Source organism: Microbacterium trichothecenolyticum (assembly GCF_000956465.1).
In the GTDB taxonomy this organism is placed as follows: Bacteria; Actinomycetota; Actinomycetes; order Actinomycetales; family Microbacteriaceae; genus Microbacterium; species Microbacterium trichothecenolyticum.
Genome location: NZ_JYJA01000033.1, coordinates 1 through 115,343, shown reverse-complemented (window position 1 = coordinate 115,343; position 115,343 = coordinate 1). Strand labels below are relative to the sequence as shown.

At 71.1% G+C, this 115,343-nt stretch carries 95 protein-coding genes, 2 pseudogenes and 1 riboswitch (1 of these 98 running past the window's edge); of the genes and pseudogenes, 59 read left to right on the top strand and 38 right to left on the bottom strand.

Annotated elements, in window-relative coordinates; genetic code table 11:
• Positions 1-898, top strand: partial view of an o-succinylbenzoate synthase gene (gene menC / locus RS82_RS09095; RefSeq protein ID WP_045298542.1) — the 3' portion only. The gene continues 236 nt to the left of window position 1, outside the view; the window shows 898 of its 1,134 coding nt (coding positions 237-1,134); its start codon lies beyond the left edge, outside the window; it ends in the stop codon at positions 896-898.
• Between the two features lie 4 nt (positions 899-902).
• Positions 903-1,784, top strand: a complete 882-nt coding sequence (locus tag RS82_RS09090; RefSeq protein WP_045298541.1) for a putative periplasmic lipoprotein — start codon at positions 903-905, stop codon at positions 1,782-1,784.
• 85 nt (positions 1,785-1,869) lie between these two features.
• Here the strand turns inward: RS82_RS09090 and RS82_RS09085 are convergent, their stop codons facing one another.
• On the bottom strand, positions 1,870-8,181 hold the full coding sequence (locus tag RS82_RS09085; RefSeq protein ID WP_045298539.1) for a rhamnogalacturonan lyase family protein: 6,312 nt from the start codon (positions 8,179-8,181) through the stop codon (positions 1,870-1,872).
• Between the two features lie 1,100 nt (positions 8,182-9,281).
• Here RS82_RS09085 and RS82_RS09080 point away from each other — a divergent pair.
• Positions 9,282-10,619, top strand: a complete 1,338-nt coding sequence (locus RS82_RS09080) for an alpha-hydroxy-acid oxidizing protein (protein ID WP_045298536.1) — start codon at positions 9,282-9,284, stop codon at positions 10,617-10,619.
• Positions 10,620-10,628: 9 nt separating this feature from the next.
• Here RS82_RS09080 and RS82_RS09075 read toward each other — a convergent pair whose 3' ends face one another.
• Positions 10,629-11,267, bottom strand: coding sequence for a hypothetical protein (locus RS82_RS09075; protein WP_045298533.1), 639 nt, complete (start codon positions 11,265-11,267; stop codon positions 10,629-10,631).
• Between the two features lie 101 nt (positions 11,268-11,368).
• Here RS82_RS09075 and RS82_RS09070 point away from each other — a divergent pair, with 101 nt between their 5' ends.
• From RS82_RS09070 to RS82_RS09060, 3 genes are all read left to right on the top strand, one after another.
• Positions 11,369-13,228 (top strand): vWA domain-containing protein, encoded by a 1,860-nt coding sequence (locus tag RS82_RS09070; protein ID WP_245619566.1) that lies wholly within the window; start codon positions 11,369-11,371, stop codon positions 13,226-13,228.
• A gap of 10 nt (positions 13,229-13,238) precedes the next feature.
• Positions 13,239-14,279, top strand: coding sequence for a hypothetical protein (locus RS82_RS09065; RefSeq protein ID WP_045298531.1), 1,041 nt, complete (start codon positions 13,239-13,241; stop codon positions 14,277-14,279).
• 69 nt (positions 14,280-14,348) lie between these two features.
• A complete protein-coding gene (locus RS82_RS09060; protein WP_045298528.1) occupies positions 14,349-15,734 on the top strand; it encodes a glycine--tRNA ligase in 1,386 nt (461 codons plus the stop codon).
• Between the two features lie 73 nt (positions 15,735-15,807).
• On the opposite strand, the gene RS82_RS09055 is transcribed toward RS82_RS09060, so the two are convergent.
• Positions 15,808-16,419 (bottom strand): TetR/AcrR family transcriptional regulator, encoded by a 612-nt coding sequence (locus RS82_RS09055; protein ID WP_045298526.1) that lies wholly within the window; start codon positions 16,417-16,419, stop codon positions 15,808-15,810.
• 62 nt (positions 16,420-16,481) lie between these two features.
• Between RS82_RS09055 and RS82_RS09050 the strand changes: the two genes are divergently transcribed.
• Complete coding sequence (locus RS82_RS09050) at positions 16,482-17,264, top strand: SDR family NAD(P)-dependent oxidoreductase (RefSeq protein WP_045298524.1); 783 nt, start codon at positions 16,482-16,484, stop codon at positions 17,262-17,264.
• A 48-nt stretch (positions 17,265-17,312) separates the two neighbouring features.
• Here RS82_RS09050 and RS82_RS09045 read toward each other — a convergent pair whose 3' ends face one another.
• Both RS82_RS09045 and RS82_RS09040 read right to left on the bottom strand, forming a co-directional pair.
• Positions 17,313-18,827: a flotillin family protein gene (locus RS82_RS09045; RefSeq protein ID WP_045298522.1), complete on the bottom strand. Its 1,515-nt coding sequence runs from the start codon at positions 18,825-18,827 to the stop codon at positions 17,313-17,315.
• Positions 18,828-18,888: 61 nt separating this feature from the next.
• Complete coding sequence (locus RS82_RS09040) at positions 18,889-19,356, bottom strand: NfeD family protein (RefSeq protein ID WP_045298519.1); 468 nt, start codon at positions 19,354-19,356, stop codon at positions 18,889-18,891.
• Between the two features lie 231 nt (positions 19,357-19,587).
• On the opposite strand from RS82_RS09040, the gene RS82_RS09035 reads away from it, so the two are divergent.
• From RS82_RS09035 to RS82_RS22040, 3 genes and pseudogenes are all read left to right on the top strand, one after another.
• Positions 19,588-20,604: a daunorubicin resistance protein DrrA family ABC transporter ATP-binding protein gene (locus tag RS82_RS09035; RefSeq protein ID WP_045298517.1), complete on the top strand. Its 1,017-nt coding sequence runs from the start codon at positions 19,588-19,590 to the stop codon at positions 20,602-20,604.
• Positions 20,601-21,422, top strand: coding sequence for an ABC transporter permease (locus RS82_RS09030; RefSeq protein ID WP_045298515.1), 822 nt, complete (start codon positions 20,601-20,603; stop codon positions 21,420-21,422). The genes RS82_RS09035 and RS82_RS09030 overlap by 4 nt, the downstream gene beginning before the upstream one ends.
• A 153-nt stretch (positions 21,423-21,575) precedes the next feature.
• A pseudogene (locus tag RS82_RS22040) lies at positions 21,576-22,883 on the top strand (DUF222 domain-containing protein); the annotation flags it as partial.
• 432 nt (positions 22,884-23,315) lie between these two features.
• Here the strand turns inward: RS82_RS22040 and RS82_RS09015 are convergent.
• The 3 genes from RS82_RS09015 to RS82_RS09005 are packed head-to-tail and all read right to left on the bottom strand — an operon-like array spanning position 23,316 to position 27,373.
• On the bottom strand, positions 23,316-26,297 hold the full coding sequence (locus tag RS82_RS09015; RefSeq protein ID WP_045298739.1) for an ATP-binding protein: 2,982 nt from the start codon (positions 26,295-26,297) through the stop codon (positions 23,316-23,318).
• 53 nt (positions 26,298-26,350) lie between these two features.
• On the bottom strand, positions 26,351-26,773 hold the full coding sequence (locus RS82_RS09010; protein ID WP_045298509.1) for a DUF1801 domain-containing protein: 423 nt from the start codon (positions 26,771-26,773) through the stop codon (positions 26,351-26,353).
• 15 nt (positions 26,774-26,788) lie between these two features.
• Entirely contained in the window at positions 26,789-27,373 is a 585-nt protein-coding gene (locus tag RS82_RS09005; protein ID WP_045298506.1) for an HhH-GPD-type base excision DNA repair protein, read from the bottom strand.
• A 53-nt stretch (positions 27,374-27,426) separates the two neighbouring features.
• On the opposite strand from RS82_RS09005, the gene RS82_RS09000 reads away from it, so the two are divergent.
• The 7 genes from RS82_RS09000 (at position 27,427) to RS82_RS08970 (ending at position 32,876) form a co-directional block, all read left to right on the top strand.
• Positions 27,427-28,920 carry a protoporphyrinogen/coproporphyrinogen oxidase gene (locus tag RS82_RS09000; RefSeq protein ID WP_045298504.1) on the top strand — a complete coding sequence of 498 codons (1,494 nt, stop codon included), beginning with the start codon at positions 27,427-27,429 and terminating at the stop codon, positions 28,918-28,920.
• 98 nt (positions 28,921-29,018) lie between these two features.
• Entirely contained in the window at positions 29,019-29,408 is a 390-nt protein-coding gene (locus RS82_RS08995; RefSeq protein WP_045298503.1) for a hypothetical protein, read from the top strand.
• 4 nt (positions 29,409-29,412) lie between these two features.
• Positions 29,413-29,814, top strand: a complete 402-nt coding sequence (locus tag RS82_RS08990; RefSeq protein ID WP_045298738.1) for a phage holin family protein — start codon at positions 29,413-29,415, stop codon at positions 29,812-29,814.
• A complete protein-coding gene (locus tag RS82_RS08985; RefSeq protein ID WP_045298501.1) occupies positions 29,804-30,103 on the top strand; it encodes a hypothetical protein in 300 nt (99 codons plus the stop codon). The genes RS82_RS08990 and RS82_RS08985 overlap by 11 nt, the downstream gene beginning before the upstream one ends.
• Before the next feature lie 187 nt (positions 30,104-30,290).
• On the top strand, positions 30,291-31,139 hold the full coding sequence (locus tag RS82_RS08980; protein WP_045298499.1) for a uroporphyrinogen-III synthase: 849 nt from the start codon (positions 30,291-30,293) through the stop codon (positions 31,137-31,139).
• A 7-nt stretch (positions 31,140-31,146) separates the two neighbouring features.
• Positions 31,147-32,130 (top strand): 2-phospho-L-lactate transferase, encoded by a 984-nt coding sequence (gene cofD, locus RS82_RS08975; RefSeq protein WP_045298497.1) that lies wholly within the window; start codon positions 31,147-31,149, stop codon positions 32,128-32,130.
• A 2-nt stretch (positions 32,131-32,132) separates the two neighbouring features.
• Entirely contained in the window at positions 32,133-32,876 is a 744-nt protein-coding gene (locus tag RS82_RS08970; protein ID WP_045298495.1) for a sulfite exporter TauE/SafE family protein, read from the top strand.
• A 10-nt stretch (positions 32,877-32,886) separates the two neighbouring features.
• Here RS82_RS08970 and RS82_RS08965 read toward each other — a convergent pair whose 3' ends face one another.
• The 5 genes from RS82_RS08965 to cofG all read right to left on the bottom strand — a co-directional run bounded on the left by RS82_RS08965 (position 32,887) and on the right by cofG (position 39,066).
• Positions 32,887-33,318 carry a cupin domain-containing protein gene (locus tag RS82_RS08965; RefSeq protein WP_045298493.1) on the bottom strand — a complete coding sequence of 144 codons (432 nt, stop codon included), beginning with the start codon at positions 33,316-33,318 and terminating at the stop codon, positions 32,887-32,889.
• A 63-nt stretch (positions 33,319-33,381) separates the two neighbouring features.
• Positions 33,382-34,050 (bottom strand): 2-phospho-L-lactate guanylyltransferase, encoded by a 669-nt coding sequence (gene cofC, locus RS82_RS08960; protein WP_211255896.1) that lies wholly within the window; start codon positions 34,048-34,050, stop codon positions 33,382-33,384.
• On the bottom strand, positions 34,047-35,075 hold the full coding sequence (fgd, locus tag RS82_RS08955) for a glucose-6-phosphate dehydrogenase (coenzyme-F420) (RefSeq protein ID WP_045298491.1): 1,029 nt from the start codon (positions 35,073-35,075) through the stop codon (positions 34,047-34,049). Before fgd ends, cofC begins: the two co-directional genes overlap by 4 nt.
• Entirely contained in the window at positions 35,072-36,586 is a 1,515-nt protein-coding gene (locus RS82_RS08950) for a flavin-containing monooxygenase (RefSeq protein WP_045298489.1), read from the bottom strand. The genes fgd and RS82_RS08950 overlap by 4 nt, the downstream gene beginning before the upstream one ends.
• Positions 36,583-39,066, bottom strand: a complete 2,484-nt coding sequence (cofG, locus tag RS82_RS08945) for a 7,8-didemethyl-8-hydroxy-5-deazariboflavin synthase CofG (RefSeq protein WP_045298735.1) — start codon at positions 39,064-39,066, stop codon at positions 36,583-36,585. The genes RS82_RS08950 and cofG overlap by 4 nt, the downstream gene beginning before the upstream one ends.
• A gap of 112 nt (positions 39,067-39,178) precedes the next feature.
• Between cofG and RS82_RS08940 the strand changes: the two genes are divergently transcribed.
• Positions 39,179-39,643: a hypothetical protein gene (locus RS82_RS08940; RefSeq protein ID WP_045298486.1), complete on the top strand. Its 465-nt coding sequence runs from the start codon at positions 39,179-39,181 to the stop codon at positions 39,641-39,643.
• A gap of 71 nt (positions 39,644-39,714) precedes the next feature.
• On the opposite strand, the gene RS82_RS08935 is transcribed toward RS82_RS08940, so the two are convergent.
• Both RS82_RS08935 and RS82_RS21990 read right to left on the bottom strand, forming a co-directional pair.
• Positions 39,715-40,533 carry an ABC transporter permease subunit gene (locus RS82_RS08935; protein ID WP_045298484.1) on the bottom strand — a complete coding sequence of 273 codons (819 nt, stop codon included), beginning with the start codon at positions 40,531-40,533 and terminating at the stop codon, positions 39,715-39,717.
• Entirely contained in the window at positions 40,530-42,398 is a 1,869-nt protein-coding gene (locus RS82_RS21990; RefSeq protein ID WP_084695546.1) for an ABC transporter ATP-binding protein, read from the bottom strand. The genes RS82_RS08935 and RS82_RS21990 overlap by 4 nt, the downstream gene beginning before the upstream one ends.
• A gap of 149 nt (positions 42,399-42,547) precedes the next feature.
• Between RS82_RS21990 and RS82_RS08915 the strand changes: the two genes are divergently transcribed.
• The 4 genes from RS82_RS08915 (at position 42,548) to RS82_RS21020 (ending at position 46,024) form a co-directional block, all read left to right on the top strand.
• Positions 42,548-43,621 carry an enoyl-CoA hydratase/isomerase family protein gene (locus tag RS82_RS08915; RefSeq protein WP_045298482.1) on the top strand — a complete coding sequence of 358 codons (1,074 nt, stop codon included), beginning with the start codon at positions 42,548-42,550 and terminating at the stop codon, positions 43,619-43,621.
• Between the two features lie 27 nt (positions 43,622-43,648).
• Positions 43,649-44,494 carry an LssY C-terminal domain-containing protein gene (locus RS82_RS08910; protein ID WP_245619563.1) on the top strand — a complete coding sequence of 282 codons (846 nt, stop codon included), beginning with the start codon at positions 43,649-43,651 and terminating at the stop codon, positions 44,492-44,494.
• Complete coding sequence (locus RS82_RS08905) at positions 44,491-45,030, top strand: hypothetical protein (RefSeq protein WP_245619562.1); 540 nt, start codon at positions 44,491-44,493, stop codon at positions 45,028-45,030. The genes RS82_RS08910 and RS82_RS08905 overlap by 4 nt, the downstream gene beginning before the upstream one ends.
• 67 nt (positions 45,031-45,097) lie before the next feature.
• A complete protein-coding gene (locus RS82_RS21020; RefSeq protein ID WP_084695545.1) occupies positions 45,098-46,024 on the top strand; it encodes a J domain-containing protein in 927 nt (308 codons plus the stop codon).
• A gap of 663 nt (positions 46,025-46,687) precedes the next feature.
• Here RS82_RS21020 and RS82_RS22035 read toward each other — a convergent pair.
• Positions 46,688-46,906, bottom strand: a pseudogene (locus RS82_RS22035) (alpha-1,3-galactosidase-related protein); the annotation flags it as partial.
• Positions 46,907-47,927: 1,021 nt separating this feature from the next.
• Between RS82_RS22035 and RS82_RS08890 the strand changes: the two are divergent.
• From RS82_RS08890 to RS82_RS08880, 3 genes are all read left to right on the top strand, one after another.
• Entirely contained in the window at positions 47,928-48,902 is a 975-nt protein-coding gene (locus RS82_RS08890; protein WP_211255895.1) for an ABC transporter permease, read from the top strand.
• On the top strand, positions 48,899-49,891 hold the full coding sequence (locus tag RS82_RS08885) for a carbohydrate ABC transporter permease (RefSeq protein ID WP_245619561.1): 993 nt from the start codon (positions 48,899-48,901) through the stop codon (positions 49,889-49,891). Before RS82_RS08890 ends, RS82_RS08885 begins: the two co-directional genes overlap by 4 nt.
• 62 nt (positions 49,892-49,953) lie before the next feature.
• Complete coding sequence (locus RS82_RS08880; protein ID WP_045298476.1) at positions 49,954-51,588, top strand: type 2 periplasmic-binding domain-containing protein; 1,635 nt, start codon at positions 49,954-49,956, stop codon at positions 51,586-51,588.
• 143 nt (positions 51,589-51,731) lie between these two features.
• Here RS82_RS08880 and RS82_RS08875 read toward each other — a convergent pair whose 3' ends face one another.
• From RS82_RS08875 to RS82_RS08860, 4 genes are read right to left on the bottom strand one after another with little or no spacing between them, the layout of a single operon-like run.
• Positions 51,732-52,820 carry a mandelate racemase/muconate lactonizing enzyme family protein gene (locus RS82_RS08875; protein ID WP_045298474.1) on the bottom strand — a complete coding sequence of 363 codons (1,089 nt, stop codon included), beginning with the start codon at positions 52,818-52,820 and terminating at the stop codon, positions 51,732-51,734.
• 36 nt (positions 52,821-52,856) lie between these two features.
• Positions 52,857-54,023, bottom strand: a complete 1,167-nt coding sequence (locus RS82_RS08870; RefSeq protein WP_045298472.1) for an ROK family transcriptional regulator — start codon at positions 54,021-54,023, stop codon at positions 52,857-52,859.
• 14 nt (positions 54,024-54,037) lie between these two features.
• Positions 54,038-55,045, bottom strand: coding sequence for an acetylxylan esterase (locus RS82_RS08865; protein WP_045298470.1), 1,008 nt, complete (start codon positions 55,043-55,045; stop codon positions 54,038-54,040).
• Entirely contained in the window at positions 55,035-57,440 is a 2,406-nt protein-coding gene (locus RS82_RS08860; RefSeq protein ID WP_045298468.1) for a glycosyl hydrolase family 95 catalytic domain-containing protein, read from the bottom strand. The genes RS82_RS08865 and RS82_RS08860 overlap by 11 nt, the downstream gene beginning before the upstream one ends.
• 135 nt (positions 57,441-57,575) lie before the next feature.
• Here RS82_RS08860 and RS82_RS08855 point away from each other — a divergent pair, with 135 nt between their 5' ends.
• Positions 57,576-59,801 carry an alpha-galactosidase gene (locus RS82_RS08855; protein ID WP_045298466.1) on the top strand — a complete coding sequence of 742 codons (2,226 nt, stop codon included), beginning with the start codon at positions 57,576-57,578 and terminating at the stop codon, positions 59,799-59,801.
• A gap of 105 nt (positions 59,802-59,906) precedes the next feature.
• Positions 59,907-62,375, top strand: coding sequence for a X2-like carbohydrate binding domain-containing protein (locus RS82_RS08850; protein ID WP_045298464.1), 2,469 nt, complete (start codon positions 59,907-59,909; stop codon positions 62,373-62,375).
• A 45-nt stretch (positions 62,376-62,420) separates the two neighbouring features.
• Here RS82_RS08850 and RS82_RS08845 read toward each other — a convergent pair whose 3' ends face one another.
• Positions 62,421-63,101, bottom strand: coding sequence for a FadR/GntR family transcriptional regulator (locus RS82_RS08845; RefSeq protein ID WP_045298462.1), 681 nt, complete (start codon positions 63,099-63,101; stop codon positions 62,421-62,423).
• 74 nt (positions 63,102-63,175) lie between these two features.
• On the opposite strand from RS82_RS08845, the gene RS82_RS08840 reads away from it, so the two are divergent.
• Entirely contained in the window at positions 63,176-64,024 is an 849-nt protein-coding gene (locus RS82_RS08840) for an amidohydrolase family protein (RefSeq protein WP_045298461.1), read from the top strand.
• 176 nt (positions 64,025-64,200) lie between these two features.
• Here RS82_RS08840 and RS82_RS08835 read toward each other — a convergent pair whose 3' ends face one another.
• Positions 64,201-64,962 (bottom strand): SDR family NAD(P)-dependent oxidoreductase, encoded by a 762-nt coding sequence (locus RS82_RS08835; RefSeq protein ID WP_045298722.1) that lies wholly within the window; start codon positions 64,960-64,962, stop codon positions 64,201-64,203.
• Positions 64,959-65,819 carry a fumarylacetoacetate hydrolase family protein gene (locus RS82_RS08830; RefSeq protein WP_045298459.1) on the bottom strand — a complete coding sequence of 287 codons (861 nt, stop codon included), beginning with the start codon at positions 65,817-65,819 and terminating at the stop codon, positions 64,959-64,961. Before RS82_RS08830 ends, RS82_RS08835 begins: the two co-directional genes overlap by 4 nt.
• Before the next feature lie 136 nt (positions 65,820-65,955).
• Between RS82_RS08830 and RS82_RS08825 the strand changes: the two genes are divergently transcribed.
• Genes RS82_RS08825 through RS82_RS08815 form a run of 3 tightly spaced genes read left to right on the top strand, consistent with a single transcriptional unit; the run spans position 65,956 to position 68,627 of the window.
• Complete coding sequence (locus RS82_RS08825) at positions 65,956-67,251, top strand: enolase C-terminal domain-like protein (protein ID WP_045298457.1); 1,296 nt, start codon at positions 65,956-65,958, stop codon at positions 67,249-67,251.
• Positions 67,238-68,200 carry an aldo/keto reductase gene (locus RS82_RS08820; protein ID WP_045298455.1) on the top strand — a complete coding sequence of 321 codons (963 nt, stop codon included), beginning with the start codon at positions 67,238-67,240 and terminating at the stop codon, positions 68,198-68,200. The genes RS82_RS08825 and RS82_RS08820 overlap by 14 nt, the downstream gene beginning before the upstream one ends.
• A 13-nt stretch (positions 68,201-68,213) precedes the next feature.
• A complete protein-coding gene (locus RS82_RS08815; RefSeq protein WP_045298453.1) occupies positions 68,214-68,627 on the top strand; it encodes an RbsD/FucU family protein in 414 nt (137 codons plus the stop codon).
• Between the two features lie 18 nt (positions 68,628-68,645).
• Here RS82_RS08815 and RS82_RS08810 read toward each other — a convergent pair whose 3' ends face one another.
• Positions 68,646-70,295 (bottom strand): D-alanyl-D-alanine carboxypeptidase family protein, encoded by a 1,650-nt coding sequence (locus RS82_RS08810; RefSeq protein WP_045298451.1) that lies wholly within the window; start codon positions 70,293-70,295, stop codon positions 68,646-68,648.
• Positions 70,296-70,332: 37 nt separating this feature from the next.
• Positions 70,333-70,442: riboswitch (TPP riboswitch) on the top strand.
• Between RS82_RS08810 and RS82_RS08805 the strand changes: the two genes are divergently transcribed.
• The 3 genes from RS82_RS08805 to RS82_RS08795 all read left to right on the top strand — a co-directional run bounded on the left by RS82_RS08805 (position 70,435) and on the right by RS82_RS08795 (position 73,353).
• The gene (locus tag RS82_RS08805; protein ID WP_045298448.1) at positions 70,435-71,079 is read left to right on the top strand and encodes an ECF transporter S component; all 645 of its coding nucleotides are present in this window, start codon (positions 70,435-70,437) and stop codon (positions 71,077-71,079) included. (Overlaps the previous riboswitch by 8 nt.)
• Position 71,080: 1 nt before the next feature.
• Complete coding sequence (locus RS82_RS08800) at positions 71,081-72,556, top strand: ABC transporter ATP-binding protein (RefSeq protein WP_157005499.1); 1,476 nt, start codon at positions 71,081-71,083, stop codon at positions 72,554-72,556.
• Positions 72,553-73,353, top strand: a complete 801-nt coding sequence (locus tag RS82_RS08795) for an energy-coupling factor transporter transmembrane component T family protein (protein ID WP_084695542.1) — start codon at positions 72,553-72,555, stop codon at positions 73,351-73,353. The genes RS82_RS08800 and RS82_RS08795 overlap by 4 nt, the downstream gene beginning before the upstream one ends.
• Before the next feature lie 12 nt (positions 73,354-73,365).
• On the opposite strand, the gene RS82_RS08790 is transcribed toward RS82_RS08795, so the two are convergent.
• Genes RS82_RS08790 through RS82_RS22030 form a run of 3 tightly spaced genes read right to left on the bottom strand, consistent with a single transcriptional unit; the run spans position 73,366 to position 74,794 of the window.
• Complete coding sequence (locus RS82_RS08790) at positions 73,366-73,872, bottom strand: SRPBCC domain-containing protein (RefSeq protein ID WP_045298446.1); 507 nt, start codon at positions 73,870-73,872, stop codon at positions 73,366-73,368.
• Positions 73,869-74,594: an aminoglycoside 3'-phosphotransferase gene (locus RS82_RS08785; RefSeq protein WP_045298444.1), complete on the bottom strand. Its 726-nt coding sequence runs from the start codon at positions 74,592-74,594 to the stop codon at positions 73,869-73,871. Before RS82_RS08785 ends, RS82_RS08790 begins: the two co-directional genes overlap by 4 nt.
• Positions 74,492-74,794: a DUF488 domain-containing protein gene (locus tag RS82_RS22030; RefSeq protein ID WP_084695541.1), complete on the bottom strand. Its 303-nt coding sequence runs from the start codon at positions 74,792-74,794 to the stop codon at positions 74,492-74,494. The genes RS82_RS08785 and RS82_RS22030 overlap by 103 nt, the downstream gene beginning before the upstream one ends.
• A 56-nt stretch (positions 74,795-74,850) precedes the next feature.
• Here RS82_RS22030 and RS82_RS08780 point away from each other — a divergent pair, with 56 nt between their 5' ends.
• From RS82_RS08780 to RS82_RS08735, 10 genes are all read left to right on the top strand, one after another.
• The gene (locus RS82_RS08780) at positions 74,851-75,366 is read left to right on the top strand and encodes a hypothetical protein (RefSeq protein ID WP_045298441.1); all 516 of its coding nucleotides are present in this window, start codon (positions 74,851-74,853) and stop codon (positions 75,364-75,366) included.
• A gap of 120 nt (positions 75,367-75,486) precedes the next feature.
• Positions 75,487-76,248 carry an SDR family NAD(P)-dependent oxidoreductase gene (locus tag RS82_RS08775; protein ID WP_045298438.1) on the top strand — a complete coding sequence of 254 codons (762 nt, stop codon included), beginning with the start codon at positions 75,487-75,489 and terminating at the stop codon, positions 76,246-76,248.
• Between the two features lie 9 nt (positions 76,249-76,257).
• Positions 76,258-77,034, top strand: coding sequence for an enoyl-CoA hydratase/isomerase family protein (locus RS82_RS08770; RefSeq protein WP_045298436.1), 777 nt, complete (start codon positions 76,258-76,260; stop codon positions 77,032-77,034).
• A gap of 17 nt (positions 77,035-77,051) precedes the next feature.
• A complete protein-coding gene (locus RS82_RS08765; RefSeq protein WP_045298433.1) occupies positions 77,052-77,891 on the top strand; it encodes an SDR family oxidoreductase in 840 nt (279 codons plus the stop codon).
• A 121-nt stretch (positions 77,892-78,012) separates the two neighbouring features.
• Positions 78,013-78,399: a VOC family protein gene (locus RS82_RS08760; RefSeq protein WP_045298430.1), complete on the top strand. Its 387-nt coding sequence runs from the start codon at positions 78,013-78,015 to the stop codon at positions 78,397-78,399.
• 383 nt (positions 78,400-78,782) lie between these two features.
• The gene (locus tag RS82_RS08755) at positions 78,783-80,084 is read left to right on the top strand and encodes an ABC transporter substrate-binding protein (protein ID WP_045298428.1); all 1,302 of its coding nucleotides are present in this window, start codon (positions 78,783-78,785) and stop codon (positions 80,082-80,084) included.
• Positions 80,085-80,169: 85 nt separating this feature from the next.
• Complete coding sequence (locus RS82_RS08750; RefSeq protein ID WP_245619560.1) at positions 80,170-81,141, top strand: carbohydrate ABC transporter permease; 972 nt, start codon at positions 80,170-80,172, stop codon at positions 81,139-81,141.
• Complete coding sequence (locus RS82_RS08745; RefSeq protein ID WP_245619559.1) at positions 81,134-81,943, top strand: carbohydrate ABC transporter permease; 810 nt, start codon at positions 81,134-81,136, stop codon at positions 81,941-81,943. Before RS82_RS08750 ends, RS82_RS08745 begins: the two co-directional genes overlap by 8 nt.
• Entirely contained in the window at positions 81,940-84,999 is a 3,060-nt protein-coding gene (gene lacZ / locus RS82_RS08740) for a beta-galactosidase, LacZ type (RefSeq protein ID WP_245619558.1), read from the top strand. The genes RS82_RS08745 and lacZ overlap by 4 nt, the downstream gene beginning before the upstream one ends.
• Before the next feature lie 2 nt (positions 85,000-85,001).
• A complete protein-coding gene (locus RS82_RS08735) occupies positions 85,002-86,003 on the top strand; it encodes a LacI family DNA-binding transcriptional regulator (protein WP_245619557.1) in 1,002 nt (333 codons plus the stop codon).
• 11 nt (positions 86,004-86,014) lie between these two features.
• On the opposite strand, the gene RS82_RS08730 is transcribed toward RS82_RS08735, so the two are convergent.
• Entirely contained in the window at positions 86,015-86,953 is a 939-nt protein-coding gene (locus tag RS82_RS08730) for an HAD family hydrolase (protein ID WP_084695540.1), read from the bottom strand.
• 1 nt (position 86,954) lies between these two features.
• Entirely contained in the window at positions 86,955-87,593 is a 639-nt protein-coding gene (locus tag RS82_RS08725) for a LysE family translocator (RefSeq protein ID WP_045298703.1), read from the bottom strand.
• A 98-nt stretch (positions 87,594-87,691) separates the two neighbouring features.
• Here RS82_RS08725 and rlmN point away from each other — a divergent pair, with 98 nt between their 5' ends.
• The 7 genes from rlmN (at position 87,692) to RS82_RS08690 (ending at position 96,833) form a co-directional block, all read left to right on the top strand.
• On the top strand, positions 87,692-88,933 hold the full coding sequence (gene rlmN, locus RS82_RS08720; RefSeq protein WP_045298426.1) for a dual-specificity RNA methyltransferase RlmN: 1,242 nt from the start codon (positions 87,692-87,694) through the stop codon (positions 88,931-88,933).
• Between the two features lie 119 nt (positions 88,934-89,052).
• Entirely contained in the window at positions 89,053-90,666 is a 1,614-nt protein-coding gene (locus tag RS82_RS08715) for a DUF4407 domain-containing protein (RefSeq protein ID WP_045298423.1), read from the top strand.
• A gap of 333 nt (positions 90,667-90,999) precedes the next feature.
• A complete protein-coding gene (locus RS82_RS08710) occupies positions 91,000-92,733 on the top strand; it encodes an ABC transporter ATP-binding protein (protein WP_045298701.1) in 1,734 nt (577 codons plus the stop codon).
• A complete protein-coding gene (locus RS82_RS08705) occupies positions 92,730-94,844 on the top strand; it encodes an ABC transporter ATP-binding protein (RefSeq protein ID WP_045298421.1) in 2,115 nt (704 codons plus the stop codon). The genes RS82_RS08710 and RS82_RS08705 overlap by 4 nt, the downstream gene beginning before the upstream one ends.
• Positions 94,845-94,898: 54 nt before the next feature.
• Complete coding sequence (locus tag RS82_RS08700) at positions 94,899-95,912, top strand: aldo/keto reductase family protein (protein WP_045298419.1); 1,014 nt, start codon at positions 94,899-94,901, stop codon at positions 95,910-95,912.
• Between the two features lie 3 nt (positions 95,913-95,915).
• Entirely contained in the window at positions 95,916-96,395 is a 480-nt protein-coding gene (locus RS82_RS08695; protein WP_045298417.1) for an NUDIX hydrolase, read from the top strand.
• A 75-nt stretch (positions 96,396-96,470) separates the two neighbouring features.
• Positions 96,471-96,833 carry a VOC family protein gene (locus RS82_RS08690; RefSeq protein WP_045298414.1) on the top strand — a complete coding sequence of 121 codons (363 nt, stop codon included), beginning with the start codon at positions 96,471-96,473 and terminating at the stop codon, positions 96,831-96,833.
• A gap of 103 nt (positions 96,834-96,936) precedes the next feature.
• Here the strand turns inward: RS82_RS08690 and RS82_RS20675 are convergent, their stop codons facing one another.
• On the bottom strand, positions 96,937-97,317 hold the full coding sequence (locus RS82_RS20675) for a hypothetical protein (protein WP_052676756.1): 381 nt from the start codon (positions 97,315-97,317) through the stop codon (positions 96,937-96,939).
• Between the two features lie 19 nt (positions 97,318-97,336).
• On the opposite strand from RS82_RS20675, the gene RS82_RS08680 reads away from it, so the two are divergent.
• On the top strand, positions 97,337-98,803 hold the full coding sequence (locus tag RS82_RS08680; RefSeq protein ID WP_045298410.1) for an aminotransferase-like domain-containing protein: 1,467 nt from the start codon (positions 97,337-97,339) through the stop codon (positions 98,801-98,803).
• Between the two features lie 89 nt (positions 98,804-98,892).
• Here RS82_RS08680 and RS82_RS08675 read toward each other — a convergent pair whose 3' ends face one another.
• The 4 genes from RS82_RS08675 to RS82_RS08660 are packed head-to-tail and all read right to left on the bottom strand — an operon-like array spanning position 98,893 to position 102,468.
• Positions 98,893-99,423, bottom strand: a complete 531-nt coding sequence (locus RS82_RS08675) for a ribonuclease H family protein (RefSeq protein WP_045298408.1) — start codon at positions 99,421-99,423, stop codon at positions 98,893-98,895.
• Between the two features lie 10 nt (positions 99,424-99,433).
• Positions 99,434-99,919 carry a GbsR/MarR family transcriptional regulator gene (locus RS82_RS08670; protein ID WP_045298406.1) on the bottom strand — a complete coding sequence of 162 codons (486 nt, stop codon included), beginning with the start codon at positions 99,917-99,919 and terminating at the stop codon, positions 99,434-99,436.
• Between the two features lie 9 nt (positions 99,920-99,928).
• Entirely contained in the window at positions 99,929-101,548 is a 1,620-nt protein-coding gene (locus RS82_RS08665; RefSeq protein WP_045298404.1) for an ABC transporter permease, read from the bottom strand.
• Entirely contained in the window at positions 101,545-102,468 is a 924-nt protein-coding gene (locus RS82_RS08660) for an ABC transporter ATP-binding protein (protein ID WP_045298402.1), read from the bottom strand. The genes RS82_RS08665 and RS82_RS08660 overlap by 4 nt, the downstream gene beginning before the upstream one ends.
• A 246-nt stretch (positions 102,469-102,714) precedes the next feature.
• On the opposite strand from RS82_RS08660, the gene RS82_RS08655 reads away from it, so the two are divergent.
• From RS82_RS08655 to RS82_RS08635, 5 genes are read left to right on the top strand one after another with little or no spacing between them, the layout of a single operon-like run.
• The gene (locus RS82_RS08655; RefSeq protein WP_045298699.1) at positions 102,715-103,425 is read left to right on the top strand and encodes a GntR family transcriptional regulator; all 711 of its coding nucleotides are present in this window, start codon (positions 102,715-102,717) and stop codon (positions 103,423-103,425) included.
• Between the two features lie 10 nt (positions 103,426-103,435).
• Complete coding sequence (locus RS82_RS08650; protein ID WP_045298400.1) at positions 103,436-104,962, top strand: MmgE/PrpD family protein; 1,527 nt, start codon at positions 103,436-103,438, stop codon at positions 104,960-104,962.
• Positions 104,962-105,861, top strand: a complete 900-nt coding sequence (prpB, locus tag RS82_RS08645; protein WP_045298397.1) for a methylisocitrate lyase — start codon at positions 104,962-104,964, stop codon at positions 105,859-105,861. The genes RS82_RS08650 and prpB overlap by 1 nt, the downstream gene beginning before the upstream one ends.
• 23 nt (positions 105,862-105,884) lie before the next feature.
• A complete protein-coding gene (locus RS82_RS08640; protein WP_045298395.1) occupies positions 105,885-107,075 on the top strand; it encodes a bifunctional 2-methylcitrate synthase/citrate synthase in 1,191 nt (396 codons plus the stop codon).
• A gap of 4 nt (positions 107,076-107,079) precedes the next feature.
• Complete coding sequence (locus tag RS82_RS08635; protein ID WP_045298392.1) at positions 107,080-107,535, top strand: hotdog fold thioesterase; 456 nt, start codon at positions 107,080-107,082, stop codon at positions 107,533-107,535.
• 9 nt (positions 107,536-107,544) lie between these two features.
• Here RS82_RS08635 and RS82_RS08630 read toward each other — a convergent pair whose 3' ends face one another.
• The 3 genes from RS82_RS08630 to RS82_RS08620 are packed head-to-tail and all read right to left on the bottom strand — an operon-like array spanning position 107,545 to position 111,613.
• Positions 107,545-108,369, bottom strand: a complete 825-nt coding sequence (locus RS82_RS08630; RefSeq protein WP_052676755.1) for a hypothetical protein — start codon at positions 108,367-108,369, stop codon at positions 107,545-107,547.
• Positions 108,370-108,427: 58 nt separating this feature from the next.
• Entirely contained in the window at positions 108,428-110,032 is a 1,605-nt protein-coding gene (locus RS82_RS08625; RefSeq protein ID WP_084695539.1) for an alcohol dehydrogenase catalytic domain-containing protein, read from the bottom strand.
• A gap of 3 nt (positions 110,033-110,035) precedes the next feature.
• Positions 110,036-111,613 carry a long-chain-fatty-acid--CoA ligase gene (locus RS82_RS08620; RefSeq protein WP_045298390.1) on the bottom strand — a complete coding sequence of 526 codons (1,578 nt, stop codon included), beginning with the start codon at positions 111,611-111,613 and terminating at the stop codon, positions 110,036-110,038.
• Positions 111,614-111,806: 193 nt separating this feature from the next.
• Here RS82_RS08620 and RS82_RS08615 point away from each other — a divergent pair, with 193 nt between their 5' ends.
• Complete coding sequence (locus RS82_RS08615; protein ID WP_045298388.1) at positions 111,807-113,033, top strand: TetR/AcrR family transcriptional regulator; 1,227 nt, start codon at positions 111,807-111,809, stop codon at positions 113,031-113,033.
• 14 nt (positions 113,034-113,047) lie between these two features.
• Here RS82_RS08615 and RS82_RS08610 read toward each other — a convergent pair whose 3' ends face one another.
• Positions 113,048-114,538 carry an aldehyde dehydrogenase family protein gene (locus RS82_RS08610; protein ID WP_045298386.1) on the bottom strand — a complete coding sequence of 497 codons (1,491 nt, stop codon included), beginning with the start codon at positions 114,536-114,538 and terminating at the stop codon, positions 113,048-113,050.
• A 150-nt stretch (positions 114,539-114,688) separates the two neighbouring features.
• On the opposite strand from RS82_RS08610, the gene RS82_RS08605 reads away from it, so the two are divergent.
• Positions 114,689-115,300, top strand: coding sequence for a TetR/AcrR family transcriptional regulator (locus RS82_RS08605; protein ID WP_045298384.1), 612 nt, complete (start codon positions 114,689-114,691; stop codon positions 115,298-115,300).
• Positions 115,301-115,343: the final 43 nt, after the last annotated feature.

The following is a 115,343-nucleotide window of genomic DNA, read 5'->3' as shown; positions in this document are numbered from 1 at the left end:
CCTGGCCCCGGCTCTGCTCGACCGCGGGCGGCTCGCACCCGAGGAGGTCGCGGGCGTGCTCGAGCCTTTCAAGGGCCATCGCATGGCCAAGGCCGGGCTCGAGCTGGCCGTGCTCGACGCGGCGCTGCGGGCCGAGGGGCGCAGCTTCGCCGAGTACGCCGGGGCGGTGCGCGACCGCGTGCCGAGCGGGGTGTCGGTCGGAATCCAGGGCGACCCCGCGGCGCTCGTCGAGACCGTGCGCGGGTACCTCGACGAGGGCTACGTCCGCATCAAGATCAAGATCAAGCCCGGCCGCGACGTCGGCGACACGGCCGCCGTGCGCGACGCCTTCGGCGCGATCCCGCTGCAGGTCGACGCGAACTCCGCCTTCACGATGGCGGATGCCGACACCCTCGCCGAGCTCGACCGCTTCGACCTGCTCCTCATCGAGCAGCCGCTGCAGGAGGACGACCTCGTCGACCACGCGACGCTGGCCCGGCGCCTGCGCACCCCCATATGCCTCGACGAGTCCATCGTGTCCGACAAGGCCGCGGCCGATGCGCTCGCGCTGGGCTCGGCATCCGTCATCAACATCAAGGCCGGCCGGGTCGGCGGCTACCTCGAAGCGGTGCGCATCCACGATCGGTGCGTCGAGGCCGGGGTGCCGGTGTGGTGCGGCGGCATGCTCGAGACCGGCATCGGGCGGGCCGCGAACGCCGCGCTCGCCGCCCTCCCCGGATTCACCCTGCCCGGCGATGTGTCGGCCTCCAGCCGCTTCTACACGCGCGACATCGTCACCGAACCCGCCGTGCTCGAAGACGGGCATGTGCGCGTGCCGATCGGCCACGGCCTCGGCGTCGACATCGACCCGGTGGCGCTCGAGGACTTCACCGTCGCGCGCGAGACGCTGACGCGGTAGGCCGATGCGGACCCCGTCGCGACGGCGTCCCCGCCTCGGGGTGGTCGCGCTCGCGGGTGCGCTGGCGCTGACCGGGTGCGCCGCGACGGCCCGCACCCCCGAGCCTGCGCCGACGCTGCCGGCCGGGGTCGTCGTCGAGCTCCAGCAGCTGCGCTCGGACGTCGCCGGCCGGCAGGCCCAGGTTCATCTCGAGAACGGCGGCGACGCGCCGCTCACGGTGGCGGAGGTCCGCGTCGAAGACGAACGGCTCGCCGGCCCCGCGGTCCGCGTGATCGGCGGCCGCGTCAGCACCGTGGCGCCCGGGGGAGCCGTCGACATCCGCGTGCAGCTCCCGCCCGTCGACTGCACGGCGCCCGACGACGGCGAAGTCCACGTCGTCCTCGAACTGACCGGTGACTCCGCGTCGACCGAGGTGACGGCATCCGCTCCCGACCCCCTCGGGTTCCTGGCGGAGCTGCACGCCCGCGAGTGCCTGCTGGAGCGGGTGAGGGATGCCGCCGCCCTCTCGTTCACCGGATTCGAGCCCTCCGCACCCGGCGCGCCTGCGGCGCTCGAGCTCACGGTCAGCCCGACCGGCGACGCGGCGGTCACGATCGAGGGCATCGGACGGACGAATCTGATCGACTTCGCCGGCGCCGCCTCCGAGGAGGTCCATGCGCTCGACGTCGAGGTCACCGAGGGAGAATCGGAGCCGATCGTGGTGCAGATTCCGATCGTGCCCTTCCGGTGCGACCCGCACGCCGTCCAGGAAGACAAGCGCGGCACGATCTTCGACCTGGCCGTCGGGCTCGAGGGCGAGTCCGGCTCTGTCGAGCTGTTCGTCGGCGAGGAGATGCGCGGCCGCATCCTGACGTGGGTCGCCGCCTGGTGCGGCTTCGGCGGCTGACCCCGACGTCGAAACGCCCTGGGCCGGGCGCAGAACGCGAGACGGCCGGCCGCCCGAAGGCGACCGGCCGCATCCCGGCGCTCGGCTACTTCACCGTGACCGTGATCGCCTGGGAGCTGGTGGCTCCGGCGGCGTTGGCGAACTCGGCGACGTAGGTGTACGTGCCGGGCGCGCGTCCTGCGACGGCGGTCTTCGCCTGCTGCGCGTTCGGGGAGGCGGCGATGAGCGACTGCTGGTCGATCACCACACCGTTCTCGAACAGACGGTAGGCGGTGGCGTTGGTGCCCCACCACAGGTTGGCCGTGACGGTGTAGTTGCCGTCCTTGTCCCAGTTGTCGTGCGAGAGGGCGGGTGCCGCGGGTGCGGCGTCCTTCACCTTCACCGTGACCGAGGTGGTCGCGGTGGTGCCCTTCGCGTTGATGAGCTCGCCCGTGTACACGTAGGTGCCGTTGGGCTTGCCCGACACGTCGACCGTCGACAGCTGCGCCTTCGGCGAGTTCGCGTCGAGCAGCTTCGTCGCGACGAGCGTGCCGTTCTCGTACAGCTTGTACACCGCGCCGTTGACCCCCGACCAGAGGTTCATCGACACCGTGAACGTGCCGTCGTGCAGACCGTCCTCCCAGCCGGAGTTCGTCGACAGCACACCGCGGCCGGGCTTCGCCGTCGCGCCCTCGTCGTCGAACACCAGCAGCTGCACCGACGCGGCCGTGACGAGGCCGTCGTGGTTCACCGCGTTCACGGTGAGGGTGTGCACGCCCACCTTGTCGTCGAGCCTGATGACCTGGCCCGGCGCGACGGGGGCGCCGTCGAACGCGATGTCGAGGCCTCGCACGCCCGACTCGGGATCGTCAGCGCTCACCCCCACCGAGAACGTCGCCGTGCTCGGCAGCAGCGTGCCGTCCGCCGGGACTCCCGACAGCACCGGCGCGGTGGTGTCGGTCGCCCCCGTCGGGTCACCGGTGACCGCGATGCGCGGCGCCGGCGGGGTGGTCATGCTGTCGCCGAGGAAGAAGCTCGTCTGCGGCGGCTGGTTGTAGCCGGTGTTCTGCCACGCGACCGACAGTCGGTAGACCGGGTCGTGCATCAGCGTGCGGATGCGCAGGTCGGTCTCGTCGGTGGTCGAGTAGATCCGCAGCTCGCTCGAGTCTGCCGAGCGCCACGCGATCTCCTCACGCCAGTCGCCGAACAGGTCGGCCTGCAGGTTCGGCGTTCCCTTCGTGTCGTTGTTCGTCAGCGCACCGTCGGCTGTGAGGATCCGGTCGGCCTTCTCGGTCTCCCAGTTCCATTTCGACACCGTGGGCACGCCGGTGCGAGTCGCGTCGGTCCAGTCGTGGTCGACGATCTCGCGGAGCGGGTCGCCGTCGAACCAGGCGAGGAAGTTCGCCGCCGGGATCTTCTCGGCGATGAGCTCGCCCGTGGACGACTTCAGCTGTCCGACCGGAGAGTTCCATGCGGCGTCGCCGCCGATGGCCCACCCCTCGGCCCCTTCGTAGCGCGGGTCGATGTCGCCCGACGCAGCGCGGCCGGTGTCCTTGACCGCGGGGATCGACCACAGCACCTCGCCCGTGCGGGCATCGCGCATGGTCGCGCCGAGGTTGCCGGAGTTCGCCATGTCCTCGTGGGCCGCGAAGACCTCGAGGCCCGGGTTCGTGGGCACGAGATCCGACACGTGGAGGGCGTCGCCGTGGCCGAGGCCGGTCGAGTACAGCAGCTCCCCGTCGTCGTCGACCGTCGCCGAGCCGTAGACGATCTCGTCTTTGGCGTCGCCGTCCACGTCGGCTACCGAGAGGTTGTGGTTGCCCATCCCGTAGAAGCCCTCGCTGCCTTCGTCGTTCGAGTCGAGCACCCAACGCTGGGTGAGCTGCGACCCGTCGAAGTCGTACGCCGCCATCACCGCGCGGGTGTAGTACCCGCGACTGAAGACCGCGCTCGGGTGCTCACCGTCGAGGTACGCCGTCGCCGCCAGGAACCGGTCGACCCGGTTGCCGTAGGCGTCGCCCCACGCTCCGACGTCACCGCGGGCGGGCACGTAGTCCACCGTGTCGATTGCGGCACCGGTCAGGCCGTTGAACACCGTGAGGTACTCCGGCCCGCTCAGCACGTATCCCGAGCTGTTGCGGTGATCGGCGCTGGCGTTGCCGATCGGCTGGCCCACGCCGTCGATCGTGCCGTCGCCGGTCTTCATCATGACCTCGGCCCGCCCGTCGCCGTCGTAGTCGTACACCTGGAATTGCGTGTAGTGCGCGCCGGCCCGGATGTTGACGCCGAGATCGATGCGCCACAGCCGCGTGCCGTCCAGGCGATAGGCATCGAGGTAGACGTTGCCCGTGTAGCCGGCCTGGGAGTTGTCGCGCGAGTTGGACGGGTCCCACTTCACGAGCAGCTCGTGCTGACCGTCGCCGTCCACGTCGCCGACGCTCATGTCGTTCGCGCGATACGAGTACGGCTGGCCGTCCTTGCTGTACGCGTCGGCCGGCTTGTCGAGCGGCACCGACCGGTACGCGCCGGTCTGCACGCCGAACGAGTCCGTCTCCGTGGTCTCCACTCCGTCCAGCACCTTGGTGATGAAGTAGACGGATGCCTCGCCCCCGGCCTCGTCGAGATAGTTCGTCGAGTCCGTGAGCGGCGCCGAAGTGACCCGCTTCCCGTCACGGTAGACGTGGAAGGCCACGCTGTCGGGGTCGGTGCCGAGCATGCGCCACGACACCAGGTTGCCGGCATCCGTCGACACCGCCGCCGGGGCGCGGTCGAGGTACTCGGCCTGTCGCTGCAGCACGGTGACGGCGTCCGTCGACAGCTGCGCCGATGCCGCACCCGCGCCGCCGGCGTTCACTGCGACCACCGTGTAGAAGTACGGGATCGTGGTGAGGACCTCGGTGTCGGTGTAGCGGCTCGCGTCGGCCACACCGACCAGTTCGCCGCGTTCGCCCTCCACCTCGGAGCGGAACACCAGGTAGTACAGCGCACCCAGCGGCTGCGCCCACGAGAACTCCACCGAGCGCTTCTCGATGCTCTCCACGGCGAGCCCCGCCGGCGCTGCCGGCGGGGTCACGTCGGCGTCGACGAACGAGACCTCGACCGTCGCCGACGGCACCGACTCGAGCTTCGTCTGGTCGACGGCGGTCACGTGGTACGCGTAATCGAGCCCGACCCGAGCCGTCGTGTCGACGAACGCGGGCTCGTCCACCGCAGCGACGAGCACCGGCTCGGCGTCGAACGGCGACTTGCGGTAGACGTTCCACGTCAGACCCGGCTCGGCGTCCCACGCCAGCGACACGCTCGGTGCCGTCGGGTCGGCGTTCACGTCTGTGACCTCGAGGCCCACCGGCCCGAGCAGGATCGGCGTGATCTCCAGGCCATTGAGGCGCGTGCCCGCCGCGGCGCCGTAGGCCTCGACGTCGAGCCGGCCGTCGGTGACCAGGAACGGCCCGCGCAGGGTCGAGTTGACGCTGCCGGTCCCGGCGTTGCCGGTGCCCGCCTCCTTGCCTTCGATGCGGAAGCTCGTGCGCGTCGACCCGATCCAGTCGCCCGAGTAGGTCTTCACCGAGTACGTGCCGTTCGGCACGTCCAGGGCGAAGGTCGAGCCGTCGCCCGGGAGCACGAAGTCGCGCACCAGGTCGTTCGAGCCGGTCGCGGGGCCGCGGTCACGGCCGGCGTTCGCGGCCAGGGCATTGAGGAAGCCGTACCCGCGCTCGGCCGTGTACGCCGTGTTCGGGTTCACCTCGGTGTAGCCCGCCATGAGGGGGTTGCCCGCCAGCTGGAAGTCGTACTTGTACACCGCCTGCTTCGTGGTGAAGGTCACGGCGGCGCTCGGTGCGGACTCGCCGCGGCCGTTCACCGCGACGACGCGGTACCGGTACCCGGTGCCCTCGGCGAGGCCCTGCACGATCGAGCTCGTCTGCGTCACCATGCCCACGAGCGTCCACTCGGGGGCGGTGTCGGCCACGGCCTGACGGTAGATCTTGTAGATGTCTGCCGTCGGCGAGGCATCCCACTGCAGCGTCGCGCCGCCGTTGCTGATCGCTCCCGCGACGACATTCTGCGGTGCGACGGGCACCTCGGCAGGCGGCTCGATGTCGGAGACCTTCGCGGCGAGCGGCGTGTCCAGTCCTGCGACATCCTGCGCGATGAGCCTGGCCATCTGGATCGCGCCGTACTCCTGGAAGTGCGTGTCGTCGACGATGCCGGCGGGCCGGTTCGGGAAGATGCCCGGATCGACGTGCAGGAACACGGCCTTCGCCGCCTCCGGCCCGATCTCGTCCAGGTACGCGCGGCTGGACGCCGACAGGTCGACGAGCAGCACGTCCTCCTCGGCGGCGAGCTCCTTCATCTTGTCGACGTACTCGGGGAAGCTCACGTTGAACAGGCCCGTAGCCGCGTCGAAGCTCCGCCGCGAGACGGGCGTGACCAGGATCGGCGTCGCTCCGCGCTGACGCGCACCGTCGACGTAGACCCGCAGGTACTCCTTGTAGTCCGCGGGACTGGCGTAGCGGTCGTCGACGCCCTGGGTTGCGTCGTTGTGCCCGAACTGCACGAACAGGTAGTCGCCGGGACGGATGCTGCGCAGCACCTCGTCGAGACGGCCCTGCGTGATGAAGTTCTTCGACGAGCGGCCGCCGATGGCGTGGTTGGCGAAGGCGATGTCGTCGGCGAAGAACCGGTCGATCATCTGGCCCCAGCCGGCCTGCGGCGCGTAGGCGATCGGGTCGTAGGTCTGCACCGTCGAGTCGCCCGTGATGAACGCCGTCGAGATGGCCCCGGCGACGCGCGCCGGCAGGCGGGTGATCGTCACGGCGTTGACGGCGGGGGCATCGCCCGCGAACTGCAGCGTCAGCGCGCCGTCCACGAGGGCGATCGTGAACGACATGTCGAGGAACGCGCCCGCGGCCTGCGGGTTCGCCAGCACCTTCGCGATGCTCTCGGCGGTGACGGTCGTGGTGGTTGCGGCCTGCGCATCGCCCGAGACGAGGCGCACCGAGTAGTCGCCGGCGCCGAGGTCGACCTGGAAGGTCGAGCCGGCCGCCGCGACGAAGTCGCCGCGCAGCGCGTCCGAGCCGCCGCGGTCGACGTCGGGCGTCGGCGAGGTCGGCGCGGTCGAGAAGCCGTAGCCCCACTCCGGGTCGTACGCGGTCGCCGACGTCACCGAGAGGGCGCCCTCTGCCACCTGGCCGGGGCCGAAGTCGAAGGTCACGACGTCGCCCGCCGGCAGCGGCGCCGGGGCGGTGTAGACGGTGGAGGTCACCGTTGCCGAAGTCTGCGAGGCGCCGGCCTGGTTGCGCGCCGCGACCCGGTAGGTCCACTGCTGCGCCGTGTCGGCAGCATCCGTGTAACCGGGTGTGGTGACCGTCGCGAGCACGGAGAACGCGCCGTCGGCGCCGGCGCGCTCGACGACGTACTGGTCGCCGTTCGCAACAGCCGACCATGTCAGCACGACGGCGTCGCGCGTGACCTGTGTGACGGCGAGGTCGCCGGGCGCCTCAGGGGCGACGAGCTCGGGGATCACCCCCGATCGCACCTCTGCGGACGGCGCCGAGGCGACGCCGTCGTCGTTCACCGCCACGACCGCGTAGGCGTACGCCCGGCCCTCCCGGACCGATGCGTCGGCGTAGGCGGGTTCGGTGGCCTCGGCGATCTGCGTGAACCCGCCCGTGGTGTCGTTCACGACGTCGGCGCGGAGCACCTGGTACTTCGTGGCGCCGTCCACGGCGGTCCAGGTCAGGTCGACGCCGTTCCACGCGATGCGGGTCGCGGCGAGGTCGGCCGGGGCATCGGGCACGATCGGCGCCACGACGAGGCCGTTGACATACGCGCCGAGCCCCGAGCCGGTGAAGCCGACCGTGAGCTGGCCGTCGGTGACGGCGGCGGTGAACGTCGCGGTGGTGTTGAGTCCGCGCGCCGAGGTCATGCGGGTCTGGCCGACGCCCTCGAGGGTCACGGTGGCGTTGGTCCCGGATGCCGTGCTCAGGCCGTCGCCGATGGTCACGGTGACCTCGTAGTCGCCCTCGGGCAGCCCGTCGAGCTGGAAGCCCCAGTTCGTGCCGGCGACGAAGTCGTCTTCCATCGGGCCCGCGGGGGAGCCGTCGGTGCTGCGGTCGCGGTCGAAGAGTGTGACGCCCTCGGGCACAGTGATGCCCCAGCCCGCCGCGGCGGTGTACAGCGATGTCGGGCGTACCTGCTGCCAGCCCTCGGCGACGGCGCTCGTCGCGGTGCCGAAGTCGAAGCGCCATGCTCCGTCGTCGGCCGGGGGAAGCAGAGCCGCGGCAGGGGTCGCGGTGATGAGAGCCGCGACCACGGCGGTGGCGCCGGCGATCGCGGTGAGTCGAAGCCCGCGGCGGGGTGCGCGGGCCGCGGGGGCGTGTTCTGCGGGTCGCGTCGCGCCGTCGGCGCGTGCGGACACGTGGGGCACGGTTCCTCCTGTTGTCAGCATCGGCAAAGGATGACGGCGCACGCCGCGGCATCGCGGCATCCGGCGTCGTGAACCGGGCGCGTACGGACTCGAGCCCTGTCCGGTGTGGACCGCGCTGGTGCCGCGGTCCGGCTTTGTTGTCGACCGCACGGAAAGCGTATTCCATCGCGAGTCGCTCGCAGTCTGGCACGCGTCCACGCGATCGGGCAAGAGATTTATGAAACGTTTTTACGAGTTGACCTGCACACCTTGCGCTTCCGACGTCCGGTGCCCTAGGGTTCCCGGCGAGCGTTTTCCCAAACCCCCGTCGCCGATGCGTATACGGACCGTGTCGGCGACGGGCTCGGCGTGCGCCCGTCGTTCCCGTCGCCGGCGCCCGGTGCTCGGTGCTCGGTGCCCGGTGCCCGGTGCCCGGCGTTGGTGCCCGGTGCCCGGTGCTCGTCGTTTGTCGTTCCTGTCGTCTGGGCCCGCGCTCGTCGTTTGTCGTTCCTGTCGCCCGGGCCCCGCGCTCGTCGTTTGTCGTTCCTGTCGCCCGGGCCCCGCGCTCGTCGTTTGTCGTTCCTGTCGTCGATTCCTGCTTTGGGGCGCAGACTCTCCGTTGGGGCGCACTTCTTGCGCCCCGACGGAGGAAACGCGCCCCAAACCCTGGCCGGGTGGGCCCGACGGAGGAAACGCGCCCCAAACCCTGGCCGGTTGCGGCCCAAACCCTGGCCGGGTGGGCCCGACGGAGGAAACGCGCCCCAAACCCTGGCCGGGTGGGCCCGACGGAGGAAACGCGCCCCAAACCCTGGCCGGGTGGGCCCGGCGGAGGAAACGCGCCCCAAACCCTGGCCGGGCGGGCCCGGCGGAGGAAACGCGCCCCAAACCCGCAAGACGCAGCGGACGGAACGCGCCCCAAACCCGCAAGACGCAGCGGACGGAACGCGCCCCAAACCCGCAAGACGCAACGGACGAAGCGCGCCCCAAGCCCGCAAGGCGCAACGGACGGAACGCGGCCCGAACCGCCGCCCGCGCCGGACGGGCGGCCCCGACCCGCGAGCCGAGTCAGACCGGCCGGACGAGCTGACGCGGGGTCTGCGTAGGCTGTGCGCATGGCTCAGAGCAGCGCCGCCCCCGACGATCCCCCCGCCGCATCGCGCGGCATCTCGCGCCGTACGCAGTCCGACATCTACCGCGCCGGGATCAGCGGCACGCGGCCCCGGGTGCCGGTCGACACCGACGCCCTCGAGGCCGCGGCGCGCAAGGCGCTCAGCGCCGAGGCTTTCGCCTACATCGCCGGGGGAGCGGGCGCCGAGCGCACTGTCGCTGCGAACCGCGCGGCGTTCGGCCGCTGGCAGGTGTGGCCGCGGCCGCTGCGGGACGTGTCGTCCCGCGACCTGTCGGTCGACTTCCTGGGCGTGAGGCGCCCGACGCCGCTGCTCCTCGCCCCGCTGGGCGTCATGGAGATGGCCCACGCCGACGCCGACCTCGCGGTTGCGCGGGCCGCGGCGTCCCTCGGCGTCCCGTACACGCTGTCGAACCAGGCCTCTTTCCCGATGGAGGCGGTGGCGGATGCCGCGCCCGGCGGCTCGCGGCTGTTCCAGCTCTACTGGTCGGCGTCCGACGACCTCAACGCGTCGCTGCTGCGCCGGGCCGAGGCATCCGGATGCGAAGGCGTCGTCGTGACGCTCGACACCCACCTGCTCGGATGGCGCACGCGCGATCTCGACCTGGCCTACCTGCCGTTCACGCGCGCGATGGGGATCGCCCAGTACACCAGCGACCCGGTCTTCCAGCAGCTGGTCCGCGAGCGCTCCCGCGGAGGGACGGATGCCTCTACACCGCCGCCGCCGGTCAAGGTGACCCCGAAAGCGGTCGCTGCAGGCGTTCGGATCGCGCGCAAGGGCGCGGCCCTCACAGGCACGAGCAGCGTGCGCGAGAACCTGCGCTCGCCGCTGCCGCGCGCCGCGGTGGAGACGTTCCTCGACGTGTTCTCGACGCCGGCGCTCACGTGGGACGACCTGGCGAAGGCCCGGCAGTGGACGTCGCTGCCGATCATCCTGAAAGGCATCGTGCACCCCGACGACGCGATCCGGGCGCTGGATGCCGGCGTCGACGGCATCTGGATCTCGAACCACGGCGGGCGTCAGATCGACCAGTCCGTGCCGACCCTCGAGGTCCTGCCCACGATCGCCGAGCGCGTCGCCGGGCGGGTGCCGATCGTCTTCGACTCGGGCGTGCGGCAGGGCTCCGACGTGTTCATCGCGCTCGCGCTCGGGGCGACGACCGTGGCCCTCGGGCGTCCCTACTCCTATGGCCTCGGCATCGCCGGCGGGGCGGGCGTGCGCGAGGTGGTGCGCAACGTGCTGGCCGAGCTCGACATCACGCTGGGGCTCTCGGGACACACCTCGATCGCGGAGGTCGGGCGCGGCGCGCTGCGTGAGGTCTGACGTCCCGCGTCACCGCGGCCTGCCGTCGCGGGTGAAGCCGAAGATCGGCGCCTCCCCGGCGAGCTCCCCGGCCGGGAGCGGCTCGTGCGCGACCGGCTGGTCGGGGTAACCGGGATACAGCAGGGCTGTCAGCTCCTCGGCGTCGCCGGCTGAGCAGGTGCTCGTCGCGCCGACGCCGATCGCGTCCGCCCGGCCCGCGCCCCCGCGGATCTCGATGGTGAGCTCGGCGACGCCGACCGTCGGATCTGACGCCTCGACAACCACCTCGCCGGTTGCGGCCGTCGTCGGTGCCGTCGCCTTCCACCCGCGTTCGTCGAGCCACGCGGCGAGGCGGTCCGCGGTCGTCGCCGCATCGGCGGCGAGCGTCCAGCCCTCGAACGTGGTCCGGTGCAGTGCGAACGCGTATCCGCTGTCGCAGTCCGCGGGCAGATCGCCGTACTCCTGAACCTGCCAGGTGCCGTCGGAGATGTGGACGAGCACGGTGGCGACCGCCTCCTTGAACACGAGGTTCGCCTGTCGCGCCGAGGCGTACAGCTCGTCCCCGTGCGGCTGCCCGCTCGCGCATCCGGGCAGTGCGAGAATCGCGAGCGCGGCGACCGCGAGCCACCGCGGGAGGTGTGCGGAGCGTCCCGCAGCGGGCTCGGTCACGGCGACCTCCGGTCCACGCGATCAGGCTATGCCGCAGAGCCGCCGCGGGGGAGGGTGCCGCTCGTCTGTGCGGGCAGTGCGCGGAGCCTTAGGCTTCTGCCATGCCCGCACGAAGCCGGCGCTCGCCCGCCGACAGCACTCCTCTCGCCTGGATCCGACCGCGCCTGCTCGCGGGTGCGGCGGTGCTGGTCGCCTCGGCCGTCTCGCTGACCGGCTGCTTCGGCGCCGACCCCGTGGTCGAGGAGTCAGGTGGCGGCGACTTCGCCGACGACGGGTGCACGAGCGTCGTCGTGGCGACCTCGTCCGAGAAGGTCAACATGCTCGACGCGCTGGCCGACGCCTTCAAGGAGTCGTCGCAGCACGAGCAGCTCGCCGAGTGCGCGACGATCCATCCGATCAACGTCTCGTCGGGCGACGCGACCCGGTTCCTCACGGCGGGCGGCGACTGGCCCGACGACGACACACGCCGCTGGCCCACGATGTGGTCCCCCGCGTCGACGGTGTGGACCGATCGGGTCGCGGCGGCAGCATCCGCCTCCCTCGTGGGCGAGCCCGCGTCGTTCACCCACACGCCGGTCGTGTTCGGGGTTCCCGAGACGATGGCGAAGGCGCTGGGCTGGCCCGGTGCCGAGATCGGCATCGCCGACTTCGAGGCGCTCTGCCAGGACCCCGCGGGCTGGGCGAGCGTCGGCAAGCCGCTGTGGGGCTCTTTCAAGATCTCGAAGACGAACCCCAACACCTCGACGACCGGGCTCTCGGCGATCCTGATGCAGTCGTACGAGGCATCCGGCAAGACCGCCGACCTCACCGCAGCCGACGTCGCTGCGGCCGCCGAGTTCTCGCGCGTGTTCGAGGAGTGCGTCATCCACTACGGCGACACCACCGGAAAGGTGCTGACGCGGCTCTACGACGAGACCCAGAACGGCGCCGGCGGCTCGGGATATGTCTCGGCGGTCGCGCTGGAGGAGACCTCGCTGCTCAACTACAACCAGGGCAACCCCGACTCGCACACCGTGCAGCCGGGTGAGACGCTGACGCCTCCGAAGGAGAAGCTGGTCGCGGTGTACCCGTCGGGCGGCTCGATGTGGTCCGACAATCCGATCACCGTGCTCGGCGCCGACTGGGTGACGCCCGAGCAGGCCGAGGCGGGCGCGGCGTTCGCCGCCTTCCTGCAGACCGACGCGGCGCAGAAGATCCTGCCCGAATACGGCTTCCGCCCGCTGGATGCCTCGGTGCCACTGGGCGACCTCTTCACGGCTGCTTACGGGGTCGATCCCGCCGGGCCTGCAGTCACGCTGCCGAAGCCGGCCGTCGACGTGGTGTCGGCCGCGATCGACCAATGGACGCAGATCCGCAAGCCCTCGTCGGTGCTCGAGGTGATCGACATCTCCGGCTCCATGGACGAGGCGATCGGTGACGGCCGCTCGAAGCTGGACGGCGCGATCGAGGGCGCGCAGGCGACCCTCGGCCACTTCCGTTCGTCGGACGAGGTCGGGGTGTGGGCGTTCACCACCGGCGTCGAGTCGGAGGCCGGGCAGAACATCGTCGTGCTGCGGGACGTCGAGCCGCTCGCGTCCGACCGCGAGTCCGTCGATTCGTCGCTGGACGACCTGCGCTTCGCTCACCGCGACGGCACCCCGCTGTACGACGCGATCGCCGCCGCCTACGACGAGATGATGGCGCGGGCGCAGCCCGGCCGCATCAACGCGATCGTGCTGCTGTCGGACGGCCAGGACACCGACTCCGAGATCTCGCTGGACTCGCTCGTCGCGAAGATCGGCGCGTCGTCGAAGGAGGGCGGCGACGACGCCCCGGTGCGCATCTTCCCGATCGCTTACGGCGAGGGCGCCGACACCGGCGCGCTGCAGCGCATCGCCGAGGCGACCGGCGGCCAGTGGTTCGACGCGTCCGACGCGGCGAAGATCGACCTCGTCTTCGCGTCCGTGATCAACAACTTCTGAACGGCGCAGGATGCCCCACGATCTCGGCCTGAACGCGACGGACGTCTACCTCGACGACGCCGTCGACGGGCTCGCGAGCAGCAACGTGTACGTCTCGAGCGACGTGTCCGGAGGGACGCAGCTCCAGCAGGAGCTCGATCAGCAGGTCACCGACGAGTCGATCGCGGTCGTCGTGTTCCCCGACAACGAGGCGTTCGACATGACCGGCCGAGAGATGGTGGCCTCGCTCGCCGGCCGAACCGACTACGACACGATCATCGTCGCGATCGGCGACGACCTCTCCGCAGGGTCGCACGTGCTGTCCACGGGCGAGGCGATGCGCATCGCGAACGAGGCCGAGTCCGCGGCCCCCGATCTCGACACCGCGATCGTGCAGACGGTCGAGGGCGTCATCGCGGCGTACCCGCCCGACTACGAGCCGAGCGCGGGCGGGGTCGACGGCGGCCTCATCGTCGGCGGTGCGCTCGGTCTCGTCGCGCTGGTCGCGGCGGGCGGTGCGCTGTGGGCGGTGCTCCGCCGGCGCGGGCGCGGCGGCACCCGGGGGCATCACGCCCCGCTTCCCGACACCGTGCGACCGCTCGTCGGGCGGCTGCGGGCGCTGAGCGGCGAGTACGCGGCGGCCGGGGCATCCGGAAATCGCGATGCCACCGACGTGGCGAGCGAGATCGTGACCGTCGCGAACAACACGACCGAACTCTTCGACCGCCTCGACCGCAAGGGCGACGAGGGCCAGCGGGCCACGGCCGCCGTCGAGTACGGCGAGACGCTGCGCAAGCTCACGGCGGCCCTCGACCGCGACTATCTGCTCGACATCCTGCAGCACCCCGATCTCTGGGATGACCCCGTCGACCGCGTTCGCGAGGTGCGCACCGCGCTGACGTCGTTCTCGACGGAGCTCATCGAGAACATCAAGCAGGTCAACGCCCGCCGGGGCCTGCACTTCCAGGTGTCGCTCGACGGCCTGATCGGCCGCCGCAAGGAGCTGCAGGAGTGGGACCGCGCCTTCGAGCGGGCGGACGGCGAAGCCGGGCCCCCTTCACGCGACGACTAGAATCGACGGATGCCGCGGTCAGCGGCCTCTCGCACCTTCGTGCATCCCCTCCCGACCATTGGAGCCACCGTGGCCGAGCAGTCTCGCCTCGACAAAGTCATCGCCCTCGCCCGTCACCGCGGGTTCGTGTTCCAAGCGGGTGAGATCTACGGCGGATCCCGGTCGGCATGGGACTACGGCCCCCTCGGCACCGAGCTCAAGGAGAACATCCGCCGCCAGTGGTGGCAGACGTTCGTGCGCGGACGCGGCGACATGGTCGGCCTCGACTCGTCGATCATCCTGCCCAAGCGCGTGTGGGAGGCGTCCGGTCACGTCGCGACCTTCACCGACCCGCTCGTCGAGTGCCTGCAGTGCCACAAGCGCTTCCGCGCCGACAACCTCCTCGAGGACTTCGAGGCGCGCAAGGGCCGCAAGCCCGAGAACGGGCTCGCCGACATCCCCTGCCCCAACTGCGGCACGAAGGGCCAGTACACCGAGCCCAAGGCGTTCTCGGGCCTCGTGAAGACGTACCTCGGCGTCGTCGACGACGAGTCGGGCCTGCATTACCTCCGCCCCGAGACCGCGCAGGGCATCTTCGTGAACTTCTCGAACGTGCTCACCGCGAGCCGCAAGAAGCCGCCGTTCGGCATCGGCCAGGTCGGCAAGGCGTTCCGCAACGAGATCACGCCCGGAAACTTCATCTTCCGCACGCGCGAGTTCGAGCAGATGGAGATCGAGTACTTCGTGCCGCCGGCCGAGGCGCAGGAGTGGTTCGAACACTGGGTCGACGAGTGCTGGGACTGGTTCATCGGGCTCGGCATCGACCCAGACAACATGCGCCGGTTCGACGTGCCCGAAGAGGACCGCGCCCACTACTCCGACGGCACCATCGACGTCGAGTACCGCTTCGGCTTCGCCGGCAAGGAGTGGGGCGAGCTCATGGGCGTCGCCAACCGCACCGACTACGACCTGAGCTCCCACTCGGAGGCGTCAGGCCAGTCGCTGACCTACTTCGACCAGGCCTCGGGCGAGAAGTACATCCCCTACGTCATCGAGCCGTCGTTCGGGCTCACCCGCGCGATGATGGCCTTCCTCGTCGACGCGTACCACGAGGAGGAGGCGCCGAACGCGAAGGGCGGGACCGACACCCGCACGGTGCTCAAGCTCGACCCGCGCCTGGCTCCCGTGAAGGTCGCGGTGCTCCCGCTGTCGCGCAACGAGCAGCTCTCGCCGATCGCCCGCGAGGTCGCGGAGCAGCTGCGCGGCGACTGGAACATCGACTTCGACGACGCGGGTGCCATCGGCCGCCGCTACCGCCGTCAGGACGAGATCGGCACGCCGTTCTGCGTCACGGTCGACTTCGACTCGCTCGACGACCGCGCCGTCACCGTCCGCGACCGCGACACGATGGGCCAGGAGCGCGTCCCACTCGACGGCCTGCACGCCTACCTCGAGGAGCGCCTGAAGGGCGCCTGACCTCTCCCGCTCGCTGAGCTCGACGAACGCCGGATGCCTCGACCCACGCGGGTCGAGGCATCCGTCGTCTGCGTCAGGGTGCGACGGTCGGCGCGTCGACGGACGAGAGGCCGCGCCACACCGAGGCGATGGTCGCGGCGGTGGCGTCCCGCCACGGGAAGCCGTTGAGAAGGTCGTCGGTCGCAAGGGTCGCGACGCCGTGGACGGCCGCGAAGGCGACGACCGCGGCCTCCTCCGCGGGTCCGGGCGGAAGCTCGCCGGCGTCCTGCGCGGCCGTGATGAGGGCGACGAGCGCCGGCATCGCGACGTGGCTGACCTCGACCAGCTCCGCGGATGCCGCGGCATGGTGCTTCGCCGTGTACATCGAGCGCAGGATCGCAGGGTGCTTCACCGCGAAGCTCACATAGGCGTCGCCCGCGGCGCCGAAGCGTTCCGCGAACGATCCGGGGGAGTCGACGGCATCCGCGAGCGCGGCGTTGAGGCGCTGGAAGCCAGCGATCGCGAGGGCATCGAGCAGCGCCTGCTTGTCGCGGAAGTGGCGGGCGGATGCCCCGTGGCTGACGCCGGCATCGCGTGCGAGCCGGCGCAGCGACAGGGCGTCTGCACCCTCGGCGTCGACGACATCCCAGGCGCGGTCGAGCAGCGCGGCCCGCAGGTTGCCGTGGTGGTACGTGCGCTCCGTCACAGTCCCAGCCTAGCGCGATGTTGGCATTGACAACAATGCTGTCACTGTCTACATTGACTGGCATGACCAGGGACTACCGCGGCACCACCGCGCTCATCACCGGCGCGAGCGCCGGACTCGGCGTCGAGTACGCGACGCAGCTCGCCTCCCGCGGGGCGGACGTCGTGCTCGTCGCCCGCCGCGAAGAGCGGCTCCGCGACCTCGCTGAAAGCCTCGCGCGCGACCACGGCGTTCGGGCGACCCCGATCGCCCTCGACCTCACCAGGCCGGATGCCGCGGCCGTGCTCCGCCGGGAGCTCGACGAGCGGGGCATCCGGGTGCAGACGCTCGTCAACAACGCCGGATTCGGCATGAAGGGCGCGTTCGCCGAAGCGGACGCCGCGCGCATCGGCGAGATGGTGCAGGTCAACGTCGCCGCGCTCGTGGCGATCACGAGGGAGCTGCTGCCCGAGATGGTCGCCGACGGGCGCGGAGCGCTCGTGGGCATCGCGAGCACCGGCGCGTATCAGCCGTGCCCGAACATGGCCGTGTACGGCGCCACGAAGGCTTTCGTGCTCAGCTTCACCGAGGCCCTCGCCTACGAGACGCAGGGCTCGGGGCTCGGCGTGCTCGCGGTGAGCCCGGGGGCGACGCGCACCGAGTTCTTCGACATCACCGGTGCCGACGCGGCAGTGGGGCGGTTCCAGACGCCGGCCCAGGTCGTCGAGCTGACCCTCCGCCGGCTCGATCGCGACGACGTGCCGCCGAGCGTGGTGTCGGGGCGCGCCAACGCCTTCAGCGCCTGGGCCGCACGGGTGATGCCGCGCCGCGTGACGCTCGCCGTGAGCGGCCGCGTGCTGAAGTAGCCGCCGGTGCCCGGCCCCTCGCGGGGCCGGGCGCTTCGCGTGACGGGGTCAGCTGCCGATCGCTGCGGCGGCATCCTTCGCGGCGTTCTTCGCCGCCGTGCCCGCGTCGCCGGCGGCGGCCATCGCGTCGGCACCCGCGGTCTTCAGCGCGAACGACTGCAGCAGGGTGTTGAGGTCGAGGCCCGTGAGGCCCTTCACGACCTCGGTGCCCTCGCCGAGCACCCGGCCGACGGTCTTCGTCATCTCGGACGCGCCATCGGTCGAGACGACGGTGAGCTTGTCGATCGAGGCGATCGGCTCCGCCGCGGCGCGGACGATGTCGGGCAGACGCGAGATGATCTCCTGCGCGAGAGCCGCCTCGCCGTACTTCTGCAGCGCGAGCGCCTTCGCGTCGGTCGACGCCGCCTCGGCCAGACCCTCGGCCTGGATGGCGGACGCGCGGGCCTCACCCTCGGCCTTGATGCCGGCGGCGAGCGCGACCTGCTTGTCGCGTTCGGCCTCACCCGACACGCGCACGGCCGTGGCGGCCGCTTCGGCGTCCTGCACGGCGGCCACCTTGTTCGCCTCGGCGATCTTGGTGCGCTTGAACGCGTCGGCCTCGGTGGCGGCATTCGCCGCGTCGCGCTGCGCGGTCGCGCGCTGCACCTCGGCGTAGGCCTGCGCCTCGGCGGGCTTGCGGATCTCGATGTCGAGACGCTCCTGCGTCACGAGTGCCTGCTCGGTGAGTGCCTCGCGCTCCTGCACGGCCACGAGCTTGTCCTGCTCGGCGGTGGCCAGCTGGCCCGCCGCCTGCGCCTCGGCGTTCGCACGGTCGGTCTCTGCCTTGATCGTGGCCTGCTTGAGGGCGAGCGCCTTCTGGCGCTCGGCGATCTGCTCGGATGCCTCGATGCGGGCGAACTCGCTCGCCCGGGACGCCTCGGCCTCGCTGATCTCGGCGACCTGGCGGGCGCGGGCGGCCTCGGCGCGGCCGAGGTTGGCGAGGTAGTCGCTGCCCGGCGTCGAGATGTCGCTGATGTTGAGGAGGTCGACCTGCAGGCCCTGCTCGACGAGGTCGGCCTTCGTCTCGGCGACGACGCGGTCGGAGAGGCTCTTGCGGTCGGAGATGATCTGCTCGATGGTCATGTCGCCGACGATCGAGCGGAGCGACCCCTCGAGCGACTCCTTGATGATCTCGGTGAGGAGGTCCTGCTGCGAGAGGAAGCGCTGTGCGGCGCGGCGCACCCCGTCCTCCGTGCCCGAGACCTTGAAGTTGATCGAGGCCTTGATCGCGATCTTGATGCGGTTCTTGTCGACGCCCTCGACGGTGATGCCGATCTGACGCTGCTCGAGCGAGATCGAGAAGCCCTGCTGCAGGATCGGCCACACGAACGTGCGACCGCCGATCACGACGCGCTGGCCGCTGCCGGTTTCGCCGGGATCCGGTCGTCCGGCACCGCGCCCGACGATCACCAGCGCCTCGTTCGGGGGCACGCGGCGGATGCGGCGCGCGATGAAGGTGATCAGGCCGAGCACCGCCACGATGAGGGCGACGACAGCGATGATCTGGATGAGTTCGTTCGTCATGGACGACCTTTCTCGTGGGATGCCGCGACCCGGGGTTCCCGACCCGGACCGCGGTGGGGATCTACTCCGCGACGACCTTGACGCGGGTGCCGGCGTGCTCGATGACGCGCACGCGCACGCCCTCGGCGATGGTGTCGTCCGCGTAGGCGAGGCGTCGCTCGACCTCGTGCGGACCGTCGAGGCTGACCTCGCCGCCGGCCGGGGAGACCGTCGAGCGCGTGACGCCCGACAGGCCGAGTGCCGACGCCGGCACGCCGTCGGAGCTCTTGGTCAGCCGCTTCACGAAGACCACGGCGATGACGTAGGCGATGATCGCAAGCACTGCGGCGAGCACGTACGCCCAGAGCGTGTCGAGGCCGTTCGTGGTGGTGAGGGCGCCGGATGCGCCGAACACGACCGCAGCGATGCCCAGGGCGGTGCCCGAGATGGCGCCGTCGCCGATGTCGAAGTGGTCGAAGATGTCGCCGACGACGAGCGAGATCAGCAGCACGGCGAGGCCGACGCCTCCGACGATCAGGAAGGGCAGCACGGTGTCTCCTGCAAGGGTGCGGTGCGGGCGGGTCCTTCCACCCTAGCCAGCGGTTGGGACCCGGTGTCCAATCCTGGGATCGGATGTGGAGAACGCGCTCAGCGGGCGTGCTGTCGAGGCATCCGTCCCCGCGGCAGCCTGATGACAGCGCCGTGGCAGCGCGACGCCGCGGACGACAGCGGGGTGACAGTGCCACGGGCGCACTCTGGGTGACGTCGAAAGGCGAATCCCATGACCATCACCACTTCCGCATCCCGCACCCCCGCGGTCCGCGCCGAGGGGCTCGTCAAGAGCTTCGGTGCCAACCGCGCGGTCGACGGCGTCGATCTGACCGTCGAAGCCGGCACCGTGTACGGTGTGCTCGGCCCCAACGGCGCGGGCAAGACCACCACGATCAGCATGCTGGCCACCCTGCTGCGCCCCGACGCCGGGAAGGCCGAGATCTTCGGCTACGACGTCGTGCGCCACCCGCAGATCGTGCGCCGGCTCATCGGCCTCACCGGCCAGTTCGCGTCCGTCGACGAGACCCTCTCGGCCACCGAGAACCTCGTCATCTTCGGTCGCCTCCTCGGGCTCTCGCGCATCGATGCCAAGCGCAAGGCCGCTGAGCTCCTGGAGGAGTTCTCCCTCACGGAGGCGGCGACCCGGCCTCTGGCGAAGTTCTCCGGCGGCATGCGCCGCCGCCTCGACCTCGCGGCATCCCTCATCGCCCAGCCGCCGCTGATCTTCCTCGACGAGCCGACCACCGGCCTCGACCCGCGCACCCGCGGGCAGATGTGGGACACGATCCGACGTCTGGTCGCGACGGGATCCACTGTGCTGCTCACGACGCAGTACCTCGACGAGGCCGACCAGCTCGCCGACCGCATCGCCGTCATCGACCGCGGCACCGTGGTCGCCGAGGGCACCGCCCTCGAACTCAAGGCATCGGTCGGCCAGTCCTCGCTGCTGCTGCGCCTGCGTGCGGGATCCGACATCGCCGAGGCGCAGCGCGAGATCTCGCGCGTGCTCGGCGTGACGGCCATCGTCTCGCCCGAGGCCGCACGTCTCACCGTGCCCATGAGCGACCCCGATCGCGTCGCCGACCTGCTCGTGGCGTTCCGCGCCGCCGACCTGCACCTCGAGGAGCTCAGCGTGCAGCAGCCGTCGCTCGACGAGGTCTTCCTCACCCTCACCGGCAAGGGCGTGCCGGAAGGCGACGAGGCCGCCCACGCGACGGCCGACGAACTCGAAGGAGCCCGCGCATGACCGCCATCGCGACCCCCATCACCCCGGTCGCGGACCGCGACCTCTCGAACCGCTCGACGCTCGGCCTGACGGTGCGCAACACCCTCACGATGGCGTGGCGCGGCATCCTGAAGATCCGGCGCACGCCCGAGCAGCTCATCGATGTGACGGTGCAGCCGATCATCTTCACGCTGATGTTCACGTACATCTTCGGCGGCGCGATCGCCGGTGACGTGCAGAACTACCTTCCGATCATCATCCCGGGCATCCTCGTGCAGACCGTGATCACGACCTCGGTCGTCACCGGCGTGCAGCTTCGCGAAGACATGGACAAGGGCGTGTTCGACCGTTTCCGGTCGCTCCCGATCGCCCGCATCGCGCCGCTGTCGGGGGCTCTGCTGGCCGACACCCTGCGATACACGATCGCGACGACGCTCACCTTCACGATGGGCTTCATCATGGGCTTCCGCCCGGGCGGCGGACTGGCAGGCGTGATCGCGGCCGGGCTCCTCGTGATCGCCTGCTCGTGGGCGATGAGCTGGATCTTCGCCTTCTTCGGCGTCATCGCGCGCACCGCATCGAGCGTGCAGGGCATCTCGATGCTCATCCTCTTCCCGCTGACGTTCCTGTCGAACGCGTTCGTGCCGGCGGACACCATGCCCGACTGGCTGCAGTGGTTCGTCGAGGCGAACCCTGTCTCACACCTCGTGACGGCCGTGCGCGGGCTCGTCAACGAGGGCACGGTGACGACGGAGGTCTTCACCGCGCTGCTCGGCGCCGCGGTCATCGTGGCCGTGTTCGCCCCTCTCACGGTGCGGGCGTACATGCGGAAGGCGTGAGTGGATGCCGCGGCCCGCGGCGGTGACGACGGGCCGGGTGCAGGGGGCCGGGGTGGCGGGAGCTGCCTCGGCCCTTCGCTGTGGGGGCCGTCGCGTGGTCGAGGCCGCTGGCTCGCACCTGATCGCATCCGGGGTCTGCGACGCCGGCGGTGGATGTCGGAGGTTGGTCCTAATCTCTGGGTAAGAGATCGAGCTCGTGCCCACTTCGTTCGGTCTTCCGTCGCACCCGTCTGGGTGCTGTGCAGCGGGAGCATCATGGGCCAGCGAGTCGACAGTGACGACGCCACCTGGAGTGCGCTCGATCGTGTGGTCGCCGAAGTCCAGTCGACGCGGGCGCAGATCGCGCGGTTGCAGGCGGCGGAGGTGCGGCTGCTCACGGATGCTGCCGATATCGTCCACGCCCGGGAGCAGTCCCGACGGGCGGCGGGTCGCAAGAGTCCGCACGATCTGCCATTGCGGGAGATCTCCGCCGAGCTCGGCGCAGCGATGCGGCTGAGCGATCGCGCCGTGCAGGCGCGGATGTCGGCGGCCAGCACGCTCCGCGAATCGTTCGCCGCGACGTTCGCGGCGCTGACCGAGGGGCGCATCGACTTCGCGCACGCGTCGGCGGTCGTCGACGCCGGGGCGGTGATCGGCGATCCGGTGATGCGGGAGCAGTACGAACGCATCGTGCTCGAGGCAGCCGAGTTCGAGACCCCGCACCGACTCCGGGCGATCGCGCGGGTGGTCGCGGGCCGGATCGACCCCGACCTGGCCGAAGAACTCCGGCGCCGTGCCGCCGGGCAACGGCGGATCCGGGTGATCGACCTGAACGACGGTATGGCGCGACTGCTCGCCGACTTGCCCGCGGTGCTCGCGCACGCGATCTTCGATCGGCTCACCCAGATGGCCGAGACTGAGCGTGACGCCGAACGCGCCGCTGCAAAAGAAACGGAAGCGACAGCCGAAGCGGCGGCGATCATCGCGACTCAATCCAGGGTGACACCGTGGGACGGCCGCGGCGCCGCCGATCCGGCCGTGACGGATGGCGCCGACGCTGTGGACGCACCGAAGGTCCTCATTGCGTTCGACGCGACCGTTGTCGTCGATCGGTCAGGACCGAACGACAGCACCCGCGCGGAGCCCGCGCTCGGCGACGACCCGACCGGCACCTCGCCGGATTCACCCGCCGTCACCACCGGTCCGCAGCAGGATGAGCGATCCTTGGACGAACTCCGCGCCGACATCTTCCCCGACATGATCCTCACCGGAACGCCTACCGGTCACGGCGAGGGCGACATGCTCGCGTCGATCCGTGCCGAAGTGCAGATCACGATCCCGGTGCTCACCGCGGCGCGCAAGAGCAACGAGCCCGCCCTCCTCGCCGGCTACGGCCCGATCGACGCCGAGATCGCTCGCGAACTCGCCGCCGGCGCACCCGGCTGGGACCGCGTGATGTACCACCCGCACAGCGGCCTCCCGATGGCGGTCGACAGATACAGAGCAGACGCGGCCCTCAAACGGTTCCTCCGCGCACGGGATGAGCGCTGCCGATTCCTCGGATGCCCGCACCGGCCGAAACGATCCGACATCGACCACACCATCGACCGCGCGCTGGGCGGGGAGACCAGTGACGACAATCTCGCCCACGTCTGTCGAGGGCACCATACCCTCAAACACGCCACCGTGTGGCGCGTCCGGCAACTCGGCAACGGAGTCCTCGAATGGACCAGCCCCACCCAGCGCCGCTACGTCGACAAACCGCTGTCCACCGTGCAATTCGTACCATCATCGGTGTTCGCAAGATTCCTCGCACGCCCTACGACGGCGACGCTCCGTTCTGACGGCTGGCGCAGGAGCAAAGTGGAGCAGGCTCTCATCGACCCCTGTTCGGCGACGCGAGCGAGGCCGGGATCAGGCGAGAAGCGATGCGAGAGCGGCGACGTCGTCGTCGCCGTCCGGAACCGCCCGGGACGAAGGCGCGGCGGCATCCGGCAGCAGCACGTCGCTCCCGAGCCGCTCGCGCATCACGCGCAGGAACGGGTCCGAGGCGTCGGCCCCGCCGCGCAGCCGCGCGGCCGCGGCGAGGGCGCGCCGGGCCTCGGCATCCCGTCCCATCGTCGCGAGCCAGCCGGCGATCGAGACCGCGACGTCCGCCACGATCGGGTGGTCGCCGCTGCGGGCGGCAGCCGGGAGCGCCTCGGCGAGCGCGGCGCGCGCCTCATCGGCCCGCCCTTCCAGGAGCAGGGCCTGCGCGCGGCGGGACCGCGACCACGCGATCAGCTGATCCGGGTACGAGGGCAGCATCTCGGCCGCGACGGCGTCGAGGTGCCGCAGCGCCGCAGCCCCGTCGCCCACGGCGATCTCGATGGCGGCGGCGTCCATGTCGGTCTGCGCGATCGCGCGTGGCGAGTCCTCCGCCCGCGCGAGCTCCTTCGATTCATGCAATCGCGCCCGTGCCTCGTCGAGCCGGCCGAGCCGCAGCAGCAGGCCGATGCTCTGCGACCGCTGCTGTACCAGATCGGTCACCGACGTGAGGCCGAGGAGGCCGGCCGACGAGGCGTCGGCGACGGCGAGCGCCTCGTCGAGGCGGCCGGCCAGCTGGAGCCACTCGGATCGCATCTGGCTCGCGAACGCGGTGCCCCAGACGTCGCCGAGCTCGCGGAACATCGACACCGCCTTCTCGCTCTCGACGCCGAGGGTCTGGTTGTCGCCGCCGTTCTGTGCGATCGCCGATCGAAGCATGCTGATCAGGGCGCGGGTCCACGCGGGGGCGTCCTCGAGCCCTTCGTTGCCGATGACGACGTTCCTCGACCACGGCGCGCCCGGACGGTGGTTCTGCGCGGCGGCGAGGATCGCGCGCAACAGCGGCGCGACGGCTGCCGAGATCTCGCTGCGGTGCACGGCGGCGGCCTCGATCACGGGCGGCACCTCACGCTCGAAACGGGCCAGCCCTCCCGCCGTCGGCTCGCCCGGCCGCGCATCGGTGCTCCCTCTCGCGGGAGCGCCGGCGGCCTCGGGCGCTGCCCCCAGCGGATCGCGCCGTGCAGAATCATCGGCCGCGCCGTCGAGGTCTCGCGCGAACGCGGTGCCGAGAAGGGCGATCGCGCGCACCACCACGGCCGCTTCCGAGTCGAGGCTCGCGGCGGCGTCGCCGAACCGCGTCACGCCGGACTGCAGCTCTTCGAAGCGCTCGCGCATCAGCCAGGTCCACAGGCACGCGCGCACGAGGCGCACGCCCACGTCCTCCAGCCCGGCCTGTTCGGCGCAGCAGCGCAGCGCAGCGCTGAGGTTCTCGTCGTCGGCGTCGAACCAGGCGAGGGCCTCGCGCACCTCGGGTCCGCGCAGCCGCGCATCCTCGCGAGCAGCCAGCCTCGTCATCGCCCGCGCCTGCACCGCGCGGAACTCGGCCTCGCGTCCCTCAGTCCGAAGGCGATCGATGCCGTACTCGCGGACGGTCTCGAGCATCCGCAGCCGCCCGTCCGACCGCCGCAGCAGCGACTTGTCGACGAGCCCGTCGAAGGCGTCGGCATCCACGTCGAATGCGTCGCCGATCACCGGCACGTCGCGCACGTCGACCCCGTCGGGGAACACCGCGGCGGCCCGCAGTGCGGTGCGCTCGGCATCCGTCAGCGTCTCCCAGCTCCAGTCGATCAGCGCCCGGAGCGTCTGGTGCCGCGCCTCGATCGCCTTCGGCCCGGTCGCCAGCAGCGCGAAGCGGTCGTCGAGACCGCTGTCGATCTCGGCGATCGTGAGCGTGCGGGACTTCGCCGCGGCGAGCTCGAGGGCCAGCGGCAGGCCGTCCAGGCGCGTCACGATCCGCTCGACGGCGGCTCCCTCGTCGGGCGCCGGCGCAGAGCCGCGCGCGGCTCGGACGCGGCGCGAGAACAGTTCGCGGGCATCGCGGTCAGGAAGCGGGCCGAGGTCGACGAACGCCTCGCCTGCGAGTCCGAGCGGCTCGCGGCTGGTGGCGAGGATCCGCGACCCCGGAGCGCCGCGCAGCACGTCGAGCGCGACTGCCGCGGCCTCCGCCGACACGTGCTCGCAGTTGTCGAGCACCACGAGCAGGGTGCGTCCGGCCAGGGCTTCCGCGACGCGATCGCGCGCGGAGGTCGAGACCAGTTCGCCGACACGGATGCTGCGCCCCACCGCTCCCGCGACGGCCGCCCACACCTCGCCCGGCGCCGCCGGCGCGAGCTCGACCACGATCGCGCCGGGGGCGCGCCGCGCGGTCTCGAAGGCCAGCGTGGTCTTGCCCGCGCCGCCGGGGCCGATCAGGGTCACGAGCCGCTCGTCGCGGAGCTGCTCCCCGATGAGTTCGAGTTCGCGCTGTCGCCCGATCAGCGGAGTCAGCGCCGCAGGCACCGAGGCATCGGCGCTCAGGGCCGGGGGCGTGCGGACCGGTTCCGAGGCCTCGGTCCCCAGCGCCGCAAGGATGCGCGCGGCGTGGGCGCGGTCCTCGAGGAGGTCGCGCACGACCCAGTCGAAGCCGTCGCCCGGGGTCCAGGGGTCGCCGCGCCAGAGGTCCAGCGCCGCGCGCGCGTCACCCGCCGCCGCAGCAGGATCGGTCGCGCGCCGAGCCCGGGCGATGAGGTCCTGGAACAGCGCGAGGTCGACGTCGTCGCGGGCGAGCGCGAGTCGGTATCCGCCGGGCACGGCCTCGAGCGTCCCCGCGGGCAGAGCGCGTCGCAGACGCGACGCGAGGGATTGCAGCGACGCGCGCGGGTCTTCGGGGAGATCGTCGGGCCAGACGTCCTCGGCGAGCGAGCGGTACGCGACCGTCGTTCCGGCGTCGAGCGCGAGGCGGAAGAGCAGGGCCTCCTGGCCGCGGCCGCGGATCTCGAGCGGAGAGCCGTCCGCCTCCGCCGCGAGTCCCCCGAAGAACCTCAGCCGCACGTCGTCCACCTTAGGACTCGCGACCCGGCCAGCCGGGGAGGCCGGTCGGGCGGTCAATCCGTGACGGTGTAGGTCGTGTCGCCGGTCTCGCCGGCGAGCACGCGGCGGTAGTCCTCGGCGACGATCTCGCGGAGCACGCCGGCATCGACCGCGTCGAGGTCCTTGATGTACAGGCAGCTGACGCCGGTCTCGTGCGGCCCCAGGTTCGCGAGCCGCTCGCCGTGCGCGGCGGTGCGCAGCGTGTACACCGTCGTGGATTCGCGCCGCGGCGAGAACGCCGCGATCGGGGCGTCGCCCTCGCTGCCGGCCGCCGAGCGGTAGTGGCACGAGCCGAAGCCGATGATGGTGCCCCACAGTTCCGGCTCGCGACCGGTGACATCGCGCAGAAGATCGATCATCCGGACGGCATCGCGCTGCCGCTTCGCGGGGCGCACGGCGGCGACGAACTCGTTGACGTCCCCTCCGGTCTTCTTCATCGCCCGCCCCTCCTGTCAGCCCTTGGCCGCGGCCTTCATCGCGCGCTTGTGCTCGCGCACCTTCGTCAGCGACTCCGGCGAGACGATGTCGGCGACGCTGCGGAACGACCCCTCGTCGCCGTACGAGCCGGCCGTCTCGCGCCAGCCGGCACCCGTGAAGCCGTACTGCTTGCCCAGGAGGGCCAGGAAGATCTTCGCCTTCTGCTCGCCGAAGCCCGGCAGGGCCTTCAGCCGCTTCAGCACGGTCGGCCCGTCCGGTGCTTCGGCGTGCTCCGCGGCCGGGCGGGTCCAGATCGCCGACGCGTCGCCGCCCCAGTCCTGCTCGACCGCCGCGCAGAGCGCCTGCACGCGGGCGGCCATCGAGCCCGGGAAGCGGTGGACAGCCGGCGTCGCCTTGAAGAGTTCCGTGAACGCCTCGGGGTCGAAGCTCGCGATCGCCGCGGCATCCAGCGTCCCCGCCCGCTCCGAGATCTTGAGCGGTCCGGCGAATGCCGTCTCCATCGCGACCTGCTGGTCGAGCAGCATGCCGATCAGCAGGGCGAGCGGGTCGTCGGTGAGCAGGCGGTCGGCGGCGTCGTCGCCCGTGATGTGGAGCGTCATGCGGCCCAGTCTCCCACCGCCCGCCCCCGCCGGCACAGTTCGCGGATGGGAGGATGGGTGGCGTGACCGTCCCCACGGAGCCGTTCCAGGAACTCGTCGACCATGCCCGCGACACGCGTGTCGTCGTGGTCGGCGGCGGCATCGCCGGGCTCGTCGCCGCCTGGGAGTGCGCCAAGGTCGGCATGGCCGTGACGCTGGTGGAGGCATCCGATCGCCTCGGCGGCACCATCGGGTCCGCCCGCATCGCGGGGCTCGAGCTCGAGACCGGCGTGACCTGCTGGTCGACCCGCGGCGGCACGGTGCGGGCGCTCGTCGACGAAGTGCTGACGGATGCCGCGATCGTGCGCCCGCGCGACGACCGCGAGTGGATCGCGGGCCTGCCCAAGGGCGCCGCGGCGCCGCTGCCCACCGAGCAGGTGCTGGGAATCCCTGCCAACCCGTGGGACGAGAGCGTGCGCCGGATCATCGGCTGGGACGGCACGTGGCGCGCGTACGTCGACCGCCTCCGCCCGCCGCTCACGATCGGTGCCCAGCGCAGCCTCGGTCGCCTCGTGCACGGCCGGATGGGCGACAAGGTGCTGGACCGCCTGGTGGCACCGCTCACCATCGACCGCTTCGGCCTCGACCCCGTCGACGTCGACGTCGAGATCGCCGCCCCAGGACTCAGCAACGCGCTCACCCGCACCGGGTGGCTCGGAGGGGCGGTCGCCGACGTGCGTGTCGATGCCCCGAGCGCCTCGATCGAGGGACTGGACGGCGGGATGCCGCAGCTCGCCACCGCGCTCGCCGAGAGGCTCGCCGAGCGCGAGGTCGCGATCCACACCGGAGCGCTGGCGACGGGTCTCGTCCGCGACGACGGACGATGGACGGTCGAGCTCGCGATGATCGCGCCCGAGGGTGCCGCCGCCGCCCCGGACCGGCTCCACGCCGACGCCGTCATCGTCGCGACCGACGAGCCCACGGCGCGCGCGCTCCTGGCCGCCGCGCTCGGCACCCCTGCGTTCGCCGACGTCGCCGCCGCAGGCGTTGCCCGCGACGTCGTGACGCTCGTGGTGGACGCCCCCGAGCTCGATGCCGCGCCGCGCGGCGCCCATGTCCACGCCGTTCCCGGCGGCTCGCGCGCGACCGGCCTCGTCCACGAGACCGCACGGTGGGAGTGGCTGGCGCGGGAGGCGGGCGCCGGACGCCACGTCCTGCGCGTCGCTTTCGGCGCCCCCGGGATCGCTCCGGCGACCGAGGGGCTGTCCGACGCCGACGCGGCGGTGATGGCGCTGGCCGAGGCATCCGTCCTCCTCGGCGTGCACCTCGACGAGGGCCGGATCGCCGGCGCGCGTCGCGACGCGTACACCCTCGTGCCGCCGGCGTCGACCCTCGGCCGGCGTGAGCGCACCGACGCCGCCCGGGTCGCGATCAGCCGCGCACCGGGGCTCGCCGCCGTCGGCGCGTGGCTGTCGGGAAGCGGCCTCGCGCAGGTCGTCGCCGACGCCCAGGAGGAGGCCGACAGCCTTCGCCACCAGGTCCTGTGGGGTGCCGAGGCGACAGAGTGAACCCTCCACCGGTGCCCCTGTCAAGGGTGGATGCCGGAATCGGCATACAGGACTACCCTGGGAGGGTCGTCAGGTCACACCGAGCGTGAGGAGACCTCATGAGGGGCAAGGCAGGACTGGTCATCGGACTCGCGATCGGGTACGTGCTCGGTACACGCGCGGGTCGCGAGCGCTACGAGCAGATCAAGACGCAATGGCTGAAGGTGTGGAACGCCGAGCCCGTGCAGAGCCAGGTCGGCAAGGTGAAGGACTTCGCCAAGTCCCAGGCGATGGCGTTGCCGTCGACGCTGTGGGAGTCGGCGGTGAAGGTCACGCAGGCCGCCGGCTCGAAGGGCACCCCCGGGCAGAAGCTGGACGCGGCCATCAAGGTCGGCAAGGACTCGGCCGACGACGTCGGCAAGGCGGCTCAGAGCTCGGCGAAGGCCGTGAAGGACGCCGTCGAGGACGCCGTCGAGGACGCTTCCGAGAACGGTCGCGGCGGGGCTTGACGTGATGACGACCCCCCGCGGCTTCCGCGACCGCGCGGACGACAGCCTGCTCACGCTGCTGGGTGAGATCCCGGAGCTCGTCCGCAACCTCGTCATCGCGGAGATCGACGCCGCGAAGGCCTGGCTCGCCAAGACCGCGAAAGACGGCGGGTGGGGAGCCCTGTGGGTCTTCGCTGCCCTGTTCGTGCTGTTCTGGTCGGTCCCGGTGCTCGGCACGTTCGTGATCGCGGGGCTGTCGTCGTGGTGGCCCGTCTGGCTGTCGGCGCTCGTCGTGTTCTTCGCGATGCTGATCATCACCGCCGTGTTCGCGTTCATCGGCGTCCTCTACTTCCGCCGGATCGGCGAGCGCCGCAACCCGGTCCAATCGATCGCCCTGGACGTGAAGGAGGTGCGCGATGAGCTCTGACGCCCCCGTGCCGCTGTCGAAGAACTCCGTCGCCGTGCCTCGCACCGCTGTGCCCCTCGGGATCGGTGATCCCGTCGAGCAGGCGAGGACCGAGCTCAAGGCGGCGCTCGCCGCCATCGAGCAGAAGGCGAACGTCCCGCGCCGGGTCGAACGCGCCCTCGACGAGCGGATCGAGCAGGCCCGCGCGTTCCATCGCCGCAACCCCGCACTCGCCGCCGTGGTCGTCATCGCGGGCGCCGCCGCGATCGGAGCGGCTGTCTGGGGCTTCGTCCGTCTCTATACGCGCTGATCCCGGCTGCATTCCCGCTCTCCACAGCGCCGAGGCAACGCCTCGCGCGATCGGGGGTATGCTCGGGAGGCAAGGCAGTGCAATGATGCGTTAGCTGCCGATCGCGCGAACCCGATTCGAATCGCGCATCGGCTGCCTCGATCTTTCCTGGGCGGCCGACTGAGCATCATCGAGAGTCGACCCCCGTATGAACACCGCCGCAGCACAGCACCAGTCCGTCAAACCCCTGACCGGCTGGCGCGTTCTCGTGCCCCGCGGCGGCCCCTGGGGCGACGGCGTTGCAGCGACACTCCGCCGTCAAGGCGCGATCCCCGTGATCGCCCCGCTCATCAACTTCGCCCCCACGAACGACCAGGCGTCACTCGACCAGGCGCTCGCCGACCTCGCCGCCGGCAAGTTCGAGTGGCTCACGGTCACGAGCGCGACGACGGTCGATGTCCTCTACGCCTACCGCGCGGTCGTCCCGGCGACCACGAAGGTCGCCGCCGTGGGTGAGACGACCGCTGCCGCGCTCCTGGCCGTCGGCTACCGCGTCGACCTCGTCCCCGAGCGCGACAACTCCGCGGCCGGCATGGCGGAGCAGCTCATCGCCCTCGAGCCCGAGGCCCGCGACATCCTCACGCTCCGCAGCGAGATCGCGAAGCCGGTCCTCACCCGCATGCTCACCGAGGCCGGGCACCGCGTCCGCAGCGTCGTCGCCTATCGCACGGTCGGCGTTCCCGTGACCGAGCGCATCGCCGAGGACGTCCACTCGGGCCGCATCAACGCGATCCTCGTCACCAGCGGCTCGGTCGCGCAGCAGGTGCACGACCAGTTCCCCGAGATCCCCGACACCACGCTGATCGCCGCGATCGGTCCTCGCACCGCCAAGGACGCGCGCCGCGCGGGCCTCGACGTGGACGTCGTGGCCGACGCGCAGACCGTCGATGCCCTCATCGACGCCGTCGGCAAGTTCTCGCTCCCTCACGCGGCCGACGAGTTCGCCCCGAAGACCGGCATGATCCCGCGTCTCGGCGGCATCGACACCCGGAACTGACGCGCCTGTGACCGGCACGCCCCGCATCGTCGTGCTCGCGGGCGGAGTCGGCGGCTCCCGCTTCGTCCTCGGCGTTCGAGGCGCGCTGCGGGCCCGCGGAATCCATAACACCGCCGCCGCGCTGACGGTCGTGGTCAACACCGGCGACGACATCTGGCTCTCCGGTGTGCGGCTGCAGCCCGACGTGGACTCGATCACCTACGCTCTCGCCGGTGTCAACGACGCCGAGCGCGGCTGGGGCCGGCAGGGCGACACGGAACGCGTCAACCACGAACTGCAGGAGTGGGGTGCCGGCTGGCCCTGGTTCACCCTCGGCGACCTCGACCTCGGCACGCACCTCGCCCGCACCGGCTGGCTGCGCGAAGGACTCACACCCACCGACGTGCTCGAGCGCATGTCGCACCGCTGGGACCTCGGCGCGCGCCTGCTGCCGATGACCGACAGCGAGGTCGACACCGTCGTGGTGCTCGACGACGGTGCGCGCCTGCATTTCCAGGAGTGGTGGACCCGCCACCGCGCGACGCTCGCCCCCGAGCGGTTCGAGAACCCCGGCATCGAGGCGGCCGCCGCCGCCCCCGGCGTCGCGGAGGCGATCGCGGCCGCCGACGTCGTGCTGCTGGCCCCCTCGAACCCGGTGGTGTCGATCGGCCCGATCCTCGCCGTGCCGGGCGTGCGCGAGGCGCTGCGTGCGACGCGGGCCCCCGTCGTCGGCGTCTCGCCGATCATCGGCGGCAAGGTCGTGCGCGGCATGGCCGACGTGTGCCTCACCGCGATCGGCGTCGAGACCTCCGCGACGGCCGTCGCGGGTCTGTACGGAGCCCGCGGGAACGGCGGGCTGCTCGACGCGTGGCTCCTCGCCGAAGAGGACGAGGCCGTCGCCCACGAGGTCGCCGGGCTCGGCATCCGTCCGCTCGTCCGCCCGCTCTGGATGACGGATGCTGCGCGCCAGACCGCGCTCGGCGAGGCGGCCCTCGCCGCCGCCGGAGTGTGAGCGTGCCCGAACTCGCGTGGTGGGCGTGGGCGCTGCTCGGCATCGGAGCGGTGGTCGTGGGTCTGTCGAAGACCGCCGTGCCCGGCGCGGGCACGATCGCCGTCGCGATCTTCGCGGCTGTGCTCCCGGCGAAGCAGTCGACCGGCGTCCTGCTTCTGCTGCTGATCGTCGCGGACATCTTCGCCGTGACCATGTACCGCCGCCACGCGGACTGGCGCACCCTGATCAAGCTCGCACCCGCGGTCGTGGTGGGCGTGCTGCTGGGCGTCGTCTTCCTGTGGTTCGCGGACGACGTGTGGGTGAAGAAGTCGATCGGCGTGATCCTGCTGGCGGTGATCGCCATCACACTGCTGCGTCGTCGGTTCGCCTCGGGAGTCGAGACGGGGGGCTCGCACCGCGTCGCCGCGGCGACCTACGGCACGCTCGGCGGCTTCACCACGATGGTCGCGAACGCCGCCGGACCCGTGATGTCGATGTACTTCCTCGCCGCTCGGTTCGAGGTGAAGGCGTTCCTCGGCACGGCCGCATGGTTCTTCGCGATCGTGAACCTGTTCAAGGTGCCCTTCTCGATCGGCATCGGCATCATCACGGTGCCGGGGATCCTCATCGACCTCGTGCTCGTGCCGCTCGTGGTCGCCGCAGCGTTCCTCGGCCGGTGGCTCGCCGATCGCATGCCGCAGTCCGTCTTCGAGAAGCTCGTGATCGCCTTCACGATCGTCGGCGCGGTCTACCTGCTGATCGTCTGACCCGACGCGCTCATCCCCAGGGGGAGGGACGGTCGTTGTCGCGCGTGCTGTCGTCGGGGAGGTGCGGGAGCTCGGTGCCGCCGGCGCGGATGCACAGCCACCGCAGCTGCTCGGGGCTGTCGGGCGTCGCCCGCCACGTGCGCCACACGCCCTGCCCCACCCGCACGACGGTGCCCGGGACGACGTCGACGATGTCGTCATCGAGGCCCATCTGCCCCCGTCCGGCGAGGAAGACGTACAGCTCCTCGACACGCGCGTGCGAGTGCCAGTAGCCCGCCTGCTCACCCGGTTCGAACGCGTTCGCGGTCATGCCGATGTACTGCATCGTCATGTCGTGGTCGAGGACGCGGCGCCCGTCGCGAGAGCGGTCGGGCGTGAACCCGCCATAGTGCGCCCGCCACTCGTCGAGCCCGCCCATCTCCAGAACCTGGTAGTCGCTCATCCCGCCAGGCTATCTGTGGTCCCCTCGGGCGCCGCGGTGCCCGAGGGGACGGATGCCGCGGTCTCAGCCCGGGAGAAGGGCCGCCGTGCGCGGGCCCAGACCCAGCATGCGCGCGGCGTCGAGCTGGTCGGCGGTGTCGACGTCGCGGCGCAGAGTCGAGGCATCCGGAATCGGAAGCGCGGTGCACCCCAGCGCGACGTGCCGGGCGAAAGAGCCGTCGCCGAACGACGACGCCCACTCCGCGCCCGCGTTCGCGGTCACCAGCGTCGAGCCCGTGCCCTCCGCGTCGGGCACGACGCCGCGGGGGACGGATGCTGCGGCCCGCAGTGCGTCGGCGAGGTCGGCGGGTCGGAGCGCCGGAAGGTCGCCCAGGAGGGCGGCGCGCGGCATCCGTGCGTTCGGATCGATCGCCGACACGCCGGTCGCCACCGCGGCGTCGAGCCCGCGCGCGTCGCCCTCGGGGACGAAGCGCAGCGCGGGGATCATCGCCGCCTCGCGCGCGAGCGCGGCGTCGTCGGTCACCACCACGACCTGAGCGACGAGCTCGCACGCGGTCGCCGCGGTGAGGGTGTCGAGCGCGATGGCGCGGGCGAGGTCAACGCGGCCGACGCCGTCCACGTCGAGCCGCGTCTTCGCGCGCGCCGACGGCTTGACCGGCACCACGACGACCCAGCGGTGCGTCGGTACGGCCAGTTCCACGGCACGCTTGCGCCGGCCGAACAGCGGGGTCACGCGTACTTCGCGCGCAGGCGCGGGAGGATCTCTTCGCCGTACATCCGCAGGAAGGCGCCCTGGTCGTGGCCGGGGTCGTGGAAGACGAGATGGCGGAAACCGAGACCGATGTACCAGCCGATGCGCTCGACGTGCTCGTCGGGGTCGTCCGACACGATGAACCGCGACGCGGCGCGCTCGATCGGCAGCGCCTCGCCGAGCCGCTGCATCTCGATCGGGTCGTCGATGCCCATCTTCTCCTCGGGCGTGAGCGCGAGCGGCGCCCAGAAGCGGGTCTTCTCCTTCGCGGCCTCGATGGTCTCGTCGAGCGACACCTTGATCTCCATCAGCGTGTCGATCGCGCCGGCCGGGCGGCCCGCCTTCTCGAGCCCTTCGTGCAGCGCGGGAAGCAGGGTGTCGGTGTAGAGCTCGCGCTTCTTGCCCGAGGTGGTGATGAAGCCGTCGGCGATGCGCCCCGCGAGGCGGGTCGCGGCCGGGCCGGCGGCGCCGATGTAGATCGGCACGGGCTCGGGGAGCTTGTCGTAGATGGTGATGTTGCGGGCCGTGTAGTACGTGCCGTCGAAGTTGACGCGGTCCTCCGACCAGAGGCGCCGGATGAGGCCGATGGCCTCCTTGAGTCGCTGGAACCGCTCCGGCGGATCGGGCCACGTGATGCCGAGGTTCGCCTCGTTGAGCGCCTCGCCCGTGCCGACGCCGAGGATCACGCGCCCCGGGTACATCACGCCGAGCGTCGCGAAGTCCTGCGCGACGACCGTCGGGTTGTAGCGGAACGTGGGCGTCAGCACGGAGGTGCCGATGAGCACCCTCGACGTCTTCGCGCCGAGGGCGCCGAGCCACGGAACGGACGCCGGGGCGTGGCCGCCGTCGTGCAGCCACGGCTGCAGGTGATCCGAGATGAAGACCGAGTCGAACCCGGCCTCCTCCGCCTGGATCGCGTAGTCGAGCAGCTCGGCCGGACCGAACTGCTCGGCGGAGGCCTTGTAGCCGAAGCGCAGGGGCGGTGCTTGATTGCTGGGGAGGGTCATGCGGGTATCCCTTCGATGACGGGTTCGGGGAGGAACTCGGAGCCGTCGGCACGGGCGAGGCGCTCCCGGAACGCGTCGACGGTGCCCGGCCACAGCAGCGCGAGCCGGCCCGAGCGCTCGTCGACGTACCAGTTGCGGCATCCGCCGGTCATCCAGCGGGTGGATGCCGCGGCCCGCGCGATCTCGTCGGTGTAGGTGCGCTCGGCCTCGGGGTCGACGCGCAGAACGCGGCCGCCGCGGCCGTCGAGGACCCGCGTGACGTACGCCGCCTGCTCCTCGATCATGAGCACGGACGACGAGTGGCCGAGAGAGGCGTTCGGGCCGTTGAGCACGAAGAGGTTCGGAAAGCCCGCGACGACGGTCGATGCGAAGGCCGTCATCCCGTCGGACCAGTGCCCGGCCAGCGTCGCGCCGCCTTCGCCGCTGACGAGTTCGGCGTAGGGCTGGCGGGTCGAGGCGAAGCCGGTCGCGAGGACGAGTGCGTCGACGTCGTGGCGGGTGCCGTCGGAAGCGACGAGCGTCGAGCCGTCGACCGCGGCGAGTGCCGAGGTCACGAGCGAGACGGCGTCGGACGCGACGGCGGGGTAGAAGTCGTCCGAGAGCAGCACGCGCTTGCAGCCGAAGGCGTAGTCGGGGGTGAGCGCGGCGCGCAGCGCGGGGTCGGCGACCTGCCGCTCGAGGTGAGCGCGCGCCACGGCCTCGGCCTCGGCCGCGGCGGCGGAGTCGCCCGAGCGCGACGCGAAGCGCGCCTCGCCCTCGGCGTAGAGCTCGGCCCGCAGCGTCTCCAGCGCCTGCGGGGTCGCGGCGAACCGGGCGCGGTCGGCGTCGGAGTACGCGTCGCCGCCGCGAGGCACGATCCACGCGGGCGTGCGCTGGAAGAGCGTGACGTGCGCCGCAGCGCGCGCGAGCTCGGGGACGATCTGCACGGCGCTGGCGCCGGTGCCGACGACACCGACGCGAGCTCCCGCGAGATCCGCCGAGTGATCCCAGCGGGCGGAGTGGAACAGCGGCCCGGGGAAGTGCTCGAGCCCGGCGATCCGGGGGATCGCAGGCTCGGTGAGGCGTCCGCACGCGAGCACGAGCACGTCGGCGACGATCTCGCCGGAGGCTGCGGCCTGCCGCCCGGGGCTCTGGGGCGAGGGCCCGGCAGGTGCAGTCGCCAGCCGCCACACCTCGCGCTCGGCATCCCACGCGGCCCCGCGCATCGGGGTGCGCAGGAGAACCCGGTCGCGCAGGCCCTCGGCGTCGACGACGTGCTCGAGGTACGCGTGGATCTCGGCGCCCTTCGCGTACGTGCCCGACCACGCCGGGTTCGGGTGCGCCGCGAAGCCGTAGAGGTGGGAGGGCACATCGCACGCGATGCCCGGGTAGGTGTTGTCGCGCCACGTGCCGCCGACGGATGCCGCCCGCTCCAGCACGACGAAGTCGTCACGGCCCGCCCGTCGCAGCGCCGACGCCACGCCGATGCCGGCGAACCCGGCACCGACGATCGCGACCTCGACGCGGGTCACCGCGGGCCCACCTGAGACTTCGGCAGGCCCAGTGCGGCGCCGTAGGTCGTGGTGCGCAGGCGGAACGGCCGGAACAGGCGCGCGACCATCGCCGAGGCATCCGTCACCGGCAGTTCGAGGCCGTGCTCGATGCCCGCCTCGGGCTTCACACGGCCGTCGAGCAGCGTTCCGCCGAGGTCGTCGCCGCCGGACTGCAGCAGCGTGACGGATGCCTCGCGCCCCACGCGCGTCCACGGGATCTGGATGTGCGGGATGCTGCCCGACAGCAGCAGCCGCGACACGGCCACCATGGCCCGGTGCTCGTCGAGCGCCGCGCGGCCGGAGACCAGGGGGACGCCCCCGGCGGGGCCGGGCAGCGGGATCGGCACGAACTCGCTGAATCCACCCCCGGTCGCTGAGCTCGTCGAAGCGTCCTGTATCGCCCGCAGCTGCCGCAGGTGCGCGACGCGCTCCGCGGCGGTCTCGGCATGGCCGTAGAAGATGACGCTCGTCGAGCGGAATCCGGCGCGGTGCGCGGCGGTGATGCCCTCGACCCAGCGGTCGATCTCGAGGTCGGTCGGCGCGACGAGCCCCCGCACCCGCTCGCTCAGCACCTTGACGCCCGTGCCCGGCACGGTGTCGACGCCCGCCTCGCGCATCGCGACGAGGGCTGCGTCGAGAGTGGGGCCGGAGCGGTCGGCGAGGTCGCGCACGTCCTGAGGACGATAGGCGTGGAGATGGATGCCGGGGGCCCCGGCTTTCACCGCGCGCGCGATGTCGAGGTAGCCCGAGGGGTCTTCCGAGGCGGGGAGCAGCCCCTGCACGCAGAGCTCGGTGGCGCCGAGATCCCACGCGTCCGCCGCGATCGCACCGACGTCGTCGAGGGTGAAGGCGGCGGGGTCGTCGCTCGCGGCCGCGCGGAGCCCGGTGGAGGTGAGGTTGCGGTTCACCACGAGGGTGACGGCTTCGCCCACCGTGTAGCGGCGGACGTCGTCGGCGGTCGCCGCGAGCACGTCGAGGTCGTCGCCGGTCGCCTCGAGGAGGGCGATCCACTCGCCATCGTCGAGCGCGAGCGGGTCGGCCGCCGCGGCCTCGGCCAGGCGGCGGACCGTCCGGACTCCGTCCCGCGCACCCGCCCCCGGAGCAGCGTCTCCGGGCACACCCCTCTCCTGTTCCGCAGTCGACTTGTGCGGGTCACCCGGGGCGGGATCCGCCGAGAATGACTGCGGAGCAGCGGGGATCGGGGCGGAGGCAGCGAGCCCGGTCTCGGCGTCCGCGAGCGCCGCGACCGCGGGGCGCAGCGCGGGGTCGATCCACGTCCCCGCGCCGAGCACGAACTCGGGCTGTGCCGTCAGGCGCTCGCGCAGCTCGAAGCCGAGCTCCGCCGTCATCCGGGCGAGGTCGGCGAGGTGCGGCCAGGGGCGCTCGGGGTTGACATGGTCGGCGGTGAGCGGCGAGACGCCACCCCAATCGTCGGCGCCGGCCCGCACCAGCAGCCCGAACTCGGTGGCGTCCGAGAGGTTCGGGGGCACCTGGATGCGCATCCGAGGCCCCATCACGAGCCTGGCCACGGCCACCGCCGCGACGTACTCGAGCAGCTCCGCGTCGGGTGCACCCTGCATCGCGGTGCGGGGCTTCGCACGGAAATTCTGGACGATGACCTCCTGCACGTGGCCCTGTCCGTCGACCCGGTGACGTTCGTGGGCCTCGCGGATCGCGACCAGCGAGTCGGCGCGGTCGCGGGCGGTCTCGCCGATCCCGACGAGGATGCCGGTGGTGAACGGCACGCGCTCGCGCCCGGCGGCGTCGATCACCTCGAGCCGCACGGCCGGGTCCTTGTCGGGAGAGCCGAAGTGCACCTGCCCGGGCTCTTCGAAGAGGCGACGCGACGTCGTCTCGAGCATCATGCCCATCGACGGCGCCGTGGGCCGCAGCATCCGCAGTTCTTCCGCGCTCATCACTCCCGGGTTGGCGTGGGCGAGCAGACCCGTCTCGGCGGTCACCAGGCGCGCGATGTGCGCGACGTACTCGATCGTCGAGGCGAACCCGTGGTCGTCGAGCCACGCCCGCGCCTCGGGCCAGCGGTCTTCCGGACGGTCGCCGAGGGTCAGCAGCACCTCTTTGCAGCCCATCGCCTTGCCCTGACGGACGACGGCCAGCACCTGCTCGGGCGACATGTACGCCGGCTTGTGCTTCTTGAGGAGCTGCCCGGGGGTGTCGACGAAGACGCAGTAGTGGCAGCGGTCGCGGCACAGGGTCGTGAGAGGCACGAACACCTTGCGCGAGTACGTGATCACACCAGTGCGACCGGATGCTGCCAGCCCGGCGTCGCGAACCTCCCCGGCGATCTCCAGCAGGCGCTCGAACCGGTCGCCCGTCGCGCCGAGCAGCGTCTCTGCGTCAGCCGCGTCGAGACGTTCGCCGGCCGCGGCGCGCGCGAGCGCGGCGTCGACGGCGACGGGCGAGGCCGCTGCGGGGGACGCGGTGACGGAGGGGGACACGACGGTCACCGATCCAGTCTTGCACCGCCTGCGGACCCCGGGGCGCTGGATCGTTGCCCTCCCGTAAGCAAATCAGCCCGGTTCCGAGCGCCCACGCTGGCAGACTGGGCACATGGTGACGCTGCTGCTCGACTCGACGCAGCTCGAGGTCGTGCTGTCGGTGTCCGAGCGCGCCCTGTCATTCCGCAAGGGGAATGTCGTCATCGAGCGCTCCACCATCACCAAGGTGCAGCTCACGGACGACGCGTGGACGTGGCTGCGCGGCATCCCGAGCCCCGGCACCCACGTGCGCGGCATCGTCGCGATGGGCACCTGGCGCTCGGCAGGCGGCGACGATTTCGCGATCATCCGCCGTCACCGGCCCAGCGTCGTGATCGACCTCGACGGCCACCCGGAGTACCAGAGAGTCATCCTGACCACTCGCCACGGTCTCGCCCTCGTGCAGGCGCTGCGCGTCGAGGTCGCCGCCGAGCCGACCGACGTCGTCGACATCGCCGCCGAGACGGGCACGATCCCCGTCGTCCCCGAGCGCAAGCCGCGGGGACGCAAGACGCCGGCGACGGCCCCCGCAGTCTGACCCTTCGCGGTTCGACTCTGCGCTTCGACCCGCAAGCTCGCTCGACGACCGGCGGCGGCGGCGGGAGAGCCTCAGCTGACGTCGCGACGCCAGCTCACCAGGTGGCCGAGCACGACGAACACGATCGCGTAGCCGAGCAGGACGAGCCCGCCCACCCACCACTCGAGCGGATCGGCCGAACCCTGCGGGATCGTCGCCGCGTAGACGCTCGCACCGACCAGCGCATCGCTCGCCGCCCCCGGCAGAAAGCGCGTGATGTCCGACAGCCCCTCCACGAACGCGGCCGCCGTGCGCCCGATCGGCTCGATGAACTGCGTGAAGACGAGGACGCCCACGATCGCGCCCACCTGATTGCGCACGAGCGCGCCGACGCCCACGCCGATGAGCGTCCAGAGGACGTAGGCGAGCAGCATCCGTCCGAGCATCGCCCAGGTGCCGGGCGAGGTGATGTCGGTCTCGAGACCGAAGCCCGCGAGGAACGCCGCCGACGTGCCGACCGCCGCGACGATGCCGATCACGCCGAGCACGACGCCGATGAGCACGCCGACAGCGAGCTTGGCGACGAGCACGCGGCCGCGGCGCGGCGTCGCGAGGAACGTGGGGGTGAGAGTCTTGTGGCGGAACTCCGCCGTCACCATGAGCGTGCCCACCAGCAGCGGGAAGACGTACCCGACGGTCGTCGCGGTGCTGTAGAGCGTCGCGGCGAGACCCTCTTCGGGCAGCGGCGGCGCGTTGCCCGGGAGTGACCCGGTCGCCGCCGCCGCGTAGACGAAGCCGAGGGCCGCAGCGGTGAACGCGACGTACGCGAACAGGACGATCGCGAGGATCCACCAGATGCTCGTGGAGAACAGCTTCGTGCTCTCGGCGCGGGTTGCGGCGGTGAGGCTCATCGGTCGCCCCCTTCCTCGTCGGTGGGCGTGGTGGCCGGATCCGCGGCGGGGGCCGCTTCGGAGGGTGTGGATGCCTCGTCGCCCGGCTCGTGCGGGGGTTCGGTGTCCGTGGGCGGGATGTGGGCGACGGCGTCCTCGAACGCCTCGGCCTCGGGCGGGACCCACGCCTCGGGCTCGGGCTCGGGCTCGGGTTCGGGTTCGGGTTCGGGTTCGGGTTCGGGTTCGACGTCCGACTCTCGTGTGCGGGCGGTGTGGTCGAAGGCGGCGAAGAACGCGTCGGCCTCGATGTCGGAGTCGGTCTTGACGTAGTGCTCCCACGGGCGGTCGTCGTCGGCGTCGGGCGGCTCGGGGGTCGAGAGCTCGTCGTCGATCTCGCCGATGGCCTCGACGTCGGGGTTCGCGTCCTCGGGGGCCCACGGATCGGTGGGCTCCGGCTCGGCCTCGGGCTCGGCCTCGGCCTCGGCCTCGGCCCTGGGCTCGGGTTCGGGCTCGGGTTCGGCCTTGGGCTCGGGTTCGGGTTCGGGCTCGGGTTCGAGTTCGGCCTTGGGCTTGGGCTCGGGCTCCGGTGCTGCCTCCGCCGCGGCCTCTTCCGCGGACGTCGGCGCCGCCTCGGGCTCAGCCGAGAGCTCTTCGTCGGCCTGGCCGATGGCCTCGACGTCGGGGTCCCCGTCCTCGGGAGCCGCGGACGGCACGATGTCGATCACGCCGGTGCTCGCGACCGCGTAGGCGACGGGCGCCGGGGCGACGGGCTCGCGGGGCTCTTCGCGCTCGCGGGCATCGGTTGCCCAGGCGGCGCCGGCCGCGGCGGCGAGGGCTGTCGCGGCACCGGGAGCGCTGGTCGCTTCGGCGTCCAGCGCGGCCGCGGTGAGCGCCGACTCGGCCGCCTCGTCGGATTCGGACACCGTCTCCACGGGAGGTGCCGGGGGCGCAGCATCCGATCCCGCAGCAATCCCGGCCGCGCTCGGATGCACGCGCGTGCCGTTCACGAGATCGAGGAACACCTCTTCGAGCGCGGGTCCGCGGCGCTGCAGCGACGACAGCGCCACACCCCCCGCGGCGGCCGCCGCGCCGACAGCGACGGGGTCGAAGCCGCGCACGGTGAGCCCGGAGCGCAGCACCTCGAACGGCACACCGGCGGTCTTCAGCGCGGCGCCCAGCGCGGCCCGGTCGGGAGCGTCGACGACGGTGGCGTACTCGCGCGGATCGGTGAGCTCGTCGACTCCGCCCTGGAACACCAGGCGTCCGCGCGAGATGATCAGCAGCGCGTCGACGGTCTGCTGCACCTCGGCGAGCAGGTGCGACGAGACGAGCACGGTCCGGCCTTCGCTCGCGAGCTGGCGGAGGAACCCGCGCATCCAGCGGATACCCTCGGGGTCCAGTCCGTTCGCCGGCTCGTCGAGCACCAGAACCCCCGGGTCGCCGAGCAGCGCATACGCGAGGCCGAGGCGCTGGCGCATGCCCAGCGAGTACCCGCCGACCTTGCGGTTCGCGGCGTCGGTCAGCCCCACGAGGTCGAGCACCTCGCCGACCCGCGACGTGGCGATGCCGGCGGCGTGGGCGTAGATCGTGAGGTGCGCGGTGGCGGTGCGGCCGGGATGGAAGCTGGATGCCTCGAGCACCGCGCCGACGGTCCGCAGCGGCTCGTCGAGCTCGGCGTAGCGCTTGCCGCCGATCGTGGCGTGGCCGTCCGTCGCCGTGACCAATCCGAGCAGGATCCGCAGGGTCGTGGTCTTTCCCGCGCCGTTCGGACCGAGGAATCCGGTGACCACGCCGGGTTCGACCCGAGCTGTGAGCCCTGCGACCGCCGTGACCGCGCCGAAGCGCTTGGTGACACCTGAGAACTCCAGCGACTGGCCTTCGGGCATGCCGAACCCTCTCGTAGGTCGTGGGCGACACTCCGCGGGGCAATGTACGGGGCCGCTCCATTGCGGACTCACAGCAGAACTCCGTCCCATCCTGGCGGAAATCCGGTGTCAGCGTGGGAGAAGTTCGCCCTGCCGGTAACGTTGCGCTCGTGACCGACCTCGCCGAAGCCGCCGCGGAGCCCACCGTCCTCGTCAGCACGAGCGGAGGGCTCGGGCGCCTCACCCTCAACCGGCCGCGCGCGATCAACGCGCTCAACCTCGGGATGGTCGAGCAGCTGCACGCGGCCCTCGATTCATGGGAGCAGGACACCGAGGTCGACGTGGTGCTGCTGGACGGCGCGGGCGAGCGCGGACTGTGCGCCGGAGGCGACGTGCGCGGGCTCGCCGAGCAGGTGACGAGCGGCCGCGCAGAGGACGCGGGAGTGTTCTTCCGCGCTGAGTACGCGATCAACGCGCGCATCGCAGAGTACCCGAAGCCCTTCGTCGCCTTCGCCGACGGCATCACGATGGGTGGCGGCATCGGCGTCGCCGGCCACGCCGCGATCCGCATCGTGACCGAGCGTTCGCAGCTGGCGATGCCCGAGACCCGCATCGGCTTCACCCCCGACGTCGGCGGCACGTGGCTACTCGCCCACGCGCCGGGCCGCCTGGGCGAGTATCTCGGGCTGACCGGCGCGGTGATGGATGCCTCGGACGCGATCTACGCCGGATTCGCCGACCACTACGTGCCCCACGAGAACCTCGACGCGGTCCGCGATGCGCTGGAGACGCGGGCCGACCCCTCCAGCCCGACCGAGCTCGTCCTGCTGTTCGACGAGACGCCGGCGCCCTCGAAGCTCATCGGAGCGCGGGAGTGGATCGACGACGCGTTCGCGGCCGACACGGTCGCCGAGATCGTCGAGAGGCTGCGGGCGCGCCCCGAGCCCGAGGCATCCGCCACCGCCGATCTGCTCGGCGAACTGTCACCGACCGGTCTGGCCGTGACGCTCACCGCGATCCGCCGTGCCCGGGAGCTTCCTGGGCTCAGGGACGCGCTCGACCAGGAATACGGTCTGGTGATGTGGTTCGCGACGACTCAGCCCGACCTCCCGGAGGGCATCAGGGCGCAGGTGATCGACAAGGACCGCACGCCGAACTGGCAGCCGGCGACCCTGGCCGACCTGCAGGGCGACGTCGCCGAGACCGCCCTCGCGCACCGGCCAGGCGTGCCGCTCTGGGGCTGACGCCGGCTTCGACGACGAGGAGGGATCGTGAGCACCCGGCACCGGAGGAGTTACTCGATCGGCGTCGCGATCGACTGGTTCTTCTTCGTCTTCGCCGGGCTCGCGGCACTCTGGCTCGCGTATCTGAGCCTCACCGAGACGTTCCACGTGGGGTGGTGGGGCATCCCGTTCTTCCTCGTGTTCTGGGTGCTGCTCGCGTATCTGGTGCTGCCGCGGCTGCACCGCATCCTCACCACGATCTACGTGCCGGACTACTTCATCGGCCGCACCCGGACCAGTGACGGACTGCTCGGCGACCCCGTGAACCTCGCCTTCCACGGCACCGGTGACCAGATCCGCACATCCCTCGAGGCCGCCGGCTGGACCGAGGCCGCCCCGGTGACCCTCGGCTCGTCATGGCGCATCATCACATCGACGCTCACGCGCCGCAGCTACGACGAGGCGCCGGTGAGCCCGCTCTTCCTGTTCGGGCGCCAGCAGGACTTCGCCTACCAGCAGGAGGTCGACGGGAATCCCGCCCAGCGCCACCACGTGCGCTTCTGGCGCTGCCCCGACGACTGGCTGCTGCCCGGCGGCCGCCGCGTCGACTGGCTCGCCGCCGGCACGTTCGACACGAGCGTCGGGCTGTCGCTGTTCACGCTGCAGGTCACCCACCGCATCGACGCCGACACCGACGTCGAGCGCGACCACATCGTCCAGACGGTGACGGATGCCGATTCCCGCGTCACGGTGGACGTCATCCCCGACTTCGCCACCGGCTATCACGCCCGAAACGGCGGCGGTGACAGCATCCGCACCGACGGAGACCTCCCCATCGTGGACGTGCGCGCGGTCGAGCCGAGCGCCGAGAGCACGGGGGAGGTTCCGGCGTGAGCACCGAGATGCCTGCGCCGCACAAGCGGCCCGCGTACGAACCGGCGGGGCGACTGCTCAAGCCGCCGCGCTTCGACCCGGAGATGAAGCGCCCGATCTCGACGGTCGCGGGCGTCCTGCTCATCGTGCTGCGGGTGCTCGCCGGCATCGTCGTGCTCGTCAGCATCGCGACCGGATGGGACGCGATCCTCTCCGATCCCGACTCGGTGCTCGAGGGCTTCGATCCGACGCAGGAAGGCAGGCAGGCCGCGCTCTGGCTGGTGCTCGGCACGGGCGGGACCGTGCTCCTCATCGACCTCGCGCTGGCCTTCTTCGTCTTCCGGGGCGTCAACTGGGCGCGTGTGTTCGTCATGTTCATCGCCGTGCTGTCGATCAGCACGTCGTTCACCGCCTGGTGGGCGCAGGGGCAGGAGATCGAGATCGCGGGAACGTTCCTCTCACTGAGCATCGACATCCTGCTGCTGCTCGCCCTGTCGAGCCGCAGCGCCGCCGCCTACGCGCGCCGCAACGAGCGGCGCCCGGACACCCCGGCGTGACGTAACCTGAGTCCCGCCGCCGGCAGCGGCTCGCAGCATCCGTCATCGCAGTCCCGCGGGAGGGCACGTGTTCGACAGTCCGCTCTCGGCGTCGGCCTACGAGGTGCTCGCGGTAGCCCCCGAGGTCGATGAGGAGACCCTCCGCAAGGCGTATCGCCTGCGCCTGCGGCAGACGCACCCCGACACCGGCGGCGACGCGGCGGTGTTCATCCAGGTGCAGCGGGCGTGGGAGCTCGTCGGCACGCCGCAGGCCCGCGCGGCGTACGACCGCGGGCACGGCTTCGGCGAGGCGGCGGCTCCCGAGTGGTCGGGCTGGCGACCGCCCGCGGCGCGCACCGACACCCGTCCGCGCGCCCGCTCCTACGGGCATCCCGGCGGCTGGCGCCGTGAGCGCTACCTCACCCTGATCCGCGAGTGGGCCGGCCGCGGCGTCACGCTCGATGATCCGTACGACCCGGCGCTCGTGCGCTCGGCCCCGGTGGCGCTGCGACGCCTGCTGGCCGACGCGCTCGCCGAGGAGGCGACGGCCCGCATCGTCGCCGACCTCGGCATGGGGTACACGGTGTGGCACGACGTGGCGGCCGCGGGGCGCGACGCCGACCCCGACGCGAAGATCGACCACATCGTGCTCGGCCCCAGCGGTCTGTACGGGGTGCTGTCGGAGGACTTCGGGGGCCCGGCGCGCATCCGCCGCGGCGAGTTCGTCGGCGACGGCGTGCCCGGCGCCCCGATCGCCGAGCTGCTCTCACGCATGCGGGTGATCTCACGCGCCGCCGGCGTGCGCTTCAGCGGCGCGATCGTCGTGCTCCCCGACGAGGACGTGCTCACCCCGATCGACGAGATCGGCCGCGTACGCGGCGTGCGCGTCGCCGTCGTCTCGCGCAGCGCCCTGGCCACGGTGCTGCGTCGCGGCATCACCGGCGCGCGCGACATCGGCGGCAACGAGGTGTTCGACTACCGCACGCGCCTGCAGCAGACCGTGCGCTTCGCGTAGACCCGGCGGGAAGCCGGGAGGCCGCGTCACCCAGGAGGGGCGTCGCACGACCGGGTGGAGCGAACTCGCACCGCCCGCGCGCCACTCGACGTGCACCGCGGCCGCTGCGCGGATCACCGGCGCCTCGCGCGACACGGTCGCACCTGTCGACCACCGCACCGCGTTGTCGCGGGCGACGAACGAGCGCAGGCCGCGCATGTCCGCGAGCAGCGCCTCGGCGAGTTCGACGTCGTTGTGCTCGAACCTCACCGCGTCGTGGACCGGCGGCGCGTCGGAGGCGACCCCGGGTGCGACCTCCAGCACCCCTGAGACCACATCGCGGAACGTGTTCCCTTCGACACGGACGTCCCTCACGGGCCCGGATTCCCACCACCCGGTCGCGTCCGCGGCGATCTGGATGCACGGCATCGCGATGCTCTCGAATCGGCAGCCTTGGATGCGCACGGGCCGTCGCGTCGTGACGAGGATCGCGCGCGTCGGGATGCGGCGGAAGCGGCATCCGTCGATCGTCACCTCCGGCGTCCGCGTCGTGTTCTCGGCCGCCAGCTCGCCCGCCCGCGCCTGCGCGAGGACGGCGGCGGGCAGCGCGTCGACCAGCCGTGCCCGCATCGGCGCGGCGAGCGACGCCGAGTCGCGTCCGGTGGGACCGGTCGCCGCCGCGACGGTCGTCGCGTGCACGGGCCGGAGCGTGCGGCGCTCGACGAGCTCGATCTCGTCGCCGGGCGCGAACGGCGGGAAACCTGCGGTCTCGTCATGCATGTACGCGAGGTCGATCGCGTTCCCGTCGGCGTCGGTCACGGCGAGATACGTGCCGTGGATGTTGATCGCGTCGTCGTGCGGCCCGTCGAACTCGCAGTCGCGGATGTCGACCCGCCCCTGCATCCCCGAGCACTGGACGAAGTCGGCGAACCCGGCGGTGACCCGTCCCGTGCCCTCCGGAGGCCGGAAGACGACGCGATCGAGCGTGAGGTCCCTGCCGTTCTGCGCGACGATGCCGAAGCCGTGCAGGTAACGGATGCGCATGCGGCGCATCGCGACCTCCGCCGAGTCGAGGACGAGCATGCCGGGGTGGTCGCGATCCGTCTCGCGGAGCTGATACACGAGCCCCCGATCCTCCGGCACGGAAGACGTCAGGTATGACACCCGCATCGTGCGGTCGTCGATCACCTCGATGCGCGCGACGTCGTCGAACAGTGGGCAGCGGGCGCGCCGGACACGTCCGGTGGCCAGGTCGCAGGTCTGGCTGTACGCGAGGGCGTTCCGGCCCGACCAGTAGTGCTCGCCCGTCGACGGCGACCGTTCGGAGAGCCAGACGACGTCGGTCCCGTCGACGCGGAACCGCGTGCAGGCGGGGACCGTCAGCAGCCGCCATCCGCCGTCGGCGCCCGCGCCCGCTTCCGCCACCGTCACGTCGACGACCGTGGGGACGGCCCAGTCGATCTCCAGCCCGTCGACGACCACGCGCCGGCTGTCGATCACCGCGAGCGCCGTCTGCCGCCCGTGCACGACCAGCCGCGCGCCGGGGGCGGTGACCACGAGGTCCTCCACGCCGTCGAGCACCAGCCCGAGGGACTTCGTCGCGAACCGCGGATCGGTCCCCACGGTGTTGGAGACGAACAGTTCCCGGTGAACGGACGTCTCGGGCCACACGTGGTAGTCCGCGGCGACGAGTTCGAGCCGGGCGCCACCTCGGGCGGCCTGCAGCGCGCTGCGCAGTGAGGGACCGGCATCGGCCGTGACGCCGGGCTGGAATCCGAAATCGCGCACGTCGAGGGCAACGGCCATGGATCGCCTCCTTGCGAGCCTGTGACGCCCCGAAATCGGAGACATCGGATGATCCAGTAGCGGAATCGGGGTCGACAACATAATATTACGACGTAAAGTAACTCCCTGGAGGATCCAGATGACGCTCGACGTTGAGCACGCAACACCCGCCGAGGCGGTGATCTCGAAGCCGCGGTCGGTGTCGCACCGGTCCCGGCTCACCCGGAGCGTGCGGCGCTACTGGCAGCTCTATCTGCTCCTGCTGGTGCCGATCGTCTGGTTCATCGTGTTCCGGTACGTCCCGATGGCCAACGCGATCATCGCGTTCAAGAACTACAACCCGATCGACGGGGTGTGGGGGAGCCCGTGGGTGGGCTTCGACAACTTCGAGCGGCTGTTCCGCAACCCGGTATTCCCGCGGCTGGTCGCCAACACGTTCATCCTGGCCGCGTACACCCTGGTCGCGAGCCTTCCGCTGCCCATCATCCTGGCGCTCGCCCTCAACGAGGTGCGCCTGCGCTTCTTCAAGCGCACGGTGCAGCTCGTGACGTACGCCCCGTACTTCATCTCGACGGTCGTGATCGTCTCGATGACGATCCTGCTGCTGTCGCCCCGCGTCGGTCTGCTGGGGCGCACGTTCAGCTTCTTCGGCGCCGGGCAGGTCGATCTCCTCGCCGATGCGGACTTCTTCCGGCACATCTACGTGGCCACAGACCTCTGGACGACGACGGGCTACTCCGCGGTCATCTACCTCGCCGCGCTCGCCTCGGTCGACGTCTCGCTGTACGAGGCCGCGAAGATCGACGGCGCCTCGCGCCTGCAGAAGATCCGGCACGTCGATCTGCCGGCGCTGATGCCGACGGCGACCATCATCCTCATCCTCGGCGTCGGCAACATCATGGCGATCGGGTTCGAGAAGGCCTTCCTGCTGCAGAACGCCCTCAACCTCTCGACGTCGGAGATCATCCCGACCTACGTCTACAAGACGGGCATCCTCAACGCGAACTTCAGTCTCGGGGCGACGATCGGTCTGTTCAACGCAGTGATCAGCCTCGTGCTGCTGCTCGTCGTGAACGCGGTGTCCAAGCGGGTCACGGGAAGCGGGCTGTGGTGAGCAACGTCATCAGCAAAGAAGCCGTCCTCGCCGAGGAGGCCGCCGTCGGCGTGGCCGCCGCGCCTTCCCTCGCCGGTGCTCGAGCCAGGCGATCCGCATCGCGCGGGGTGAGGATCAAGGAGACCAGGGCGGATCGCACCTTCGTGATCGTGGCCTACGCCCTGCTCGGGGTGTTCCTGCTGGTGGTCCTGCTGCCGCTGCTGAACATCGTCGCGAGCTCCCTGTCGAGCCCGCACGCGGTCTCGTCGGGTCAGGTGCTGTTCTGGCCGGTCGACATCACCTTCCGCGGGTACGCGGAGGCGCTCGGCAACCCCGCGATCGTCCGCGGCTTCGCGAACTCGGTCTTCTACACCCTCGTCGGCACGCTCATCAGTGTGGTCGGCACGGTCGCCGTCGCGTATCCGCTGTCGCGCCAGAACCTGTTCGGACGCAAGGTCATCACGGGCGCCGTCGTCTTCACGATGCTCTTCAGCGGCGGCGTGATCCCGATGTATCTGGTCGTGCAGTCGCTGGGACTGCTCGACACCCGCTGGTCGATGCTGCTGCCGAATGCGATCGGGGTCTGGCAGGTGATCATCGCGATGGTCTTCTTCCGCACGTCCATCCCCGACGAGGTGTACGAGGCGGCGCAGCTCGACGGAGCCAGCGAGCTGCGGATCCTCTGGTCGATCGTGCTGCCGCTGGCCAAGCCGCTGATCGCCGTCATCGCGCTCATGTACGCGATCATGCAGTGGAATTCGTACTTCGATGCGCTCCTCTACCTCCGAAACGCCGACCTTCAGCCGCTGCAGCTCGTGCTCCGCGGCCTGCTCGTCCTCAACGACACCGGCGGCGGCGGCGATGTCGGCGAGCAGCTCCGCCGGCGCGAACTGGCCGACCTGCTGCGGTACTCGACGGTCGTCATCGCGACCGTGCCGATGCTCGTCGTCTATCCGTTCGTCGCGAAGTACTTCAACAAGGGGATCATGGTCGGCGCCGTCAAGGGCTGACCGTGCTTGCACCCACAGACCCACCACCACGCAATATGACCCGGGCAAAGGAGATTCCGGCAATGAAGCACAGCATGATGAGGGGAGCGGTCGCTGCGATCGCGATCGCGGCGACCACGCTCGCGATGGCGGCGTGCACGCCCTCTGCCGCCGAAGACGACGGCAAGCTCGTCGCGTTCGGTCCGCAGGGCGACAACGGGACGCTCAAGGACAACGCCTTCACCAAGGAGGTCGAGGAGAAGTTCGACATCGACTTCGACTGGCAGACCACGACCTACGACGGAAGCGTCGCGGGTGAGAAGCGGCAGGTGTCGCTGGCCAGCGGCGACTACCCCGACGCGTACTTCCTGGTGCCGTGGGTCGACGCCTTCTCGCGCAGCGAGATCCTCAAGTACGGCCAGCAGGGTGTGCTGCTGCCGCTGGAAGACCTCATCGACGAGTACGCACCGACGCTCAAGGAGCGCTTCGAGGAGAAGCCGGACTGGAAGGAGTCGGTCACCGCTCCCGACGGGCACATCTACGCGATCACCCAGTGGAGCGAGTGCTACCACTGCAGCTTCCCGTCGAAGCTGTGGATGAACTCCACGTGGCTCGAGAACCTCGGTCTCGACCAGCCCACGACGACGGAGGAGTTGCGCGCCGTGCTGCGGGCGTTCAAGGACGACGATCCCAACGGCAACGGCGTGCAGGACGAGGTGCCGCTGAGCGGTTCGGCCACCCAGCCCATCATCAACTACCTGATGAACGCCTTCGCCTACGCGCCCGTGGCCGGCCCGTCCAGCCCGCCGCCGATGGTCATGGAAGGCGGCGAGGTGAAGCTCGCCGCGACCTCGGACGAGTGGCGTGCGGGCCTCGCGTACATCAACTCCCTCGCGTCCGAGGGTCTGCTGGACACCGCGGCGTTCACGCAGAACGGCGACGCGCTCAAGGCGCTCGGCGACAACTCGGGCGCCGAGATCCTCGGGTCCGCGGTCGATCTGCACCCGTACGACTTCGTGACGCCCGAGTCCCCGGACGGCCGTGACAAGAACTACGACGCCGTGGCCCCGGTCGCCGGTCCCGACGGCACGCAGTTCGCGACGTGGCGCTCGCCCGTGAACCCGCTCGGCATGTTCGCCCTGACCAACAAGTCGACCGAGGACGAGCGCATCAAGGCGATCAAGCTCATCGACTACCTGGTGACCGACGACGGCGACAAGCGCGGCGCGATGGGCCCTGAGGGGGAGGCGTGGGTCCCCGCAGTCGACGGCGACGTCGCGCTGGACCCGGAACTCGACCCGACGTTCAAGCCCCTCACGTACGACGAGACGTCGAACGCCGCGTGGCGCTCGATGGCTCAGTACTGGGACTCGCTGGAGTACCGCAACTCGCAGGTCGTCCCCGAGGACGTCTACTCGCCGGACGGCTACGAGCGGCGCCTGCTCATCGCATCGCAGGAGTACGACCCCTACAAGCCCGACGAGAGCATCCTGTTCCCGTCCGAGAAGCTGTGGCCGAACGCCGACACGTCGGCCGAGCTCGCCGATCTGCAGACGAACATCGCGAACTACGTCACGCAGGCCCAGGCGGAGTTCGTGACAGGTCAGCGCGACATCAACGACGACGGTGCCTGGCAGGCCTACCTCGACGACCTCGAGGGTCTGGGCGTCGCGCAGTTCCTGCAGCTCGAGCAGGAGCTCTACGACGCGCTGAAGTAGGCCCACCGCAGCGGCGGGTCCTGAACGACACCACCCGGCGGTCGCGAGACCGCCGGGTGGTGTCGTGTCGCGGCGAGGGGCGCGAATGCTCGGGTGACGACGGTCGCGTGCGCGGGCGGACGACACCGAGCGGATGCCGCGGCTCAGAGCACGCGCAGGTCCTCGAGCGCGTCGTCGTCCCACGAGATGCCGATGCCCGGCTCGTCGGGAGCGACAGTGCGTCCGCCCCTCACCCGGAGGTCGGCCGTCGTGACGGCGCGCAGCTGGGGGATGTACTCGACGATGCGTCCGTTCGGCACCGCTGCGACCAGGCTGACGTGCAGCTCCATGAGGAAGTGCGGCGCCACCGGCACGTTGAACGCCTCGGCGAGGTGTGCGATCTTCAGCCACGGCGTGATGCCGCCGACGCGCGCGACGTCGGGCTGCACGATGGTGGCGGCATCCCGTACGAGGTACTCCTTGAACTGCGCGACCGAGTACAGCGACTCGCCGACCGCGATCGGGATGGAGGTCGACTCGACGAGGCGCGCGTGCGCCGACACGTCGTCGGCGGGCAGCGGCTCTTCGAGCCACGAGATGGCGGACGGCTCGATCGCGCGGGCGAGTGCCCGCGCATCGGCGAGCGTCAGCCCCTGGTTCGCGTCGACCATCAGCCGATACCCCTCGCCGACCGACGCGCGCACGGCGGCCAGCCGCTCGACATCGCGGCGCGGGTCGGGCGAGCCGACCTTGAGCTTGGAGCCGTGCCAGCCGCCGTCGCGGGCGGCGACGGTGTTGGCGACGAGGGTGCTGGTGTCGATGTGCAGCCAGCCCCCTTCGGTGTCGTAGAGGGGCACCTCGGGGTTGCTGCCTCCGGCGGCGCGCCAGAGCGGCTCGCCGTCGCGGCGGCACCGGGCATCCCAGACCGCGGTGTCGATCCCCGCGAGCGCGAGCGAGGTGATCGCGCCGACCGTGGTGGCGCGGGTCTGCGAGAACGCGTGCCGCCACACCGCCTCGGGGCGGCGGACGTCCTGCCCGATGACCGCGGGCAGCAGGTGCTCGCGCAGCATCGAGAGCACCGCACGGCCGCCCGTGCCGATCGTGTACGCGTAGCCGCGACCCGGCGTGCCGTCGTCGGTGTCGAGGTCGACGACGATCGTCTCCTGCTTCCGGAACGACTGCACCGCATCGGTGCGGACGGTCTCGACCGGGATGTCGACGAGCATGGCGCGGGCGTGCGTGATGACGGACATGGCTTCTCCGATGGGGACGGATGCCGCGGCGCGGCGTCAGCGGACGAGCGACTGGATGGCGGCAGCGGCGGCGCCGCGGGCCCAGTCCTGGAAGGTATGCGGCCGCGTGACGATGCGGCAGCGCGCGGCGGCGCCGAAGGCGTGCGCGTCGAACGCATCGCGCAGGGTCTTCTCGAACAGGTCGAAGTTCGACACGCCCTCGCCGCCGATGATGACGAGCTCAGGGCCGGCGAGGTTGACCAGCGTCGCGATGGCGGTTCCGATGAGGCCGGCGGCCTCCCGGAAGGCGGCCTCGGCCGCCGGGTCGCCGCTGTGGGCGAGCCGGACCGCCTCATCGATGCCGACGTCGCGGCCGAGTGCGCAAGACACGGTGGCCTCGATCGCGGCCGTCGAGGCCACCGCCTCGACGCATCCGCGACGCCCGCACGAACAGATCCGTGCGGGGTCGGCGAGCGGCAGATGCCCGATCTCTCCGGAGACCCCGTATGCGCCCGTCACCACCTGGCCGTTCAGGTGCAGGCCGCTGCCGATGCCGCGGCCGATGGTGACGATGGCGAACGACTCGGTCCCGAGGCCGACTCCGAACCAGTGCTCGCCGACCGTCAGGGCATGCACGTCGTTCTCGAGGGTCACGGGGCGGCCGAGGAGCGCCAGCATCCGGCCGCCGAAGTCCTCGCCGGACCAGCCCATGATCGCCGACTCCCTGACGATGCCGGTGGACGTGTCGACATCGCCCGACACCGACACGCCGATGCCGGCGATGGCATCTGCCTTGGCGCCGAGTCGCTCTTCGAGGGCGCGCACGACCTCGATGATGGCGGTCGCCACCGTGGCTGGGTCGTGGACGGTCAGCGGACGGTTCTCGGCGGCGAGCACAGTGGTCGCCAGGTCGGTGGCGACGCCGATCACCTCGTCGACGTTGACCTTGATCCCGAGCATCATCATCGCGTCGGGGACGATCGACACCGGCGCTGCGGGGCGTCCCGGGTTGCCGTCGCGCTGGGTGGCGGGCGGCGCGTCGACGAGACCGGCGGCGACGAGCGGCGAGACCGCCTTCGTGACGGCCGCCTGCGACAGCCCGGTCTGGCGCGCGATGTCGATGCGGCTGATCGGGCTCCGGGTCAGAATGGTGGCGAACACCCTCGATCCTGCTTCCGACGCAGAACGGATGAGCGTCGCGCGCGCGGTGGTGTCGTGATCCATCTGTTCCTTCGGTCTCAGTCGATACGGTAGCGAGTCCGCGCGTCGGCGTCTCGCGCGGTCGCCGGCCAGTCCGTCCCCGGCGCCAGGTGGGCGGCGGCGAAGTCGAGCGCGTTCTCCTCGTCGAGATCGCCCCCGGCCTCGTGGCCGTTGTACGGCCAGAGCACGATCTGCTTCGGGCCGGCGTAGGCGGTGAAGGCGGGCAGGACGGATGCCGGTGGTGCGATGCCGTCGCGCAGCCCCGTGCTGAGCAGGGCCGGGGCGGTGGCGCGCTTGGCATGGTTCACGCCGTCGAAGTAGCGCAGCGTGTCGAGCGCGGCGGAGGTGTCGAGGCGCCGGTCGGCGAAGTACTGGGTCAGCAGGGCGTACGGGTACTCGTCGCTGAGCTCGGCGGCGCGATCGAGCTCGCAGAGGAACGGTGCCTGGACGATCGCGACCGAGAGGTCGGGCACGAGCCCGGCGATCGCCAGCGCGATCCCGCCTCCCTGGCTCGCGCCGACGGCGCCGACGCGTGCCGGGTCGACCACGTCGAGCGTCCGCAGCGCCTCGACGGCGCGCACCGCGTCGGCGTACACCCGCCGGTAGTAGTACTCGTACGGCGAGCGGATGCCGCGCGTGAGGAATCCGCCCGCCGACGGGCCGCCGTCGGCGCGGTCGTCGTCGGTGTCGCCGTGACCCTGGCCGCGCGCGTCCACCACGAGGTGCGCATACCCCGCCGCCGCCCAGCGCAGGTCGCGCAGCGCGTGGCCTCGCCCGTTGCCGTAACCGAAGAACTGCACGAGTCCGGGCAGCGGACCGGTCGCGCCGTGCGCGATGCGCAGCCAGGCGCGGATCGGGGTGCCGCCGAAGCCCCGGAAGGTCACGTCGAACACATCGATGACCGCGAGGCGCGTCGCTCGCGGCTCGACGGTGACGTCGAGCGGGTGCCGTCGCGTCTCGGCGAGGGTGTCGGCCCAGAACCGGTCGAAGTCGGCCGGCTCGGTCTGAGTGGTGGGCTCGTCGACCAGGGTGAGCTCACCGCGCATGGTGCACCCCGATCGCGAGAGCGGCGCGTGCCGACTCGTCCAGCGGCACGTCGACGCTTCCGCCTTCCGGCACCCGGAGCACCACGCGGCGCCCTTCGTACAAGACCGCCACGTCGCGTTCGCCGCCACGGATGCTGCGCACCGTCGCGGACGCGAGCGAGCCGTCGCGCCAGGCGAGGTCGACGACGAGCCCGGTTCGGGCGCCGATGCCCTGAACCTCGCCGTCGGTCCAGGACGACGGCAGTGCGGGCAGCAGCCGGACGACGCCGCCGTGGCTCTGCACCAGCATCTCGGCGATGCCGGCGGGGAATCCCAGGTTGCCGTCGATCTGGAACGGCGGGTGCGTGCTGAAGAGGTTCGGCAGCAGGCCGCCCCACTCCGAGCCGTCGACGGGGCCGTGGCGCGTCGCGTCGCCCTCGAACGGCGCGAGCGCCTCGTCGAGGAGCTGCGCCGCGGCATCGCCGTCGCCCGTGCGGGCGCGCAGCGCGATCTTCCACGCCCACGACCAGCCCATCGCGCCGGAGCCGCGGGCATCGAGGAGGCGGACGCCCGCGTCGAACAGGTGCGGGTCGCGGTCGGGTGTGAGGGTGTCGAGCGGATACATGCCGACGAGGGGGGAGAGGTGCCGGTGCAGGGGCTCGACCTCCACGACCTCCGCCGACCATTCGCTCAGCCGGCCGTCGGAGCGGACCCCCACCGGGGCGAGCGCGGCCAGCGCGCGGTCGATCTCGGCCGAGAGCGGATCGTCCACTCCGAGCGCCGCCACGGCCGCGAGCGCGCGCTCGAAGAGCCCTCGGATGAGGAAGATGTCGGATGCCGCGGTGAGCCCGATCGCGGTCGTCCCGCCGTCGGGGCCGACGAAGGAGTTCTCGGCCGACGTCGACGGCGTGGTCCGCAGCGTCCCGTCGGGTCCGGGCACGAGCCAGTCGAGGCAGAACTCGACGGAGCCGCGCATGACCGGCCAGATGCGGGAGCGGAGGAGGTCGATGTCGCCGCCGAACGCGTACGCGTCCCACAGGTTGTGCGTCAGCCACACGCCGCCCATCATCCAGATCGCCCAGCTCGGAGCGCCATGGCCCCCTCCGACCGGAAGACTCCAGCCCCACAGGTCCGCGTTGTGGTGCGCCACCCAGCCCCGCGCGCCGTACAGCTCGCGTGCGACGTCGGCGCCGGTGCGGGCGAGCCGTTCGACGAGCGCGAGCAGGGGCTCGGAGGCGTCGTCGAGGCCCAGCACGGGCGCCGCCCAGTAGTTCATCTGGGTGTTGATGTTGATCGTGTAGTTCGACGACCAGGCGGGACGCAGCTGGTCGTTCCAGATGCCCTGCAGATTCGCGGCCGGGCCGCCCGCACGAGACGACGATGCGAGCAGGTACGCCCCGAACTCGGCGGCGATCGTCGCCTTCAGCCCGGCGTCGTCGCCGTGGAGGATGTCGCGGTCGATGTTCCACGTGCCTTCCCGGCGGCCGCCGATCGCGAACCGCGCCCGAGCACCTCGCCGACGATCGGCGAGGTGCTCGGCGAGCAGCGCGGATGGTGCGCGGTGTGCCGCGGCATCCGCGCGCTGCATGGCGCGGTCCCGGATCGCCTCGCGGGAGGCGGTCCGCCACTCCCCGTCCGCGTCGGCCCACCAAAACTCGGCGCGGGACGATGTGGAGAGGGCGATCAGCAGCCGGCGAGCCCCGTGGACGGCCGCGCGCGCGGGCGCGGCATCCACGAAACCGTCGGTGTCCAGCGCGACCGCGACGGCCGCGAAGGCGTCGAAGTCGGGGTCGGCCCCGGCATACCGCAGCGGGGGCTCGACCGAGGTCTCGTGCAGCGGGGCCCCGTCGACGGGGATCTCGACGTCGAGACCGAGGCCGTTCGGGGTGCCGCGCAGCGGCGTCGAGAGCGATAGGGATGCCGTGAACTCGACGTCGCCGGTGAGTTCGACGATCAGGGCCCGGGCGGGCGCCGACACCCACGACCGCCGGCGGACCGTGCCGCCGGGGATCTGCAGCGTCTCCGTCAGCACGGCCTCGTCGAGGTCGAGCACGCGCGCGGGAGTCGGGGCGACCGCGTCGGCGATCGTGACGGCGAGGTCGCCGAGCGGGAGGAACTCCTGGGAGTAGGGGCCTTCGAAGGTCATGAGCAGGGCTTCGGCCGTGCGGGCGTCGCCGGCGTCGAGCGCCGCGCGGATCTCAGCGAGCCGCTCGGGACCGGCGCCGGCCGCGAGCACGTCGCGGAGCGCAGCTGCGGGGCCGTCGGGCGTTCCCGACCACACCGTCGCGTCGTTCAGTGCGTAGCGCCCCGTCGCGCCGCCGAAGGCCATCGCCCCGATGCGGCCGTTGCCCAGCGGCGCGGCCTCTTCCCAGCGGTCGGCGGGTGCGTCCCACGACAGTCGCAGGGTGTCGCTCATCTCGGTCCTCGGGGTCGGTGTCCGAGATCGCGAGAGTCCGGGGCGTCTTCGCCCGCAGACCTCGGATCTTTGCTTGCGACGCCAGCGTAAACGTGATTAATTACCGATGTCAAGAAACTCGACGGAGGAGTTCGAATGCTCAACGGTGAGGGCGCCGTCCAGACGTTGCCGGCCGCGGAAGTCGCGCCGGCCGCCGTGCACGTGCTGCGGGCGGCGGGGATCTCGCTGGTCGTGGATCTCGCAGGCGGGATGCCGCGCGTGCTGCACTGGGGTGCCGACCTCGGCGACGTGGACGAGAGGGCGACGAAGGCGCTGCGGGCGACATCCGTCCCCGCGGTGCTCAACAACTCGCCCGACGTCCCGCGCGTCTTCTCGGTATGGCCGACGGAGCAGGACGGGTGGGCCGGCACGCCCGCACAGGCGGGCCACCGCGGCGGTACCGCCACGACCCCTCGCCCCCGGCTCGTGAAAGCGGACGTCGAGTCCGCGCACGACGGCGGCGGCAGCATCCGCCTCCGATTCGACGACGACGTAGCCGGCACCCGGGCGCGCCTCACGTACCGCTTGGACGCCGCGGGCGTGCTGTCGGTCGACCTCTCGGTCGAGAACCCGTCCGACGCGGCATCGGCCTACCTCGTCGACGGGCTGCGGGCGCTGGTGCCCCTGCCGGACCGCGCGGCCGAGCTGCTCGACTTCACCGGCAAGTGGTGCCGCGAGCGCGCGCCGCAGCGGCTGCCCTTCTCGTTCGGCACGCACGCGCGCCGCGCACGGCGCGGGAAGCCCGGGCACGACGCGCCCTTCCTCCTCGTCGCGGGCACGCCGGCCTTCGGCTTCGCGCACGGCGAGCTGTGGGGCGTGCATCTGGCGTGGAGCGGAGACGGCGAATACCTCGCCGAGCGACTGCCCGAGGGCGCCGGGGCGCAGTCGCGCGTCATCGGCGCGGGCGAGCTGCTGCGCTCCGGGGAGGTGGTGCTGCAGCCCGGTGAGCGCTACGACGCTCCGACCGTCCTGTTCACGTGGTCGGACCGCGGCCTCGACGGGCTCTCCGCCCGCTTCCACCGGCGGCTCCGCGCCCGCCGCGGTCACCCCAGGGCGCCGCGCCCGCTCGTGCTCAACACGTGGGAGGCCGTGTACTTCGATCACGACCTCGAGCGTCTCGTCGAGATCGCCGACCGCGCCGCCGAGGTCGGCGTCGAACGCATCGTGCTCGACGACGGGTGGTTCCGCGGGCGCCGGGACGCCAGCGCGGGACTCGGCGACTGGCTCGTCGACGAGCGTGTCTGGCCCGATGGACTGGGGCCGTTCGTCGCCGCCGTGCGCGACCGCGGCATGCAGTTCGGCCTCTGGTTCGAGCCCGAGATGATCAGCCCCGACTCCGACCTCGCCCGCGACCACCCCGACTGGGTGCTGGCGCCCGGCCAGGGCGCCGGAGCCACCGCCCGCAACCAGCACGTGCTCGACATCGCCAATCCGGACGCGTACGCCCTGGTCCTCGAGCGCATCAGCGCTCTCGTCGCCGAGTACGACATCGACTACCTCAAATGGGATCACAACCGCGACCTCGTCGAGCCGGTCGCGCTCCGCGACGGCGGCGACCGGCCCCTCGTGCACGATCAGACGCTCGCGCTGTACCGCCTCCTCGACGAACTGCGCGCGCGCCATCCGCGACTGGAGATCGAGACGTGCTCCGGAGGAGGCGGCCGTGTCGACCTCGGCATACTGGAGCGCACCGACCGCGTGTGGGCCTCGGACTGCAACGACCCCGTCGAGCGCGCGCGCATCGAACGCTGGACGCGCCTGCTCGTGCCGCCCGAGCTCATCGGCTCGCACCTGGGCGCCCACCGTTCGCACACCACGTCGCGAGAGACCGACCTGTCGTTCCGGCTCGCCGTCGCCCTCACCGCCCACGCCGGCATCGAGACCGACCTCACCGTCTCGAGCCCCGACGACCTGCGCACCATCACCGCGTGGGCCGCGCTGTACCGCGAGCTGCGCGAGCTGATCCACACCGGCGACGTCGTCAACGCCGACCTCGCCGACGACGCGGCGATGCTCACCGGCATCGTCGCGCCGGGCGGGGAGCGCGCGCTGTTCACCTGGACCCGCCTCGCGACCTCTCCCGACGGGCAGAGCGGCCGCGTGCGCTTCCCCGGGCTCGACCCCCGCGCGCACTACCGCCTGCGGGTGCGGGCGGAGCTCGGCGCGACCAGCCGGCACGAGGTCTCGGACCCGGACTGGATGCGTCTCGCCGTCGACGGCGGCATCGAGCTTCCCGGCGCAGTCCTCGCCGTGGCCGGCGTGCCGCTGCCGACCCTCAACCCGCAGCAGGCGCTCCTTTTCGACGTCGAGAGGCTCGCATGAGCCGCTGATCGGGCATCCGCATCTTCTGGGAACCGCGCGTGAGAGGCCACTGGGGCCAGGGCACGGGCGCGGGTTCACCGTCGAACCCACCGCAGAGAGGAAACCATGAACACCAGAAACCGCCACGCCCACGGGCGACGGTGGCTCGCGGCGCTGGCTGTCGCCGCCGTCGGCGCGTCGACCCTCGGAATCGGGGCGGCCGCGGCCGCCGCTGCGCCCCGGGCCGAGGCATCCGATCCCCGTCCGGCCGTCACCCCCGCCGCGACGGCCCCCGACGACGACCTCGGCGCGCGCCCCTACATGGGGTGGAGCAGCTACAGCATGCAGGTCTACGCGGGCAACGGATCGACCTGGATCACCGCCGACCAGATCATCGCCCAGTCCGACGCCATGCACGAGAAGCTGCAGTCCGCCGGCTACGAGTACATCAACATCGACGCCGCCTGGAACGACGGCGTCGACGAGTACGGCCGGCCCACACCGAGTGCGAAGCTCTACCCGAACGGCCTGCAGGCCGTGATCGACCACATCCACGGCAACGGCCAGAAGGTCGGGCTCTATGCGATCCCCGGCATCTCGCCGCAGGTGTACGAGGCCGACCTGCCCATCTACGGCGCTCCAGACTGCTCGACCGGCGACATCGTGAAGCAGCCCATCCAGCAGGCCGACTACTGGGGCATCGGGTACCGGATCGACTTCTCGAATCCCTGCGCGCAGAAGTACGTCGACTCCATCGCCGACATGTTCGGCGAGTGGGGCATCGACTTCCTCAAGTTCGACAGCGTCACGCCCGGGTCGGGCATCGGCGACCTGTCGCTCGACGCCCGCGACGACGTCGCGGCCTGGTCGCAGGCGCTCGAGCGCAACGGCATCTGGTTCGAGCTGTCTTGGGCGCTCGACATCCGCTACGCCGACTACTGGGCCCAGTACGCGCAGGGCTGGCGCGTCGAATGGGATGTCGAGTGCTACTGCGAGAAGACGGCGCTCACGACGTGGGACAACATCGCGCGCCTGTTCCCTCGTGCGGCCGACTGGTGGCGCTACGCCGGCCCCGACCGCGGGTGGAACGACTTCGACTCGCTCAACGTGGGCAACGGCAAGATGGACGGACTCACCCGCGACGAGCGGCGCACGGCCGCCACGCTGTGGGCGGTGGCGGCGGCGCCGATGTACGTCGGCAACGACATGACCCAGCTCGACGACTACGGGATCGAGCTGCTCACGAACCCCGAGGTGATCGCGGTGAACCAGGCGGGCCGCCCCGCGCACCCGGTCTCGACCGCCTCTCCGCAGCAGACGTGGTACGCGGCGAACCCCGACGGCTCGGTGACCGTCGCGGTGTTCAACCTGGGCAGAACGGATGCCGACCTGACGGTGTCGCTCCCCGACATCGGGCTGACCGGCTCGGCGAAGGTGCGAGACCTCTGGGCACGGAAGAACATCGGCACCGCGGAGGGTTCGTTCGTCGCCTCGGACGTGCCGATCCACGGCGCGAGGCTTTTCACCTTCACCCCGGCCAAGGGCACGACGGTGGAGCTGAACGACGACGACGCGCAGCTCACGTATGAGGGCGCCTGGTCGCGCAACGGCGGCGAAGAGGCCGTCGCGGCGTCGCAGTCGCTGACCGTCTCGGTGTTCGACTCGTCGCAGGGCGGTTCGGCTCCGCAGGCGGGCTCGTCGCGGGTGATCGCGGTCAACGACACCGATCCGTCGATCGCCTACAGCGGCAACTGGAGCCACAGCGGCGGGCGCGGGCTCGGGGACCATCAGGACGATGTCCACTACGCCGAGGCCGACGGCAGCGCGTTCCAGTACTCCTTCGTCGGCACCGGCATCGACTGGGTCACCGAGACCCACGAGTCGCAGGGAGACGCCGAGGTGTACATCGACGGCGTGCTCGCCGGCACCGTGAGCACCTACCTCGACCCGTCCCAGGGGCGCGGCGTGCAGCAGGCCGTGTTCAGCAAGCGCGACCTGCCGAACGGCAGCCACACGATCCGGGTCGTGAAGAAGTCGGGCCAGTTCATGCTGCTCGACCGGCTCGACGTCGTGCAGGAGAGCCTGATCGACGTGGATCACGTGGCGTTCGACCGGGCGGCCCCCGAGGCCGCGACGGTGCACCTGCTGCGCGACGCGGGCGAACTGACCGGGATCCACCGCGACGGCACGGCGCTGAAGAGCGGCGCCGACTACACGGTCGACGGGGATGCTGTCGTCTTCGGCTCCACGTTCCTCTCGGCCCTGCCCGACGGTGACACGGCGCTGGAGTTCCGCTTCCGCGGCGACCTCCGCGACGACGTGCACTGGACACGGGATGACGGCGCAGCGGTGTCGATGACCTTCTCAGGCACGTCCGTCTCGGTGAAGGGGCCGATCGCGCCGGATCAGGGAGAGGTCGAGGTGTACCTCGACGGCAAGCTCGTCGATACGGTCGATCTGCGGGGCGACGCCCGCCTCACGCAGCAGAAGCTGTTCGCGAAGGACGGTCTCAAGAAGGGCCGGCACACGCTGCGCCTGGTGAAGGCGTCGGGCGACGTCATGCGCGTCGACGCGCTGTCGTACGTCACCGGCTGATGCGAGCGGCCCGGGTGGCGGGGCGTGCCGCCTCGCCGCCCGGGCTCAGACCGTCTCGCGCGCCTGGCGCAGCCAGCGCTCGATGCCCGAGATGTGCACCTGGGCGATCGAGGTGGCGAGCTCCATGTCGTGGTCGGCGATAGCGTCGAGGATCGCGCGATGCTCGGCGAGCGTGCGTTCGACGGCGCCCGCCTGCGTGAGCCCGCGCCACACGCGGGCCCGCACCGTCTGGCTGGTGAGGCTCTCGAGCAGGCTCGCCAGGTAGTCGTTGCCGGCGAGCCGCGCAATCGCGCTGTGAAAGCGCACGTCGTGCTCGACCAGGGATTCGATGTCGGTGTCGGGGGCGACGGCGCTGATCTCGGCATCCAGATCCGCCACGTCGTCGTCGGCGGCGCGCTGGGCCGCCAGGCCCGTCGCGTGGGACTCGAGCACGCGGCGCACGGCGAAGATCTCGAGCAGGGAGTCGTCGTCGTGGAGGTCGACGACGAACGAGATCGCCTCGAGCAGCAGCTTCGGCTCGAGGCTCGTGACGTAGGTGCCGTCGCCGCGGCGCACGTCGAGCACGCGGATGACCTCGAGCGCCTTGACGGCCTCGCGCATCGAGTTGCGTGACAGGCCCAGGCGCTCGGCGAGGTCCTTCTCGGGAGGCAGGCGCGACCCCGGCGCCAGCTCGCCGCGCACGATCATGTCCTTGATCTTCTCGATCGCTTCGTCGGTGACGGCCACGCGCCCATCATAGACATCGGATGTCAGGGAACACGGATGCTGTGACCACCGCGCGGCGGCGGCATGATGGTGACATGCGAGTCGTGGACGGACACCTCCATCTCTGGGACCCCGAGGTCCTGACGTACGAGTGGCTCGAAGGACCTCTGCTCCGATCTTTCGGGCCTGACGAGCTCGATGTCGCCCTGCAGGACGCCCCCGACGCCGACTGCGGCTTCGTGTTCGTGCAGGCGGAGTGCGAGCCCGGGCAGGCGGTCGCCGAGGTCGACTGGGTCGCGTCGCTCACCTCTCACGTCCCGGTGCGGGGCATCGTCGCACGCGCGCCGCTCGAGGACCCCGCCGCGACCGAGGAGCACCTCGCGGCCTATGCGGAGCGGCCGCTCGTCGTCGGGGTGCGCCGGCTGCTGCAGTCCGAGCCCGAGGGCTTCTGCCTGCGCCCGGGCTTCCTGCGCGCGGCGGAGGCGGTGGCTGTCGCCGGGCTCTCGTTCGACGCCTGCGTGCGGTGGGAGCAGCTGCCGGACGTCGTCGCGCTCGCGGACGCGCTGCCCGACCTCGCCATCGTGCTGGACCACCTGGGCAAGCCCGAGGTGGGGTCACCGGACGACGCCGACCCCGCCGACGGCACGCCCTGGGCGGAGTCGCTGCGCGACCTCGCCCGGCGACCGAACGTGGTGTGCAAGCTCTCGGGCCTGCCCGCGGAGTCGCCCGGCGAGTGGACCGATGCTCAGATGCGGCCGTTCCTCGACGTGGCGCTCGACGCCTTCGGTCCCGACCGCCTGCTGTTCGGCAGCGACTGGCCGGTATCGGGGCCGTACGGGCGCTGGCTCGACACGGTGTCGTCGTGGCTGGAGGACCGCGTCGGCGAGCGCCACCGGAAGGCGGTGCTCGCCGAGAACGCCGAGCGTGTCTACGGCCTGGGGTAGCGGCATCCGTCCCCGCCGGAAGCGTGGGGGGCCGCGCGCGCCCTCCCGCGTGCTCGTTCGACAGGTCAACCGGGGTCTTACAGGAGACTCGGCGGGGAATCGTCCTGCAGAACCCCGGTTGACCTGTGGGACGGATGCCGCGGCCGGGGGCGCGATCTACCGCCTGGCGCGATGAGTCAGGAGCCGGCCGGACGGAGGCGGAGCGGCGACATCCCGCCGTCCACCTCGATGTAGGTGCCGGTCGTGGAGCCCGACGACGGGCTCACGAGGTAGAGCACGGCCCCGGCCACCTCGGCGGCCGACACCAGGCGGCCGTGGGGCTGCCTGGCCTCGAGGGCGGCGCGCTCGGCCGCGGGGTCGGGCGCGCTCGCGAGCAGGCGGCCGATCCACGGGGTGTCGGCGGTGCCCGGGTTGACCGCGTTCACGCGGATGCCTTCGCGGAGGTGGTCGGCGGCCATCGCGCGGGTGAGCGAGAGCACGGCGCCCTTCGAGGCGCTGTACAGCGCCCGCTGCGGCAGGCCCGCGGTCGCTGCGATCGACGACGTGTTGCAGATCGCAGCGGACGGCGACTTCCGCAGCCACGGCAGCGCCGCCGCCGTGACGCGCGCGATGCCCGTGACGTTGATGGAGAACACGCGGGCCCACTCGGCGTCGTCGTTCGCCGCGATGTCGCCCTGCGCGCCGATCCCCGCGTTGTTCACGAGGATGTCGATGCGGCCGAACCGCTCGCCGACCCCGGCGATCGCCCGGTCGACGGCGGCGCGGTCCGACACGTCTGCGGCGAACGCCGCGAACCGCGGGTCGGCCCCGGACGGATCGAGGTCGAGCACCGCGACCTCCGCGCCCTCGCCGGCGAGGGCGGTCGCGATCGCGGCGCCGATGCCCGATGCGCCGCCGGTGACGACGGCGACGAGGCCGTCCAGCTGCCGGCCGCTCATCGCGCGGCCTCCCATGCCACGAACTCCTGGCGCTGCGCGCCGAGGCCGTCGATCTCGATGTCGACGACGTCGCCGGCCTTCAGGTACGGGAACCTGCCGCCGAACGCCACGCCCTGCGGCGTGCCGGTGAGGATCAGGTCGCCGGGTTCGAGGGTGACGAACTGCGAGAGGTGGTGCACGATGGCGCGCACGTCGAAGATCATGTCGCTCGTGTTCGAGTCCTGGCGGGGTTCGCCGTTGACGAAGCTCCTCAGGCCGAGGTTCTGCACGTCGACCTCGTCGGCCGTGACCAGCCACGGGCCCGTCGGATTGAAGCCGTGGGCGATCTTGCCCTTCGACCACTGCCCGCCCGAGATCTCCATCTGGAAGCTGCGCTCCGACACGTCGTTGGCGACCACGTAGCCGGCGATGTGGGCGTCGGCCTCGTCAGGGCTGTCGAGGTACGCGGTGCGGCTGCCGATCACGACTCCGAGCTCGACCTCCCAGTCGGTCTTCTCGCTGCCGCGGGGGATCGTCACGGCGTCGTTCGGTCCGACGACGGTGTTCGGGGTCTTGAGGAAGATGATCGGCACGGTCGGCGGCTCCGCACCTGACTCGCGCGCATGCGCGGCATAGTTCTGGCCGATGCAGATGACGGCGCTCGGACGGGCGATCGGGGCGCCGATGCGCAGTCCGGCGGCTCCCTCGAGCTCCGCGAGAAGTCCTGCGGCGATCGCGGCGGAGGTGCGGCCGACGGGATCGTCCGCGAGGAATCGACCGTCGACATCGGATGTGAGCGGGCGCAGATCGAGGTGACGACCGCCGTCGATGACGACGGGGATCTCGCTGCCGGACTCGCCGAGGCGCGCGAACTTCATGGTTCTCCTGGATTTCTCGGTGCGGGGCGGCGTCGGTGCCGTCGCTGCCCGCGGGCGTGATTGACAGTATAGACATCCGATGTTTACACTTCGAGCGGTTCGATTCCCCGAACCGCGAACCGCTGGAGAACGCCCCGTGAGCCGCATCGTCGCCTTCGAGACGACAGACATCCGATTCCCCACGTCGCTGAGCCTCGACGGCTCCGACGCGATGAACCCCGACCCCGACTACTCCGCCGCCTATCTGCGTATCGTGACGGATGCCGCGGACCATGTCTCAGGACACGCCTTCGTGTTCACGATCGGGCGGGGCAACGATGTTCAGGTCGCCGCGCTCGACGCCCTCGCGGCACACCTCGTGGGTCGCGAGCTCGAGCCGCTCCTCGACGAGATGGGCGCGATCAACCGCGAGCTCATCGGCGACTCGCAGCTGCGCTGGCTCGGCCCCGAGAAGGGCGTCATGCACATGGCGATCGGCGCGGTCGTCAACGCGCTGTGGGACATCAAGGCCAAGCGCGCCGGACTCCCGCTGTGGCAGCTGCTGTCGCGCATGAGCCCCGAGGAGCTCGTCGCGCTCGTCGACTTCCGCTACCTCTCGAACGCGCTCACCCCCGAGGACGCGCTGCGGATCCTCCGCGACGCCGAGCCCGGCCGGGCCGAGCGCGAGAGCGAGCTGCTCGCCACCGGCTACCCGGCGTACACGACGAGCCCCGGGTGGCTGGGCTACTCAGACGAGAAGCTCGCGCGCCTGTGCCGCGAGGCGATCGCCGACGGCTTCGGGCAGATCAAGCTCAAGGTCGGCGCCGACCTCGATGACGACATCCGCCGACTCCGCGTCGCGCGCGCGGTGTGCGGCGAAGGATTCCCGATCGCGATCGACGCCAACCAGCGCTGGGAGGTGTCGGAGGCGATCGAGTGGGTCAACGCGCTCGCCGAGTTCGACCCCGCGTGGATCGAGGAGCCCACCAGCCCGGACGACGTGCTCGGTCACGCCGAGATCGCGCGCGGCATCGCGCCGGTGCGCGTGGCGACGGGCGAGCATGCGCAGAACCGCGTGATCTTCAAGCAGCTGCTGCAGGCCGGCGCGATCTCGGTCATGCAGATCGACGCGGCCCGCGTCGGCGGCGTCAACGAGAACATCGCGAACCTGCTGCTGGCGGCGAAGTTCGGCGTGCCGGTGTGCCCGCACGCGGGCGGCGTCGGCCTCTGCGAGGCCGTCCAGCACCTCTCGATGTTCGACTTCGTGGCCGTGACCGGCACCCGCGAAGGCCGCATGATCGAGTACGTCGATCACCTGCACGAGCACTTCGTCGTACCGACTGAGGTGCGCGGCGGCGTGTACGTGGCGCCGACCGCGCCCGGCACAGGCATGGAGATGAAGGCGGCCAGCCGCGCCGAGTACGAGTTCGGGACGGCGCATGCCGCGGCCTGAACTCCCCGCGCTGACGCGACTCGGGTACGGCGCGGCGAACATCGGCAACCTCTTCCGCGAACTCAGCGACGAGCAGGCCTGGGCCATCCTCGATGCGGCGTGGGAGAGCGGCATCCGCTACTACGACACCGCTCCCCACTACGGGCTGGGGCTGTCGGAGCGACGCCTGGGCGCGTTCCTGCGGACCAAGCCGCGCGACGAGTTCGTGATCTCGACGAAGGCCGGGCGTCTGCTCCGCCCCAACCCCGATGACGACGGCGGGCTCGATCTCGCCGCCGACTTCCACGTGCCGACGACGCTGCGGCGCGAGTGGGATTTCTCCGAGGCGGGCATCCGGGCGAGCCTCGAGGAGTCCCTCGAGCGGCTCGGCCTCGACCGCGTCGACGTGCTCTACCTGCACGATCCCGAGCGCCACGATCTCGACCTCGCGCTGCGCGAGGCGTTCCCCGCGCTCGAGCAGCTGCGCGCAGAGGGATCGGTCGACGGTATCGGCATCGGGTCGATGGTCAGCGAGGCGCTCGCCGCCGCCGTCGAGAGCGCCGACCTCGACCTCATCATGATCGCCGGCCGCTACACGCTGCTCGAGCAGCCGGCCGCCGACGCCGTACTGCCCGCCTGTCATGCGCGCGAGACCGGGGTGGTGGCGGCATCCGTCTTCAACTCCGGCCTGCTCGCCAAGGACGAGCCGGAGAGATCCGACCGGTACGAGTACGGACGGATGCCGGAGCCGCTGTGGGAGCGGCTGCAGGCGATCCTGGCCGTGTGCCGCGCACACGCCGTTCCGCTTCCCGCTGCGGCGGTGCAGTTCGCACTGCGCGACACCGCGGTGCGCTCGGTCGTCGTGGGCGGCAGCCGCCCCGAGCAACTGCGCCGCAACGCCGAGCTGATGGCGATCGACATCCCCGCCGCGCTGTGGGACGATCTGGCCGCCGACGGCCTCATCCGCTGACGAAGGGATCCTCATGCTCGAGGGCATCAACCCGCTGCTGACCGGGGAGCTGCTGCTCCATCTGGACCGCATGGGCCACTCCGACGCGGTCGTGATCGCCGACGCGCACTTCCCCGCGTGGGCCATCGGCGCACGCGTCATCGATCTGCCGGGAACGACGACGCCCGAGGTGCTGGCGGCGGTGCGCAGCGTTGTGCCGCTGGACGACGCGCCCGCATTGGATCTCATGGCGTCGGCCGACGGCGAGGTGCTCGACGTGCAGCGTGAGCTCGCCGCCGCAGCGGGAGTCGACGACCCGCGCTACGTCGACCGGTTCGAGTACTACGAGCTCGCGAAGACCGCGTACGTGATCGTGCGCACCGGAGAGACCCGCACGTACGGCAACGCCCTCCTGCGAAAGGGCGTCGTCGGCTACCCGGCCGCCTGAGCGGGTCTCAGCGGCGCCTCAGCCGTTGAGACCGAAGAGGTCCAGCGGGTGCGTGAGGCGCCACCACGGCGACGGGTCCGTGATCTCGGCCGCGAGCTTCAGGTCGACGGTGGTGGCGTCGAGCGGTCCGGTGACGCTGAGCGAGCCGACGACATCGCCGGCATCGCGGCTGTCGCCGAGGTGGTAGGTGGTCGCGACGGTGCCGCTGCCGCCGTTCCACAGGATCACCGAGGCGTCTGCGGACGTGACGATGTCGACCTTGTCGCCCCACAGCGTCTCGACCTGGCCCGCCACGGTGCTCGCCGTCACCGAGGGCTTGGGCTGCAGCTCAGCCTCCATCTGCGCGTAGAGCGCACGGGATGCGGCGAGGCGTGCCTCGTCATCTGGCTGACCCAGCACCGACGCGTAGAGGCGCACTGTCCTGTCGCCGATCGTGACGTCCTTGGCAGAGAGCAGGTTCCACGCGTCGAGGGTGCCGGTCTTGACTCCGACGACGCCCGGATCGGCGAGGAGGCCGTTCGTGTTCTCGACATGCCCGGCGCCGGGGAGGTCGACCGACTGCTTCGCGACGATCTCCGCGATGACAGGATGCGCGAGCGCCTTCTGGGCGAGCGTCACGAGGGCCTCGGGGCTCGCGGCGTTGCGCGCGTCCATTCCAGTGGGTTCGCGGACCGTGATCCCGGGAACGCCGTGGGCCGTCAGCCACGCGTTGGCGGCCGAGGCGTAGACGGCGTCGGAGGGCCAGATCCCCTGGGCCAGCCGGTCGGCATAGTTGTTCGCCGAGCCGATGAGCATGCCCTCGAGCATCTGGTACTCGCTGAGCGAGCCGCCGACCGGGACGTCGAGCGCCGACTCGCCGCCTGCGCGGTACTGCCAGTAGCGCGCGCGGTCGGCGGACGTGAAGCGGTACTCCGGTCCTTGCTCGCCCACGGCGAGCGGCATCTCCTCGAGCACGACGAGTGCGGTGACGACCTTGGTGATGCTGGCGATCGCGTCGGGGTCGGCCGTGGAGGCGAGCGTTCCCGGGATGCCGGCGACGGCCTCGGCCGCGCTGCCCTGAGCAGGCCACGCGGGCGCGGCGGCGGGCGCCGCGATCGGCTGCACCTCCATCGCGGTCACGGTGGGGGCGACGGCGTGCAGCGGCCACAGCATGGTCGTCGCCGCATAGGCGCCGACGACGGCGGCGATCGCGAGCGTGGGAACCACGACGGCGGCGCGGAACGGGGAGCGGCGCGGGGCATCGGAGAGGAGGTCGGCCTCGACCGCCACGTACGGGGTCGCGGCCGCGGTCAGGTCGGCGGGGGCTGCGCCGTGCTCGACGAGGGATTCGTCGACCCAGGCGAGTGCGGTGTGCCCGCCGGTGACCGCGGTGACGGTCGGGGTGCCGAGGCCGGTCGGGAGCGCGAAGTCGGACGGCTCGACAGGCTCCGCGGCGTTCCACGTCGCGACCGACGGCACCTCGGCGACGGGCACCGTGGCGATCGTCGGAGCGGCGGCGGTCACGTCCACCGCGGCGGTGGTCGACGGCGGGTAGACAGCATCCGTCTCACCCGTCTGGATCGTGAGGATGCCGCCGTCGGGCACGTCTTCGGAACCTGCAACCGGGACGGCACCGGTCTGCGCGCGCCGCGCGCGACGCGTGGGTGCAGGGGTGTCGTCCGATGTCACCCCCCCAAAATACCTGCTGAGCCGGCGGTATACTCGTCGCCATAACCACGGGAGTCCGGTGAGCCGGGCTGAGAGGAAGCGATCCACGCTTCGACCGTCGAACCTGATCCGGATCATGCCGGCGCAGGGAGGAGCTCATATGCACGCGTCCACGTCCGCATCCACCCCCGTTGCGGCTCACTCGAAGGCCCCCCGGAGCCTCCGCTGGCGGGTGGTCGACATCGTCGTCGCCGCGGTGCTCGGCGTCGCGATCGGCCTGGTGTTCTGGGCCTGGAACACCATCGGCGGCACCTGGTTCGTCGCCATGGACGGACTCACCCCGGGCCTCGGCGGGATCGCCGTCGGCATCTGGCTCATCGGCGGCGTCATCGGCGGCCTGGTCATCCGCAAGCCGGGTGCCGCGCTGCTCGTCGAGGTGATCGCCGCGCTCGTGTCGATGCTGATCGGCAACGTGTGGGGCGTGTCGACCCTCTTCTCGGGCATCGTGCAGGGCCTCGGCGCCGAGCTCGTGTTCGCGATCTTCCTCTACCGCCGCTTCACGCTGCCCGTCGCGATGCTCGCCGGCGTCGGCGCCGCGGTAGGCGCCTGGGTGTTCGAGCTGTTCTACGGCAGCTCGCCCAACATCCTGAAGACCGTCGAGTTCAACGTCATCTACCTGGTGTCGCTGGCGGTCTCGGGCGCGCTGCTCGCGGGCCTCGTCGGCTGGCTCGCGGTGCGCGGGCTCGCCGCGACCGGTGCTCTCAACCGCTTCGCCGTCGGACGCGAAGCGCGCCGCGAGGTCTGACGTGACGGCGACCCGCCCCGCCCGCATCACCGCGGCGGGCTGGGGGTGGCGCTACGGCGGACGCCGGGCGGCTGCCGTCCACGACGTCTCGTTCACGATCGAGCCCGGGGAGCGCGTGCTCCTGCTCGGCGCATCGGGCGCGGGCAAGTCGACGCTCCTCGCCGGAATGGCGGGTCTGCTCGGCGGTGCCGACGAGGGAGACGAGACCGGCACCCTCCTCATCGACGGTGGACGTGCCGAGGCTCACCGCGGTCGCGTCGGGCTCGTGCTCCAGGACCCTGACGCCGGCGTCGTGCTGTCGAGGGTGGGAGACGATGTGGCGTTCGGCTGCGAGAACCTCGGTGTCCCGGCCGCGCAGATCCCCGCTCGGGTCGCAGAAGCCCTCGACGCCGTCGGGCTCGACGTGCCTCTCACCCGGCCGACCAAGGCACTGTCCGGGGGACAGAAGCAGCGACTCGCCCTCGCCGGCGTGCTGGCGATGCGGCCAGGGGTGCTCCTGCTCGACGAGCCCACCGCCAACCTCGACCCGCACGGCGTCCGTGAGGTGCGCGACGCCGTCGAGCGCGCAGTGCAGGAGAGCGGCGCGACGCTCGTCGTCATCGAGCACCGCACCGCGGTGTGGGCGGACCTCATGGATCGCGTCATCGTGGTCGGCGCCGACGGTGGGCTCCTCGCCGACGGGACGCCCGCCGAGGTGTTCGCGCGCCACGGTGCCACGCTCGCCGCCGCGGGGGTGTGGATCCCGGGCCACTCGGTCGATCTGCCCGTACTCGCTTCCGCCCGGGCCGATGCATCGGCGGCGGTGGCGGCATCCGCTCTCTCGATCTCCCGCGACGGCCGCACGATCGTGCGCTCGGGGCTCGACCTCGCCGTTGTTCGCGCTGCCGCGACCGTGATCACGGGTCCGAACGGCGCCGGAAAGTCCACGCTCGCCCTGACGCTCGCCGGGCTGCTGCCTGAGGCGGCGGGTCGCGTCGAAACCGCGCCGGAGCTCGCGGGGCGGTCCGGCCGGCGCCCGTCGAAGTGGACCTCGCGCGAGCTGCTCACGCGCATCGGCACGGTGTTCCAGGAGCCCGAGCACCAGTTCCTCGCCTCCACCGTGCGCGACGAGCTCGCCATCGGGCCGCGCTCGCGCGGCGTCGATCCGGCCACCGTCGGCCAGATCGTCGACGAGCTGCTCGAGCGGCTGCACCTCGCGCCGCTCGCCGCCGCGAACCCGTTCACACTCTCGGGCGGTCAGAAGCGCCGGCTCTCGGTCGCGACCGTGCTCGCCGACGCGCCCCCGGTGATCATGCTCGATGAACCGACCTTCGGGCAGGACCGCCGCGGCTGGATCGAGCTCGTGCAGCTGCTCCAGTCCGAGATCGCCGCCGGCACGACCGTCGTCGCCGTCACCCACGACGAGGATGTGCTGCGTCACCTCGGCGGCCACCGCATCGAGCTGGGGGAGCCGGTGCGCGCGGGGGTGGGATCGTGACCGCCGTCGACGCCCGCACCCCGGAGGTCGAGGCAGCCCCCCGCGCCTGGCTCGACGGCGTGAATCCGGTCACCAAGATCGTGCTCGCGCTGCTGCTGTCGGTGCCGCTGTTCGCGTCCATCGACGCCACGAGCGCCCTCGTCGCGATCGTGCTCCAGCTCGCCTGCATCCCGCTGACCGGCCTCGCGATCGTGACGGTGCTGAAACGGATGCTGCCCGTCCTCGTGTTCGCGCCGGTCGCCGGCGTCAGCATGCTGCTGTACGCGGAACCCGGTGGCACCGTCTACTGGTCGTTCTGGTACGCGACGATCAGCGACGACTCGATCGCCCTGGCGATCGCGGTGTGCCTTCGCGTGCTCGCCCTGGCACTGCCGACGATCCTCCTGTTCGGCCGCACCGACCCGACCGAGCTCGCCGACGCGCTCGCCCAGGTCGCGAGGCTGCCCTCGCGATTCGTGCTCGGCGTGTTGGCCGGCACCCGCACGCTGGGGCTCTTCCTCGACGACTGGCGCAGCATGGGCCTCGCCCGCCGGGCGCGGGGCGTCGGCGACAGCGGCGCCGTCCGCCGGTTCTTCTCGATGGCGTTCGTGCTCCTCGTGTTCGCGGTGCGCCGCGGAACCAAGCTGGCGATGGCGATGGAGGCGCGCGGGTTCGGCTCGGGCATCCCGCGCACGTGGGCACGGCCGTCGGGCCTGCATCCCCGTGACGCTGTGGCGCTGCTGGGCGGCACCGTGATCATGGCACTCGCGATCGGCGCCGCGGTCGCGGCGGGCACGTTCCGGTTCGTCTGGTCCTGAACGGGCCCGGCGTCAGCCGCCGGCGACCAGCCGCTCGTACCCGGGCTGCAGCGCGGGGAAGTAGTCGTCCCAGTTCACGCTGTCGACGGCGACGCCTGCCTGGGCCGCGACCAGCCGGTCGAGGTAGTACTCCCAGCCCGGGCCGATCGAGCCGACCTCGTCCTCGGGGCCCAGCCGCTGGCCGAACGTGAGCACGGTGTCGCCGTGCTCGTCCGGGGCGAGCTCGAACCACAGATGCCACGCACCCGACCCGGCCGAGGTGTCTCCGGCGAAGCGCCGCGGGCGGTCGCACTCGAGGATCGTGTACTCCTCACCCGAGGCATCCGGATCCTCCGCCGTCATGAAGAAGGTGACGTGTCCGGTCGTGGGATCGCCCTCCCAGCGGCCGATCCACCGCTCGAGCCGTGCGGAGTCCGTGAGCTCGCGCCACACCTCTTCGGCGGTCGCGCGGAAGCGCCGCAGGATCACGAGGTTCGGCTTGCCGTCGATGTCACACACGTTGCCGGTGATCTCGGTCATGTCGCGTTCCACAGCTCCCGGTAGTACGAGAGGCGCTCGCGATCGGGCTCGATCCCGTACGCCTCGATGAGGGCGTCCTCCCATCCCTCGCCATAGTTCCACGCCGTCGACATCGACGCCACGGCGATGTCGGCCCAGCGGTCGGCGACGCCCAACGCGCCGAGGTCGACGTGCCCGCTCCAACGTCCGTCGTCGCCGATGAGCGTGTTCGGGCAGCAGGCATCGCCGTGGCACACGACCAGCCGGTCGATCGGCGGCGCGTCATGGAACGCCTCGGGAACACGGATGCCGCGCCCCTCGGCGTTCGCGATCCGCCCGGGCACGCCCCAGTCGAAGGGGCAGTCGCCGACGGGCAGCGCGTCGTGCAGCGCGCGCAGGCCCTCGCCGACCGCACGGACGGCGGTGGCAGCATCCGGGATCCATCGCGGGTCCACCGCCGACAGGCCCGGAAGCGCCGCCGTCACCATCCATTCGTGGGTGTCGTCGCCGCCGGCTTCGAGCACCCGGGGGACAGCGGTGTACCGCGCCGCCCACCGCAGCCGTTCGGCCTCGCCCGCGAACGACGTCTCGGCGTTGCGGGGCCCGTACTTGAGGTACCTGCCGTCGTCGGCGCGGAACGTCACGCCGCCGAGCTCGTTGAGCCAGACGGGTGCGAGCCGCGCCCCGACGGCGAGCGCGCGCACGCGTTCGGGGACGGCGACGTCTTCGACGGGGATCGACACGGGCTCCATCCTCCCGCGCGCGGGAGGCCCTGCGAAGTCCGGACCTCGCGGGTTCCGGTCGAGGGAGCGACCTCCTTCGCCCACAGGTCGAGTGCGGCGCGTTCCTTCGAGAGGCCCCGCGGCCACGGCCGGTCCACCAGCACGCGGAAGCCGTCGCCCGGGGCCGGGTCGTCGTCGACGCGCTTGAGCCGGATCTCCATGCGCCCATCCAACCCGCCCGCCGCACCGTGCACCACCGGCGTGGTGGGATGGGGGCATGCCCACCACTCGCGCCACCCGCCGCCGAGGACCCCTCACGGCGCTCGAGGGCGCGGAGCCCGCGGTCGCGATCGGCGACACCACCGCGCGGCATGTGCGGCTGTCGCCCGACGGGCTCTCCCGCCACATCGGCGATCCGCGGTCGCAGTTCGTGCCGTGGTCCCAGGTGCACACGGTCACGGTGGAACCGCCGGCGACCTGGTGGCCGTACCCCGCGATCTCCGACATGGCGGCGGCGCTGCTCGGCGGCGTGGCCGGTGGCCTCGAGACCGGCGAGGCGGCCGAGACCCCCACCTTCGTCGTCGTGATCACGACGCTCGACGGGGAGCGGCTCGAATGGCGCGCCACTCAGCACTACCTCTCGGGCTACCGCCGCGGGGACGCGCAGGCGACGACGCGGCTCGTGGAGTACCTGACCGCGCGTGGCGAGGCACGGCTGCTGCTGGCACGGCCCGCTGAGCTGATCGATCGCATCTCGGCCCTCACGCGCATCGGCCCGCAGATCGGACCGTGACGGTCTCCGCGACCGCCCGTTAGCCTGGTCCCGTCGCGTCGCCGGTCGGTGGGCGATGGGACTGAGTCCCGCGTATGCTGATACGCGGTTCCGCAGAACCCGGACTTCGAAGGAGAATCCATGGACCTCACGGGCACCGCCGCGCTCGTCACCGGTGGCGCGAGCGGACTCGGCCTCGCCACTGCCCGGCGTCTCACCGCCGCGGGCGCGACCGTCACGATCGTCGATCTGCCGACCTCCGCCGGCGCCGACATCGCCGCAGAGCTCGGGGGATCGTTCGCACCGTCCGACGTCACCGACCCCGAACAGGTGGCCGCCGCGGTCGCGACGGCTGCCGCATCCGGCCCCCTCCGCGTCGTCGTGAACTGCGCCGGGATCGCGCCCCCCGCCAAGGTGCTCGATCGCGAGGGCAACCCGTCGCCGCTGGACGGCTTCGAGCGGATCATCCGCGTGAACCTCGTCGGCACCTACAACGTCATCTCGCAGGCCGCTGCCGTCATAGCGAAGAGCGAGCCCACAGCCGACGGCGACCGTGGCGTCATCGTCAACACGGCGAGCGTCGCCGCGTTCGACGGCCAGATCGGCCAGCCCGCCTACTCGGCGTCGAAGGGCGGCGTGCACGCGATGACGCTGCCGATCGCCCGCGAGCTCGCGCGTTACGGCATCCGCGTCGTGACGATCGCGCCCGGGATCATGGAGACCCCCATGCTGATGGGCCTCCCGCAGGCCGCTCAGGACTCCCTCGGCGAGCAGGTGCCGTACCCGCAGCGTCTCGGCAAGCCCGACGAGTACGCGCGCCTGGTGATGTCGATCGTCGACAACGGCTACCTCAACGGCGAGACCATCCGCCTCGACGGCGCCATTCGCATGGCGCCGAAGTAAGGAGAGAACGTGAGCGACTCGATCCTCGTCACCCGCGACGGCGCCCTCGCGCGCGTGACCTTCAATCGTCCGGCGTCCCTCAACGCCATGGGCTTCGAGATGGGTGCCCGCTGGCGCGACGTCGCGCACGAGCTCACTTCCGACGCGTCGGTGGGGGCCATCATCATGGATGCTGCGGGCCCGGCCTTCTGCGCCGGCGGCGACGTCATCGAGATGGCGACGTCAGGCGCCTCGGGCGCCGACGTGACCGGCGCGGCCCACACGATCCACGACGGCATCCGCACTTTCGTGGAGTCGGACAAGCCCATCGTCGCCGCCGTGCAGGGCGCGGTCGCCGGCGGCGGGTTGGGCCTGATGCTCGCCGCCGACTACATCGTGGCGTCGGAGCAGTCGAAGTTCGTCAGCAAGTACGCCAACATCGGCCTCACCCCCGACCTCGGCGTCTCGACGCTGCTGCCCGCCGCGGTCGGTCAGCGGCGTGCGCTGCAGCTCCTGCTGCAGGACCTCACCATCGACGCCCCGACCGCCCTCGACTGGGGCCTCGTCACCGAGGTCGTCCCGGTCGCCGACGTCGCCTCGCGCGCCGAAGCCGTGGCGCGGTTCTGGCTCGACAACGCCACCGGTGCCTTCGGGCAGGCCAAGCGCCTCGTCCGCACCGGAGCAGGGCGCTCGTTCGCCGAGAACCTCGACGACGAGGCCCGATCCATCGGCGCCCGCTTCGACACCGACGAGGCCGAGGCGCGCGTCGCGGCCTTCGCCGCGGCATCCGCCAAGTCCCGATCCTGACCCGAGGAGACACCGAGATGAGCGACAAGCCCCTCGCCGGAAAGACCATCCTGATGTCGGGCGGCAGCCGTGGCATCGGCCTTGCGATCGCGCTGCGCGCGGCGCGCGACGGCGCCAACATCGCCCTGCTGGCGAAGACGGGCACGCCCCACCCCAAGCTCGAGGGCACGGTGCACTCGGCGGCCGAGGAGATCCGCGCCGCCGGCGGCCAGGCGCTCCCGATCGTCGGCGACGTGCGTAACGACGACGACGTCACCGAGGCCGTGCTGAAGACGCAGGGCGAGTTCGGCGGCATCGACATCGTCGTGAACAACGCGTCGGTCATCGACCTCTCGCGCTCGCTCGACCTCGACGCCAAGAAGTACGACCTCATGCAGGACGTCAACGTGCGCGGCACCTTCATGCTCTCGCGCGCCGCGGTGCCGATTCTGAGGGATGCCGCGAACCCGCACATCCTGTCGCTCTCGCCGCCGCTCAACCTGTCGCCGAAATGGCTGGGCGGACACACCGGGTACACCCTGGCGAAGTACGGCATGACGATGGTCACGCTGGGGATGGCCGCGGAGTTCGCCGAGGCGGGGATCGCGGCCAACACGCTGTGGCCGCGCACCACCATCGCGACGGCGGCGGTGAAGTTCGCGCTCGGCGGCGACCGCATGATGAAGGTCAGCCGCACACCCGACATCTACGCCGATGCGGCGTACGAGATCTTCACGAAGCCTTCCCGCGAGTACACCGGCCAGACGCTCATCGTCGAGGACGTGCTCGAGGCCGCCGGCGTCACGGACTTCTCCGGCTACGCCGCGGTTCCCGGCACGCCCGACCAGGCGCTGTTCCCCGACATCTTCCTGGACTGACGTCGCCGACGAATCCCCGGTCTCGCCGAGACCGGGGAATCGCTGCGAGACCGGGGCGTCGCCCCCGGGTCTCGGCGGGGATCCCCTGTCTCGCGCGGGTGTGGCGGCGTAGCGTGGGGCCATGGCGGTGCGGAGCCTGTTCCCGATCCTGCTGACACGCGAACTCCCCGAGCTCGTGCGGTTCTACGAGCGCGCGCTCGGCGGGGTCGTCGACTACCGGTTCGCCGACGAGCACGGCGCCGACGCCTACGTGTCGCTGAGGATCGACGGGGTCCCGCTCGGGATCGGCCGTGACGAGGACGCGCTGCCGCCTGGTGGCGGCGAGAGGGCCGCGCTGTGGTTCTACGTCGACGATGTCGACCATGCGTTCCGCGCGTGGGTGGCCGCGGGCGGTCACCCGATCCAGCAGCCGGAGGACATGCCGTGGGGCGAGCGTGTCGCCCAGGTGCGCGACCCCGCCGGCAACCTCGTGAACCTCGGCGCGGAGGCCCTCCCGACCGAGGGCTGACGGTACGCCGCGCGATGGGGCGACGCCGGCGCCGCAGCATCCCTCCGCGCCTCGGCATGCACGCCGAAGCCGCCGTCGGCGACCTTGCTCGACGGCGTTCGCGAGGAGGATCCCCAAAATGAAAATCCGCTAAAACACTGGCGTGGTGACGTTACCAGTGTTAGCTTTCCTTCGGAGTCAGAGGACGGCGTGCTCACCGGAGAGCACACGATGCGACGCCGCATCGCCGCGGTATCTCCGGTATGTCCCTGTTCGTTCCGACGCGCGTTCCGACGCGCCGACGACTGATCCGCCCCACGCTCTGCACGGCACCACGTGCAGCGTGTCTCGCCGCCGTGGCACCGCTTCGGCGTCACGGAATCCACGGAAGGATCTGCAATCCCATGAAGCGCTTCACCAAGCTGACCGCGGGAGCCCTCGTGCTCGCCGTGCCTCTCGCGCTGACCCTGACCTCCTGCAGCGGGTCGGGCGGCGGCTCCGGCGAGGGAGACGGGGACCAGACGCTCACCGTCTGGACCTGGGATCCCGCCTTCAACATCTACGCGATGGAGGAGGCCGAGAAGGTCTACCAGGAGGACCACCCCGACTTCTCGCTCGACATCGTCGAGGTGCCGTGGGACGACCTCCAGACCAAGCTCACGACCATCGCGCAGTCGCAGGCGTTCGACGAGCTGCCCGACATCTTCCTGATGCAGAACAACGCGTTCCAGAAGAACGGGCTGAACTACCCCGACCTGTTCTCGGACTTCAGCGACTCCGACATCGACTTCTCGGAGTTCCCGCAGTCCGTCGTCGACTACTCGACGATCGACGACATCAACTACGGCGTGCCCTTCGACGCCGGCACCGCGATCACGGCGCTGCGCACCGACGTGCTCGAGGAGGCGGGCTACACCGTCGACGACTTCACCGACATCACGTGGGACCAGTACCTCACGATCGGCAAGGATGTGCTCGCCAAGACCGGGCAGCCGCTGCTGTCGGGCCAGGCCGGCTCCGCCGACATCCCGATGATGATGCTGCAGTCGGCCGGCGCCAGCCTGTTCGACGACGAGGGCAACCCCACGATCGTCGACAACGACGCGCTCGAGGCGGCCATCGGCGTCTACACCCAGCTCGTCGAGGCGGGCGTGCTCGTCGAGGTCAACTCCTGGGACGAGTACATCGGCACCCTCGTCAACGGCACCGTCGGGGGCACGATCAACGGCGTGTGGATCGTCGGCTCGATCCAGACCGCGGAGGACCAGGACGGCAAGTGGGCCGTCACCAACCTCCCCAAGCTCGACGGCGTGTCGGGCGCTACGAACTACTCCGCCAACGGCGGATCGTCGTGGGCGATCTCCTCGACGGCCGACGTCGACCTCGCGTCGGACTTCCTCGCCGCGACCTTCGCCGGCTCGACCGAGCTGTACGACACGATCCTGCCGAAGGCGGGCGCGGTCGCGAACTGGATCCCGGCCGGTGACAGCGACGTCTACAACGAGCCGATCGCCTTCTTCGGGGGTCAGCCGATCTTCGCCGACGTCGTCAAGTTCGGCCCGGAGGTCCCCTCGAACAACACGGGTGCGTACTACTACGAGGCGCGCGACGCGGTGAGCACGGCCATGACGCAGATCATGGGCGGCACCGACATGACCACCGCGCTGGAAGAGGCGCAGGCCAACGTCGAGTTCGCGATGCAGTAACCCCGGCGATGGTCCGGCCGGGCGACGACGTCGCCCGGCCGGACCGGAACCGTGGCCCTGACCGCCCGAGGAAAGAGACGACTCCGTGGCCTCCGACGTGAAGACCCGCACCAAGACTTCGAGCAGACGCAGGCAGCCGCCGCCGCTCGACAACTACATCGGCGACCGCAAGCCGTGGCTGAACAACACGCGCCGCCGCAGTCTCACCGGCTGGGGGTTCCTGCTCCCCGCCGCGCTGCTCATCCTGTTCATGAGCTTCATCCCGATGGCGCAGGCGTTCGTCCTGTCGCTGCAGACGGGACGGGGCACGCGCCTCGAGTTCGCCGATCCGCTCTGGTACAACTACCAGCGCCTGCTGAGCGACGACATCTTCCGGCTCACACTGACGAACACCTTCATCTACCTGATCATCCAGGTGCCGATCATGCTGGCGTTGGCTCTCGTGCTGGCGAACCTGCTGAACAACCCCAAGCTGCGGTTCAAGGCGCTGTGGCGCACGGCGATCTTCCTGCCCTGCGCGGTGTCGCTGGTGTCGTACTCGCTGGTGTTCCGCACGCTGTTCGCGAACGACGGCTTCGTCAACGACATGCTGATGTCGATCGGCGCCATCGGCGGCCCGATCAACTGGCTCGGGCAGGCCGAGACCGCACGGTTCGTGATCATCCTCGGCCTCTTGTGGCGGTGGACCGGCTACAACATGGTCTTCTACCTGGCCGCCCTCCAGAACATCGACCACTCGAGCATCGAGGCCGCCCGCATGGACGGCGCGAACGCCTTCCAGACCTTCTGGTACGTCACCGTGCCGCAGCTCAAGCCGATGATCGTGCTCACCGCGATCCTCTCGATCAACGGCACCCTGCAGATGTTCGACGAGTCGTGGGCGCTGACCCAAGGCGGACCGGCCCACCAGACCATGTCCATGGCGCACTACCTCTACGAGGTGTCGTTCCAGAAGAACCCCAACTTCGGCTACGCCGCGGCGATCTCGTATGTGATCCTCATGCTCGTCGCCATCCTCTCGTTCATCCAGATGAAGGTCGGTGACAAGCGTGATTAACAAGCTCCGCAGCCTCCCCGGATACGCCCTGCTGGCGGTCTGGGCGCTCTTCTCGGTCTTCCCGCTCTACTTCATGGCGGTCTCGGCCACCAACACGAGCAAGGACGTCCTGTCGTCGAAGATGCTGCCCGGCACCGCCCTGTTCGAGAACATCGCGGTGCTCTTCTCGACGCAGAACGTCGTCGGCGCGATGACGAACTCGTTCCTCATCGCCGTCGGGACGACGATCCTCGCGCTGACGGTGTGCTCGATCGCCGGCTACGGATTCGAGGTGTACCACTCGAAGGCCAAGGACGTCGTCATGGCGATCCTGCTGCTCGCGATCATGATCCCGTTCGCCGCCACGATGATCCCGCTGTTCCAGCTGTTCGCGCGCGTCGGGATGGTGAACTCGCTGTGGGCGGTCGTGATCCCGATGATCTCGACGCCGTTCCTCATCCTGCTGTTCCGGCAGGCCTCGCGCTCGTTTCCGCACGACATCATCGAGGCGGCGCGCATCGATGGCCTCAGCGAGCTGTCGATCTTCGCCAGGATCTACGTCCCGACGATGCGCTCGACGTTCGCCGCGGCGGCCGTGATCACATTCATGATGGCGTGGAACAACTTCCTGTGGCCGAAGGTGATCCTCGTCAACAACAGCGTGCTGACGATGCCGATGCTCACCGCGAACATCAGCGCCGGGTACGTCACCGACTACGGCGTGCTGATGCTCGCCGTGCTCCTGTCGTCGCTGCCGACGATGATCGTGTTCTTCCTCCTGCAGCGGCAGTTCGCACAGGGCATCACGGGGGCGGTCAAGTGACTCTCGATACCATCGACATCCAGACCGAGAGCTACGGAGATGAGGCGGTGAGGTTCGACGCCGCCCGGATCGCGGATCCCCGGTTCGTCCAGGAGAACCGCCTGCCCGCCCATTCGGACCACCGCTGGTTCCGGACGGCGGCCGAGGCGGCGGACGGCGACAGCGGGTACGAGCAGTCGCTCAGCGGCCGTTGGAAGATCCACTACGCGAAGAACCCCGCCGCCGCCCCGGCCGGCTTCTTCCACCCGGACTACGACTGCGAGAGCTGGGACGACATCCCGGTGCCCGCGCACATCCAGCTGCACGGCTACGACCGCCCGCAGTACGTGAACGTCCAGTACCCCTGGGACGGCGTCGAGCAGATCGACCCGGGCGAGGTGCCCGAGCGCTACAACCCCGTCGCGTCGTACGTGAAGAGCTTCCGCCTCGACCGGCCGGTCGAGGCGGGCGAGACCGTGAGCATCAGCTTCCTGGGCGCCGAGAGCGCGATCGCGGTCTGGCTCAACGGGCGCTACCTCGGGTACGCGACCGACAGCTTCACGCCGTCGGAGTTCGACGTGACCGACGCCCTGGTCGAGGGAGAGAACAAGCTCGCCGCGCAGGTCTTCAAGTTCTCCAGCGGCTCATGGCTCGAGGACCAGGACTTCTTCCGGTTCTCGGGGCTGTTCCGCGACGTCGTCCTGTACCGCCGTCCCCGTGCGCATGTCGAAGACCTCCGGGTCGACGTCGTCCTCGCCCATGATGCGGCGTCCGCTGACATCGCCCTGCGCATCGATCTGCGCGGGGAGGGGAGCGCCGCCGCCCGCCTCGCCGGTGTCGGACCGCTCGAGCCTCGCGGTGACGGCGGCTTCAGCATCCGTCTCGACAATCCTCGGCTGTGGAGCCCGGAGGATCCATGGCTGTACGAGATCGAGATCGAGGTGCGAGACGTCTCGGGCGAGGTGGCCGAGGTCATCGTGCAGCGCGTCGGCGTGCGGCGCTTCGCGATCGAGGACGGGCTGCTGAAGCTCAACGGGCGACGTGTGGTCTTCTTCGGAGTGAACCGGCACGAGTTCGGCCTCGCCGGGCGCGTGCAGACCGCGGCCGAGATCGAGGCGGACCTCCTCGCTCTCAAGGCCGTGGGCGTCAACGCCGTGCGCACCAGTCACTACCCGAACAGCACCGTGTTCTACGAGCTCGCGGATCGGCACGGCCTCATGGTCATCGACGAGATGAACCTCGAGAGCCACGGTGTGTGGGACCGCATCCGCAAGCTCGGCGCGCCCATCGAGGACGCGGTCCCGGGCGACCGCCCCGAATGGCTGCCGACCCTGCTCGACCGCGCGGCGAGCATGTACGAACGCGACAAGAACCACCCGAGCATCGTGATGTGGTCGTGCGGCAATGAGTCGTTCGGGGGCACGAACCTGCGTGACGTCGCCGCGTGGTTCCGAGAGGTCGACAGCCGCCCGGTGCACTACGAGGGCGTGCACTGGGATCCGCGCCACGAAGAGACCACCGACGTCGTCAGCCAGATGTACACGCCGGCCGCCGAGGTCGAGGAGTTCCTGCGGGACCGCCGCGACAAGCCGTTCATCCTGTGCGAGTACGCCCACGCCATGGGCAACTCCTTCGGGGCGGTCGACGAGTACATCGAGCTGGCGTACCGCGAGCCGCTGTTCCAGGGCGGGTTCATCTGGGACTTCGCCGACCAGGCGATCGCGCTGACCGACCGGTACGGCAAGGAGTACTTCGGCTACGGCGGCGACTTCGGCGACGCGCCCAACGACGGCGAGTTCTGCGGCAACGGCATCTTCTTCACCGACCACTCGCCGACGCCCAAGCTGCAGGAGGTGGCGTACCTCTACCAGGGCCTGCGCATCCGCATCGACGACGCCGGCTTCACCGTGCACAACCGTCTGCTCTCGACGTCCAGCGCCGCCTACCGGTGCGTCGTCACGCTCTCCCGCGAGGGACGGATGCTGCGCCGCGAAGAGGCCGAGACCGACATCGCCGCCGGCGACACCGGTCGCATCGCCCTTCCCATCGCGGTCCCGACCGCGCCCGGGGAGTACGCGATCGACGTGTCGTTCCGCCTGCGGGCGGCGACCGCGTGGGCCGCGGAAGGCCACGAGGTCGCGTACGAGCAGCGAGTCGTCCAGGTGGGACCTCCTCCCGCGCGGGTCGCGGCGCCCGCGCCCGAGCTCATCCGCGGCGCGCACAACATCGGAGTGCGCGGTCCCGGTTTCAGCGCCCTGTTCTCGACGCTGTACGGCGGGCTCACGTCGTACCGATTCGGCATGACCTCGGACGGCGGCCGGGAGCTGCTGACCGGGATGCCACGACCGCACTTCTGGCACGCGCCGACCTCCAACGAGCGCGGGTGGGAGGCGCCGTTCGAGGACGGCCAGTGGCTGCTCGCCAGCCGTTACGGGCGCGTGCGCGAGCCGCTGACCCGCACGCGGGTCGAGCAGGACGACACCGCTGTGACGGTGACGTACGAGTACGAGCTGCCGACGCGGCCGGCCACGACGTGCGATGTCTCGTACCGCGTCGACGGCGCCGGCAGGGTGGAGGTGACGCAGACGCTGCACCTGGTCGATGGCCTGCCGAGCCTGCCCGAGTTCGGGATGCTGCTCACGACGCTTCCGGAGTTCCGGCGGCTGCGCTGGTACGGCGACGGACCGGAGGAGTGCTACGTCGACCGCCGCGGGGGCGCGCGCCTCGGCGTGTACGATCGCGACGTGACGACCGAGCTCACCCCGTACCTGCGTCCGCAGGAGGCGGGAAGCCGCACCGGCGTGCGGTGGGCCGAGGTCACAGACGGCAGAGGAGCCGGTCTCCGCGTCGAATCCGCCGACGCCATGGAGTTCTCCGCGCTGCCGTGGACGCCCGACGAAGTGGAGAACGCCCTGCACCACACCGAGCTCCCGCCGATCCACCGCACCGTCTTGCGCCCGGCGCTCATGCGGCGCGGCGTGGGCGGCGACGACTCGTGGGGTGCGCGCACGCTCGCCCAGTACCGCCTGCCGAACAGCGGGGACCTCGTGTTCGACTTCGCGTTCCGAGGGGTCTGAGAGTGCAGGAGCGCCGCACCTCGCTGCGTGACGTGGCCCAGGCCGTCGGCGTATCGGTGCAGACGGTCTCCCGCGTCGCGAACGGCGAGCCGAACGTGGCGCTCGAGAAGCGCGAGCTCGTGCTCGCCAAGATGCGCGAGCTGGGCTATCGCCCCAATGCGGCGGCGCGCGCGATCCGGCGCGGGTCGTTCCGCACGGTCGGCGTCGTGTACCACAGCCTGCATTCCGTCGGCACGCATCGCTCGCTCGAGGAGATCTCCGAGCGGGCCGCGGAGAGCGGCTACGCGACGACGCTCATGCCGTTGGCCGCCTCCTCCGGGCAGGCGGCCAACGGTGCCTTCACGCGACTCGGGGAGATGGCGGTCGACGTGCTGATCGTCATCCTGCCCGCCCCGTTCGGCATCGACGAGGCGCTCCAGCTGCCCGAGGGCGTGCCGGCGGTCATCCTCGGCCCGCCGCTCGTCGACGGCGTCGCCACCGTCGACTTCGATCAGGACGTCGGCGCGCGCCAGGCGGTGGGGTACCTCCTCGACCTCGGCCACCAGACGGTGCACCACATCACGGGCCCGCCCGGCTCGTTCTCCGCGGCGTCGCGGTTCGACGCCTGGCGCGACGTGCTCGCCGAGCGCGGACGCGTGCTTCCCGCCGCCCGCCCGGGGGATTGGAGTCCCGGTGCGGGCTACCGCGCGATGCGGCAGCTGCTCGCCGAGGAGCGCCCGACCGCCGTCTTCGCGGCCAACGATCAGATGGCGCTCGGCGCCTACCGCGCGATCATCGAGGCCGGTCTGCGGATTCCACAGGACGTGTCGGTCCTCGGGTTCGACGACATCGACGAGGCCGAGATGTTCGCGCCGCCGCTCACGACCGTACGTCAGGACTGGGGGCTGCTCGGGCGCGAATCGCTGCGCGTCGCGCTCGAGATGGAGCGCGGCGCACCGCCCGAACAGGTCCAGCTGGCGACGCAGCTGGTCCTGCGCGCCTCGACGGCCGCTCCCGCGGGCTGAGGGGCCCGGGCTCAGATCAGGCCGAGGCGGCGGAGCGCGTTCGCGATGCCGTCGTCGAGCACGTCGGTCGTGACGAAGTCGGCGAGCTCCTTGAGCTCGGGCTGGGCGTTGCCCATCGCCACCGAGACGCCGCACACCTGGAACATCTCGATGTCGTTCCAGCTGTCGCCCACCGCGATCGCGTCGTCGGCGTGCATGCCGAGGTGCGCCAGCAGCAGCTCGATCGCCGAGCCCTTCGTCGTCTCGCGCTCGCTGATCTCTCCGTTCGAGCCGCCCGGCAGCGGCATGCTCCCCGGCACGATCAGGAACTCGTCGCCGAGGTCTTCCCGCAGCTCGTCGAGGCCTTCGGGGTGGTCGCTCACGAACACGGCCTTGTCGATGCGGGTGAGGTCCGCCTCGTCCACGCTCGGGAACCTGCGCTGCGCGAGACCGACCAGCGAGTCCTCGGGCCGCACCTGCTGGCCCGCCGCCTCACGCGCCTCGAGCGCCGCCGCGTAGTCGCGCATCAGCTCGGCCATGTCGTCGCTCGCGTAGACCGCATCGCGCGTCTGCAGGAAGTAGCGGATGCCGCGGCTGCGCAGCGCCGTGAGCATGCGGTCCGTCGCGGCGGGGGAGAGCGGGCGATCGACGACCACCTGTCCGCCCGACACGACCAGCGCGCCGGAGTTGGTGACCGCGCCGTCGAAGCCGATCTCGGCGACGTCGGGATGGATGTCGGAGGCCGACCTGCCGGTGCTCAGGTACACCAGGTGGCCGGCCTCGCGCACCGCGCGGATGGCCGGGCCGGTCGACGGCGACACGTGCGAGCCGTGCTCGAGGAGAGTGCCGTCGACGTCGAGGAAGATGATGCGCCGGCGGTCCGAGCGGCCGGAGGTCTCAGCCTGGCCCACGCGCCCGGAGGCTCCGGGCGACGCGCCGGCGGTGTCTGGAGGGGGCGTGGGGAGCGTCATGTCAGTGCTTGTTCCCGGTGAAGAGGAGGATGCCGCCGAGTCCGATCATGAGACCGCCGCCCGTCGCCGAGAGCGTGGAGATGCGCTTCGGCGAGCGCCCGAACCACTCGCGCGCGCCCGCCGCGATGAGCGCCCAGATCCCGTCGGAGATGAGCGCGATGACGAAGAACACGAGTCCGAGCTCGATCATCTGCAGCGGAACCATGCCGGCGTTCAGGTCCACGAACTGGGGGAGCACCGCGACGAAGAACGCGATCGTCTTGGGGTTCGTGATGCCGACGATGAACCCCTCGCCCAGCTGGCGCCACGCCGAGCGGGGGAGCGCGCCGCCGTTCGCCTCCGCGGCCGCCCGCCGGCGGTGACGGATCGCCTGCACGCCGAGGTACATGAGGTACAGCGCCCCGGCGACCTTGACGATCGTGAAGAGCACGACCGATTGCGCGACGATGCCACCCACGCCGATGGCGACGAGGCCGATGATCGGCAGCAGGCCGAGCGCGTTGCCGAGCACACTGAGCAGCCCGCCGATGCGGCCGAGGGCGAGCGCGCGCCCGATCGTGAAGAGCACGCTCGGACCCGGGATCACGATCAGGACGAGCGCGGCGAGCGTGAAGGCGAGGAGGTTGGGGGCGGGCACCACGAGACGACGATAGCCCGATGCCGCGACACGCGCGGGGTGCGGCATCCGTTCCCCTCCGCATCGGGCTTCGCCCAGACGCCTGCGCGTACCCTTGACCCATGACCGATTCGCCTGTTCGCGCCACCAAACCCCGCCAGGTGCGTCCGGCGACCGAGGGATGGACGCAGAAGAAGGATGCCGAGGGTCGACCCCTCCTCCAGTTCGCGAGCCCGAAGCGCGGCAAGCCGCCGGTGCACATGGCCGATCTCACCCCCGACCAGCGTGTCGAGAAGGTCAAGGAGCTCGGCCTCCCCGGCTTCCGGGCGAAGCAGCTCGAGAAGCACTACTTCCAGCACTGGACCCACCACCCCGCTGACATGACGGACCTCCCCGCCGACGGGCGCGAGGACTTCGTCCACGGGATGCTGCCGCCGCTTCTCACCGAGGTGCGCCGCCTCGAGACCGACCGCGGCGACACGATCAAGTTCCTGTGGAAGCTGCACGACGGCGCGCTCGTCGAGTCGGTGCTGATGCGCTACCCCGGCCGCATCACGCTGTGCGTGTCGAGCCAGGCCGGCTGCGGCATGAACTGCCCGTTCTGCGCGACCGGACAGGCGGGTCTCACCCGCAACATGTCGGCCGCCGAGATCGTCGAGCAGATCGTGCGTGCCAACCGCCTCATCGCCGACGGGGGACTCGGCGGCAAGAAGAAGGACGACCACTCCGCCGAGCGGGTGTCGAACATCGTCTTCATGGGCATGGGCGAGCCCCTCGCCAACTACGCGCGCGTCATGCAGGCGGTGCGCGTGATGACCGACAAGCAGCACGGCCTCGGCATGAGCGCCCGTGGCATCACGGTCTCGACCGTCGGTCTCGTGCCGGCGATCACGAAGCTGGCGAACGAGGACATCCCCGTCACCTTCGCGCTGTCGCTGCACGCGCCCGACGACAAGCTGCGCGATGAGCTCATCCCGGTGAACTCCCGCTGGAAGGTCGACGAGGCCCTCGACGCCGCGCGCGCCTACTTCGACAAGACCGGCCGCCGCGTGTCGATCGAGTACGCCCTCATCAAAGACATGAACGACCACGGCTGGCGCGCCGACCTTCTCGCCGAGAAGCTCAACGCGCGCGGCCGCGGCTGGGTGCACGTGAACCCCATCCCGCTGAACCCGACGCCCGGCTCGATCTGGACCGCCTCCGACATCCCCGTGCAGAACGAGTTCGTTCGCCGTCTCAACGACGCGGGCATCCCGACGACCCTCCGTGACACCCGCGGCAAGGAGATCGACGGCGCCTGCGGCCAGCTCGTCGCCACCGAGGAGGACGAGGCGGTCGCCGCCGCCACCCCGCTCGAGGACTGACACGTCCGGACTTCGCACTCGGCGAGGACGGGATGACGGATGCCGCGACCCGGGCGATCCGTGATCTCACGCTCCTCTAATACACCTGCCGCACAGGTTGCCCGCTCTAGGGTGTGCGGATGTCTTCTTACTCCGCACACCGGCCGGGCCGGTTCGGCTCCGACGGCCGGATCGAGTTCGAGACGGACGGCGAACAGACCGAGGACCTCTACCTCGACGACGTGCGCGCTCAGCAGGCGGCCGGTGAGCCCGCCGCCGACCGGCGCCTCGACGCCGACGGCCCCGAAGACCCGTTCCCGGTGACGAAGGACCTCCTCGAGGACGCGCTGGCGATGAACCCGACGCAGCCGGTCGGGGTGACCGAGCCGGTCGCGCAGCGGCAGGCGACGATCGGCGAGTGGGGCGCGTTCGACGAGCCTCGGGCGGAGGAGCCCGTCGCCGACGAGCCCGTGCCCGACGAAGAGCCCGTGGAGGAGGCATCCGCTCCTCCCGTCCGCGCGAAGCGTGCCAAGCGTCCGCGTCGGGAGCGGACCTCGGGCTGGCGCAAGCTCGCGATCCTCGGCGGCGCCGACGGATCGGTGCTCGACGAGGTGCCGACCGAGACGCCGCGCTTCGTGCAGATGTTCTTCGTGATCGCGGGCACCGCCCTGATCTCGGCGATCTCGATGTACTTCGCGCTCACCACGGGTGTGCGGATCGTCGCGTGGGGCGCGCTGCCGCTTGCGATCGTGTGGGCGCTCATCATCTTCAACCTCGACCGCTTCCTCACGTCGACGATGCGCTCGTCGCAGAGCATCGGGCGACTGATCGCGCTCGCGATCCCTCGCGTCATCATGGCCGCCGTCATCGGCATCGTCGTGGCCGAGCCGCTCGTGCTGCAGATCTTCCACAACGACATCGCGCGCGAAGTCAACGCGACGAACATCTCGCAGGCGCAGACGGATCAGGATGCCGTCACCGCCGGGCCTGAGAAGCAGGCGCTGGATGCCGCGAGCGAACGCGTCGCGGCGCTCGAGAGCCAGGCGGCCAGCGGTGTCGTGGCGGGCGCCGACACCACGTCGGCGTCGACGGCGTCGGCGCAGCAGACCGTGGACGACCTCACCGCGAAGCTCGCCGCGCAGCAGCAGGTGATCGATCAGGCGCGCGCGATCTACCAGTGCGAGCTGACCGGACAGGGTGCCGGCGAGGTGCAGGGGTGCAGCGGCGTCGCGGGGGAGGGCGCGAGCTCGGATGCCGCCGAGGCGCAGCTCGCAGCCGCCCAGGCGGCGTACGACGACCTGAACTCCCAGCTGACGGCGGCCCAGGCGGATCTCGCCGCCGCGCAGGCCGCGGGCACGGCGGACGCCGGTGCATCGGAGGCGACGAACAAGCAGCAGGCGAAGGACGAGCTGCCCGGCGCGCGCGAGCAGTACCAGGCCGCGCTGGCCGCGTATGACGCCCGTGCCGCCGAGATCGCGAGCGGCAACTCCGGCGCGGTGGGCCTGCTGAGCCAGATCGGCGGGCTCGAGCGACTGTCGGCACGCGAGCCGATCCTCGCGTGGGCCCATTGGCTCATCGCCGGGCTGTTCTTCATGATCGAGCTGCTGCCGGTGCTCGTGAAGGTGCTCACCAGCTATGGCGAGCCCTCGCTCTACGAGAAGGCCGACGCGCTGCGTCGCCAGGTGGCGCTCGACCGCGTCACGGCGCGCAGCTGGCGCGAGCGCGCCGACATCGCACAGGGTGCGGAGGCGTAGGACACCTCGACGCCGGACGGGACGGTCCCCACGCCCCCTCCACGCGCCGCTGGCGCGTCGCCCGGAGCCTCCGGGCCCGTGGGCCCCGCTGCGGGCCGCGGCATCCGTCCCGCCCTCCGTGTGGTCCTCCTCCGCGTGAGAGCGGTCTCGCACGTCGCGATATATCGTGTTAGAGTGACCCGCGGGCCGCCGCTGGGAGGCGGCCGCGCCCCCGGTCCGCCCTCAGTGAACGGGTCTGCCGCGATGTCGGCGGCCCGTGCGAAGGTGGGTCGGCACCCTCAGATCCGCAGAGGCGGAGCCTTGTCATGGCTTCGCCGCGTCCGGGAGAACCTCGTGCTGGCAAAGCTCCTCGTCCGATATCTCAAACCGTATGGCTGGCTCCTGCTCGGCGTGCTGCTGTTCCAATCAGCCTCCGCCATCGCCTCGCTCTACCTGCCCAGCCTGAACGCCGACATCATCGACAACGGCGTGTCCAAGGGCGACACCGAATACATCTGGCGCACCGGCATCGTCATGCTGACGGTCTCGCTGGGGCAGATCGTCGCGTCGATCATCGCGACCTACTTCGCGGCCCGCGCCGCGATGAGGCTCGGTCGCGACATCCGCGACGACATCTTCGAGCGCGTCTCGGGCTTCTCCGAGCGTGAGGTCACCGGCTTCGGCGCCGGCTCGCTCATCACCCGCAACACGAACGACGTGCAGCAGGTGCAGATGCTCGCCATGATGGGGGCGACGTTCCTCGTCACGGCGCCGCTGCTCGCGATCGGTGGCATCGTGCTCGCGATCGAGCAGGCCGCCAGCCTCGCATGGATCATCGCAGTCGCCGTGCCGGTGCTCCTCGTCGTCGCGGGCATCGTCATCGCCCGCATGGTGCCGCTGTTCCGCAGCTACCAGGGCAAGCTCGACGGCGTGAACCGCGTGATGCGCGAGCAGCTCACCGGCATCCGCGTCATCCGCGCGTTCGTGCGCGAACCGATCGAAGAGGAGCGCTTCCGCGAGGCCAACACCGACATCATGGTCGTCGGCCGCAAGGTCGGCTCGCTCTTCGTGGTGCTGTTCCCCGCCGTCATGCTGATCCTCAACGTCACCGTGATCGGCGTGATCTGGTTCGGCGGCATGCAGGTCGACAGCGGAGAGATCCAGATCGGCACGCTCTTCGCCTTCATGCAGTACGCCATGATCATCCTCTCCGGCGTGATGATGGCGAGCTTCATGACGCTGATGATCCCTCGCGCCGCGGTCTCCGCCGAACGCGTCGGCGACGTCCTCGACACGCACTCGTCGCTCGAGCGTCCCGCCGACGCGGTCTCGGAGTTCCCGGCGCCCGGCACGATCGAGTTCCGCGACGTCGCCTTCACCTACCCGGGCGCCGAGCATCCGATCCTCTCGGGCATCAGCTTCCGGGCGACGGCCGGCGAGACCGTCGCCATCGTCGGTTCGACCGGCGCCGGCAAGACCACTCTCGTCTCGCTGATCCCGCGCCTGTTCGACGTCACCCACGGCGTCGTCGAGGTCGGCGGCGTCGACGTGCGCAAGGCCGACCTCGAGGCGCTCTGGAGCACGATCGGCCTGGTGCCTCAGCGTCCGTTCCTCTTCACGGGCACGATCGCGTCCAATCTGCGGTTCGGCCGGGAGGACGCCACGGATGCCGAGCTCTGGCGCGCGCTCGAGATCGCGCAGGCCAGCGACTTCGTGAGCCAGATGGAGGCCGGGCTCGACGCGCCGATCGCGCAGGGCGGCACCAACGTGTCGGGCGGGCAGCGGCAGCGGCTGGCCATCGCGCGCGCCATCGTGCACCAGCCGAAGGTGCTCGTCTTCGACGACTCGTTCTCCGCGCTCGACCTCACGACCGACGCACGGCTGAGGCAGGCGCTGTGGCGGGAGCTTCCCGACGTCACCAAGATCGTCGTCGCCCAGCGCGTTTCGACGATCACCGACGCCGATCGCATCGTCGTCCTCGACGACGGCGGCATCGTGGGGATGGGGACGCATGAGCAGCTGCTCGAGACGAGCCAGACCTATCGAGAGATCGTCGAATCCCAGCTCGGAGCGGAGGTCGCCCGATGAGCGACGAGAAGACCACCCGCCGGCGCACACGCCAGGCCGTCGCAGAGCTGAGCGCCGAGGAGAAGGCCGAGATCGAGCTCGGCGAGCAGGCGCGCATCGCCGCCGACGACTGGAGCGGCGCTGTCGCACCGGGCAAGGCCGCGCACTTCTGGCCCGCCTTCCGCCGGCTGATCGGGCTGCTGCGTCCGAACGCGTGGGCGTTCGTGTTCGTGTCGATCCTCGGCTCGATCGGCGTCGTGCTCGCGGTGCTCTCGCCCAAGGTGCTCGGTGAGGCGACCAACATCCTCTTCGAGGGCGTCGTCTCGTCGATGGCGCCCGCCGGCACCACGAAGGAGCAGGTGGTCGCCGGACTCGAGGCGCAGGGCCAGCAGGACCTCGCCAACATGGTCTCGGCGATGGAGCACTTCGTTCCGGGCGCCGGCGTCGACTTCATGGCGCTCAGCCGCGTGCTGCTCATCGTGCTCGCGCTGTACTTCGCGTCGTCGCTGCTGATGTGGCTGCAGGGCTACGTCATCAACGTGATCATGGTGCGCGTCATGTGGCGTCTGCGCGAAGAGGTCGAGGCGAAGATCAACCGCCTGCCCCTGCGCTACTTCGACCGCGTCCAGCGCGGCGAGCTGATCTCGCGCGTCACGAACGACATCGACAACATCACGCAGATGATGCAGCAGTCGCTGTCGCAGGCTCTCACGAGCGTGCTGACGGTGATCGGCGTGCTCATCATGATGCTGACGATCTCGTGGCAGCTGACCCTCGTGGTGCTGGTGAGCTTCCCGCTCATGGGGATCCTCTTCGGCGTCATCGGGCCGCGCTCGCAGAAGGCGTTCGGCATCCAGTGGCGCAAGGTCGGCCGGCTCAACGCGCGTGTCGAGGAGTCGTTCTCGGGCCACGCCCTGGTCAAGGTCTTCGGGCGCGAGCAGGCGTCGCGCGAGGCGTTCCGTGAGGAGAACGAGGAGCTGTACCAGGCGTCGTTCAATGCGCAGTTCCTGTCGAACATCATGATGCCGGCGATGATGTTCATCGGGAACCTCACCTATGTGGGCATCGCGGTCTTCGGCGCGCTCATGGTGGCGGGCGGCCAGCTGCGCCTCGGTGACGTGCAGGCGTTCATCCAGTACTCGCAGCAGTTCACGCAGCCGCTGGCCGAGCTCGGCGGCATGGCGGCGGTCGTGCAGTCGGGCACGGCCTCGGCCGAGCGCGTGTTCGAACTGCTCGACGAGCCCGAGCAGGAGCCCGACGCCGAGGACGCCCCCGCACTCGTCGAGGGTGACGGCACGATCGAATTCCAGGACGTCGCCTTCTCCTACTCGCCCGACCGGCCGCTCATCCACGACCTGTCGTTCCGAGTCGAGCCCGGGCAGACGGTCGCGATCGTGGGTCCGACCGGCGCCGGCAAGACGACGCTCGTGAACCTGCTCATGCGCTTCTACGAGCTCGACGGCGGTCGCATCCTCCTCAACGGGCAGAGCATCGCCGACCTGACGCGCCGCGACATCCGCGCCGAGACCGGAATGGTGCTGCAGGACCCGTGGCTGTTCGCCGGCACGATCCGCGAGAACATCCGCTACGGCCGGGCCGACGCCACCGACGACGAGATCCTCGCCGCCGCGCGGGCGACCTACGTCGACCGGTTCGTGCACTCCCTGCCTGACGGCTACGACACGCTCCTCGACGAGGACGCGTCGAACATCTCGGCGGGCGAGAAGCAGCTCATCACGATCGCGCGAGCGTTCGTGGCGCAGCCCTCGGTGCTCATCCTCGACGAGGCGACGAGCTCCGTCGACACCCGCACCGAGCTGCTGCTGCAGCACGCGATGGCAGCACTCCGTGAGGGTCGCACGTCGTTCGTCATCGCGCACCGCCTCTCGACGATCCGCGACGCCGACCTCATCCTCGTGATGGAGAACGGCGGGATCGTCGAGAAGGGCACGCACGACGACCTCATCGCGGCGAAGGGCGCGTACTTCCGCCTGTACAACTCCCAGTTCGAGCAGGCCGCGGCCGATCTCGACGAGGAGGCTCGCGCCCTGTCCATCGACGCCGAGTCCGGCGAGCGCGCGGAGGCGGCCGAGGACGACGCGATCGAGGACGAGACCGCATCGGTCGTCTGATCCACTCGACGCTGCCCGTCCCGATGCACCCATCGGGGCGGGTAGCGTTTTCTCATGGTCAATTACCGGTACCTCGGAAACAGCGGTCTCAAGGTCAGCGAGATCACCTACGGCAACTGGGTCACCCACGGCTCGCAGGTCGACGACTCGGCCGCCATCGCGACGGTCCACGCGGCGCTCGACGCCGGAATCACCACGTTCGACACGGCCGATGTCTACGCGAACACGGCCGCGGAGGAGGTCCTCGGCAAGGCGCTCTCGGGTCAGCGCCGCGAATCCCTCGAGATCTTCACGAAGGTCTACTTCCCGACCGGCCCACAGGGGCCGAACGACACCGGCCTGAGCCGCAAGCACATCTTCGAGTCGATCAACGGTTCGCTGAAGCGCCTCGGCACCGACTACGTCGACCTCTACCAGGCGCACCGCTTCGACTACGAGACGCCGCTCGAAGAGACCTTCCAGGCCTTCGCCGACGTCGTGCGCCAGGGCAAGGCGCTCTACATCGGCGTCTCGGAGTGGACCGCCGAGCAGCTGCGGGAGGGCCACGCCCTCGCAAAGAGCTACGGCGTGCAGCTCATCTCGAACCAGCCGCAGTACTCGGCGCTGTGGCGCGTCATCGAAGGCAAGGTCGTGCCGGCATCGGAAGAGCTCGGCATCTCGCAGATCGTGTGGTCGCCGATGGCGCAAGGCGTGCTTTCAGGCAAGTACCTGCCGGGCCAGCCGGTGCCCGAAGGCTCGCGAGCGACCGATGACAAGAGCGGCGCCCGTTTCATCCAGGGCTTCCTCCGCGATGACGTGCTCGAGGCGGTCCAGCGCCTGAAGCCCGTCGCCGAGCAGGCGGGACTGTCGATGCCGCAGCTCGCCATCGCGTGGGTGCTCCAGAACAAGAACGTCGCGTCCGCGCTGGTGGGGGCATCCCGTCCCGAGCAGCTCGCCGAGACGGTCAAGGCCTCGGGTGTCGTGCTCGACGCCGACACGCTCGCGGCGATCGACACCGCCCTCGGCGACGTCGTGTTCAGCGACCCGGAGGACACCTACACGGTCTCGCCGAAGACCCGTATCGTCTGAGCCGTGATCACCAGCGCCGGCATCCTGCTCTACCGGATCGCGCCCGAACCCCAGGTGCTCATCGCGCACATGGGCGGCCCGTTCTGGGCGAGCAAGGATGCCGGCGCGTGGTCCGTCCCCAAAGGTGAGTTCATCGAGGGTGAGGAGGGGGCGCTCGATGCCGCGCGCCGCGAGTTCCGCGAGGAGCTCGGCATCGAACCGCCCGAGCCGCCGTACGCCGAGCTCGGCACCTTCGCGTACTCGTCGGGCAAGCGCGTGACGGTGTTCGTCGCCGACGGCACCCGGTTCTCACTCGACGCGCTCGAGTTCGGCGAGTTCGAGCTGGAGTGGCCGCCGCGCTCCGGGAAGACGGCGCGGTTCCCCGAGGTCGATCGTGTGGAGTGGACGGGGTTGGATGCCGCGAGAGAACGCCTGGTGAAGGGTCAGCGTCCCGCGATCGACGCGCTCGAGCGCCGTCTCACCGATGCCGCGTCTGCCGGCTGACGCGCCTCCCAGTCTTGCGGGGGCGGGGGACGGCGGCGGAGACTGGCCGGGTCCGACCCGAACGAGAGGAACCCCATGGCTCACGGCGACATCACGCACATCGACATCCCGGTCAGCGACTTCGGCAAGGCGACCGCGTTCTACTCGGACCTGTTCGGCTGGCAGATCGCCGAGGTCCCCGGCTTCGAGGACTATCCGATGTGGCAGGCGCCCAACAAGATCTCGGGCGGCGGCCTCGCCCCGCGCGAGGACGGCTTCACCCAGCCCCGCTCCTATGTGGAGGTCGACTCGATCGACGACGCCGTCGCGAAGGCGAAGGCCGCCGGGGGCAGCGTGCTGCGGGAGAAGGACGAGATCACGCCCACCAGCTGGTGGGCGGTCATCAGCGACCCCGACGGCAACGCCGTCGGCCTCTTCGAAGGATCGATGGAGGGCTGACGCTCGCGCCACGACTGCTGCAGTTTCCGCGAGCGCGCCACAGATCGGCGCAGCAGTCGCAGGAAACTGCAGCAGTCGCGCGCCCGAACCCGCGAGCCCGGGCTCAGCTGACGCGGAGCTGAGGAAGACGAACGGATGCCGCGGTCCGGCGCTCGGCGCCGGGCTCGCGGTCGCCGCGCGGGGCAGGACTCTGCGACCGGATGTCGACGAGATCGCCCAGGCGCACGTCGCGCAGCGCGGGCTCCGCGCGCAGCCGCGCCGCGAGGGCGCGCACGAGCGGCGCGGGCGAGGCCGGGGCGAGTGCGGATGAGTCGCCCCCCTCCTGCGCGGCGAGTGCGCCGTCGATCGCGGTGAGCGGGCCGAGCAGCGTCCCGTCATGACACCGGGCGTCGTCCGCGCCGATCCACTCCAGAAGCTCCTGAGTGGTCCAATCGGAGAGAACTGGACTGCTACTGCGGTCAATGGTGGCGGATTTACGGAACATTGGACCAGAATGCGATGTCATGACGACAGCCGAAAGGGCCAATGAGCGGCTGGTGGACCACCGGGTGGCCCTCGGTGGCACGGTCGAGGCATCCCGACTCGCCGGACGACTGGGCCGATGGGCGCACGGCGACGGCACCCTGACCGTGCGGCTGGCTCAGGCGATCGCCGCGCTCATCGAGGGCGGCGAGCTGCGGCCCGGCGACCGGCTGCCCGCCGAGCGCGCCCTCGCGGGTGCGATCGCCGTCTCTCGGGGAACCGTCGTCGCGGCGTACGGGCTGCTGAGCGACGACGAGCTCGTCGAGCGCCGGCAGGGGAGCGGCACGCGCGTCGCCGGGCACATCGGAGCCGCCGTCCCCACCCGCGAGCGGACGGCGCGGGGCGAGAGCCTGTTCTCGGCCTCGCCCTCCGGGATCGATCTGCTGCGAGCCGTGCCGGCGATGCCGCAGCTCGTCATCGACCTCGTCCGCGCTCACACTCCCACGCTCGACCCGGTCACTCTGGCCGAGACCGATCCCGCCGGCCTGCCGGTTCTGCGCTCCCGGCTGGCCACGCTCTTCGAGGAGGAGGGCACGCCGGCGACCGCGGCGCAGATCCTGGTGACCCACGGCGCGCAGCAGGCGATCAGCCTGGTCGTGGACGAGCTCGTCTCGCCCGGCGACGTCGTGCTCACCGAATCGGTGACCTGGCCCGGGCTCGCCGACTCGGTGCGCCGGCGCGGCGGACGCGTGCACGGCGTCACCATCGGTCCCGACGGGATCGACGTCGACGAGCTCGAGGCCGCGATCGTCGCGCTGCGCCCCGTGCTCATCGCCGTCAACCCTCACCACCACAATCCGACCGGCACCCGCATGCCCGGACCAGCCCGGCAGCGCGTGGCAGATCTGTCAGCGGAGTACGGCGTGCCGGTGCTCGAGGATCGCGTGCTCGCGCACGTCTCGTTCGACGGCGTGGTGCCGCCGACCCTGGCGGCGCTGCGTCCCGACGCGCCGGTGATCGTGGTCGACTCGCTGTCGAAGTGGTCGTGGTCGGGGCTGCGGATCGGATGGCTGCGCGCTGACCCCGTGCTGGTGCGGCGCCTGCGCGGTGTCCGTCAGCTGGTCGACCAGTCGACGAGCGTGCCCGCTCAGCTGCTGGCGCTCGACCTGCTCGACGAGGCCCGCGCACTGCGGCTCGCCACGTCGCAGACGCACGCGGTCGCCTCCGCGCACCTGCTCAGGCTGTTGGAGGAGCACCTTCCCGATTGGGAGGCGGCCCCGCCGCGGGGCGGCCTCACTCTGTGGGCGCGTCTGCCCGTCGGGTCGGCGACCGCGCTCGCCCGCATGGCCGCGATGCGCGGCGTCTCGGTCGCGGGCGGCACGGAGTTCACGGCATCCGTGATCTACGACGACCACATCCGCGTGCCGTACACCGCGCCCGAATCCGTGCTGGAAGAAGGGGTCGGCCGCCTCGGCGAGGCCTGGCGCGACTACCGGTCGCAGCTGTAGCGGTCAGCGACAGCTGCAGATTCCTGCGAGCGCGCCACAGATCGCCGCAGCACTTGCAGGGAAGTGCAGCTGTCGCGCGAGGGGAGCGGTCAGCGCCCGTTCTTCGGGCGGGACGAGACGTCGATGCGGTCCTGAGCGCCGAGCGACGACCATGCGCTCGCCGTGCCCTTCGCCGCGTGCTCGGAGGCGCGCACCGCGCGCTCGTCGGCCCAGGCGTTGAGCACGTGGCCGGAGTGACCGCGCACGTGTTCGAGCTCGACGTCGGGGAGGCCGGCCGCCCGCCGGGCGTCACGCGCGGCGATGAGCTGCTCGAGGATGTCGACGTTCTTCGTCGGCGCGCCCGTCGAGGTCTTCCAGCCGCGGCGGCGGTGGCCGTCCATCCACTTCGTGTACGTGTCGATCGCGTACTTGGAGTCGGCCTGCACGACCAGGTTCGCCACGTCGGCGTGATCCTCGATCGCCTTGAGCAGCCCGGTCAGTTCGCCGATGTTGTTGGTGCCCGAGGGGATCGATCCGGCGGCCCAGTGGCCGTCCTCGCCGACCCACGCCCACCCCGTCGGTCCGGGGTTGCCCTTGCAGGCTCCGTCGGTGGCAACGATGTAGCGGGTCGCGTCGGTCACTCGGGCAAGGCTACCCGGCCCGGGTCCCGTCCCCGGGCGCGTCGCGCCCTGCGCGCCACTCGGCCGCGAGCTGCGGCATCCGTTCCGCGAGATAGCGGAGGAAGTCCGCGATCTCGTGCGCCCGCGCGGCAGACGCGGGAGCCCCGGGGTTCTCGTCGGCGATGCGGTCCAGCGACGCCGCGAGCGTGCCGTACAGCGGCGCGTTCGCGGTGATCATGCCCGACCACGAGTCCTCGGCGAGGTCGTACCGGTCGCGCCGGTCGCCCGGGCGCGAGAGCCGGTGGATGAGCCGCATCGAGACGAGGTAGCGCACCGCACCCGACACGGCGGCCGCCGAGACGCCGAGGCGGTCGGAGAGGTCGGCGGCGGTGTACCCCTCATCGGGCGAGCCGGCGAGGGCCATCATGACCCGCGCCGGCATGCGTGGCATGCCCACGGCGGTGAGCATCGCCGCCGCCTGCTCCGCCGCCTCGGCGCCAGGGTGCTCGTTCGTCATCGCGGTCGCCTACCCGGCCGAGGCCAGCTCGCGCCGCCGCATGAGGGTGAGGGATGCCGCCGCCCCGACACCGACGGCGAGCACGAGCCACCACATCCCACGCAGATCCACTTCGCTGCCACTCGGCACCGGCGCGACCGAGAACGGCGACAGGTTCGTCACCCATTCCGGAAGGCCGAGAAGCGGTCCGAAGAGGCCGAAGACGATCGCGGCGGTGACGAGGGTCCAGCCGAGCGGGATCGTCCATCGCGGGGCGATCGTGAAGACGAGAGCGGTGAGGACGAGGAACACGGATGCGGCGATGACCTGCCCCCATGCGGCGACGAACGCGTCGCCTGCCAGGGCTGCGCCGTTGTCGAGGCTCGCGGCGCCGGCCCACGCCCCGACGAACGCCGCCGCGCAGGTCAGGACGATGGCGACGAACCCCACGACGACGTAGTCGGCGAGCCACCGCACGCGCTGCACCGGTGTGGCGAGGACCGGCTCGGCGGTGCCGTGCGCCTCCTCCTGGCGAGCGCGGGCGACGGTCTGCACGCCGGCGCACGCGGCGAGGAGTCCCACCATGGTGAAGAAGACGACCACGACCGCCTGTTCGAGGTCGGCCTCTGCCGAGAGCGCCTTCAGCATGTCGGCGACGGCCGGGTTGTCCGCCCCCATCTCGTTCACGACCGAGCCGAGCGAGGTCGAGAGGGCGCCGGCGAAGAAGGCGCCCGCCATCCAGCCGATCGTCGAGCCGGTCGCGAGCCGCGCGACGAGCGCCGTCGGCGACGACAGGGTCGCGCCCGCGGCGGTGCGGCCCCGCCGCTCGGGCACGATGCTCGCGCCGAGGTCGCGCACGGTCTGGAGGGCCAGCGCCGCCCCCGCGAACACGACGAACGCGGCGAGGCAGAGGAACGCGGGCCACCACAGGTTCTCGTCGAACGCGCGAGTGTTCTCGGCCCATCCGAAGGGCGAGAGCCGCGTCACCCACGAGCTCTGCATGTGGGTGAGATCGTCGCTCGGGGTTCCGAGAGCGTTGCCGATGCCGGCGATGAAGTACGAGACGACGAGCACCCACACCGCGAGCGAGTTCGCGCCCCGCGAGGTGCGCATGAGCTGCGCCGCCAGGAGCGCGACGCCGAGGTACGTCAGTCCGCCGCACGCGGCCGTGAACCCGGCGAGCCACGACCCCTCGGTGGGCGAGCCGCCGGCGAGGAAGGCGGCGGCCACGAGGACGCCCAGCACGACGTTGGCGAGCACGCCGTGGATGATCGTCGCGACCGTCGGCACGGACCTCCCCGCCGTCGTCGCCGCGACGGGTTCGAGGCGCCCTGCCTCCTCGTCGCCGCGCGTGTGGCGCACGGCGAGGAAGGTGCTCATGAACGCCGGCATCATCACCAGGAAGGGCATCAGAAGGAAGACGATGAAGGCCTGCTCGCCCGGCCCCGACGGCAGCCCGCGGAAGAGCAGGATGACCGGGTTGGCCATCACGGTGGCCAGCAGCGCCGTGCGCTCCTGCTCCGTGCCGTAGGTGTTCGCGGCGCCGGAGAGCCCCGCGAACGCGAGCGCCATCGTGCCGAAGATCCACAGCGTCAGCTGCAGCCAGTCCCGCCGCAGCCGCTGCGTCAGCAGCGCTGCGATCCGGCTCATCGTCCGTTCCTCTCCAGCACGGCGAGGTCGTCGCCGTAGTGGCGGAGGAACAGCTCCTCCAGCGACGGCGGCGCGACGCGCAGTCCCGCCACACCGAGGCGTGAGAGCTCGGGCAACACACCGGAGACCTCATCGCTGTCGACGGTGAAGCGCACGCGGCCGTCTTCGACGAGCGTGTCGTGGGCCGCCGCGAGCGCAGCCACGGGCGCAGCATCCGTCCCCTCGAACGAGACCTCCGTGCGCGTGAGGTGACGCATGTCGGCGAGGGTGCCCGACTCGACGACGCGCCCCGCGCGGATGATCGAGACGCGATCGCACAGCTGCTCGACCTCGGAGAGGATGTGGCTCGACAGCAGCACGGTGGCGCCCGCCGCGTGCACGCGCGAGACCTCCCGCCGGAACATCACGTCCATGAGGGGGTCGAGGCCGCTCGTCGGCTCGTCGAGGATGTACAGGTCGGCGGGCACGGCGAAGGCGGCGATGAGCGCCACCTTCTGCCGGTTCCCCTTCGAATAGGCCCGGCCCTTCTTGCGCGGGTCGAACTGGAACGCCTCCATGAGACGCGCCTTCTCACCGGCATAGGCCGTGTCGTGGCGCGATGCACCGCGCAGGCGCGCGAGCAGGTCGATCGCCTCGCCGCCCGACAGGTTCGGCCACACGCTCACATCGCCGGGGATGTACGCGACCCGCCGGTGGATCTTGACGGCGTCGCGCCACGGCTGGAGACCGAAGACGGATGCCTCGCCCCCGGTCTTGCGTGCGAGTCCCAGGAGGATCCGGATCGTGGTGGACTTGCCCGCCCCGTTGGGTCCGAGGAACCCGTGCACCTGGCCCTCGTCGACCGCGAGGTCGAGTCCGTCGAGGGCGTGGACGCGGCCGTAGTGCTTGGTGAGGCCGCTCGTGCGGATGACTGTGGTCATGGCGCCGACGGTACGCCCGATTCACAAATTGCTGAATATTCCTCACGCTTTCCTCACGGGGCCCACGTCGATCGGAGTTCAGGGGGGTGCTGCGGAAGCTACACGTGTCGAACGCGCGTCGATATCGGGCGAAATCGCTACGGAGTCGAGTTTGTATACGAATAACCCCGCATTCCCTCCGCGAAGTGCGCATCGAGGATGTTTGTGTATACACTGGCCGAGGTGTCGAACGAGGAGGTGATGCGGATGCGGGCCAGTGACCGCGCATACGCGACCCTCCTCGACGAGATCCAGTCCGGCGTGCTGCGGCCCGGCGCCGTGCTCGGCGAGGTCGAGCAGGCCGCTCGTCTCGGTGTCAGTCGCACCCCCCTTCGCGAAGCGCTCGGCCGGCTCGCGGCCGACGGCCTTGTCGCGCAGCAGTCGCCGCGCGTCACCGTGGTCACCGCGATCGATGCCGACGACATCCGGGAGATCTTCGAGGTGCGCCGCGCCCTCGAGGAGTCCGCCGCGCGGCTCGCCGCGGAGCGCGGGGATGCCGCAGCCTTCGCGCAGCTCGCCCATGATTTCGCCCGAGTCGATCTCGACGGCCACGGCGCGGGAGCGGACGGGCGCGACGCCTACTACGCCCTGATCGCGGACTTCGACCTCGCCCTCGACGCCGCCGTCGCGAACGACTACCTCACCGCTGCGTTGCGCACGGTGCGCACGCATCTCGTCCGGGTGCGACGGCTCGCGCGCGACAATCCCGCCCGGCTCGCAGCATCCGTCGCCGAGCACCGGCTGATCGCGGCCGCGATCTCCACCCGCGACGCGGATCTCGCCGCCCACGCGACGCACGTGCACCTGCACAACGCGCTGCACAGCATCCTCGAATCCCTCACCGCTTCGACAGGCTCGGCGACCGGAGCACCAGCTGCTCCGGTCGTTGAGCCTGTCGGAGCGCGCCCCCGACTCTGAAAGGCCGGTCATGACCGTCATCCACCACCTCCGCGTCCACCGCAGCGACGAGCACCTCGCGCGCGAGGGGCAGCTCGCGTGGCACATCGCCGAAGTCGCCGCCGACCCCGTCGAGGTGGACCAGGACGTGATCGACATGATCATCAACCGCGTCATCGACAACGCGGCCGTGGCGGCGGCATCCCTCACCCGTGCTCCGGTGAGCGCCGCCCGCCAGCAGGCCCTCGACCACGCGGTGTCGGTCGGCGGCTCGGGAGCCACGGTGTTCGGCTGCGCGCTCGACCGCAAGACGAGCCCGGAGTGGGCGGCGTGGGCGAACGGAGTGGCCGTGCGCGAGCTCGACTACCACGACACGTTCCTTGCGGCGGAGTACTCGCACCCGGGCGACAACATCCCGCCGATCGTCGCGGTCGCCCAGCACGTCGGCGCCGACGGGGCGGCGCTGGTGCGCGGGCTCGCGACGGGCTACGAGATCCAGATCGACCTCGTGCGCGCCATCAGCCTGCACAAGCACAAGATCGACCATGTCGCGCACCTCGGCCCGTCGGCCGCGGCCGGCATCGGCACGCTGCTCGGCCTCGATGTCGAGACGATCTACCAGGCGGTCGGCCAGGCGCTTCACACCACCACCGCCACCCGCCAGTCCCGCAAGGGCGAGATCTCGACGTGGAAGGCGCACGCTCCGGCCTTCGCGGGCAAGATGGCGGTCGAGGCCGTCGATCGCGCGATGCGCGGCGAGACCTCGCCGAGCCCCATCTACGAGGGCGAGGACGGCGTCATCGCGTGGCTCCTGGACGGCCCGGATGCCTCGTACGACGTGCCGCTGCCGGGCGCGGGCGAGCCCAAGCGCGGCATCCTCGACTCCTACACGAAGGAGCATTCGGCCGAGTACCAGGCGCAGGCGTGGATCGACCTCGCCCGCAAGCTGCACGGCGAGCACCCCGAGCTGCTGGATCCCGCCAACGTCGAGGCGATCGTGCTGCACACGTCGCACCACACGCACTACGTGATCGGCTCGGGCGCGAACGACCCGCAGAAGTACGACCCCACTGCATCCCGCGAGACGCTCGACCATTCGATCCCGTACATCTTCGCGGTGGCGCTGCAGGACGGCGGCTGGCATCACGTCGACTCGTACACCCCCGAGCGCGCGGGCCGGGCCGACACGGTCGAGCTCTGGCAGAAGATCACCACAGCCGAGGACCCGGAGTGGACCCGCCGCTACCACTCGGAGGACCCGAACGAGAAGGCGTTCGGGGGTCGCGTCGAGATCCGCCTCACGAACGGCGAGACCATCGAGGACGAGATCGCCGTCGCCGACGCGCACCCGCTCGGCGCCCGGCCGTTCGTCCGTGAGGACTACGTGCGCAAGTTCCGGCTGCTCGCCGAGCCCGTGCTGGCGCCCGAGGAGATCGAGCGCTTCCTCGGGCTCGCAGAGCGTCTGCCCGACCTCACCGCCCAAGAGGTGCAGCAGCTCACGATCGTCGCCGCCTTCGGCGTGCTCGCGGGCGCTCCGGCTCCGAAGGGCCTGTTCTGATGCTGTACTCCACCATCCCCGCGCACGAGAAGCGGCGGCTCTTCCGCGAGCGGCTCGCATCGGGCGAGCTGCTGCGGTTCCCCGGTGCGTTCAATCCGCTCAGCGCCCGGCTCATCGAGCGCAAGGGCTTCGAGGGCGTGTACATCTCGGGTGCCGTGCTCAGTGCCGACCTGGGTCTTCCCGACATCGGCCTGACGACCCTCACCGAGGTCGCCGCGCGCGGCCAGCAGATCGCCCGCATGACCGACCTGCCCGCGATCATCGACGCCGACACCGGCTTCGGCGAGCCCATGAACGTCGCCCGCACGATCCAGACGCTCGAGGATGCAGGCCTTGCCGGCACCCACATCGAGGACCAGATCAACCCGAAGCGGTGCGGTCACCTCGACGGCAAGGCCGTGGTCGACGAGGACACCGCGATCAAGCGCATCCGGGCGGCCGCCGACGCGCGCCGCGACCCGAACTTCCTCATCATGGCCCGGACGGACATCCGCGCCGTGGAGGGGATGGATGCCGCGATCGACCGTGCGAAGGCGCTCGTGGACGCGGGGGCCGATGCGATCTTCCCCGAGGCGATGCGCACACTCGAGGAGTTCGCCGCGATCCGCGCCGCCGTGGACGTGCCGATCCTCGCCAACATGACAGAGTTCGGGAAGTCGGAGCTCTTCTCGGTCGACCAGCTGCAGAGCGTCGGCGTCAACATCGTGATCTGGCCGGTCTCACTCCTGCGGATCGCGATGGGCGCAGCATCCCGCGCGCTCGATACGCTCATCGACGATGGACACCTCACGTCCAAGCTCGGCGAGATGCAGCACCGCGCCGACCTCTACGACCTCATCGACTACGAGCACTACAACCACTTCGACCAGGACGTCTTCAACTTCCAGATCCAGCGCTGAGTCACTGACCCGAAGGAGCAGTCATGACCGAACCCGACATCAAGAAGGGCCTCGCCGGCGTCGTCGTGGACTACACGGCGGTCTCGAAGGTCAACCCCGAGACGAACTCGCTGCTGTACCGCGGCTATCCGGTGCAGGAGCTCGCGGCCACGCAGCCGTTCGAGGCCGTCGCCTACCTGCTGTGGCACGGCGAGCTGCCGACCGACGTGCAGCTCGCACAGCTGCGCGCGACCGAGCGCGCGTACCGGCACCTTCCCGCCGACGTGCGCGCCGCGATCGACCTCGTGCCGATCGATGCGCACCCGATGGACGAGGTGCGCACCGCGGTCAGCCTCATCGGCGCGCGCGACCTCGCCGGGACCGGCTCGGTGCTCGACGTGAGCGGGAGCGAGGAGGAGAACCTGGCGCGCAGCGTCCGCCTCTTCGCCATGCTTCCCGCGATCGTCGCCTACGGTCAGCGCCGCCGTCGTGGCCTGCAGCCGGTCGCGCCGCGTGACGACCTCGACTACGCCGCGAACTTCCTCTGGATGACGTTCGACGAGACGGCCGACGACGTCGTCGTCGACGCCTTCAACCGCTCGATGATCCTCTACGCCGAGCACTCGTTCAACGCCTCGACGTTCACCGCCCGTGTCGTGACGTCGACGCTCAGCGATCTCTACTCGGCCGTCGTCGCGGCGATCGGCGCGCTCAAGGGTCCGCTCCACGGCGGGGCGAACGAGGCCGTGCTGCACATCTTCGACGAGATCGGCACGGCCGAGAACGTCGGACCGTGGCTCGACCAGGCTCTCGCCGAGAAGCGCAAGATCATGGGCTTCGGCCACCGCGTGTACAAGCGCGGCGACTCGCGCGTGCCCACGATGAAGGCGGCGCTCGACACGCTCGTCGAGCACTACGACCGCCCCGACGTGGCCGCGCTGTACGACACGCTCGAGAGCGAGTTCGTAAGCCGCAAGGGCATATATCCGAATCTCGACTACCCTTCGGGGCCTGCGTACAACCTCATCGGCTTCGACACGCTCACGTTCACGCCCCTGTTCGTGGCTGCCCGCGTCACCGGATGGACCGCCCACATCATGGAGCAGCTCGCCTCGAACGCGCTCATCCGCCCGCTGTCGGAGTACAACGGCCCGGACGAGCGCCACATCGAGGGGTACGTCCCGGATGCTGCCCACCAGGCCACCGCCGACCGTGAAGAGGAAGCCGCGGGGTGAGGCCGTGAGCCTCTGGTTCGGCGACGTCGCGGCCATCGACCTCTCGGCGATGGCGCCGGGCACGCTCATCGAGCACCTCGGCATCGAGATCGTCGAGATCCGCGACGACGCGCTGGTCGGACGGATGCCGGTGGACCGCCGTTCCGTGCAGCCCGCGGGCGTGCTCCACGGCGGTGCATCGGTCGCGCTCGCCGAGACTCTCGCTTCGTGGGCCGGCTACCTCGCCGTGGACCGTGAACGGTTCCACGTCGTGGGCATGGAGATCAACGCCAACCACCTGCGCCCGATCTCCTCAGGCTGGGTCACCGGCACGGTGACGGCGATCAACGTCGGGCGCCGGGTGCACGTGTGGGAGATCCGCATCGCCGACGAGGCCGGGCGCCTCGTGTGCGTCTCGCGCTGCACGCTGGCGGTCATCGAGCAGCGCAGCACCTACGCGACTCCCGATGAGCGCGCCTGACGGCGGTGCTCAGAACGGCGGGTTCGTGTAGAGCGATGTCGAGCAGCCGATCTCGCCCGGCTCGAGCGAGACCTGCCGGAACCCCGGGTTCGTGACAGCGCCCGCCGCATCGCGGAAGACGAGGACGCACTCGCGCTCGGCGGGGATCCCGACCGCCGCGACGACGCCGCCGTCGGCGGCGGTCGTCTCGATGCGGATGAAGTCCTGCGGAAAAGCGTCCCGCAGAGCACGCTCGACGTCGGCCGCTGCGCCGTCACCGGCCACGATGGCGGCGATCCGGTCGCTGTCGGCCTGGGTGAGTTCGGGGCGGGGCGCCGGAGTCGGTCGCGCCGGAGCCGGCCCGTCGGGGCAGGGGATGTCGGAGGGCTGCGCCTGCTCGTACTGCTCCCACTCCAGACGGAAGCACCGTGTGGCCGATCCGCCGCCCGAGGCGAAGAGCTGCGTCGAGGACGACGGATCCACCTCGACCGCGACCCTGATGTCGATGGTCGCTCGGCTGCCCGCCGACTCTCCGGACCAGGCGAGCGGCTCGACGAGCGCCGTCCCTGATCCGGTGTACACCGTTCCTTCGGGCACCCACCACGCGACCATCTCGAGCAACGTGATCTCGGGAGCGTTCGCCGAGTGCGCTCCGACGTCCGCGGCGACCTCCTCGGCCACGGCGCTGGCGCGGTCGTCGCCGCTGCTCAGGGGCCCGGCCGCGCACCCGGCGAGCACGAGCGACAGCCCGACCGCCAGGACGGCGGATGCCCGCGCCCGCTGCGGAACCGCCAGCGCGGCCCACGGGCCGGGGGCGGCCCACGGGCCGGGGGTACTCGTGCCGCGATCGATCATCGGCCGATTCTGCCGTGCCATCGACGGACGCTCGCAGATTCTTGTCGGGTGTCGACAATCAGCTGCGGTGCGCTGTTGTCGGAGTGGTGTCGCGCGCTGCGACGGGGCGGTCCTCCACGTGCTCCAGGACGAAATAGAAGGCGCGGCCGCGGTCGTCGGTGTCGCGGCCGGTCATGACGCCCAACACCGTGTCGGCCCCCAGCCGCACGAAGTGGTCGATGATCGGCTGGCCGTCGTACACCATCGACGCGGTGGCGACGCCGTCGTGCACGATGGTGCGCAGGGTCGCGCCGCCGCGGGCGAGGTCTGTGTCCGCGAGGAGCGCCCCATCGTCGGTCTCGCACACGATGGGCGCGACGTCATCGTCGGAGCGGAAGAGCTTGCCGTACCACCGGCTGCGCTCGAGCAGTCGCCCGGCGTGGTGGTCGCGCGTCACTGCCCAGCCCTGCCACAGTCCGCGCAGCTGCGCCGTCCCGACCGCGGGAAGCGAACGCCACAGCGCCGCGAGGTCGTCGTCGGACACGCCCTCGCGGAGCCGGTCCACCAGTGAGCGGACGGATGCTGCGGCCGCAGCATCCGTCACCGTCACCGTCTCCATCTCGAGGACGGGCTTGACGAGGCGTCCTGCGCGGGCGTCGGCGATCGCGGCCTGCGCGTCGGCGAAGGCGTACGTGCCGACCAGCCGCTCGACGGGGAGCCGGCCGGCGCGCCACAGCGCCGCGAGCAGCGGAACGTCGCGGGCGATGTCGGCGTCGCCCTCGATCACGCCGGTGAGGGTGCGGCCCCACAGCAGACGCGACTGCGACACGGCCACGGGGTTGGCGCCCGGCTTGAGCGCGACCGTGGCGGCGATGCCGCGCGGCGCGACGGCGGCCAGGGCGGCGTCGATCGACGGCTGCGTGCCGGCGGTGTCGAGCACGTGGCTGAACGACGGGGCCGGGCGGAGCGCCGCGAGGTCGTCGGGGGCGATCACCTCGGTGGCGCCGACCTCGAGGGCGAGGGTGCGGCGCGCCTCGACCGGGTCGCTCACGACGATGCGCGCGACGCCCCGGTGCGCCGCAGCCATGACGGCCGCGAGCCCTGTGGTCCCGGCGCCCAGCACCAGCAGCGCGTCGCCGGGTGCCGGACGCAGCACGTTGAGCACGGTGCCGGCACCGGTGAGGATGCCGCAGCCCAGGGTCGCGGCCACCGCCCACGGCACATCGTCGCCGATCGGCACCGCGCTCGACTCGTGCACGACGATGCGGGTCGCCCACGACGACTGCGCCATCCACCCGGTGGTGACGTGCTCGCCGCCCGCGGTGGCCGCATCGGAGCGCGGCGCGTAATTGAGCTCGGCGAAGCGGTCGCAGTACGCGGGGTGCCCGTCGCGGCACGGGCCGCACGCACCGCACGAGCCGAAGCCGAGCACGACCCGGTCGCCGGGCCGCACGCGCGTGACCTCTGCGCCGACGGCTTCGACGATGCCCGCGCCCTCGTGCCCGAAGACGGCGGGGAAACGGTCGCCCGCGCCTCCGTCGATGCCGAACAGGTCTGTCGGGCAGACGCCGGATGCCATCACCTTCACGACGAGTTCGCGCGGGTCGGGGGATCGCAGGGCGACGTCCGTGAGCGCGACGGATCCGCCGCGCTCACGGACGAGCGCGGCCACAGCAGCTGTCATGGCCTACGCAGGGGTCAGCTCGCGGTCGGCTGCGCGCAGCGCGACCTTGTCGACCTTGCCGCCGGCGTTCCGGGGGAGTGCGGGCACGACGACGAGCGCTTTGGGCTGCTTGAAGCGCGCCAGCTTGTCGCTCAGCCACGCCTGCAGCCCGTCGATCGTGAGCTCCTCGCCCGGCGCCACGGCGACCGCCGCAACGGGCACCTCGCCCCAGCGCTCGTCGGCGCGGCCGTAGATCGCCGCCTCGAGGATCTTGGGGTGGGCGAACAGCACGTTCTCGACCTCGGCGCAGTAGATGTTCTCGCCGCCCGAGATGATCATGTCCTTCTTGCGGTCGACGACCCACACGAAGCCCTCGTCGTCCTGACGGACCAGGTCGCCCGAGTGGAACCAGCCGCCCTCGAACGCCGCGGCGGTCTCGACCGGCTTGCGCCAGTACCCCTTCATGAGGGTCGGTCCCCGATACACGATCTCGCCGACCTCGCCCGGGGCGACGTCGTTCATGTCCTCGTCGACGACGCGATACTGGATGGTCGGGATCGGCCTGCCGACCGAGCCGAGCTTGCGGAGGGAGTCCTCGCCGCGCAGCACGCACGTGATCGGGGAGAGCTCGGTCTGCCCGAATACGGCGACATTCGTCGCGTGCGGGAACGTGTCGGCCATCGCGTGCAGCAGCGTGTCGGACGCGGGAGCGGCGCCCCAGCTGATGATGCGCAGGTGCAGGTCGCGCTCGCCGACGGTCGGGTCGGCGCAGATCACCTGCCACTGCTGCGGCACGTTGAAGACGATCGTCGCCTTCTCGCGCTCCCACGCGTCGAGGAGCTCGGTGGCGTTGAACGCGCCGAGCGGGTGGATCACGGTCGGGATGCCGAGGATGAAGTTCGGCGCGATCGAGCCGAGGCCGGCGATGTGGAACAGCGGCGCCGTCAGGAACGAGATGTCGCTCTCGTCGACGACGTTGTTCGCGCGGATGCAGGTGATCGACTGCGCGTAGAGGTTGATGTGATCGAGCATCGCGCCCTTCGGGCGGCCTGTGGTGCCCGAGGTGTACATGATGAGCGCGGTCGTGTCTTCGGGGATGTCCGGCGCCTCGAAGCCGTCGAGGTCTTCCTCGACGAGATCCGTCCACGAGTCCTGCCCCTCGCCGGCTTGCCCGATGACGATGACCCTCTTGATGCGGTCGGTGATCTGGGCGACGGCGCCGACGAGCGGGGCGAGCGGCCCCTCGACGATGAGCACATCCGCGTCGGCGTCGTCGACGATGTAGGCGATCTCCGGCGGGGTGAGCCGGATGTTGATCGGCACGGCGATCGCGCCGGTCCGGTTGATGCCGAACACGGAGATCACGACCTCGGGGCGGTTCAGCGTCAGCAGCAGCACGCGGTCGCCGGCGGCGACGCCGCGGCGTGCGAGGGCTGCCGCGAACGCGTCGGTGCGGTCTCGCGTCTCGCGCCACGTCGTCGTCTCGCCGAGGAAGCGGAAGGCCGCAGCATCCGGCTTCATCTCGGCGTGCGTGGCGACCTGGTTCATCCAGTGGTTGCGCCGCGCGGATGCGGGGATCGCGGTGGGGGCGGAGTCGTTCATCGGGTGCCTCTCGTCACGTCATCGTCAACGGATGCCGCGACACTGCGACACCGGTGGCTGGTGTCGAGTATGCCAGGCCTGGAGTCGGATGTCACGACTTTTGTTAATGGACATTCACATGTCCAGCGAGCCCGGAAGTGAACGCGGGGTCGCATTCGGAGCCGGCCCCCGGAGCCGCGAGTAGGCTGTCCGCATGCCCGCTGCCGCGCCCGCCTCCCGCACGAGGCCGCGGGACCGCAAGCGCCGCATCGAGGAAGCCGCCGCCCTGGCCTTCGCGCAGAACGGCTATCACGCCGTCGCCATGCAGGACATCGCGGCGGCCGTCGGCATCTCGGCGCCGGCGCTGTACCGGCACTTCCCGAACAAGTACGCGCTGTTCGTGCAGACCGCTTTCACCATCGCCCATCGCCTCATCGAAGACACCGATGCGGCCGCCGCACTTCCGCTCGACTCGGCCGATGAGGCGCACGCGGCCCTCGACGCGCTCGTCGACGCGGTCATCGCGACCACGGTCGAACTCCGCGCGACCGGCGGCATCTACCGATGGGAGGGCCGCTACCTCGAGCACGACGACCGCGAGCTGCTCACCTCCGAGTTCCGCCTGCTCCGTCAGCGGTTCGAGGCGGCGCACGTCGTCTACCGCCCCGACGTCGACGAGCCGGACCGCCGGCTGCTCGTCCTCGGCGCGCTGAGCGCGGTCGCGAGCATCACCGCGCATCGCACGGTGGTCGGCGCCCGCGCGCTGCGCAGCCTTCTGGCGGGAGCGGCGTGGCGTGCGCTCGACGGCTCGCTACCGGCTCCCGACGCCATGACCGCGACGGATGCTGCGCCCCCGCCTCCGCCCGGCGACGAAGGCGCCTCCGAGCAGGGCCGCCGGGCGCGCCTCATCGACGCCGCGATCCGCCAGTTCGCCGCGCGCGGCTACAACGAGGTCACCATCGAGGATGTCGCAGTCGAGGTCGACCTCACCCCGTCCGGTGTCTACCGCCACTTCGACGGCAAGTCCGCGCTGCTGCTGGCCGCGTGCGATCGGGCCGCGGTAGAGCTCGAGCGCGCAGCACTGCACGCACGGGAGTCGGCTTCCTCGCCCGAGGATGCTCTGCGCCGCCTCTGCCGCGCGTACGTCGACCACACGTTCTCGCACCTCGCCCTCATGCGCATCTACTTCTCGGAGATCGGCAACCTCGCGCCCGACGAGCAGCGGCGCCTGCGCGCGATGCAGCGGGCGCACATCGCGGACTGGGCGGCGCTGCTGCAGGCCGTGCGTCCCGAACTCGGCGGGCGTGAGGCATCCGTCCTCGTCCATGCCGGGCTGGGCGTGGTCGCCGACCAGGCGCCGCTGCTCACGGTGCGCGACAAGGCGGCGGCTGCGCGGCTGACGCACCTGGTCGAGATCGTGCTGGGGATCGACGAGCGGTGACGCCCGGGGCCGGATCAGCGCGCCTTGCCGTGGAGCATCGGGATCATGCGCTCGACCATGTGCATGTCCTTCGGGGAGCGCTCGAGCGTCAGCAGGTTGAGCGCCGCCTTGCGGGTCTGGCGCGCGATCGACTTGGGCACGCTGAACTCGCGCAGGCCGTCGGCGCCGTGGATGCGGCCGAAGCCCGACCCCTTGACGCCGCCGAACGGCAGCGCGCCGATGGCCGCGAAGCCGAGCACGGAGTTGATCGTGACGACGCCGGCGCGCAGCTGCTCGGCGATGCGCTCGCCCTTCCTCGCGTCCTTCGTGAAGACCGCGGCCCCCAGCCCGTAGTCGGTCGCGTTGGCGCGGGCGACCGCTTCGTCGAGGTCGGCGACGGCGTTGATGACCACGGTCGGTCCGAAGGTCTCGCGCTGTACGGCGTCGGAGTCCTCGGGGACGTCGACCAGCACGATGGGCGACACGGTGCGCTCGGCGACCGACTCGGGGCCGCCGAACACCGCCTTGCCACCGCGGGCGAGCGCGTCTTCGACGTGGGCGGCGACGACACCCGTCTGGGTCGCCAAGGTCATCGGCCCGTACGTCGGGGCGTCGCCGGTCACGACGACCCGCTTCGCGCGCTCGACGACCTTGTCGACGAGCGCATCGCGCACGCGCTGCTCGACGTAGACGCGCTCGACGCCGACGCACGTCTGACCCGCGTTGCCGAGAGCGCCGAACGCGATGAAGTCGGCCGCGGCGTCGAGGTCGGCATCCGTCGCGACGATCAGCGCGTCCTTGCCTCCGCACTCGGCGACCAGTGGGGTGAGGGTCTCGGAGCACGCGGCCATGACCTTCTTCGCGCTGGCGGTCGAGCCGGTGAACGCGACCTTGTCGACGCCCGCGCGCACCAGGTTCGCGCCGGTCGCCCGGCCGCCGGTCACGACCTGCAGCACCGGGCGATCGCACACCTCGCGCCACTTGTCGGCGACCCACACGGCGGTGCCGGGCGTCAGCTCGCTCGGCTTGAAGACGACGGCGTTGCCGGCCGCGAGCGCGTACGAGATCGAGCCCATCGGCGTGTAGAACGGGTAGTTCCACGGGCCGATGACGCCGACGACGCCGTAGGGCACGTACCCGAGCGTCGCGTGCTGGTTGTAGTTGACGAGCCCTGCCTTGACCTTGCGCCGCTTGAGCACGGGCTCCGCATTCTTAGCCGCCCAGTCGAGGTGACCGAGCGTGAGCATCACCTCGAGGAGCGCATCGCCGTCGGGCTTGCCGGTCTCGCGCGCGATCGTCGCGGCCAGCGCTTTCGCATCGCGCGCGATGGCCGCCTTGAATGCGACCAGCACGCGCCGGCGCTCGCCGAACGCGAGGCCCGCCCACCATGCCGCCGCTTCGCGGGCTCGGTAGACGGCGTGCCGCACGTCGTCGGCGGACGACACCGGGTACGAGGCGATCGGACTGCCGTCGCGCGGGTCGGTGGTGGTGAGGACAGAGGTGCCGTCGTCGTGCAGGAGGGTCATGTCGGGTCGTTTCCATCTCGTCGCCGAGACTCGTCATCGAGGGCCGGAAGTGAATGGCGATTCACAGTATCGCCGCCGCGTTCACGCCGCAAGGGGCTGTCCGAAGATTTTCGAATCCTAGTTAGAATGTGAGGAACGAGAGGGGGCCGGGTGTCGCAGAGCAGCGAGGACGGTGCGACGGCGAAATCGCAGCGCACGCGTCAGCGCATCCTCGACGCCGCCGCGCAGGTGCTCAGTCGCAAGGGCTACGCCGGCACGCGGCTGACCGACGTCGCCGACGTCGCCGGCGTGCAGGCCCCCGCGATCTACTACTACTTCGGCTCGCGCGACGACCTCGTCGAAGAGGTGATGTGGGCCGGCGCGCACCGCGTGCGCGTACACGTCGAAGAGGTGATCGCGGCGCTGCCCGACGACGCCACGCCCCTCGACCGCATCCTCGCGGCGGTCGACGCGCACCTGCGTTATGAGCTGCAGATCTCGGACTATACGACGGCGTCCGTCCGCAACGCGGGGCAGGTGCCCGAGCATCTGCGCGTGCGCCCCGCCGCCGAAGAGGCGTCCTACAGCCGCATCTGGCGCGACCTCTTCCACGCCGCGCAGGATGCCGGCCAGCTCCGGCCCGACCTCGACATCAACATCTTCCGCCTGCTGCTCCTGGGCTCGATGAACTGGGCCGTGGAGTGGTGGAACCCCCGCACCCGCAGCCTCGACGACCTCGTCCGTCAGACCCAGGACCTCGTCCGCCACGGCGCCGGCGCTTGACCCCGCCCCGTAGACCCCGCAGCCTCCGCTGTTCCGCAGTCAC

What these genes read in the sequence shown, in the direction of transcription:
- RS82_RS08890 (WP_211255895.1), top strand. Translation starts at nt 47,928, where the DNA reads ATGACGCTCGACGTTGAGCACGCAACACCCGCCGAGGCGGTGATCTCG.
- RS82_RS08700 (WP_045298419.1), top strand. Translation starts at nt 94,899, where the DNA reads ATGGTCAATTACCGGTACCTCGGAAACAGCGGTCTCAAGGTCAGCGAG.
- RS82_RS08755 (WP_045298428.1), top strand. Translation starts at nt 78,783, where the DNA reads ATGAAGCGCTTCACCAAGCTGACCGCGGGAGCCCTCGTGCTCGCCGTG.
- RS82_RS09080 (WP_045298536.1), top strand. Translation starts at nt 9,282, where the DNA reads ATGGCTCAGAGCAGCGCCGCCCCCGACGATCCCCCCGCCGCATCGCGC.
- RS82_RS20675 (WP_052676756.1), bottom strand. Translation starts at nt 97,317, where the DNA reads ATGTTCCGTAAATCCGCCACCATTGACCGCAGTAGCAGTCCAGTTCTC.
- RS82_RS08615 (WP_045298388.1), top strand. Translation starts at nt 111,807, where the DNA reads ATGCCCGCTGCCGCGCCCGCCTCCCGCACGAGGCCGCGGGACCGCAAG.
- RS82_RS08860 (WP_045298468.1), bottom strand. Translation starts at nt 57,440, where the DNA reads ATGAGCGACACCCTGCGACTGTCGTGGGACGCACCCGCCGACCGCTGG.
- RS82_RS08980 (WP_045298499.1), top strand. Translation starts at nt 30,291, where the DNA reads ATGAACACCGCCGCAGCACAGCACCAGTCCGTCAAACCCCTGACCGGC.
- RS82_RS09045 (WP_045298522.1), bottom strand. Translation starts at nt 18,827, where the DNA reads ATGACGAACGAACTCATCCAGATCATCGCTGTCGTCGCCCTCATCGTG.
- RS82_RS08820 (WP_045298455.1), top strand. Translation starts at nt 67,238, where the DNA reads ATGCCGCGGCCTGAACTCCCCGCGCTGACGCGACTCGGGTACGGCGCG.
- RS82_RS08655 (WP_045298699.1), top strand. Translation starts at nt 102,715, where the DNA reads ATGCGGGCCAGTGACCGCGCATACGCGACCCTCCTCGACGAGATCCAG.
- RS82_RS09010 (WP_045298509.1), bottom strand. Translation starts at nt 26,773, where the DNA reads ATGAAGAAGACCGGAGGGGACGTCAACGAGTTCGTCGCCGCCGTGCGC.
- RS82_RS08625 (WP_084695539.1), bottom strand. Translation starts at nt 110,032, where the DNA reads ATGACAGCTGCTGTGGCCGCGCTCGTCCGTGAGCGCGGCGGATCCGTC.
- RS82_RS08990 (WP_045298738.1), top strand. Translation starts at nt 29,413, where the DNA reads ATGACGACCCCCCGCGGCTTCCGCGACCGCGCGGACGACAGCCTGCTC.
- RS82_RS08965 (WP_045298493.1), bottom strand. Translation starts at nt 33,318, where the DNA reads ATGAGCGACTACCAGGTTCTGGAGATGGGCGGGCTCGACGAGTGGCGG.
- RS82_RS08855 (WP_045298466.1), top strand. Translation starts at nt 57,576, where the DNA reads ATGCTCAACGGTGAGGGCGCCGTCCAGACGTTGCCGGCCGCGGAAGTC.
- RS82_RS08610 (WP_045298386.1), bottom strand. Translation starts at nt 114,538, where the DNA reads ATGACCCTCCTGCACGACGACGGCACCTCTGTCCTCACCACCACCGAC.
- RS82_RS08705 (WP_045298421.1), top strand. Translation starts at nt 92,730, where the DNA reads ATGAGCGACGAGAAGACCACCCGCCGGCGCACACGCCAGGCCGTCGCA.
- RS82_RS08765 (WP_045298433.1), top strand. Translation starts at nt 77,052, where the DNA reads ATGAGCGACAAGCCCCTCGCCGGAAAGACCATCCTGATGTCGGGCGGC.
- prpB (WP_045298397.1), top strand. Translation starts at nt 104,962, where the DNA reads ATGCTGTACTCCACCATCCCCGCGCACGAGAAGCGGCGGCTCTTCCGC.
- RS82_RS08865 (WP_045298470.1), bottom strand. Translation starts at nt 55,045, where the DNA reads ATGCGCGGTGAGCTCACCCTGGTCGACGAGCCCACCACTCAGACCGAG.
- RS82_RS08880 (WP_045298476.1), top strand. Translation starts at nt 49,954, where the DNA reads ATGAAGCACAGCATGATGAGGGGAGCGGTCGCTGCGATCGCGATCGCG.
- RS82_RS08805 (WP_045298448.1), top strand. Translation starts at nt 70,435, where the DNA reads ATGCACGCGTCCACGTCCGCATCCACCCCCGTTGCGGCTCACTCGAAG.
- RS82_RS08830 (WP_045298459.1), bottom strand. Translation starts at nt 65,819, where the DNA reads ATGAAGTTCGCGCGCCTCGGCGAGTCCGGCAGCGAGATCCCCGTCGTC.
- RS82_RS09065 (WP_045298531.1), top strand. Translation starts at nt 13,239, where the DNA reads ATGCCCCACGATCTCGGCCTGAACGCGACGGACGTCTACCTCGACGAC.
- RS82_RS21990 (WP_084695546.1), bottom strand. Translation starts at nt 42,398, where the DNA reads ATGCCCGAAGGCCAGTCGCTGGAGTTCTCAGGTGTCACCAAGCGCTTC.
- RS82_RS08660 (WP_045298402.1), bottom strand. Translation starts at nt 102,468, where the DNA reads ATGACCACAGTCATCCGCACGAGCGGCCTCACCAAGCACTACGGCCGC.
- RS82_RS08715 (WP_045298423.1), top strand. Translation starts at nt 89,053, where the DNA reads ATGTCTTCTTACTCCGCACACCGGCCGGGCCGGTTCGGCTCCGACGGC.
- RS82_RS08840 (WP_045298461.1), top strand. Translation starts at nt 63,176, where the DNA reads ATGCGAGTCGTGGACGGACACCTCCATCTCTGGGACCCCGAGGTCCTG.
- RS82_RS08620 (WP_045298390.1), bottom strand. Translation starts at nt 111,613, where the DNA reads ATGAACGACTCCGCCCCCACCGCGATCCCCGCATCCGCGCGGCGCAAC.
- RS82_RS08985 (WP_045298501.1), top strand. Translation starts at nt 29,804, where the DNA reads ATGAGCTCTGACGCCCCCGTGCCGCTGTCGAAGAACTCCGTCGCCGTG.
- RS82_RS08850 (WP_045298464.1), top strand. Translation starts at nt 59,907, where the DNA reads ATGAACACCAGAAACCGCCACGCCCACGGGCGACGGTGGCTCGCGGCG.
- RS82_RS08775 (WP_045298438.1), top strand. Translation starts at nt 75,487, where the DNA reads ATGGACCTCACGGGCACCGCCGCGCTCGTCACCGGTGGCGCGAGCGGA.
- RS82_RS08630 (WP_052676755.1), bottom strand. Translation starts at nt 108,369, where the DNA reads ATGATCGATCGCGGCACGAGTACCCCCGGCCCGTGGGCCGCCCCCGGC.
- RS82_RS08680 (WP_045298410.1), top strand. Translation starts at nt 97,337, where the DNA reads ATGACGACAGCCGAAAGGGCCAATGAGCGGCTGGTGGACCACCGGGTG.
- RS82_RS09030 (WP_045298515.1), top strand. Translation starts at nt 20,601, where the DNA reads ATGACCGCCATCGCGACCCCCATCACCCCGGTCGCGGACCGCGACCTC.
- RS82_RS09035 (WP_045298517.1), top strand. Translation starts at nt 19,588, where the DNA reads ATGACCATCACCACTTCCGCATCCCGCACCCCCGCGGTCCGCGCCGAG.
- RS82_RS09050 (WP_045298524.1), top strand. Translation starts at nt 16,482, where the DNA reads ATGACCAGGGACTACCGCGGCACCACCGCGCTCATCACCGGCGCGAGC.
- RS82_RS08870 (WP_045298472.1), bottom strand. Translation starts at nt 54,023, where the DNA reads ATGGATCACGACACCACCGCGCGCGCGACGCTCATCCGTTCTGCGTCG.
- RS82_RS08670 (WP_045298406.1), bottom strand. Translation starts at nt 99,919, where the DNA reads ATGACGAACGAGCACCCTGGCGCCGAGGCGGCGGAGCAGGCGGCGGCG.
- RS82_RS08780 (WP_045298441.1), top strand. Translation starts at nt 74,851, where the DNA reads ATGCCCACCACTCGCGCCACCCGCCGCCGAGGACCCCTCACGGCGCTC.
- RS82_RS08790 (WP_045298446.1), bottom strand. Translation starts at nt 73,872, where the DNA reads ATGACCGAGATCACCGGCAACGTGTGTGACATCGACGGCAAGCCGAAC.
- RS82_RS08730 (WP_084695540.1), bottom strand. Translation starts at nt 86,953, where the DNA reads ATGACGCTCCCCACGCCCCCTCCAGACACCGCCGGCGCGTCGCCCGGA.
- RS82_RS09070 (WP_245619566.1), top strand. Translation starts at nt 11,369, where the DNA reads ATGCCCGCACGAAGCCGGCGCTCGCCCGCCGACAGCACTCCTCTCGCC.
- RS82_RS22030 (WP_084695541.1), bottom strand. Translation starts at nt 74,794, where the DNA reads ATGGAGATCCGGCTCAAGCGCGTCGACGACGACCCGGCCCCGGGCGAC.
- RS82_RS08815 (WP_045298453.1), top strand. Translation starts at nt 68,214, where the DNA reads ATGCTCGAGGGCATCAACCCGCTGCTGACCGGGGAGCTGCTGCTCCAT.
- RS82_RS08690 (WP_045298414.1), top strand. Translation starts at nt 96,471, where the DNA reads ATGGCTCACGGCGACATCACGCACATCGACATCCCGGTCAGCGACTTC.
- RS82_RS08835 (WP_045298722.1), bottom strand. Translation starts at nt 64,962, where the DNA reads ATGAGCGGCCGGCAGCTGGACGGCCTCGTCGCCGTCGTCACCGGCGGC.
- RS82_RS08640 (WP_045298395.1), top strand. Translation starts at nt 105,885, where the DNA reads ATGACCGAACCCGACATCAAGAAGGGCCTCGCCGGCGTCGTCGTGGAC.
- rlmN (WP_045298426.1), top strand. Translation starts at nt 87,692, where the DNA reads ATGACCGATTCGCCTGTTCGCGCCACCAAACCCCGCCAGGTGCGTCCG.
- RS82_RS09000 (WP_045298504.1), top strand. Translation starts at nt 27,427, where the DNA reads ATGGGTGGCGTGACCGTCCCCACGGAGCCGTTCCAGGAACTCGTCGAC.
- RS82_RS08935 (WP_045298484.1), bottom strand. Translation starts at nt 40,533, where the DNA reads ATGAGCCTCACCGCCGCAACCCGCGCCGAGAGCACGAAGCTGTTCTCC.
- fgd (WP_045298491.1), bottom strand. Translation starts at nt 35,075, where the DNA reads ATGACCCTCCCCAGCAATCAAGCACCGCCCCTGCGCTTCGGCTACAAG.
- RS82_RS08650 (WP_045298400.1), top strand. Translation starts at nt 103,436, where the DNA reads ATGACCGTCATCCACCACCTCCGCGTCCACCGCAGCGACGAGCACCTC.
- RS82_RS08995 (WP_045298503.1), top strand. Translation starts at nt 29,019, where the DNA reads ATGAGGGGCAAGGCAGGACTGGTCATCGGACTCGCGATCGGGTACGTG.
- RS82_RS08760 (WP_045298430.1), top strand. Translation starts at nt 78,013, where the DNA reads ATGGCGGTGCGGAGCCTGTTCCCGATCCTGCTGACACGCGAACTCCCC.
- RS82_RS09005 (WP_045298506.1), bottom strand. Translation starts at nt 27,373, where the DNA reads ATGACGCTCCACATCACGGGCGACGACGCCGCCGACCGCCTGCTCACC.
- RS82_RS08665 (WP_045298404.1), bottom strand. Translation starts at nt 101,548, where the DNA reads ATGAGCCGGATCGCAGCGCTGCTGACGCAGCGGCTGCGGCGGGACTGG.
- RS82_RS08940 (WP_045298486.1), top strand. Translation starts at nt 39,179, where the DNA reads ATGGTGACGCTGCTGCTCGACTCGACGCAGCTCGAGGTCGTGCTGTCG.
- RS82_RS09090 (WP_045298541.1), top strand. Translation starts at nt 903, where the DNA reads ATGCGGACCCCGTCGCGACGGCGTCCCCGCCTCGGGGTGGTCGCGCTC.
- RS82_RS08875 (WP_045298474.1), bottom strand. Translation starts at nt 52,820, where the DNA reads ATGTCCGTCATCACGCACGCCCGCGCCATGCTCGTCGACATCCCGGTC.